The sequence below is a fragment of the Candidimonas sp. SYP-B2681 genome (genome assembly GCF_003971065.1).
Lineage (GTDB): Bacteria > Pseudomonadota > Gammaproteobacteria > Burkholderiales > Burkholderiaceae_B > Pollutimonas.
The window spans coordinates 57,672-171,719 of record NZ_RYDV01000008.1; the positions used below are offsets into that span (position 1 = coordinate 57,672).

Below are 114,048 nucleotides of genomic sequence, written 5' to 3' on the forward strand. Positions count from 1 at the left end.
CGAGGGAGATCTGCTCGAACACCTCAGACGCCTGTGCCCTGATACGCCGATTGCCGTGGCACTGGATCTACACGGCAATGTGACCCAAAAGATGGTGGATAACTCCGATATCATCGTCAGCTTCAAAACCTACCCGCATATTGACATGTATGAAACAGGCGAGCTTGCTGGCCGGATACTGTTTGAACGGCTGAAGGGCCAGCATAACGCGGTCATTGCATGGCAACGCTTGCCGCTGATGTCCCACACATTAAAGAGCTCGACGGCTTCTCCGGCCATGCAGCAGGCAGTCGACAAGGCAAAATTAATGGAAAACGAAGGGACGGTACTTGCAGCGTCTGTGCTGGCGGGCTTTGCTCTGGCCGATATTCCCGCGCCCTGCCTTAGCGTTGTCGTCGTAGGGAAGGACAAGGCCAGCGCCCAACAGGCGGCCAATTCACTGGCCCGATCCATCTGGGACGTGCGCGACGGCTTTGTCTATCGTAGCGAGGCGCTAAGCGATTCGATTGCTCTGGCTCGTCATATGGCCGCCGCTCGCGTACTGGGGTCCGATGGCTGCGGCAATCCGAACGGGCCGATTCTATTGTTGGACCATAGCGATAATTGCATGTCGGGCGGCACATGCGACACCATGGATGTCTTATCCGAAGCCATGAAGCAGGGCATTAGTAATATCGGTGTGGGCCCGATATGTGATCCCGAATCGGTAGAAGCCATGTTCAAGGCAGGCAAAGGTTCCACCATTACCCTGGCCTTGGGCAATAAGCGCAAGCTTGCCAGCCTCGGGGTAAATAAGACGCCTCTGACCCTTACCGGCCAAGTCCGGCAATTAAGCGACGGAGAATATATTATTTCGGGTCCTACCTATTACGGCATGAAATGCAGTATGGGAAGGACCGCATTGCTGGCATGCGGCGATGTCGAAATAGTCGTTACGGAACGGACGCATGAGCCCTGGGATCTTGGTGTATTCACTTCTCTAGGCCTGAACCCTCATAGCAAACAATATTTATTACTTAAGTCGCGCATGTATTGCCGGCCGGTGTTTTTTCCGATAGCCAAGGGCTTTGTGGAATGCGACAGCATAGGTGTCACCAGTTCAAATTATGATCTTTTTCCGTTCAAAAAAGTCATGCGTCCGGTCTATCCGTTGGACCTCGACGTTAACTGGCAAGTGCAGTAATTTTTGCATGGCGGCGCAGCGGTCCCGTTTGACGAGGACCGCTGCTCGCTCAAGTCCCGATCAGAATCCGGCGCTGCGTTTATACACGACGAAATCAAAGTCATACCCGTTTTCGGCGGGCTGCGGAAGCCTTTCGGTTTCCTGCCACGAGGTCGGATCGACAGGGGGGAAGAACGTGTCGCCGTCAATGTTGGCATGGACTTCCGTGGCGACGATTTCATCGGCGATCGGAAGGGCATGGGCGAATATCTGTTCGCCGCCAATGACACAGATCCGTTCTGCCGTTTGGCAGGCGGCCAGGGCGGCTTCAAGATTGGGGTAAACCGTTGCGCCTTCAGCTTCGTACAGGGGGTTGCGACTGACCACCAGATTGGGCCGGCCGGGCAAGGCCCGCCCCAGCGATTCCCAGGTATTGCGACCCATCACAATGGGTTGACCCAATGTCGTCCTCTTGAAATGAGCCAGATCAGATGGCAGGCGCCACGGCAGGGCGTTGTCGCGGCCTATGACGCGATTATCCGAGTACGCTACGACAAGCTGTATGGAAGGTTTGGGCATGGTATTCAGGGGTACACCACGGTGGGTGCCTTATTGTGAGCTTTGGAATCGGGAAATTATACCGAGGCGCATACAATGCACTGTCCGTAATCTAAGAAAACCATGACCGACACGACCTTCAGTTGGAAAAAGATCGCCATTCCCGCCTTTGGGCCTTCGGTGCTATTTGGCATTGGTAATGGGGCGATACTGCCCGTTATCGCACTTAGTGCGATAGACCTGCAGGCATCGATCGCCGTATCCGGCCTTATTGTGGCCCTTATCGGATTCGGCTCGTTGATCAGTAATATTCCGGCCGCCTTGATCACGGCAAGGTTCGGCGAGCGCAAGGCGTTGATCGGCGCCTCGACGCTTAGCGTACTGGCGCTGTTTCTTTGTCTCGCAGCGACTCACCCGATGGTTCTGGCCCTGGGCGTATTGCTGATGGGTATGGCGACATCGGTCTTTTATCTCGCCCGACAGACCTACCTGATGGAGGCCGTACCTGTCCACATGCGGGCTCGGGCTTTCTCGACGCTGGGCGGAACCCAACGCATCGGGATGTTTATTGGGCCTTTCGCCGCCGCGGCGTTGATGCACTTTATGGGTTTGGCCGGCGCATACTGGATCGCGATCGTTGCCCTTACCGCGGCAGGTGCGCTTTCTTTCGCGCTGCCTGAGCTCCAGGCGGGAACGAAAGCCGGATCCGGCCCTGTGCTTCCTCCAAAAATGCTGGCGATTGCGCGCGGCCATTCCAATGTCTTGCTGACATTAGGCTTCGGCATCCTGCTTATCGGCGCGATGCGGGCGTCGCGCCAGATCGCCATACCCTTGTGGGCGGATAGCATTGGCCTGAGTCCGACCGTCACCGCGGTAGTGTTTGGTTTGGTGTCGGCCGTCGACATGCTGGTTTTTTACCCCGCCGGGAAAATCATGGATCACTATGGCAGGCTTTGGGTCGCTTTGCCGTGTTGCATTCTGCTGGGAATCTCGCTGCTGGCTATTCCGTTGACGAGCGGACTGACCGCTTTTGTATTGGTCAGCCTACTGATGGGCTTTGGCAACGGTATTGGCTCGGGCATTGTGATGACATTGGGGGCGGACGCCGCCCCGCCCATAGGCCGCACCCAATTTCTGGGCATATGGCGACTGATTGCCGACGTGGGAACGTGTGCCGGGCCCTTCTTGTTATCGGGGCTGACTGCGCTGACTTCGTTGGGTATCGGGATCGCAATGACCGGCACGTTCGGTATTGTCGCAGCGGCGATCTTTTGGCGCTGGCTGCCCCATACGCGCCCGGCCCGGTCGACCTAGTTGCGGGAAATCTGAGGCTATGAACTGTCTATAAAAGTCTGGCCGATTCAGGCCGAGCCAGAGTCGCGTACGCACAGAGGTAGAATAAGGCTGCCCGTCGCTTCAATTTGCCAGATAACGCGCCTGGCGCGTAATACTGTAAGAAGTCGGCCCTGGGCGAAACCAAGCGCAGTGCTATACGAAGAGATTCTGGCGCTACATCGAGTGCTTGCCGGGAACGACGCTGAAAGTCGGCAAATGAATCTTCGCAAGATTAAACGGGTATAGCCTTGCGCGCCCAATGTAAAGAATCGAGTAAACCACGTGAAACAATATCTTGAACTTTTGTCCGATATTCTGGAAAACGGTGTGCAAAAGGGTGACCGTACTGGAACCGGCACAACCTCTGTTTTTGGCAGACAGATGCGGCATGACCTCTCTAAAGGTTTTCCGCTACTTACGACCAAAAAGTTGCACTTCAAAAGCATTGCAAATGAACTGATTTGGTTCCTTAGTGGCAACACTAATGTCCGTTGGCTCAATGAAAATGGCGTGACCATTTGGAATGAGTGGGCAACAGAGGAAGGGGAATTGGGGCCCGTATATGGAAAGCAATGGACAGCTTGGCCGACCAAGGAAGGTGGCACCATAAATCAGATTGACTACGTGGTCGATACGCTGAGAACTAACCCAAATAGCAGACGCATTCTCTTTCATGGTTGGAACCCGGAATATTTGCCTGATGAATCCGTAAGCCCGAGGGAAAATGCCAAGCAAGGGCGGATGGCTCTGCCTCCTTGCCATTTGCTCTATCAATTTTACGTGGCCAATAATAAATTATCTTCGCAACTCTATATTAGAAGCTCGGACAGCTTCCTCGGTCTGCCATACAACATAGCGTCGTTAGCGTTGCTAACACACATGCTTGCCCAACAATGCAATCTTGTTGCACATGAAATTGTTGTGAGTATAGGGGACCTGCATGCGTACTCGAATCACATAAATCAGATTCAAACTCAGCTGGGACGAGAGGTTCGAGAGCTGCCGCAACTGCTGATTAAGCGCAAACCAGACTCTATCTATGAGTATAAATTCGAAGATTTCGAGATTGTGGGCTACGACCCCCACACGTCTATACCTGCGCCTATAGCCGTGTGAATAAAAAAAACGGCTGGAACTTGCGGTATAACGTGCTGCTCGCGTGTAGCAGTGTGAAAGCAAAGTTGGCCAAATTGTGTTGTCGTGCTGTGCTGCACAGTCAACTATTCCTCTTGACTGACAAATATAATTCCACTATTCTGGAATTATGGAATCAAAAGACGTTGTCCAAGCTTTAGCCGCTTTGGCTCACCCCCTACGCCTCGAAGTCTTTCGGGCGCTTGTAGTGGCGGGAGGGGAGGGGCTTACGCCGGGCGTTATTCAAGAAAGATTGGAGGTAGCACCTGCGACCTTGTCCTTCCACCTCAAGGAACTGGCTACCGCCGGTTTGGTGACGCAGGAGCGTGCAAGCCGCAACCTCATTTATCGAGCCGAATACCGAAACATGAATGCGCTGCTTACTTATCTCACCGAAAACTGTTGCCAAGGCGCTGCCTGTGCGGTGGACGAGACCGCCGACAGCTGCAAGAACTGACTGTATTTTCAGGAGCTCACCATGAAACGATTTCACGTCCATGCACATGTAGGCGACTTGAAGGCGAGCATTGCCTTCTATTCGAAGCTCTTCGCCGCTCACCCCACTCGAGTCGAGGCAGACTATGCCAAGTGGATGCTCGAGGACCCTCGCATTAACTTCGCTATATCTACCCGGGGGAGCGCTACAGGCGTCGACCACCTCGGCTTCCAGACCGACGACGTAGAAGAGCTAGCCGAGTTGAAGGCCCGCGCTAAAGACGCCGACATGGTGCTTCTAGACCAAGGCGAGACCAGTTGCTGCTATGCGCGCGGTGAGAAGCACTGGGTCACTGACCCGCAAGGTATTGCTTGGGAACACTTCCATACGCTCGAAAACATTCCCGTATTCGGCCAGAGCGCCGAGCAGCGTAAGCCAGCAGCCCCTGCCTGTTGCGCTGCATCGACTCCAGGCAAGCCGAAGGGTACCGCCAGAGAATCCACCTCTGCCTGCTGCTAAAGGAGACCATGTTGGCTACCAAAACTTCCAACCATTGAGCACGAAATTACGGATATCGGCAGGAACTAGCCAATGACTCTCAATATTCTCATTCTTTGCACTCACAATTCGGCACGTAGCGTTCTTGCTGAAGGCATGTTTAACCACTGGGCTGGGGTACTCGGTAAAGACATACGCGCCTACAGCGCCGGTAGCACACCCAGTGGGCGCATCAATCCTCACGCGTTAGCGGCGTTGCAAGCCGCCGGGATAAGTACCGAGGGCTATCGTAGCAAGAGCTGGGATGAATTCTTGGAAGATTCTGCGCCCGAAATGCACGTTGTCATCACGGTTTGCGACAACGCGGCTGCTGAGCAGTGTCCATATTGGCCGGGCGATCCGATAACGGTTCATTGGGGATATCCCGACCCGTCTAACGTAGCTGAGGGGGAGAAGGCCACTGCATTTGACCTTACACGCCAGGCCATCGGTTACCGCGTACTGCAATTACTCGCCTATCCGCTGACTGAGCTCGATAGTGCCGAGTTGCAAGCCCTACTCACCCGTATTTCTCAGAACTAGTTCCCAATGCTCAATCTGCTACTTAAATATTCGTATGTCTGATATCACTTATCTCCTGAATTCAAAGCTGTTCCCCGCGCTCGACGAAGAGCTTTTTGAAGTGCCATCGATGGCTGGTCTCACTGCACGAGAGCCGTCGCGTCACAAGCCACGCTTTTTGATGCTTTACGGCTCGGTGCGCAAGCGCTCATACAGCCGGCTACTGACTTTTGAAGCGGCTCGTCTTCTTGAGGCCATGGGTGGGGAGGTCAAGATTTTTGACCCGAGCGGATTGCCATTGCCAGACGATGCGCCGGATAGCCACCCTAAGGTGCAGGAATTGCGCGAGTTAGTGCTGTGGTCAGAAGGCATGGTCTGGACTTCTCCGGAACGCCATGGCGCCATGACCGGAATCATGAAATCGCAGATTGATTGGATTCCGCTTTCTTTAGGCTCGGTCCGCCCGACCCAGGGTAAAACGTTGGCAGTCATGCAGGTGTCGGGAGGGTCGCAGTCCTTTAACGCATTAAATCAAATGCGAGTGCTTGGGCGCTGGATGCGGATGGTGACCATCCCTAATCAGTCGTCAGTGGCGAAGGCCTTCATGGAGTTCGACGAAGACGGCCGCATGAAGCCATCCAGTTATTACGACAGGGTGGTCGATGTAATGGAGGAACTCGTTAAATTCACACTGCTAACACGGGATGCGAGCTCGTACCTTGTTGACCGCTACAGCGAACGTAAGGAGAGCGCAGCAGAGCTATCCTCGCGTGTGAATCAACGATCCATATGAGGGTATTCATTGGTTGCGGCCGTTCGTTGAACGTTCCGCACCGTACTGCCTGGTGCGAAAAGGCCCTGCCATAGGTGTATTAATGAAGGTCTTCAGCCGTTTACGACCGTAACGGAATGGGTGATGTCGGCGGTTTCAGCCAGCATTGCCGAGGCCGAGCAGTATTTTTCGTGCGACAGCTGGACGGCGCGTTCGACAGCGGCCTCGGGGAGATTCTTGCCCGTTACCACGAAGGCGAAATGAATTTTCGTAAACACTTTAGGGTCGGTTTCGGCCCGTTCTGCTGTCAGTTTAACCTGACAATCCGTCACGGCGTGTCGACCCCGCTTCAGTATCAAGACCACGTCGTAAGCCGCGCATCCGCCCGTGCCGGCAAGCACCATCTCCATGGGGCGGGGCGCCAAATTGTTGCCGCCACCGTCGGGTGCGCCGTCCATCGTGGCCACATGGCCGCTGCCGGTCCGCGCAACAAACAACATACCCTGCGGGCCACCCCAATCAACTGTGCATTCCATGCTGTTTTATTTCCGCTATCGTGTGAATCGTTAATCATACCTATGCGTGGACAAATAAGGCAACGCGGACGACGATGGTTTGTCTATTAGCGGTATAAAGGTGGAGTATCGAAGGAACATCGCAAGGCGGCGCCTGCCAATATAATGAACATTGCAAGAGGCGCTTCGCGGTGGTGGTTTCATATACGATGCTTCAGGCGTAGCGGCCATGGGTTGGTTCTTGCAAAGCAGGTTTTTCAGGCGTCAAGCCGAATAAGGACTTTCATGTTGAAGCAGAATACAGTGCACACCGGGACTTCATTTGTACGTCGCCCGAGCCTCATAGACGGCTTCCTGGCCGAAGCAGGGCGCGCAATTCAGGTGCTCGATGGTTCAGTGCATGCCGGCAGGCCGAACCCAGCCGGCAAGCCAACGATTGTGGGCGGCAAGGCCATACCCGATCTTTCGCCTACCGAGCAACGGCACGCCGCCGGGCTCATGCGGGTTAACCATGTCGGCGAAATCTGTGCGCAAGCTTTATACCGTGGCCAGGCATTGTTTTGCCGCGATGCACCAATCAAACGTCTGCTCAAAGACGCCGCCAACGAAGAAGTCGACCATTTGGTGTGGTGCCGTCAGCGCTTGGGCGAATTACATAGCCGGCCCAGTCTATTGAACCCCCTGTGGTATGCCGGTTCGTTTTCAATGGGCGTTATCGCCAGCCGAGCGGGTGTGGCACGAAACCTGGGCTTCATGGCCGAAACCGAGCGCCAGGTCGAGCAACATCTGGACAATCATCTTAATGAACTGCCTTTACGCGACGAGCGTTCCCGTACTATTGTTATGCAAATGCGCGACGACGAAATCAATCATCGCACCACGGCGGAGAATAACGGCGCTAAAACGCTCAGTCGGTTGACACGATGGGGAATGCGAGCAATGTCGAAAGTAATGACGGTGACGGCGTATCGCATCTAATACCGGTCAACTCATTTGTAACAAAAGAAACTTGCAAGGGTAAATACCAGATTACTTCAAGCCCGATCTATGAATGAAAAAGTATTAAAAAAACCACATTCTTGTTTGCTTACAGTTTTTCCGCCTATCTACCTTGCATCGCACCAAAGTTCGCTATACAATTTGCTTATCGGATGTCGCAACGTGATTGCAAAGGGAAAACCCCAGTCACGCGGTCTCGAGTGTTATAGCTTTAGTAGCCCGGCATGCCCCAGTTGTCTCCTCCACCCTCCTCCTTTGGTGGATTTAGCCCAAGATCGCAAGATCTTGGGCTTTTTTTTATCCGCCGCTTGCTCTTCGGCCTATGGTTTTATTCCGGCGTTTGTGTAATGTGTGGTCTTGGCCATTTTGGTTACAACAGCATTGCCGCTACAGAAATAAGACAAGGTCCATCTAACATTTCTTGTTGCATTTCTTTCCTTAGATCGGCGCGGCCTGTTACATAAAGGTCCGATAATGATGCTGCTGAATTTGCTTATGGGGATTGTGTGACTTCGCCTCACCTTTGGGGATCTTTTACTTGGTTTTACATCTGTATTGTGGCCTTCATGGTCGGAGGCTTGATCGTCGCCTCTGAACGATGGCACGGCGCATTTACGGGTGATTCAGATATGAATAAGCCGCAGGCCTCACATTCGCGGCCTACGCCGCGCGTCGGTGGCCTGGCTGTACTGGCGGGAACCCTGGCTGGGTTGCTGGTGTTAGGCCCCAGTAATATGACCCTTACCTGGCTGTGGCCGGTCCTGTTCATTGCAGCGATGCCGGTATTCGTGGCGGGTTTGCTGGAAGACATCACCAAAGATGTCGGCTCGGGAAAGCGCTTGCTTGCGGCATTTTTATCGGCCGCTATTGCCTGGTGGTTGTTAGGGGGCGTGTCCCGAGTGGGTCTGGGCTGGGCTGACTGGATTTTGTCCTACTGGCCAATATCGTTGTTATTCACCATGATCGCCGTCGGGGGCTGTACCCACGCGCTGAATATTGTTGACGGTATGAACGGCCTTGCCGGCATGATCGCCACGTTGATGGCGCTTTCGATTGGGCTGGTCGCACTTCAAGTACAAGACATTCCTATCTTCCTGATTGCCACCGCATTGGCGTCGGCCACGCTGGGCTTCCTGGTCTGGAACTTCCCCTTCGGGCGCGTGTTTCTGGGCGACGGCGGTGCCTATTTTCTTGGCTTCATGCTGGCGGAATTGGCGGTGCAGTTAGTGGTCCGTAACCCGAGCGTCTCGCCGTTTTATGCCCTCGCGGTACTTTTCTATCCCGTCTTCGAAACCTTGTTTTCTATTTGGCGTCGCCGCTTCAAGCGCGGCGTGCCCGTCGATCAGCCGGATGCCTTGCATCTGCATCAGTTGGTGTTTCGCCGCCTGGTGCGCGTTACATTCAGTCGCGATAGCCGGCATGCGGTGCCTGCGCTGTGTAACGCCATGGCGTCGCCTTACTTATGGGTGCTTGCCCTGATCGGACTCGTACCGGCCACTATTTTCTGGGACAACGCCTGGGCGCTTTGCGCCAGTTTGGTTGTGTTTGTCTGGGTCTATATCTGGCTTTACTCGCGGCTGGTGTCGTGGCGCCGCCCGTCGTGGCTGTTGTTGCCATCGCTAGGCCGCGGCCACCGTCGTAAGTAGGCGCCTCTTCATTCAGAGACGCCGCTTTTTAAATATGTCTTTTCTTAATCTATAGCCTAGGAGAACAAGTTGGAAATTCAAGATGTGAAACTTGCAGTAGTTGGTCTGGGCTACGTGGGATTGCCACTGGCAGTCGAGTTCGGTAAAAAACGGTGGGTTCTTGGCTTTGATATCAATGCCCGCCGGATTGCCGAATTGAAATCCGGCCAGGACCATACGCTGGAAGTCGATACCCACGAGCTTGCGGAAGCCACTAACCTGAGCTTCACCAGCGAACCGACACATTTGGCTGAAGCCAATGTTTTTATCGTCACCGTGCCGACTCCGATCGATGAATACAAGCAACCCGACTTGACGCCATTGATCCGTGCAAGCGAGTCTATAGGCAAAGTGCTCAAGCGCGGCGACATCGTGATCTATGAATCTACGGTTTACCCCGGTGCTACAGAGGAAGAATGTGTGCCTGTGCTGGAGCGTATATCAGGCCTGCGCTTCAACGAAGACTTTTACGCGGGCTATAGCCCTGAACGTATCAATCCAGGCGACAAGGCGCATCGTGTAGCCAACATCAAGAAGGTAACTTCGGGTTCGACTCCCGAGGTGGCGGACCTGATCGACGCCATATATGGCGAAATCATCGTAGTTGGCACACACAAAGCGCCGTCGATACGGGTCGCTGAAGCCGCCAAGGTCATTGAAAACACCCAGCGCGACGTGAATATTGCCCTGATCAATGAACTGGCGCTCATTTTTAACAAGATGGGAATCGACACACAGGCGGTTCTGGAAGCAGCGGGTACTAAATGGAACTTTCTTCCATTCCGGCCCGGACTCGTCGGCGGTCATTGCATAGGCGTGGATCCCTACTACCTTACGCACAAGGCTCAAGCTATCGGCTATCACCCGGAGATTATCCTGGCGGGTCGCAGGCTTAACGACTCCATGGGCGGTTATGTGGTGTCTCAGCTGGTCAAGCAAATGACCAAGCGGCGCATCCAGGTGCAAGGCTCCAAGGTGCTGGTAATGGGCCTGGCCTTCAAGGAAAACTGTCCCGATCTGCGCAATACGCGCATCGTTGATATCGTCAACGAACTGGGCGAATACAACATTGAAGTCGATGTTTATGATCCCTGGGTCGAGTCCGAAGCCGCCGTGCATGAATATGGCATTACGCCAGTTGCAAGCCTTGAAGCAGGAGCCTACGATGGAATTGTGCTCGCGGTGGCGCACGACCAGTTCGTTGCCATGGGCTGCGACGAAATTCGCGCCTTAGGCAAGCCTGAGCACGTTCTGTACGATCTTAAATACGTGCTGACCGCCGAAGAATCAGATCTCCGGCTGTAATCCAGAAAGTTTAAAGGCGTTATATGAGTATTCGTTATCAGGAAGTGACTGCAAAACTGCAGACTGAACCAAAAGTCTGGCTCGTCACGGGTTGCGCGGGCTTTATCGGCTCTAATTTGCTCGAGACGCTGTTGCGTATGGGCCAGAAGGTCGTGGGGCTGGATAATTTTGCCACTGGGCACCAATACAATCTGGATGAGGTCAAAAAAACCGTCACGCCGGAACAGTGGGAAAATTTCGTCTTCCATGAAGGCGATATCCGCGATCTCGACGCGTGCCGCAAGGCGGTGCAGGGCGCTAACTACGTGCTGCATCAGGCGGCGCTCGGTTCGGTTCCCCGTTCGCTGTCAGATCCCATCACCACCAACAGCGTGAATATCGACGGGTTTCTTAACATGCTGGTCGCAGCGCGCGACGCGCAAGTGCAGTCGTTCGTATATGCAGCCTCAAGCTCCACCTATGGTGATCACGAGGCTTTGCCCAAGGTGGAAGACCGCATCGGAAGGCCTTTGTCGCCTTACGCGGTAACCAAGTACGTGAACGAGCTTTATGCCGATGTGTTCACGCGTGCTTATGGCTTTGGCAGCGTGGGCCTGCGGTATTTCAACGTTTTCGGCAAAAGGCAGGACCCCAACGGCGCTTACGCGGCCGTCATCCCGAAATGGGTGGCTGCCATGATCCGTGGCGAAGACGTGGTCGTGAACGGCGACGGCGAAACCAGCCGTGACTTCTGCTTTATCGACAATGTCGTGCAGGCCAACATTCTTGCCGCGCTGGCTCAGCCCGACGGAATCAATCAGGTTTATAACGTGGCGTTCAACGCGCGTACCAGCCTGAACGAGTTGTTCGAGTACCTTGCCAAGGCGCTGGGCAATAACGGCATTGTGTACGATAAGCAGCCGGTCTACAGCGAGTTCCGTGCAGGCGATGTCCGCCATTCGCAAGCCGACATCAGTAAGGCAAAAAATCTGCTGGGTTACGAGCCGATGCACAATATTGTGCAAGGGCTCGAGGTCTCCATGCCCTGGTATACGCAATTTTTGCGTTAACTTGAAAACGTTAAAGCAGCGACTTTCCGGCCTGCACTCAGACCACCGACGCATCGCGCAAGGCGCGATGCGGGTGGCCTTCTTTTTGCTATTGGGTAAGGCCGCCGGCGCTTTCAAGGAAATGGCGGTCGCCTATCGCTACGGTGTGGGCGACGCCGTCGATGCCTACCAGTTCACCATGACCATGGCGAACTGGCTGCCCGTCACCATCGTTGGTGCCTTGTCGGTGGTCCTGATTCCGGTATTGGTGCGGACTCGTCGCGAAGGCCGTACCAGCCGGGCAAGGTTTCTGGGAGAGCTCCAGGGCTGGGTGATCGCCGCCGGTACGGTTTTGGCGGTGGTGCTTTACGTCGCGTGGCCGTGGCTGCTGGATATCGCAGGACAGGGTCTGCCTGCCGACGCCCGGCGCATGAGCGCGGAGCTTACGCTGGCCTTTGCGCCGGCGGCGTTGTTTACGCTTATGACCGGCATCAGCGCCGCACGCTTGCGGGCGCACGAACGCCATATCAATACGCTCCTGGACAGCATACCGGCAGTGGTTATCCTGGTCTGGGTCATGCTCGCGGCTACGGTAACTGACGTCGGCCCGCTTTTGTGGGGAACCTTGGTTGGCTACTTTATTCAGTCGGTCTGGTTGCTGTGGCTGGCCGCCAGGGCCGACGGAATGTGGGGCAGGCCGCGTCTAAGCTTTCAATCGCATCAGTGGCCCGATCTCGTGAAGGCCGCCGGGGTGATGCTCGTGGGCCAGGTCGCAATGAGCTTTGTGGGGCCTATCGATCAATACACGGCAGCCAACCTTGGTGGAAATGCCAACTCCACCTTGGGTTATGCCAGCCGGCTGCTGGCATTGTTATTAGGGGTAGGCGCTGCATCGGTAGGGCGCGCCGCGTTGCCGGTCCTCGCCGATATCCACAGTCGCGGCGATTCGGCGAGGGCACGCAGCACGGCATTGAAATGGTCGGTGTTGATGCTGCTTGTCGGTGCCGCTGTGACCTTCATCGGCTGGTTGCTGGCTCCGTGGGGTGTCAGTCTGCTGTTCGAGCGGGGCGCTTTCACTGCTGAGAACACGGCGACCGTTGCGCATGTCTTGCGGTGGGGCTTGCTGCAGATGCCGTTTTATTTTGGTGTGTTGATACTGGTACAGTTATTGGCTAGCCAGAACCGTTATCGAATCATGGCTGCGATTGCCGTAGCCAACTTTATTCTGAAGGCGGTAATGAATCAGGTCCTTGCTCCTGTAATGGGTCCGGCCGGAATCATGCTGGCGACCAGCATGATGTATGCCTTGTCATACGTGTGCTATGTCATGGTAGCCTTGCGTCCCGCACCTCCGGCGGCGACCTCCAGTTAGATTTTCAGATACAGGTATTGCTTTGAGTTCTTCGCGTTTTCCACCCCATTTGATGATTGTTATTCACTCGCTGAGTGGAGGGGGGGCCGAGCGGGTGGCGGCCGACTTAAGCGCTTACTGGGTGCAGCGTGGCTATCGAGTCACGCTTGTGACCCAGGCCGCCGCAGGCGCCGACGTATATCCGCTGCATCCCTCGGTCAAGCGCTACGCGCTGGGCACTGCCGCCTTCAGCTCCGGCAAGTTCAGTGCGATTGTCGCGAATTTGCGGCGTGTATGGGCCTTGCGCCGGCTTATCAAGCGGGAGCGCCCGACAATCGTGCTCGGAATGATGACAACGGCTTCAATACTTTCCATTGTCGCAGCGCGTGGTTTATCGTGCCGGGTGCTGGCCACCGAGCATACGCATCCCCCATCGCAAGAGTTGCCCGAAATGTGGTTGCGCCTTAGGCGTTGGGCCTATCCGCAGGCAGCCGCCGTCGTGGCCCTTACTTCGGGCACGGCAGCTTGGCTCAAGGAAAATGTGCCCGGTTCGCGCGTTACGGTTATTCCGAATGCGGTGCGCTGGCCGCTGGACAATGCCGAACCGGTATTGCCGCCGCCACCAAAAAATGGACGTTATCGCTTGCTGGCAGCCGGACGCCTGCACCCGCACAAAGGCTTCGATTTGCTGATTCAGGCATTCGAGGCGGTGGCGCGGTATTTTCCAGATTGGGATCTGGTCATACTGGGCGAAGGCGAGCGCCGCGAGGAACTTCAGGATCAAATCGACACTGCTGGGCTTTCCGCGCGTGTCAGTATGCCGGGCCGGGTTGGAAATGTGGCGGATTGGTATACCCAGTCCGACCTGTATGTGCTCAGCTCACGCGTTGAAGGCCTGTCTAATACCTTGCTCGAAGCGATGGCCAGTGGTTTGGCTCCGGTGGCGTTTGACTGCGAAACCGGGCCTCGCGAAATCGTGCGTCACGGCATCGATGGCGTGCTGGTCAGCCCGCCCGAAGACGATGAAGCGCTGGCCGCGCATTTGTCGGACATGATGGCGCACCGCGAACAGCGCGTGGCCTATGCACGCCGCGCTGTGGATGTGCGTGATCGTTTTTCCACAACACGTGTGATGGCGCTTTGGGGCCATTTGTTTGAAGATCGTTAACTCCGTTAAGCGAGCATGATATGTGTGGGATCGTTGGAATTTGGGGACCTCTGCCCGATAAGCAGGCCGTGATAACCGGCGGATGCCGCCGCATGCGCCATCGTGGTCCCGACAGCGAAGGTTATTGGGAGGATCAGGCTGCTGGGCTGGCTCTAGGGCATGTGCGGCTGGCGATTCTTGACCTGACCCCGGCCGGACACCAGCCTATGGTGTCCGCTTGCGGACGCTATGCGCTAGTGCTCAACGGCGAAATCTATAACCATCTTGAGCTGCGTGCCACGCTTGAAGCGCAAGGCCATGCCCCCTCGTGGCGGGGTCACTCTGATACCGAGACGTTATTGGCTGGATTCGTCGCCTGGGGGGTCCAGCAAACCTTGCAGGCCTCAACGGGTATGTTTGCCATCGCATTATGGGATCGGCAGGAACGAACGCTAAGCCTGATGCGTGATCGCATGGGTGAAAAGCCCCTGTATATGGGCTTTGTATCCGGCAATTTCGTCTTCGCTTCTGAACTTAAAGCGCTCACTGCCATACCGGGGTTCAACAACGAGCCTGATCGCAAAGCCTTGTCTTTGCTGGTGCGCCATAACTATATTCCCGCGCCTCTTAGCATATACAGTGGTATCAGGAAATTGGCGCCGGGCTCGTGGATTCAGCTGTCAGAAGAACAGCGCCAGCACGGGGCGTTGCCGTTGCCCCAGCATTACTGGTCGGCACACGAGGTCGCAGAGCGGTCCAGAAAGCATGGACTGTCGTTCGCTTCGGACGGTGATGCGATCGACGCCCTGGAAGGGGTGCTGACCGCAGCCGTTAAAGGCCAGATGATTTCCGATGTGGATCTGGGTGCTTTTTTGTCAGGTGGCATCGATTCTTCGATCGTTGTGGCATTGATGCAGAAAAACAATCCGCAAGCGGTCAAGACGTACTCTATTGGATTCAGCGATCCCGCCTACAACGAGGCGGAGCACGCCATGGCGGTTGCCAGGCATCTGGGTACGGACCACACCGAGCTTTATGTCAGTGCCGATGACGCGCTGGCGGTGGTCCCCGGGCTCGCAGGAATGTACGACGAGCCGTTTGCCGACTCCTCACAGATCCCAACCGTACTGGTTACGCGTATGGCAAGCCAGCACGTGAAGGTGGTCTTGTCGGGCGATGGCGGAGACGAATTATTTGGCGGATATTCGCGCTATTTTCGGGCACAGCGATGGTGGAATAAGCGTGAATCCATACCGGTGGCATTGCGCACGCCTCTGGCTGCAGTGGCCCGCAGCGCTTCACGATTGGCCGGCAATGGACACAAGCGCGATCAACTGGAAAAGCTGGCTGAAGTTCTGGGTTCCCAGCATTCCGGCAAGTTTTATCAGCAGTTCGTGTCGTACTGGAAGGATCCGGCTGAAGTGGTCATTGGCGCCAGCTTACCTTCTACAGCATTCGACGAGCCATCTGACGACGGAATTTTTGAGCGCATGATGCTGCTTGATGCACTTACCTATCTGCCAGACGATATTCTGGTAAAGGTCGACCGTGCCGCGATGGCCGCAAGCCTCGAAACCCGGGTGCCGATGATCGATCATGACGTGTTCGAGTTTGCCCAACGCCTGCCACTTGATTACAAGATTCGAGACGGCCGGGGCAAATGGCTCTTGCGCCAGCTTTTGTATCGCCATGTTCCACAACAAATGGTCGACCGCCCCAAGAAGGGATTCTCGGTTCCTTTGGCAGCATGGCTGCGTGGACCGCTGAAGGACTGGGCGGCGGTTTTATTGGACTCTACACGACTGCGTCAACAGGGCTTGTTCCATGCGGAACCTATCGTGCGTAAGTGGCGGGAACATCAGTCCGGACAGCGTGATTGGAGCACTCATCTATGGAGCATTCTGATGACCCAGGCCTGGCTGGACCATAATAAGGCAGACCTCGGCATGAGGCGGCCATGAAGATACTTTTCTTTGTGAGCTCGATGCATGCTGGCGGAGCCGAGCGGGTCGCCGCAACCCTGGCCAGTGCGTGGGTGCAACGCGGCGACGACGTCACGTTGGTTCCCAGTTATACCAAGAAAGGCAAACTGTTCTACAAGCTGGATCGAGGTATCAAACTTGTTTGGCTCGCGGACCGCATGGGCTGGTTGGGCAAAACCTGGTTCGCCAGCGTCAGAAAGTGGTTCGCCATTCGACGTCTCGTCAAGGAAACAAGGCCGGACGTCATCATTTCATTTCTGACCAACGTGAATGTAATGGTCTTGCTGGCCACTCGCGGAATGGATGTCCCCACTATCGTCTGCGAACGTACCAACCCGGCGGTCAGCACCAGTGCTGGCAAGACGCTTCAGCGATTGCGCCGCCTAGTCTACCCGTGGGCAAGTCTGGTTACCGTGCAGTCCGAAGACAGCGTCGAACGTTTCCAGGTAGCCGTGCAGGGAATTCGGCGCTTGGCCGTGATTCCCAACCCTTTGCCGCCCGAACTGACCTCCAAGCAGATTGTCAGGCCCCCTGCTGGGCCCGGCGCACGCCTTCGTTTGGTGGCTATGGGCCGGCTGGTGGCCAGCAAACGCTTTGGATCGCTCATACAGGTCTTTTCGACCTTGGCGGCCGAGTTCCCCGAGTGGGATCTATATATCTGGGGCGAAGGCCCTTTGCGTACCGTTCTGGAACAGCAGGTCCAGGACGCCGGCCTGGATGGGCGTGTTTTTCTGCCTGGACGCACCAACCTACCCTGGGAGGAGCTGGCCAGTTCCGATACCTTTGTGCTGACTTCCGAGGTCGAGGGCTTTCCTAATGTCTTGCTCGAAGCCATGGCGCAAGGTCTGGCCTGCGTAACGGTTGATTGTCCCAGCGGCCCTCGCGAGATCAGCCGCAATGGCGAGGACGCCTTGCTGGTGCCGCTGGGCGATGAACCCGCACTGGCCAATGCGTTGCGTCAGTTAATGGGGGATCCCGTTCTGCGCGATGTATTGGGAAAACATGCCGCGATTTCGGTTCGGCAGCGCTACGATCTGCACGAGATTTTGCATCAATGGGACGCGCTGATTGCCAGCGTTCGTGCCCCTGAACGCCAGGAAGTTAATGCATGAGCAACACCACAGTAATTCCGCCCACGCCCTTGCACGTCGTCCATATTATTTCAGGCTTGGGGCATGGCGGGGCAGAGACCGTGTTGCATCGCTTGATTACCGCGCCGGGCGGATCCGACCGCCACTGTGTCATTTCCATGGGTGATGAAGGCCTATTCGGGCCGCGTCTGCGCGAAGCCGGCATTGCCGTTTACACGCTTGACATGAAAACCCCCATGGGGGCAGTCAAGGGGCTGTGGCGCATGCACCAGCTGCTGCGCAAGTTGAATCCCGACGTCGTGCAAACGTGGATGTACCACGCGGACCTTATCGGCGGCGTCGTTGCACGGTTGGCGGGAATCAAAGCGCTTGCATGGGGAATCCGTAACTCTGGGGCCGATCTGCATAAAAGCAGCCGTTCGGCCCGCGTTTTATCCTGGCTGTGCGCCCGCGTGTCGCCCATTGTGCCTGGGGTCATTGTTTCCTGCGCCGACAACGCTGCTCAGCGTCATCAGGAATGGGGTTATCGCGCCGACCGGATGTTGGTCATTCCCAACGGCTACGACCTCTCTTGCTGGCAACCCGATCCATTGTCGCGTTCCGCCGTACGTTCGGAATGGGGCTGGTCAGACGAGCTTCGCGTCATAGGCAGTGTGGCGCGCTGGAATCCATTGAAGGACCATGCCAATCTGCTTGCTGCTTTTGCGCTCAGCGCCCGGCATAACCCGTCACTGCGTTGTGTTCTGATTGGTCAGGGCATGGAAGCCTCGAACGCGGCGCTGATGGCGCTGATCAATCAGCACGGCATAGGCGACAAGGTAAAGCTGCTGGGTAGGCGCGATGATGTCCCGCGCTTGATGAATGGGCTGGACGTGCATGTCTTGTCGAGCCGGGCAGAAGGTTTTCCCAATGTGGTCGCCGAGGCCATGGCAATGGGCGTGGCCTGCGTGGTGACCGACGTAGGTGACGCAGCACGGATCGTTGCTGATGCAGGGTGGGTGGCGCCGCCGCAGAATGCACCGGCCCTGTCAAAGGCCATTGACGCCGCTGTTGCGCAATGGGGCACCAACGAGCTGGCAGAGCGACTGCAGGCGGGCAGGCAGCGGGTGGGGCGGCTGTTCAGCCTGGAAGCCATGGTCAAAGCCTATCACGTGGTATGGCATCGTCTGGCGGCCGATTATCCGTCCCGCAATGGACTGGTCCGGCGTGCGTCGTACCAACACGATGCGACGGAGACGGCTGGCCGCCAAGCTGGCCGCCGTTTGATGTTCGTGGTGAATAATCCCGCATTCTTTCTTTCGCATCGTTTGCCGCTGGCTCTCGGTGCGAAGGAGGCGGGATTTGAGGTCCATGTCGCCACCATGGACGGTCCGTCCGTCCCCGAGATCCTGGCACACGGATTGGTTCACCATGTGATTCCCATGTCGCGCAGCGGCAGAAACCCTGCCCAGGAAGTACAAAGCATTTATGCTCTCTGGAAATTATTCAGACGCCTGCAGCCTGATGTGGTCCATGCGGTGACGATTAAGCCGGTCTTGTATGGGGGCATTGCAGCCCGTCTGGCGCGGGTGCCGGCATATATCGCCGCCATCTCGGGTCTGGGCTTCGTTTTCAGTGACCGGGATCGACGCTTTAATTTTTTGCGATTGGCCGCCACGGGGTTATACCGCCTGGCGCTGGGTCATCCCAATAGCCGGGTCATTTTCCAGAATGTTAACGATAGCGAGGTGTTGCGTCGGGCGAGGGTTGTTAGGCCGGAACAGGTCGTATTGATACGCGGCTCGGGCGTGGATTTGAATGAGTTTCAAGCGTCGCCGGAACCTGATGGCCCGCCTGTGGCGATCATGGCTGCGCGCTTGTTGTTTGACAAGGGGGTTGCGGAGTTCGTGGAGGCTGCACGGATGACGGCAGGCGATGCGAGCGGCTTGCGGTGGTTGCTGGTGGGTGCGCCTGACCCCGGCAATCCGGCGAGCATCAGCGAGCTTGAATTCGCAAGTTGGCAGCGCGAAGGTTTCGTCCAGTGTCTGGGTGAGCGTTCTGATATTGCGGCGTTGTATCAGCAGTCGAATATCGCGGTGCTGCCGTCGTACCGGGAGGGGTTGCCGAAGTCTTTGGTTGAGGCTGCTGCGTGTGGCCGCGCTGTGGTGACGACGGATGTGCCTGGATGTCGTGATGCGATTGAGCCGGGGATTTCGGGCTTGTTGGTACCGGCGCGAAATGCCCGGGCGCTTGCTGATGCGGTGTTGCGGTTGGCGAGGGAGCCGGAGTTACGGCATAAGATGGGCGCGGAGGGGCGGATTCTGGCTGAGCAGGAGTTTGATATTCGGAAGGTGGTGCAGGCGCATGTGGGTTTGTATGAGATGCTTTCTTAGGGGGGAGTGTTCTGAGTCTTGTGGTTTTCCCGGGTTCATCTCGGTTTCGTCGTAGCTTTCATATTCGGTTTTCATAATCGGTTTTCATAACCGGTTTTCATAACCGGTTTTCATATTCGGGTTCTTAAGGGCCGTCGTGCCTGGGGCTGGGTGCGCTAGATTCGCCCGGCCCTGGCTTCGCCAGCGCTGCCCGCATACCGTGCCATGGCGGGGCGTCCGCGAACTCGCAGCGCGGACAGTCCAATTGGACTATCCGCAAGCGTGCTGCTCAGACAACGCGGCCTTGTACCCCCGCCATGGCACGGTAATGCGGCGGGCGAAAAAATCGCTTACCCAGCCCCAGGCACGACGGCCCAAGGCAACGGAATAGCATCGATGGCAATGTATGGTTTGGGGCGTATGTATGCTAAGTGACGGGATACTTGCATATGGCCATAGCGCGGTGGTACATAGCCAGAGTTCGGGACACATAGCCATAGTGTGGGGCACATAGTCATAGTGCGGGGACATATGGCTGCAGCGCGGTGATACATGGTCCACTGTTGCGCAGCGACCCGGGTCAAGATTTGAAGAGGTTTTGGCGCAGCAATTGCGTTGATGTGAGCGCTGCCGCCCTTCCAGATCGCGACGAGATTACTCCGGCGGATTTAATGGTCTTTGGCAGCAGCCGCTAAATTTGCCACGAGCCATAAGACACTTTCCTATGGGGCAGCTGGTTCCCGGAAGTCGGGAGATCGTGCTTGTGACAGCCGATCCAACTGCGAGGCCTGCACCCTTAACGGTAAGGCGCCAAACGCATGGGTCTAATGACGGAGCGATTGTGCGCGTGTATGTCTGTATTGTTTATCAAACCAGTACTTTGGCCAAAAGCGCAAAAGGCCTAGGCGGTATCACGCGCCGAAAAGCGTCGTATATGACGGTCGTTGAAGAGGTCTCAGGAGCCCATCATGAAATGTCTTTGCTGGAGCCGACTTTTCATTGCTTTCTGTGCGGGCTTAGGGTTATCAAGCCCATTAACAGCAACGGCGCAGTCCTGGACGCCCTATGGTCCCGGTATCGTGGAAGAGCTGGTGACTGGTGCGATTGATTACGCCTCGATGCGAATCGCCATGGAAGCCAAGCCTGACCTACTGCGTGCGCGGATTGAGGCATGTGGAGAATGTTCCGAGCGCGATGCCCTTGAGCGCCAGCTCCAACTTGCTGAGCGCGATCGTGAATTGATTAGCTCGATGGAGTCAACGGTTGCACGAAGCATGGGTATGGATTCCTGGACCGCCAGAAAGCTCGGCATCAAAATTTTCCCCCCACACGTACTCAAAGAACCTGCGCCCTGTATCGCGCTTTACGATCGAGCGTTCAGTTGTCAGGTGGCACATGATGATAAAACACCTTCTACGCTGAGCAGCCCGTGTAACACCGAATTCAAGCTTTACTCCCTGTGTTCGAAAGGTGAAGCTAAGCCTTTCAATGAGTACGTCGAATTTCTGCGCCGCAAAGCTCGCGGTGAATTTGTGTCAGAAACCGATAAGGAAAATGCTATCCGGTTCTATAACGTCAAGCCGGGAATGGTCTTTCCCCAGAATGAGGTGAAGCTGACGCCAGAGCGGAATTCCTACCGCATATACATTGACAACAACTCGCCCAATTCTTTGCGGTCTGCATATGTCTTTCTCTCTGCCCGGGTGCCTTTGATTCACGGTAACGCAGAGGCCTTTCGCGAGCCTTGGAGAACCATTGTCGATGAAGATATCCGTGCGATCGGCTTGCCACCCTATCTCGTCTGTTACTACAAGCTGGATGATAACGTCACGGGCCGAAAACACACTTTCTGGTATCGCGAACGTCCCGAAGCTGCGGATCCTATACGATTGCAGTCTCGAATAAAGAACCACCCCTTACTGGACATCGGCGGCCCCGTCGATCATTGTCCAGAAACCGCTCCCGAGGCAGAGGCCTTAAACCCACAACTGCCATACATGCAGCTCAAGGTTGTCTACAAAGGCATGCTCACTCAATAGATGACAGGCTGAAGCGACCCCACTTGACCCTGTGATTCTCGTGTTAGCCTCCAACCCCGTTTTAAAGCGGAAAAGCTCTTGATACTGTTGATATCGGGATCACGATCCATAAGGTCCTTCATTTGGTAGCTTGCTGTGCCGCCCTACCTAAGGGCAGTTCTGCGCAACTAAATGGTCCTACATAATCGCTCGCGCTCTCCTATTCGCTTTCAGGACGTCACATGAAAATCTCGGGCGGAACAGACATGGTGATCCGATACTGCATTCGTAAGCTCATGATCTTAATCATGTGTATTCAGAACATGTATCTAGAACGTGTGTCTAGAGCGTGTATCTAGAGCGCGTATCTAGAGCGCGTACCTAGAGCGCGTATCTATCATGGATATCCAAAGGTCCTGCAACAGCAGCGTTAACCCGGCCAATATTAGATCGCTCCCATGACATTTAATTCCAAGGTGCAGCGGGTTGGGGGAGGCTGGACGAAAGTTTGAGCGCGCCGGCCAAACGCTCTGGGTCGGGGAAGAGAGGGCCCGCCTGTTTGAGCCATAAGCACAGGCCACAGGCCTGGCGTGGCGAGTTTGGGCCCGCCCCGAGCCAGGGCGATTGGTCGGGCAGTCCGGCGAAGCGCGGACCGCAGCGATCTTTCGTCCAGCCTCCCCCAACCCGTGGCACCGATTTAAGAAACGTTGCACCAATTTACGAAGTTGCGCCAAGGAACGTTGCGCTTATTTAAGAACTGACGCACCGACTTAAGGATTGACGCACCGACTTAAGAACTTATTAATGCCGGCCACCTGTGCCAAATCACCCTAACTTCGAATTCAGGCACCGCCTCTTAGAACGGCAGTGCAATCTCTGGCACCAAGGCCGTCAACGCCTGCCGGAATTCTAGCTTGATCCGTTCCAACGCTTCCGGCGTTTCGCCCTCGAACCGTAAGACTACGACTGGCGTGGTGTTTGAGGCCCGGGCGAGACCGAAGCCATCGGTGTATTCGGCTCGGACGCCGTCTATGGTGTTAATGCTTGTGGCATTTGGGAAATCGCCTTCCTTCTGAAGACGGGCGATGAGGGCGTGGGGTTCGCCTTCCTGCATTTCCAGTTTCAACTCCGGTGTGGAAATATCCTGTGGCAGGGCTTCCAGCAGGACGGAAGGGTCATCGTGGCGCGACAGAATTTCGAGTAGACGGGTGCCCGTGTACAGACCATCGTCGAAACCGTACCAGCGCTCTTTGAAGAAAATGTGACCGCTCATCTCTCCGGCCAGTGGGGCGCCTGTTTCTGCCAGCTTCGCCTTAATCATCGAATGACCGGTTTGCCACATCAGCGGCTTGCCGCCAGCCCGCTTAATCGATCTCGCCACGTGCCGGCTGCATTTGACGTCGAAAATAATCGTAGAGCCCGGATCGCGTTGCAGGATATCGAGCGCGTACAGAATCAATTGACGGTCCGGCCAGATAATTTCGCCGGATTTCGTCACGACCCCAAGTCGATCAGCATCGCCATCGAAGGCCAGGCCAATTTCGCAGTCGGTTTCTTTTACGTGACGGATCAAATCTTGCAGATTATGCGGGTCCGCGGGGTCCGGATGGTGATTAGGGAAAGTGCCATCCACCTCGCAGAAAAGTTCGTCAACTTCGCAACCCAGCTTCGTGAACAGCTGCCTTGCCAGCACGCCTCCCACACCATTGCCGCAGTCGATCGCGATTTTCATGGGCCGGGCAAGCTTTACGTCTGAACAAATGCGGTCGACGTATGTGTCGATCAGATCGATCGTGGTGCCCTTGCCGTGCGTTGCCTGCCTTGCGTTGCGATCCAGACGGTTCATCGTGTGCTTCAGTGCCTGGATGTCGGCACCATGCAAGGTCTTGCCGCCCATCATCATCTTGAAGCCGTTGTAGTTGGGCGGATTATGGCTTCCCGTGATGGCGACGCCCGACCCTGTCTTTCGTACGTGCGTTGCAAAGTAAACTAGCGGCGTGGGCACCATGCCTATATCGATGGTGTTGATACCGCCTTGCTGCAGGCCTTCCCGCAGGGCTGCGGCGAGGTCGGGGCTGCTCAATCGTCCATCGTAGCCCACCACCAGTGCGGCAATGCCCTCGGCGCGGGCGCGCTCTGCAAGGGCGAGACCTAAAAGACGGGCGAAGTCCGGATTGAGCTGTTCGGGCACCGTGCCGCGGATATCGTAGGCTTTGAATACGGCGTCGGGTAAGGGCTGATTATCGATCACGAGCAATTCCTTCACAAAAATCATTGGATTGAGTGCGATTATCCCGGATTCTGTCGGCGAGTGCCCGCCGCAGGTATCGCTCGGCGATAGTCTGTATCTGCCTTAGAATGCAATTCTAAGCATTTCATTCGTGGAAAGGGAAGTAATGAGTCTTGTAGACGAACTAGTTCAGATGTTGGGTCGGCCATATGTCGTGACCGGCGAAGAGGCAATGGCGTCTTATACCGTTGATTGGCGTGGCCGATATAGCGGTCATGCACTGGCCGTCGTGAAGCCGGGCTCGACCGACGAAGTCGCACAGGTGGTGCGATGGTGCGCGGAAAACAGGGTGCCCATGGTCCCTCAGGGCGGCAATACCGGGTTGTGCGGTGGCGCAACGCCCGATGCCAGTGGCCGTGCGGTGGTCGTCTCCCTAACCCGTTTGAACCAGATTCGCAGCGTTGATACCGATAATGACACCATGGTGGTGGAAGCTGGCTGTATTTTGCAATCGGTGCAGCAGGCGGCTCGCGATGTCGACCGGCTTTTCCCCTTGAGCCTTGCAGCGGAGGGTAGTTGTACGCTGGGCGGCAATCTGGCCACGAATGCGGGCGGCACACAAGTATTGCGTTATGGCAATGCACGCGACCTCGTGTTGGGTCTGGAAGTGGTTACGGCGCAAGGTGAAATTTGGCATGGGCTACGCGGGCTGCGCAAAGATAACACCGGCTACGATCTGCGCAATTTATATATCGGCAGCGAGGGCACGCTAGGCATTATTACCGCAGCGACCGTTAAACTTTATCCACTGCCCGTAGCGCAATGCACGGCGCTGCTGGCGTTGAACGCTGTAGAGGACGCGGTAACGGTGTTGTCGGCCGCACGCAAGGGCTTCGGTGCGGCGTTAACGGGCTTCGAGCTTATCGCTGGCGAATGCCTGCAGGGGGTGGTTACGTGCTATCCGCAACAGCGGATTCCCTTCGAGGGCGCTTCAGCCGGTCTGCCTTGGTATGCCTTGCTGGAGTTGTCGGACAGTGAAAGTGAAGCGCATGCGCGCGAGCGGTTCGAGGCGGTCGTGGGCGACGCCATCGAAGCTGGCCTGGTGCTCGACGCCGTTATTGCTGAAAACATTACACAAAGCGAATCGCTGTGGCACCTGCGTGAAAGCATACCATTGGCCGAAAAAGCGTTCGGCAAAAGTATTAAACACGACGTGTCCATTCCGGTGTCGCTGATGGCCGAATTTGTCGAAACCACTAACGCCTTGTTGCAAGAACGTTTTCCCGGTATTCAGCACGTCATTTTCGGGCACCTGGGCGACGGCAACTTACATTACAACGTTGCCAAGGGTCAGGCATTTTCTGAAGAAGGGCTTTTGGCCAAGCAAAACGCCATTTACGAAGTGGTGCACGACAGCGTGCACCGTTTCGGTGGCTCGATCAGCGCCGAGCATGGGGTAGGGCAATTAAAGCGAGATCTTTTGCCCCGCTACAAAGACCCCACCGAGCTCGCGCTGATGCGGCGGATCAAGCATGCGCTTGATCCGGACGGGTTAATGAACCCTGGAAAAATGCTGGCGTCTTGAAGGCGTTTATTTAGAATCGCGCCGGTAATACGGTGCCGGCGCATTCTCCCAGGCTAATTGAAGGGTAGCCCGGTTTACTGCATCGGGCGCGCAAAATGACTTCATCATTATCTTGAAGGAAAGTGCGTTCTTCGCCCCACGGCAAGGTAACGGGCTTTTTGCCGCCCTGGTTCAGCTCCAGAAGGGATCCTTCCTGGCCAGGATTGGGCCCGGAAAGCGTACCAGTTCCCAGCAGATCGCCGGCCTGCAGATTACAGCCATTGACGGTGTGGTGCGCCAGCAGCTGGGCGACGGTCCAGTAGGCTTCCTTGAAATTGCTGCTCGACAGAAGAGCCGGTTCTGTCTTGCTGGAGCGAGACTGCTGCGTGCTGAGCAAAACGTCGAGCGTAATATCGAATACACCTGCCTCTTTGTTGTCAGGCGAGCTTAGGTAAGCCAAGGGCTGAGGGTCGTTCGGATTGCGCTGGAATGCCGTTCGAAAGGGTGCCAGAGCTTCAAGGGTGACGATCCACGGCGAGATGGTGCTGGCAAAGTTTTTGGCCAGGAAAGGGCCCAGTGGCTGGTATTCCCAGGCCTGCAGGTCGCGTGCGGACCAGTCATTCAGTATGCACAGGCCAAACACATGCGATTCTGCGTCGCTTACCGTAATTCGCTCGCCTTGGGCATTGCCTTGGCCTACGAAAATTCCCAGCTCAAGTTCATAGTCCAGACGTTCGCATGGGCCAAATCCCGGTTCGCTGTTCTCGTTGGCAGGGCGCGTCTGCCCGATTGGCCGTGGAAATTTCTGGCCCGATACACCAATGCTGGAAGCCCGGCCGTGATAGCCAATAGGCACCCATTTATAGTTGGGAAGCAAAGGGTTGTCTGGGCGAAACTGTTTTCCGACTGCCGTGGCGTGATGCAGCGAAATATAAAAGTCGGTGTAGTCACCGATGCGTGCCGGTAAGGAAAACTCAAGGTCAGCCTGAGGAATCAATAATGGAGCCAGTGTCTGTTGCATTGGCGACCCGGCACGTAAGGCCCGTGAAAGCTCCAGGCGCAACGCCGACCAGTGGGCCTGACCTAGGCTCATCAAATCATTCAGCTGACTGGACTGGCAGGCGGCAAGGGCTACGCCGGCCATGCCGTCCCAAGGTTTGGTTTGTGCCAGCGCAGCCAGATCCAGGGCCTGGTCTCCGATTGCTACGCCTGGGCGAAAACCTTCTGAACTGCCTGCTTTGCGAAAAACCCCGAATGGCAGGTTCTGGACGGGGAAGCCATTGTCGGGGACGTTGGCCGAGGCGACCCAGCTTTCAAGAGTCGGTTCGTGTGTTTCATTCAAATAAGCCATGCAAAATCCTGTGAATTCTTACTGTTTACTGGGGTCAAAATGCTTCTTGAACCCCGCCCATGCCTGATCGTAATCAGTCTGGAGCGCTTCGGACGCCAGCGCAGCTGACGTGGGACGTATAACGCGGCGTGTTTCAAACATGAACGCCATCGTATCGCGGATGTAATGAGGCTTGCTGATGTCGGCCGTTGACGCTTTTTCAAAGGTATCGACGTCGGGGCCGTGCGGACTCATGCAGTTGTGTAAGCTCGCGCCGCCTGGCGAGAAGCCTTCGGCCTTTGCATCGTAGACACCCTGAATCAAGCCCATGAATTCTCCGGCAATATTGCGGTGGAACCATGGCGGGCGGAAGGTGTTTTCCATGACCAGAACGCGTGGTGGAAAGATAGCAAAATCCATATTGGCGGCACCCGGGGTGTCGGACGGCGACGTAAGCACCGTAAAGATGCAAGGATCCGGGTGATCATAGCTGATCGAGCCTATCGTGTTGAACTGGCGCAAGTCATATTTGTACGGGGCATTGGTTCCGTGCCAGGCAACAACGTCCAAAGGCGAGTGCGACAATGACGTCCGCCAAAAGCCGCCGGTAAATTTGGCAACAAGTTCAAAGTCGCCCTCAACGTCTTCGTACCATGCCACGGGTGTCTTGAAGTCGCGAACATTAGCCAGGCCATTTGACCCGATGGGGCCTAATTCTGGCGGCCGCAATACGGCGCCGAAATTCTCTAGCATGTAGCCCCGAGCGGTTGCGTCAAGAACCTCAACCCGAAAGCGCACGCCGCGAGGGATCACCGCGATTTCGCAGGGTTCGATGTCGATGAGCCCCAGTTCGGTCGCCAGGCGTAAGCGGCCCTCTTGCGGCACGATGAGCATTTCAGCGTCGGCGTTGTAGAAGAAGCGGCCGGTCATCGAGCGGTTGGCAACATACAGATTGATGCTGACTCCGCTAAGGTCGTCGCAGTTGCCGTTGCCGGCCCACGTTGTCATGCCTTCAATGAAGTCGGTGGGAGCCGCCGGGATCTCGAGCGGACTCCAGCGCAGGCGGTTAGGCGTGACGGGGCCCGAGCCGAATTGATGTAGCCACGATGTCGCGCCTTCGAAAGGCTCGAAAGGTTTTTGTAAGGCGGCTGGATGAATGCGATACAACCAGGAACGGCGGCTCTCGGCACGCGGAACGGTGAAAGCGGTGCCCGACAGTTGCTCGGCATATAAACCATACGGGCAGACCTGCGGCGAGTTGCGACCTATGGGCAGGGCGCCCGGGAGCGCTTCGGTCGAGCAACTGTTGCCGAAGCCGGATTGATATTCAAGGGAAGTCATGTTGGATAGCTCCGTGAGAAGGCTTTAGTCAGTCTGTTCTATGGTTGCCCGTGCTTTCTGGAACGCATCGCTGACGATGTCGAGCTTACCGATGTGATTTGACAGAAGCAGTACCAAAGCCGCATTCATGGCGTGGCTTTGTTCAGTCGTCAAATCGCGGTGCGCGTCGATCAGGCGTTCATAGAATTCATCGGGCACAGAAAAGTTCGATAGTGTGGATAATTCGGTCATGGCTGCTCCGATGGGTATGAACCGGTGGCCCGATTCAACGCCAATACGATGTTTTGGGCCTTGACTGCACGCCAGCGCGCTGCAATATGCTGATCAGGCCGTAGCAGGTAGCAGGCGCCATCCCGTGCATCGTAGCGTCTGGACAGCACACCATCATGGTCGATGACCGTGTTAAGGTGGCCGGGCGCCTTATGGGCAAGATCGGAGCCTAAGACCAGCAGCACCTTGATATCAAGAGGTTGGGCGGCCAAGCTGGCCAGCTGCGCCAGTACGGCGGAATCGGGCAAGCGTACCGGGCAAAAAATAACCACAGCGAAGTGGCCGTCTAGTTGGCTTAGCCACCAACCCGGCTCGCCACCCAGCGTAACGGGGCCATCCGGCGCCACCGCGCCCAGTGGCAGGCTGCTACAGAACTCGTCGGCGTCTGGCGTGTTAAGCGTGGAATCCGTGTAAAAAGTGGGCATGGAAAGCCGGCCGCTGTTGACCAGCTTGCGTGCAAATTCGTAATTCCTGGCCAGCCGTAAAGTGGTGTTTCTGAAGAGCAGGCTGATTTCGCTTTTTGGCGTTATGAAATCCGTTGATCGTGACGAGTTCAGTATGTTTTCGTCGGCTGCCTGCTCGCGCTCGGCGGCGTAAGTATTCATAAGCGTGTCCGGGGCCAGGCCTCGCACTACCAGATCAAGCTTCCAGACCAGGTTGTCGGCATCTTGGACCCCGCTATTGGCTCCGCGCGCTCCGAAGGGCGAAACGCGATGCGCTGCATCGCCTGCAAACAGTATGCGACCGTGCCGGAATTTTTCCATGCGTTCGCAGGCGAAGGTATATACGCTTACCCATTCCAATTCGAACTGTGCATCTTGACCGAGCAGGGCACGAATCCGCGGTATGACTTTTTCGGGCTTGACCTCTTCGACCGGGTCGGCATCCCAGCCTAGTTGGAAATCAGTCCGCCATACATTGTCGGGCTGACTATGCAGTAATACCGACTGATTGGGATGAAAGGGCGGATCAAACCAGAACCAGCGCTCGTGCGGGTAATTGGCCTGGGTCTTGATATCGGCAATAAGGAAGCGGTCCCGAAAAATGCGTCCCCGGCTTTCCTGACCTATCATTTTTCGGATTGGCGAACGCGCACCGTCGCAGGCCAGCAGCCAGCCGGCTGTCAGCGTGTAGTGGCCTTCGGGCGTCTCGACAGTGACTTTTACGTGATCCCCCTGCGATTCCACCGCGATGGCTTTGTTCTTCCAGCGAAGCTCGATATTCGGATGCGTGGCGGCCTGTTCGTACAGATAGCCCTCGCAATAATATTGCTGCAAGTTGATAAACGCAGGCCGCCGGTGTCCTTTTTCTGGAAGCAGGTCGAAGTTCCAAACTTCCTGGCCCTTGAAGTAGATTCGCCCGACGTTCCAGGAAACGCCCTTGCGGACCATGCGCTCGCCGACGCCTAGCCTATCCCAGATATCTAGCGTGCGTTTTGCAAAACAAATGGCCCGCGAACCGACGGACAAACGGCAGTCGTCGTCGATGACCAAGACCCGCTGGCCGTGTTGCGCCAAATCGAGCGCCATGCTTAAGCCCACCGGACCGGCTCCGACGATGACTATGCCGTGTCGTTCGTCGCTGGCGGCTGGGCGTGGCTGGTATTCAAACTCGAGGGCCTGATAATCGATATCTCCCACCCCGATACTCCTTTTCCTGGAATGTTATGGGGTTACGTTATTTGCCTTCCAGCTGCTTCCACATTTCGATATCGCGTTCGGCGGTCCAGATTCGTGGATCGTCGTAGCCGGTGGCTTCGTCGTACGCTCGCGATACATCGAATGGCATGCAATGGTCGAAAATCACCCAGTCTGCATAGCGTGGCTTCATGAAGTCGTAGGTTTCGCGATAAATGGATTGCAGATCTTTGCCTGCGGCGACGCCGCTGTTGACGCACGAGTACAAGTCCGTCAAGAAGGCACGGGTACCAGCCAGCCCTTTGCGCACTTCTTCTGCCGATTTCAGGGCGGGGCCACGGCCGGGCACCATTTTCTCGGCCTGGAATTCGGCAAGTGTATCGAGGGTGTGGGGCCATTCGCGGAAATAGCAGTCGCCCGCATACGGTGTTGACTGATATTCGACCAGGTCGCCGGCGAACAATATGCGTTGTTCCGGTAGCCAGGCAATAGTGTCGCCTTTGGTATGGCCGCGACCGACTTGCAGGATCTGGACTTCAAGATTGCCCAGGTTGACTGTCATTTCGCCATCGAATGTGATTGTTGGCCAGGTCAGTCCGGGCGGGACGGATTCGACATTGCGGAACAAACGCGGGAAGCGGCCAATTTCGCTGGCCTTGTCCTGTTCACCGCGCTCGACGATAAGGTCGTACGTGTCGCGGCTGGCGATGATTTCCTGTGCGTGGTAGGCAGAGGCGCCCAGCACACGGACGGCGTGATAGTGGGAAAGCAGGATGTACTTGATCGGTTTATCGGTAACTTCCCTGACGCGCCGGATGACGTCTTGTGCCATCACGGGAGTAGCTTGGGTGTCGATGACCATAACTGAGTCGTCGCCGATGATGATGCCCGAGTTTGGGTCACCTTCGGCCGTATAGGCGTAGGCGTTGTCTGACAGTTTTTCGAACGATATGACCTTGTCTTCAAGGTCGGCGTGAGAGGCAAATTGTTTGCTCATTGAATTGGAGTCTCCGTGTAATGGTAAAAATATATCCCACTATTCGTTTATATGCAATGGATTCGTTATAAACGAATATAGGCCTAACGGCTTTGGCATTTAGGGCAATAATAAGTGGCACGTTGTCCCTGTACGATACGGCGTATTGGGGTGGCGCAAACGTTGCACGGCCGGTTGGCCTTTTCGTAGACAGCGGCGTGAATATCGAAATAGGCGCCTGGCGCGCCGGTGGCATTGACATAGTCGCGTAGAGTGCTGCCACCCGAATCCAGCGCGTCGCCTAGTGTTTGGAGTATGGCAGCCGTCAGTCGGCGGCATCGCTCCAGCGAAATGGTGCCGGCGGCGGTGCGTGGATTGATGCGCGCCCGGAAAAGCGATTCGGATGCATAGATATTGCCCACCCCGACCACGATATTGCCGGCCAGAAGTGCTTGCTTGATGGCCAGTGTTTTGCCTTGTAGATGGCGGTGCAAATATTCCGGCGTGAACAAAGGGTCGAAGGGCTCTATGCCCAGACGCGCCAATAGCGGGTGCAGCGCGATTGACCCATCGGCCGCGTCATGCCACAAGATGGCGCCGAAACGGCGGGGGTCGTGCAGCAGGAAACGGGCATGATCGAAGATCCATTCCGCATGATCATGTTTGCGCCGTGGCTCGTCGCTCGCGGCACGCCGCAGCGAGCCCGACATGCCCAGATGTATGATCTGTGTTCCGTGGTGGAAATTGATCAGTAGATACTTGCCGCGCCGTTCACAGCTCAGGACGGTATGGCCGCTGATCGTTTCACCAAGGCCCGCAGGTACAGGCCAACGCATGCGTGGCTCGTAGACCGTAAACTGCTTTAATACCTGGCCGGGCATGATCGTCGCTATTCCGCGACGAGTCGTTTCAACTTCGGGTAGTTCGGGCATAAAGGGGGTGATAACATCCTTAAATCTGAGTGTGTAATTTTTGCCATCTGACGCTTTATTTCGGGCGCAGCGGCGGTGGTTCTCTTTAATGAAACGTTCAATTCCTCTGCTGTTAGTGTTGTTTGCGCCTATTTTTGTTTCGTGGTCCCTTCCGGCCTATTCCGCGCCGGATGGCAAAACACGTCAACAGATCGAGCAGATACGTCTTCGTTCCGGCGAGCTGCCTGTGGTGAAGCTTAACGCCGATATGCTATATCGGATACTGGCTTCGGAAATCGCCGCGCAGCGCGGTCGTTTCGATATGGCCAGTCAAACCTTTCTCGATCTGGCCCGCGAAACATCCGACCCTCGGCTCGCCAAACGGGCGTTTCAGTTCTCCATGGCGGATCGCGATATGGCCCGATCATTGAAGGCCGCACGCGAGTGGGCTCTGCTCGCTCCCGGCGATCCCGAGGCCGTAGCCTCTGCTCTGGCCTTGGCGGCATCAAACGGCCAGACGGCAGGCTTGGCTTCTGCGCTCCGGACCCGCATAGAAAAGGCCGAAAACAAAGAGCAGGCGGTTATCCAGGCTTCTGCCATTGTCGGCAAAATGGCCGATAAGCGAGTCGCATTTGAAGTGCTCGAGAAAGCCTTGCCCCCCTCGGTCCGTTCCTTGCCCGTTGCCCATTTGGCCCTTGCTGATGCGGCGTGGGCAGCCCTCGAACCCACACGTGCCCTTCAAGAGGCGCGTCAAGCGTTGGCGCTGGATCCCGAATCCGAACCCGCCGCCCAACGGGTGCTGGAATACGGTTTAAAGGTGGATTCCATTGCCGCCATTGACGAGACCCGCGCTTATATAAAAAAGCATCCTGACAGCCGCAAACTGCAATTGATGCTCGTGAATCGCCTAGTGGATCGTCACGATTTCAATGCTGCGCTCGAGCAAGTCAACGCCATGCGCCAACGCTCACCAGAAGACTTCGATCTGCTTTACACCGAAGCGGAAGTCAATATGCGCTCCGAGCGTTATCCACAGGCGCAGGCGCTTCTTGAAGAATATATCAGTGTTCAGACCCAGCGCCGCAAGTCGATCAACGACAAGGCCACCAATGCGATGGCCGATGCCTCCGACGCGCGCTTGCTCCTGGTTCAGATTGCCGAGAAGCAGAACAGGCTCGGCGACGCTATCGCACAGCTCGACCTGATTGATGAGCCTTCGCTGCGGTTCCAGGCTCAGGTACACAAAGCGGTTCTGCAGGCCCGAATGGGAAATATCGCACTGGCGCGCCGCAGTATCGAATCGCTCAAGCCGCAAGACAATAACGAGCGCTCAGTGGTTGCCCTGACATTGGCTTCTATTTATAGGGAAGCGGGTCGGACCGACACGGCCGTGGAAATTCTTCTCAAGGCCGATTCTTCCATCCCTGATACGGCCGAAATCAAGTATGACTTGGCGATGCTCTACGAGCGTCAAGGCAAATTTCAAGAATTTGAACGCCTGATGAGGCGCGTTATAGAGCTCGACCCCAATAACGCCAACGCCTATAACTCGCTGGGCTATACCTATGCCGACCAGAATCGCAAGCTGGACGAGGCCGAAGATCTCCTGGAACGCGCGTTGGAACTAGACCCGGGCAATCCCTTTATTCTGGATAGCGTAGGCTGGTATTTGTATCGCAGCGGCGACTTCGAAGCCGCCTTGGAATATTTGCAGCGGTCATACGATCAGATGCCGTCTGCTGACGTGGCCGCTCATTTGGGTGAAGTGTTATGGGTATCCAAGCGTCCTGAAGACGCTCGGCGGATATGGCAGGCTGGCATGGCCAAAGAGCCTCAAAACGAGACATTGCTTAAAACGCTGAAACGCCTGGGAGTAACGCTCAAATGATGGCCATGCTACGCAAGCGCGGCAATGCCTGGTGGTGTGCCGGATTGCTGTGCCTTTTAATGGCTGGTTGCGCCACACCGTCGAAGATCTCCATTCCCGGCGCAGGCCCATCCTTCGATCGCGCCGGGCGCTTTGCGTTAACGGTCAACTATTTCAGTGGCAAGCAAGAAGCGGTGCAGGGCGGCTTTGCCTGGCACGATACTGGGCGCGAACTACTGCTGGATCTCACCAACCCTTTGGGTAACACTCTGGCGCGCGTCAAGGTCGAGCCTGGCAAGGCTACGTTGACGCGCAGCAATGGCAGCACCGAGCAGGCCGAACATCCCGATGCGCTGGTGGAATTGGTGTTGGGCAGCCCAATACCCGTGGCAGGCTTGCGGGATTGGTTGCGAGGCCAGACAGGAAGCTCAAGCGTTGCAGAGCTGATTTATAACGGTACGGGGCAGGTGGCCTCGTTTAACCAGAACGGCTGGCGCGTGCAGCTGTCGCGCTACGATGCCCTGGGTCCGACTTTGCTGCAGCTTAATCGCAATGACGCCAACCGAACCATCAGTGTGCGCCTGGTCGTCGACGGCGGCTGATCGGTATGGCTCTGTACGATGTGCCGGCTCCCGCCAAGATCAATCTCTTTTTGCACGTAACAGGACGCCGCCCCGATGGTTACCACTTGCTGCAAACCGCATTTCGGTTCATTGACCTATGCGATACGCTCGACTTCGACGTTCGCAGCGATGGCCGGATTGAACGTGAAGGCGAACAAATCGCCGGGCTTGCCCACGAAGATGATCTGGTCGTCAGAGCCGCGCGCATTTTGCAACAGAACACGGGTACGGCTCTAGGCGCTCAAATACGTTATCGAAAAAATATTCCTTCCGGCGGCGGGCTGGGCGGAGGCTCCAGCGACGCAGCGACGACGCTGATTGCGCTTAACCGCTTATGGAAGACCGGATTGGATCGCGCAGCGCTGATGCGCTTGGGCCTGTTGCTAGGTGCAGACGTTCCGGTGTTCATCTACGGGCAGCCTGCATTTGCCGAGGGAATAGGCGAAATTCTGTCACCGTTGATGCTGCCCGAGCGTGCATATCTGGTGGTGCAGCCGATGCAGAATGTGCCCACGGCTAATGTGTTTTCCGCAGCCAATTTGACAAGAGATTCACCTTCGGTCAAAATATCGTTCTTTACTGATTGGCAAACAATCAATGCACCACTAAACGGCTTGGAATCATGCCAGTTATTTGGACGCAACGATTTGGAATCAGTGGTTTTTGCGCAGTACCCCTTAGTGCAGCAAGTCGCAACGTGGCTTTACGGCCAAGGGCTAAACGCAAGAATGACCGGTTCCGGTGCCTGCTTTTTTGTTGAATTTGTAACGCTTGAACAAGCGACAGTGTGTCAGCAAGAAATTGTCGGTAAAATGCTGAATCGTGAAAACGACAACGCAGTGGTAATTCAAAAGGTTTGGGCTTGTTCCGGACTACTTGAACATCCGCTACGACACTGGATTAGCAGTTGAATTGGGGAATCGCCAAGCTGGTTAAGGCACTGGATTTTGATTCCAGCATGCGAAGGTTCGAATCCTTCTTCCCCAGCCACTTTTTCAAGCCATACAGGCTTGCAGTCAACGTAAAGCTGTTGAGTCGGCCCCATACAGCGGTGCTGGTCAACAGCTTTGTTGTTTAACGCAACGCCACATTTAGCGTCCATCATGACACACGACAGATTCATGATTTTTACCGGCACGGCTAACCCTCGGTTAGCGGTCGATGTTGCAAATCACCTTGATATGTCGCTCGGAAAAATGACGGTAGGTCGTTTCTCCGACGGCGAAGTCATGGTCGAAATCAATGAAAATGTTCGCGGTAAGGACGTCTTCGTATTGCAGCCGACCTGCGCTCCGACCAACGACAGTTTGATGGAAATCATGGTCATGGTCGATGCTCTGCGCCGGGCTTCGGCAGGCAAGATTACCGCTGCGATTCCCTATTTTGGGTACGCTCGCCAAGACCGCCGGCCACGTTCCGCCCGGGTTTCCATATCGGCCAAAGTTGTGGCCAATATGTTGCAGGTCGTAGGCGTGGATCGCGTCATGACGATGGATCTGCACGCTGACCAAATCCAAGGCTTTTTCGATATCCCGGTCGACAACATCTACGCCGGTCCTATATTGCTGGGCGACATTTGGCGCCGCAATTATCAGGATCTGGTCGTTGTGTCACCCGATATCGGCGGCGTAGTCCGTGCCCGCGCATTGGCCAAGCAATTGGAAGCCGACCTGGCCATTATCGACAAGCGTCGTCCTCGAGCCAATGTGTCGGAAGTCATGAATATTATCGGCGAGGTCGATGGGCGCACGTGCATCATCATGGACGACATGGTCGATACGGCGGGAACGCTATGCAAGGCTGCGCAGGCTCTGAAAGAGCGTGGCGCCGTCACGGTGTACGCTTATTGCACACACCCTGTGCTGTCTGGCGGTGCCGTTCAACGCATTGCGGAATCTGAGCTCGACGAACTTGTCGTCACCGACACGATTCCGCTGTCAGACGCAGGTCGGGCCTGCAAGAAAATTCGTCAGCTTTCCTGCGCTTCATTGCTGGGCGAAACCATATTGCGTATTTCTCACGCCGAATCGGTCAGTTCCCTTTTCGTCGATTAAAACCATACCGTTGCCTGCTGGTCGCGGCAGGCAGCAGTCGCTCGTAGCCTTTTGGCTGCGTTTACCAACGGGCTTTAAGCCCTCCCAAGTTTTGGAGTTTTTCCATGAAATTCAACGCCACTTCGCGTAGCGACAAGGGTACGAGTGCGAGCCGCCGCCTCCGCCACGCTGGCCGTGTTCCTGCCATTGTTTATGGCGGTACTGCCGAGCCTGCCAGCATCGAGCTCGATCACAACGAAATCTATCACGCTCTGCGCAAAGAATCGTTCCACGCTTCGATCCTGAGCATGGAACTCGACGGTAAGTCGTCCCAGCAAGTGTTGTTGCGTTCGGTGCAATGGCACCCATACAAACAGCAGGTACTGCACGTCGATTTCCAGCGTGTCGATGCTTCGCAAACGCTCAGCACCAAGGTGCCCTTGCATTTCTTGAATGCCGACAAGTCGCCTGCCGTCAAGCTTAGCAGCGCTATCATCAGCCACATCATGACTGACGTCGAAGTCGTTTGCTTGCCTGCAAATCTGCCTCCGTTCATCGAAGTTGACCTGGGCAACATGCTGGCTGGCACTACGCTTCACCTGTCGAACATCACTGCGCCTAAAGGCGTGGTGTTCGTTACGCACGGTGGCGAGGCCGACCCAGTCTTGGCCGCTGCACACGTTAAGGCGGGTGCCGCCACCGACGAAGCCGCTCCGGCTGCAACTCCCGAAGCGTAAGTTTTTCGTCACGCAAACACTGTTCTGATCCCTTATCGATCAGTCTGCTGTTCGGCAAAACCCCTGTCTGCAGATGCTAGGCGGGGGTTTTTTTTGTAGGCTATTCATGACTTTACCCATTCGCCTCGTTATTGGCCTAGGTAATCCCGGACCGGATTATGAGACGACGCGCCACAACGCTGGATTCTGGCTGGCGGACCACCTGGCCGACGACCTGAAGGCCAATTTTGCTCTCGAGAAGGCATTCCCGGCCTGGGTCGCGAAAGGGCGATTCGAAGGCGAGGCAGTCATCGTAGCCAAGCCCACGACGTTCATGAATCGCTCCGGCCAAGCGGCAGGCGCCTTGATGCGATTTTATAAACTTGTTCCGGAACAGGTGCTGGTCTTGCACGATGAGCTCGATCTTATGCCGGGCAATGCGAAGCTCAAGCAGGGCGGTGGGCACGCCGGCCACAATGGCTTGCGGGATATACAAGCCGCTTTCTCAAGTCCCGACTTTTGGCGTTTGCGCCTCGGTATCGGACATCCACGCACCTTGGGCCTGGCGCAGCAAGTAGCCGCTTTCGTGCTGAATCCGCCGCGCCGCGACGAACTAAAGGAGATTGAAGCCGTTATCGATCGTTGCCGCGCGATTACCCCGGCCTTGCTGCGCGGGGAATACCAACAAGCCATGAGCCAATTGCACGAGGCAAATCGTGGCTAAGGATTCCAGCTTTCGCAGCGAGCTACGCGACTTTATTGGTTTTGTCGCAAGGCCGCGGCTGGCTCCCCGGTTGCCAGGACGTCATGCCGGAAATGGATGGTGGGAAGACTGGTTTCCAAGCGTTTCCTTCGGCCGACTCCTGAAATGGGCGTGCTTCCTGTGGGCCGTCAATATCGTCTTCCTTGGGCCGATCGCCGTGACGGCCGCAGGGCTTGGCGGCGCAACGCACCGGCTGGATATCAATAACATTCCGTGGTTGCAGGCCTTACTGTGGGCCCCTGTCGTTGAAGAACTTGTATTCCGGTATGGGTTGCGTCGAATCGCCCAGGCGTGGTGGCTAGTGCCCGCCGCGGTCGCGGCCATGTTTATGGGCCCGAAGTGGTCAGCCGTTATGTTGTTAACTGCAATTTTTGCGATTTGCTGGTTGCCGTATTTATTGGGTATGGCTTATACGCGGCGTAGCCTGCCTTGGCGCTATCGAATCCGATACCGCCGTTGGTTCCCCTGGGCCTTTCACGTAGCCTCGCTGACCTTCGCAGCAGTGCACTTGTATAACTTTAATTTGCATAGCACCCCCTTGTGGCTGATGCCCTTGTTGGTTCTGCCCCAATGGCTCACTGGAATGGTGCTGGGTTGGCTGCGCGTCAAGCGCGGGATAGGTGCATCCATCTTGTTGCACGGCATCTTCAACGGCGGTCCTCTGCTGCTCGTCTGGCTGGTACTTCGCTTTGCGCCGGAAATGGCGGTGTGAAGGGAATACTATAATGGCCGTTCCATAGGCTGGCCGCACGCGATTTCGCACGCACCGCAGCGCGCATGGCGCGTCTACAATGGCTCTTTTTTGATTTTTATCTTTATCTCAGGACACTCATGGCTTTGCAATGTGGCATTGTTGGTTTACCCAACGTTGGAAAATCAACCCTCTTTAATGCGTTGACCAAGGCTGGCATTGCCGCCGAGAACTATCCCTTCTGCACCATCGAGCCGAACGTAGGTGTGGTGGAGGTGCCCGATAGCCGTTTGGCCGCGCTGGCAGAAATCGTCAAGCCCGAACGGGTCCTGCCGGCTGTTGTCGAGTTCGTCGACATTGCCGGCCTGGTGGCAGGTGCTTCGAAAGGTGAAGGCCTGGGCAACCAATTCCTGGCCAACATTCGCGAGACCGACGCAATTGTGCATGTGGTGCGCTGTTTCGAAGACGAAAACGTCATTCACGTCGCCGGCACAATCAATCCTGTTTCCGATATTGAAGTGATCAATACCGAACTGGCGCTGGCCGATTTAAGTGCCGCTGAAAAGGCCTTGCATCGTCACCAGAAAACGGCCCGCGCAGGCGACAAAGACGCCATAAAGCTGGTGGCTCTGCTGGAAAAGGTAATCCCTGTTTTGAACGAAGCGCGCCCGGTACGTGCGCTGGGTCTTGATGAAGACGACATGGCGCTGCTCAAGCCAATGTGCTTCATTACGGCCAAACCATCGATGTATGTCGCCAACGTTAAAGAGGGCGGTTTCGAGAATAATCCGCATCTAGCCGCGGTGCAGAAGTATGCAGAAGCCGAGGGCGCGCCCGTGGTTGCCGTATGTGCAGCCATCGAAGCAGACATCGCCGATCTGGACGACGAAGACAAGAGCGTATTCCTTGCCGATATCGGTATGGACGAACCCGGCCTGAATCGAGTCATTCGAGCTGGCTATAAGCTGCTTGGCTTGCAGACTTACTTTACTGCAGGCGTCAAGGAAGTCCGCGCCTGGACCATCCACATTGGCGATACGGCTCCTAAAGCGGCAGGGGTTATTCACACCGATTTTGAGCGTGGCTTCATTCGCGCTCAAACGATAGCCTACGACGACTTCATTACTTTCAAGGGTGAGCAGGGCTCCAAGGAAGTAGGAAAAATGCGCTCCGAAGGTAAAGAATATGTCGTCAAAGACGGTGACGTACTGAACTTTCTCTTCAACGTGTAAGCAAGAAGCCGGAGTCCGGCAGACGTTGATGGACACTACAAGCCCCCGGATGACAGCGTCATGCGGGGGCTTTCTTCGTTTTGGCTACTTAACGTAAAAAAATAAAGCGATTACTGACGACTGGTGCTACGCTTTAAACAATGTGCAATTTGCGAACTGAAGGCAGGTCCTTCAGCTTCCATTTATTGGTGGTCAGAGACTCGCATATATGAGGTGTTCGCCATGGCAAAAGATAAAAAGAGTGCTCCAAAGAGTGATTCTGTTGAAGGCCTGAAGCTGAAGAACAAAGACTATCTTAAAGAGTTGCGCCTACTGCATATCGAGTTGGTCAAGTTACAAGAGTGGGTGAAGCTAAACGGCGTCAAAATCTGCATCATCTTCGAGGGGCGCGACGGAGCCGGCAAGGGCGGGACGATCAGGGCGCTCACCGAGCGGGTAAGTCCACGTGTCTTTCGGGTGGTGGCGCTGCCTGCACCGACCGATCGAGAAAAAAGCCAAATGTATGTCCAGCGCTACCTGCCGCACCTGCCAGCGGCTGGGGAAGTCGTCATCTTCGATCGTAGTTGGTACAACCGTGCGGGCGTCGAGCGCGTGATGGGTTTCTGCACCAAGGAACAGGTGGTTGGTTTCCTGAAAACTGTGCCCAAGGTGGAACAGGCGATCGTCGACTCGGGCATCATTCTGCTCAAATATTGGCTCGAAGTCAGTCAGGAAGAACAGACCCGCCGACTCGAGGCACGCATCAAGGACGGACGCAAAATCTGGAAGTTGTCCCCGATGGACCTTAAGTCGTACAGCCGCTGGTATGAATACTCGCGGGCACGTGACGACATGTTCGAGGCGAGCGACTCCGGCCAGGCTCCTTGGCTTGTGGCGGATTCGAACGACAAGCGGCGGGTCCGCCTCAACATCATTTCTGACATACTCAGCCGCATCCCATACACGGATGTTGAGCGCGAGAAGATCATTTTGCCTAAGCGGCAGAAGCCCGGCGACTATCACGAATCGGATCATCCGCTCAGACGAATCACTGAAAAATTCTGAACGGTGCATTGAAGCGAATCGGTGCTGTACACCCAAAGAACCACTGCCTTTTATGAGCGATCCGGATTCTTCGCCGCCAGCCCCACAACAGGGCCGAATTGCCCGGCGCAATAGCGGTGACGATCAGAAACGATTGAGTCGCTGGCTACCTGGTTTGCGCACACTGCGCGATTATCAGCTTGTTTGGTTGCGCTACGACATCATGGCCGGACTAGTACTGACCACGATGCTCGTGCCGGTCGGCATCGCTTACGCCGTGGCCTCCGGCGTACCCGGCATCTATGGCCTCTATGCGACGATCGCGCCTCTGATCGCTTATGCCTTGTTTGGGCCCAGCCGGATTCTTGTTCTCGGCCCGGACTCCTCGCTTGCTGCCATCATCCTGGCTGTAGTCGTTCCCCTATCGAACGGTGATCCGCATCGCGCAATCGCTCTTGCGGGCATGATGGCGATTGTCTCGGGAACGGTGTGTATGCTGGCTGGCATAGCGCGCCTAGGCTTCATCACGGAGTTGCTTTCCAAGCCAATCCGCTACGGTTACATGAACGGAATCGCGCTGACGGTGTTGATCAGCCAGCTGCCCAAGCTTTTTGGATTTTCGATCGAAACCGACGGACCGCTCAGAAATCTGTGGGCGATCGCCACAGCGGTCGTGGATGGAAAAACCAACCCGACTGCGTTCACGGTCGGCGCATCTGCACTGGTCGTAATCCTGTTGCTGAAGGGCTACAAGCGCGTGCCGGGCATTTTGATCGCCGTCGTAGGTGCGACGGTCGCGGTGGGTATGCTGGACCTTGCCGCGAGCGCCGGAGTGTCGGTCCTCGGCTCCCTTCCACAAGGTTTGCCTGCGTTCGAAGTACCTTGGGTCACTCGGGCCGATATTGTCCCCGTCCTGGTCGGCGGCTGCGCCGTTGCCCTGGTATCCTTTGCCGACACCAGCGTGCTTTCTCGTGTCTATGCTGCGCGGACCAATACCTATGTCGATCCGAACCAGGAAATGGTGGCGCTCGGAGCCGCCAATCTGGCCGCCGGTTTTTTTCAGGGTTTTGCCGTAAGCAGCAGTTCGTCACGCACTCCCGTGGCCGAGGCCGCGGGCGCTAAGACCCAGTTGACCGGTGTCGTCGGTGCGCTCGCTGTTGCCTTGCTGTTGTTAGTGGCCCCGGACCTGCTGAAAAATTTACCCACGAGCGCACTGGCTGCGGTCGTGATCGCAGCGGCTATCGGGTTGATCGAGATCAGCGACCTTAGGCGAATCTATCGCATCCAGCGCTGGGAATTCTGGTTGTCGATCGTTTGCACCGTTGGCGTGGCCGTGCTGGGCGCGATTGAAGGCATTGGCTTGGCCATCGTGATTGCCATCATCGAATTCCTATGGGATGGCTGGCGTCCGTACTCAACGGTGCTGGGACGCGCTAATGGCGTCGAGGGCTACCATGACATCAGGCGCTATCCCGACGCACATCTGATACCCGGTCTGATCTTATTCCGTTGGGATGCGCCCTTGTTTTTCGCCAACGCGGAATTATTCCAGGATCGAGTACTCGACGCGGTGGCTGAGTCTTCTGGGTCGGTGCACTGCTTAGTCATTGTGGCGGAGCCGATCACCAGTGTGGATGTGACCTCGGCCGATATGTTGGCCGAACTGTACGAGACCTTGCAGGCGGCGGGTGTCGGTTTGTGTTTGGCCGAGATGAAGGATCCGGTCAAAGACAAGCTGAAGCGCTTTGGGCTTTTCGCGCGGTTTGGCGAAACGGCTTTTTTTCCGACAGTGGAGGCTGCCGTAAGAAGTTACCTCGAGAAGCCGCCGGTGGCCCATGAGGACGAGAATCGTTGAGCGGCATGCGCGGCAGCCAGAGTCTGTCCTTTTTCGAGCTTATTAAGGTTTATCAGTTCGCCCTACCTGGCGTCTAGCGTAGGCGAGTGTCTGGAGTTTTGTGTTCGGGCTTATGATTGCCTTGAGGAAGGCAAACCATGGCACGAGAGCAAAAGGAAACCCGAGGCGTTCCAAGCCATTCCCCCGGCCGCCTCAGGGCTCAATACATCATCCGTGCCCCCTCGACAATATTTACTTTAAGGAAGACTATGTTGTACCGAAAACTTGGCAATACTGATATTGATGTCAGCCTAATCGGCTTGGGCACGATGACGTGGGGCGAACAAAATTCTGAATCCGACGCGCACTCGCAGATCGATTATGCGTTGGCTCACGGTGTAAATCTGGTCGATACCGCGGAAATGTATCCCGTTCCGCCCAAGCCGGAAACCCAGGGCTTGACCGAACAGTATATTGGGACCTGGCTGGCCAAAAACGGCCGCCGCGATGAAATGGTGTTAACGTCCAAAGCGGCGGGGCCGGTTTTTGATGCCAAGCGTCCTGGCCATATTCGCGGTGGGCACACGCACCATAATCGGCTAAGCCTTACCACCGCGTTGAACGACAGTTTGAAGCGGCTGCAAACTGACTACCTCGACCTTTATCAATTGCATTGGCCTGATCGCAATACCAATATGTTCGGCAAGCTGGGATATCCTGTTGACGCCGCTGACTCTCCGGAATCTGTAGCGATCGAGGAGTCCTTGTCGGTATTGGCGGATTTTGTGAAAGAAGGCAAGGTGCGCCACGTAGGTGTTTCCAACGAAACGCCATGGGGTGTGGGCCAATTTCTTAAGGCCAGTGAAACCCTGAATTTACCGCGCATTGTCAGCATCCAGAATCCGTACAACTTGTTGAACCGCACGTTCGAGATTGGCTTGTCGGAATTTTCGCATCGTGAACACGTGGGCCTGCTGGCGTACTCGCCTCTGGGATTCGGCGTTTTATCTGGCAAGTATTTGAATGACGCGCAACCGGCGAATTCGCGGCTGGCATTGTTTACGCGTTTTAGCCGTTACACCAATCCGCAAGCAAAGGCCGCGGTACAGGCTTACGTTGAACTTGCCAAGCAAGTGGGTATTAGCGCCACGCATCTGGCGCTGGCGTTCGTCAACAGCCGGCCTTTTGTCAGCAGCAACCTTATTGGTGCAACGACGCTCGAACAACTGAAAGAAAACATCGAGAGTATCTCGGTACAGTTGACCCAAGAGACGTTGGCGGCCATCGAAGCTATACACACGCTGCATCCTAATCCGGCCCCTTGACGCTGCCGCAATAATTTGCCATTACGGAATACCGGGGCTTTCGAATTTATCGATCGCCCGGGATTGCTCATGTCCCTGCACATAAAAGGGACGTGTGTGTCCTTGGTGTCAAAATGCGTCACAATAGTACTTTGGTGTTTGCTGGAGCCTGTAAGTAATGACCCGTATTGTCCTTTTCGAAAATATTCACCCTAGCGCAAAAGAAGTTTTTGCCGCAGCTGGTTTCAACGATGTTGTTTCGCATGCCTCATCGCTTCCTGTCGATGCGCTGCGCGACGCGATGCGCGGCGCCAGCGTTGTCGGCATCCGTTCCCGTACCCATCTTGATGCCGCCCTGCTGTCCGATGCCCCCGACCTGCGTGTCGTCGGCTGCTTTTGCATCGGTACCAACCAGGTCGATCTCGAAACGGCCATGCTGCACGGCGTGCCAGTGTTCAATGCACCGTTTTCCAATACGCGGTCGGTAGCCGAGATGGTGCTGGGCGAAGCGATTTTGTTGTTGCGGCGCATTCCCGAAAAAAACGACAGGGTGCATAAAGGGCACTGGGACAAAACGGCCGATGGTGCGTACGAAGCGCGTGGCAAAACGCTAGGCATTATCGGCTACGGCAACATTGGGTCGCAAGTCGGCACACTTGCAGAAGCCGCTGGCATGCGGGTTATTTTTCACGACGTGGAGGCCAAGCTGCCTTTGGGTAACGCGCGAGCCAGCACGGCGTTAAAGAAATTGCTTGCCCAGTCTGATGTCGTAACGCTTCACGTTCCTGGTGGAAACGCGACCAAGAACATCATGAATGCCAGCACCATTGCCGCCATGAAGCCCGGCTCCATCCTTATCAACGCCTCGCGCGGTACCGTCGTCGACATCGACGCTCTGCACGACGCCCTACAGTCAGGTCATTTGTCGGGGGCGGCGCTCGACGTCTTTCCAGTCGAACCGAAAAGCGCCAATGAAGGTTTGGTCAGTCCGCTGATCGGCATGCGCAATGTAATTCTTACGCCGCATATTGGTGGCAGCACCCAGGAATCTCAAGAGAACATCGGCCGTGAAGTCGCTGAAAAACTGGTGCGGTACGTATTAAGCGGAACCACCAAAGGGGCTGTCAATTTCCCTGAAATTCCTTACCAAGAGGTCGCGGGAACAGCCCGCATTCTTCACGTCCATCGGAACCTGCCTGGCGCAATGGGTACCTTAAGCAGCATGATGGCCGAGCATGGGCTCAATATTGTCAGTCAGCAGTTGCAAACCCGCGGACCGATCGGCTATGTCGTGTCAGACGTTGAAGGCAAGGTTGACGATACGGTGATTTCAGTTTTGCGCTCGCATCCCATTACCGTGCGTTGCGATCGAGTCTGATTCGAATGGCGCATTGCTGCGCGATTTCTATCTTGCCTTTGATCAATAAGCGCTAGACACAAACAAGGCCGATTCGTCGGCCTTGTTTGTTTTTTGGGTTGTCCGAACGCCTTTTTTGGTGTGACGTTAATTCATGTTTACCAGTTGTATGACATGCGTTGGCGGCTTGCCGTCATTCTGTGACGACTGTGGCAGGATGTCAGCCAGGGTATAGCGATCCAGATGCTGCAAAAACTGCTGCAGGGCGCCGTCGATGATGGCGGTAAGTGCGCATTGGCCGCCCAAGGTGCAGCTATGGCCGGTGGTGAAGCACTCTACCAACGCGAGGTCGTTTTCAGTGTCGCGCACCACTGCCCCAAGGCAGATGTCTTCCGGCGGCTTGCCTAGACGCATGCCCCCGTTCTTGCCGCGTAGGGTTTCTATCCATCCCTTTTGTGCAAGGCGATGGGTGATTTTCATTAGATGGGGCTCCGAGATCCGGTAGGCGGCGGCAATCTCGGATATGGTGCATAAGCGGTCTGGATGCTGGCCGACATACATCAGCAAGCGCATCGCGTAATCGGTCATCGTCGTCAGGCGCATGATGCCTCTGCGGTCCATCGGGAAAGCGTCAAAGGGCAAGCAAAGCAGCAGCACTCGACTTTGCCGAAACCAGAAATAGGATGCCGTACTGTCACGGTGTTTCAGGCTTAAAAGTGGCGCGAACCGGTTCGCTCGCCGAAGGCGTGGGCGCGCTATAACGGGGCCGAATCAGCAGCGGGACGAAGCGCCATAGGTATAAGCCCATCGCGAGGATCCAGCACAGAGCACCCGCTTGTAGCAACCACCCGCCGGCGTTGCTGGGCCAGAGCGCCGCCAAACGGAGGACGACGGCGGCGATCATCAGGAAATAGCTGCAAAGCATGCTGTGGTCAAGCGCCAGTGGGCGACCCAGGTGACCGAGCGCGGTGCGGGTCAGCATGCCGATGATAAGCACGGCAAACCCGCCCATACCAATAATATGCACATGTGTCGCTGAACGAGCCAGCACCCCAGTGGCCAGACCGCTTACATGAACGGCAGCGACGATCAACCCAATGCCCATGGCGCTGTAGCCCAAGTACAGTATCCAGAGCATAGGCTTGTGCAGCACAGACAAAGGCTTCCACCTGGCTGTCTGCCAAAGGCTGATGGCACCGACTAAGGCGAGGCTGCCCGCCATGTACTGATTCAGACCCACCAGCCCGAACGCAATGGCCAGCACACTTATCACCAATTGGACCTGGCCGCTCCGTACTTGCATGGGTAATTCCAGCACAGGGACCATGCGCATGGCAAAGAAGGGGATCACCCGCCGTCCTATGAGCAAGGCAATGATTGCCATGCAGATCAGGCCTAGATCAAAGCGCTGCATTAGCAAGACGTAGTCGCCTTCGAGAGCCGCTTTAAGGTATAAAATATTGACCAATCCCAGCCCGAGTATTAACCATGGCACGCCATAGTTACGGCGGCTTTTGCCTTTGATCATGACCCGCATCAAGCAGGCGGCACTAACGGTAAAGAAGGCGAATTCGGCAATCGCTGCGATCCAGAATCCTGTCGTGCCGCCAAATAAATAGCCCGCCCGTGCCATCAGCCATAGCAGGCTGACCAGGCCAAGCGCTGCGCCTTTCAATGGATTGAAACCGGTCCATGTGGCGCTAGCGGTCAGCAGGAACGCCACGGCAATTGTCGCAATGAAGCCCCACAACATTTCATGCGCATGCCAGGCAACAGCCGACAGCGGCTGCCCTATGAACTGCGGCGCAAAAATCCATAACGCAATCGACACCAATGCCCACCCGGCGCCCGCTATATACAATGGCCGGAATCCCAAACTGAGGAATGCCTTCATGCTAGGATCACGTTTAGGGCTTGGGACGTCAATCGACAGAAGACTAGACATGGGCGAGTTCCGACGGAATGCGGTCAGGTTCGTTATTCATTTGATAGCCGAACCAAAGGCTTCTGGCAATGCGCTGTGCGTACTCTTCTGCCCGCGCCGCGAGGTGCCGGTTTGGCAAGGCCTGAGTGGTTTCATGAAATAGTGCCAGCCATTGTCTGAACATATTCGCACTCAAGCCCGGCAAGGCGACATGTTTGGGCATAGGGGTGCCGGTGTATGATCCCGCGCCCAATAATAGCGACGACCAGAATTGAACCATTATTGTCAAGTGCTTGTCCCAGTCATTAATGTGCGAATTGAAGACTGGCCCTAACATGGTGTCGGCCCTGATTCGGGCATAAAAGCCGTAGACGAGCGTGGTGATTTCTTCTTCGGTGCACAATTCTGATCTGGCCATGCGGTTTTCCGTGCGAGTTATAGGCGGGGAGGTGTTGCGTCGTATCTACGCTATGATAAAGATAACTTTGAAATGTATCTTATAAAGAAAAGCATGGGCAGTCAATACCATCGCACGTGCACTGGACCGCACTATGGACGGCTGGGTTCCGCGATGCTTCAATAAACAATAGGGCTTTACTATTTGTAAGTGGCTCGGCTATGATAATTGGTTATACCTCGTTCGTATTAAGACGCTTACAATATCGCTTAGGTAGTTGTGTCTACGGGGCGTTCGTTTATATCTAGACCTTATGCCTACCAAATTTCCATTGCCAGCGTCCTTGTCTTGCGTCGTTCCTTGCCTGAACGAGGAAGCGAATCTAAACGTCCTGATTCCCGGCTTGATCGCCGTGCTGAAAACGCTCGCGCCCGTTTATGAAATTATCGTCGTCGACGATGGCAGCACCGATGCCACCTCGGATACGATGGAGCGCTGGGCCACCCTATATCCGCAAATTGTCTACCAGCAACTTTCCCGTAATTTCGGGAAAGAAGCTGCACTGACCGCTGGCCTGGAAGCCGCTAGGGGTAAAGTGGTGGTATGCATGGATGCCGACTTGCAGCATCCGCCGGCTCTTATCCCCCAGATGGTCGAACGGTGGCAAGAAGGTGTGGAAATGATCTACGCAGTGCGCTCGACCCGCGACGACGAATCTCTGTTCAAGCGCTGGGGTACTCGGCTGTTCTATAAGTTGATGCGCACCTCCAGCGGGCTCGAGGTTCCCGAGAACGCGGGCGATTTCCGCCTGATGGATCGGGCTGTCGTTGACGCCTTGCTTATGTTGCCGGAAAGAAACCGCTTCATGAAAGGGCTTTTTGCGTGGGTCGGGTTTCGCTCCGAGCCCTTGCTGTACACCCCGCCAGACCGCTTGTATGGCAAATCGTCATTCAAGCCTTTAAGGTTGTTGCACTTCGCTATAGACGGCATCACCGCTTTCACAACGTGGCCATTGCGGCTATTAAGCCTAATTGGTGTCGGCTTGTCATTGTTATCATTCGCCTATGGTCTGATCATACTTGTCGCGCATTTTCTCTACGGCGACGAGGTTCAAGGCTGGACTACTCTGATCACCGTTGTACTTTTCTTCGCGGGAGTTCAGCTCATTTCGGTCGGAGTGGTCGGAGAATACATAGGGCGTATCTTTAACGAAGTAAAAAATCGCCCTGTATATTTAAAGCGGCGGCAGGTGGGCGAGGGCTTGGGTTCAAAAGCCGTCGACGACGTCAAGCTGGCAGTAGTACCCAACGATGATAAAGCGCCTTCTGCACTTCGAAGGCATAGGTAAGTTCCGCGAAGGCCCCGACGCTGGCCAGGCAGCTGCAGCTGTCACCCGAACTACATTTCTGAGTTATCCGTATGCAGCCAGTATCAGACGTCCCGTTGGCGGGGCCAAGCACCGCCGGCATAAGCAGGCCTCTATTGTTACTCTCGAAAACGCTTGAGGTTCAATCAACCGGGGTCGTCGCTGCCTTTACGTTTTTATGGCTAGTTGCAACTACCGGCCTATACCCGTTATTGTTGCCCGACGAGGGCCGCTATGTCGGCGTTGCGTGGAGCATGCTGAGCGATGACCAGTATTCTGTACCACGGTTGAACGGCTTACCTTTTTTTCATAAGCCGCCGCTGTTTTACTGGCTTACCGCTTTTGCGCTGGATGTTTTCGGGGTTAATGAATGGGCCGCCCGTCTGGCTTCCGCGTGCTCGGCGACCTTGATGGTGACCTTGCTTTTCTGGTTTCTGAAGGAATATGTTAATCAACGCGTAGCCATTGTCGCTGCACTGATCCTGGCAACCCAGCCGCTGTTTTTTGGCGGCTCGCATTATGCCAACCTTGACATGACGGTGGCTGCACTGATTACCGCTACGACGATCACGGGTGCTGTAGCGATATTCAAGTACGAAAGCCAGGCGCCATATCGTTTTGTCCTTACGTTGGCATATGCACTGGCGGCGGCGGCCTTTCTGGCCAAGGGTCTGATCGGTGTGGTGCTGCCTGGTGGCATACTGTTTTTCTGGCTACTGTGGCGGCGCCGTTTCGCGACGATGTGGCGCATGGTCTCGTTGCCTGGGATTGCCGTATTCTTGTTGCTTGCACTGCCCTGGATGATATATATGCAGCAGCGTTATCCGGGATTCTTTGACTACTACATTGTGTATCAGCACTTCTACCGGTTTATGGAGAAAGGGTTTAACAACGCCCGCCCGATCTGGTTTTATGTGCCCGTACTGCTGGGCTTGACTCTACCCTGGTCGATCCAGCTGTGGCGAGTGGCTAAGCATAGGTGGCACGAAAATGGCCGTGATGCTGCCGTACGCGGCCTGATGTTGTCCTGGCTGCTAGTGGTGCTGGTTTTCTTTTCGATTCCGAACTCCAAGCTCATTGGCTATATCATTCCTTGTCTTGTTCCCCTGGCCTATTTCATTGCCGAGCCGTTCGCATTCAGAATGCGGGAAGGGCATGGCCTGGATCCCCCGAAGGGATTTTTTTGGTCTTTGATCGTGGCGATAGCAATATGCATGACGGCGGTTGTCGTCATGATTGTGAATCCTCAGCAAAGTACTAAGGGGCTCGCATATAAACTCAAAGGCCATTACCAGCCGAACGACGAAATCGTCATGCTGGAGCGTTATCGCTATGATCTCGATTTCTATCTTGGTACTGGTAAAGCAGCTATGGTTGTCTTGGACTGGGACGATCCCGAAATCAAGAAGTCCGATAACTGGAGCCGGGAGCTTTTCGACGCGGGCTTGTTCGATCCTGAGACTGCCTCGCAATTATTGATCCGGCCCCAACAGCTGACCAATAAGTTGTGCAGTGACCGCAGCATCGACCTATGGCTGGTGGGCGACATCAATAGGGCAGCGCGCCATGAATATCTGCGCGACGTACCAGTCGCGCTGGATGACGGTAAACTGCGCGCATGGCATATACCAGCGGGTCCTGCACTTAGCTTTTGTGCCGAAATGCCCAGGCCCGGCCCAGGATAAAGGTCATACCGGCTATCCCTATTAATATCAGGGCCAGCAAGGCATCGTAGGGCAGGGTGGTGGCATGCAGCAGCCATGCGTAAGCCAGTTCGTTCACCCCGAAGCCCAAGGCGGACACGGCAAAGAATCGTCTTGCGGCCTGTACCAGCGGCGCTCGCTGCTGTCGGAACGTAAGCAGGAAATGGCCGGAAAACGAAACACAGAACGCTACGAGCCAGCCAACAATGTTTGCCAGCAAGGGGCGCATTCCGCTAGCGGACACTGCGCCGACCACGACCAGCCAATGGGTCACAGAAGCGGCAAAACCCACCGCCACAAACCATCCCACTTGTCTGATAAGTTTTTGCATTATTTGTATTTCCGGAGGCAGTCGTGGTCGAGGTTAAGAATAAGCGCATCGTAATATGTGCCGACGATTTTGGCATGAATGCCGCCGTTGACGAAGGCATATTAGAGCTTGCCCGGCTGGGGCGGCTGAATGCGACCAGCTGTCTCGTCGACGGCAGCACATTTTCTGGCAATGCCGCTCGCTTGCGTGCCAGCGGCCTGCAACTTGGTCTACATCTGAATTTCACCGAATCGTTGGGTCAGCCCGGACTATACCTGCCCGTGTCACGGTTAATTTTGCGTACCTGGACCGGGCGTATGGACGTTTCGCGGTGCAGGGATCAAATAGCACATCAGCTTGACCGCTTCGAGGCCGTCATCGGCCGTCCACCCGATTTTGTCGACGGCCACCAGCATATTCATCAGTTTCCTCAAATTCGCGGGCTGCTGCTGGAAGAACTTAAGTCGCGCTTTGCCGGCTCGCTTCCGTGGTTGCGCTATACCGGTGCCGGTTCGATGTCGGGGTCAGGCCTGCGCTTGCGTATCAAGGCATGGATTATCCAAGTATTGGGCGCCCACGCTTTTGCCAAAGCAGCACGACGCCAGTCCTTCGCCACCAATCGGGCATTTCTGGGAGTCTACGACTTCAGCGGTGGCGAGCCTGCTTATAGCGGACTACTGCGTAACTGGCTTCAACAGGCCCGCGATGGTGACCTGATCATGTGCCATCCCGCGTGCCAGGTCGTTGCTCGCGACGCCTTAGGGCGTCAGCGCCAAGCGGAGTTCGACGTGCTGCGTAGTGATGCCGCTGGTACGTGGCTAAAGGAATATGGCGTCGTCCTTGCCTAAGATTCGGGCGGTGTCGTGCTGCCGGCGCCCAGCGCCCGCTGCATGAAGACGACGTCGATCCACTGATTGAATTTGAAGCCGGTAGCGACCTGAGTTCCCGCGTGGGCAAATCCCATGCTGCGGTGCAGACCAATCGAGCCCTGATTGTTCGTGCCGGCAATCACGGCAATCATCTGACGCCATGGGCCTTGTTCGCATCGTTCAATAAGGGCAGACAGTAACGCCTTTCCATAACCTTGCCCCGAGTGCCTTGGGTCCAGGTAAATGGAATTTTCGATGGTGTAGCGGTAGGCGATACGCGGGCGGTATTGCGACGCATAGCAATAGCCGACGACTTCGGTGCCCAACACGGCAACCAGATACGGCATGCCACAGGCCAGCACATTGGCCCTGCGCGCCAGCATGTCGTCGAGGGTTGGGGGTTCCTCTTCGAAAGTTGCCGTACTATGCAAGATGTGGTGCGTATAAATGCGCTGAACGTCAGCCATATCGCCGGGTAAGGCGTCGCGAATGATCAACGCAGTACGGGGCTGCGCTGCGGTGCTTAGGGCGGCTGGCCCGGCCACTTGCGCGATGTTGGCGGCGGTCATACTATTTTCCTCTATCGATATCCTCGCTAGTATAAACATCAGGAGTTCTAAATGTCTGTTCCCATCAACTCAATTACCGATTCCTTTGCCGTCGCTCCGCAGTTGGCTCCCGAAGACATGCAGGCGGTGGCCGATGCGGGCTTTAAAAGCGTGATTATCAACCGCCCCGACATGGAAGGCGGCCCAGATCAACCCACTTCAGCCGATGTCATCGCCGCTGCACAGCGTGCCGGTCTTGCCGTGGAGTATCAACCGGTAGTCAGTGGCGCCATGACGCCTGACGACGTAGCGCGATTTGCGGTATTGCTTAAAGAATTGCCCGCGCCGGTCCTGGCTTATTGCCGTACAGGCACGCGCTGCACCCACTTGTTCAAGGCGGCCAGCAGTCTTTGATCTAGGTCAATTTCGCCGGTCCAGACCCCTGTTTTTTATCGTCACTTGCGGTTAAGCTTTACATATCCGATAACAAAAGGGGGCAATGCTATGTTCAAGAAAATACTCATTCCTACTGACGGCTCGGCTCTGTCCGCACAGGCTGCCAATAAGGGGGTGTGTTTCGCCCGCGAAATCGGTGCCGAAATCGTGGCACTTTATGTAACTCAACCATTTGCCGCGACGGTTGGATTCGATGGTATGGCCGCCGCCTATGCGATCACCGACGAAGATTACGACAAGACCGCGCATGAACAGGCTCAAAAATACCTGAAAGCCGTGCTTGATCGCGCTGCCACCGCGGGCGTCAAGGCGACCGGCAAAGCGGTATCGAACTTTAACGTAGCCGATGGGCTGGTCCAGGCCGCCGAAGAAGAACGCTGCGACCTCATCTTTATCGGCAGTCACGGCCGTAGCGGTTTATCGCGTTTATTGCTAGGTAGCGTAACCGTCAAGGTGCTGGGGCTGGCAAAAACCGCCGTTCTGGTTTATCGCGTTAAAGAAGGCGATAAAACCTAGGCTCAAGGTCCAAGCACACCACAACCGCCGGCATGGCGGTTTTTTTTGACTCGGCTACGTAAGCGGGTGCGCGTTCAGTGTGTCGGGCAGACGCCGGTTACACCGGAGCGCTGGACTTCGGAGTCAGGCGCTCTTTGTTTTGGCTTATGGCCTCGACGACGATTTCACTAAGTGCCATGTCGCCTTCGCGTCCGTCTGGGTGGGCTTCCAAAAAGCGCAACATGCTGATCCGCATCCTGGGCTCCCAGAATTTCTGGATGTGGTTGGCAATGCCTTCGAGCCCTTCCGCACGATCGGGCATGGCTTCAAAAAAACTACCGATACGATTGGCAAGGCGAATTAGATGTTCGACGTTATTCAAGGCTGACCTCTTCAGTATTCAGGTATTCCGGATGGCTGTACACCGTGAACGAATCGTCGCGGGCGAAACCGGCAAGCATCACGTTCAGCTCACTGGCCATATTTACCGCATAAGTGGTCGCGGCCGAAACGGCCACGAGCACCGACATGCCAGCCGCCGCCGCTTTCTGGACCATTTCGAAGCTGGCGCGGCTGGAAATAATCGCTATGCCGCCGGTGGTATCAACCGAGGTGCGCAGCAAATGGCCGATTAGTTTGTCGAGCGCATTGTGTCGCCCGACGTCTTCGCGTACGTAGAGCACATCGCCTGCGCTGCTGGACCAGCCAGCAGCATGGGTCGCACCCGTCAGCAGATGGAGCGGTTGCCTGGCACGTAGTTGTTGCGCCGCCTGCGCGATGGCAGTGGCGTCGTAGGCGAGCGTCGGAGCCGGCAGCGGTTGCAGCGTGCGACGCACTTCATCCAGGCTTTCTATGCCGCACAGTCCACAGCCCGTGCGGCCAGCCAGGCTGCGTCGGCGCAGCTTCAGTTCGCTTACGCAAGCGCTGGCGATCGTCGCTTGTATGATGAAGCCTTTTGCAGTCTCTGCGATTTCCAGGTCGTATAGATCGCGGGCAGACCGAATAATGCCTTCCGTGAAAGAGAAGCCCAATGCCAGGTCTTCAAGATCGGTAGGGGTCGCCAGCAGCGTCGCGTGGCTGATGCCGTTGTATTCGAGGGCAACCGCAATCTCTTGCGCAATTTCGTCTGGTTCGGCGTAGCACGGTGCATGTCGGCCCGCTCGTGTCACGCGATACGAACTGTGACCCGTCGCGAGCGGCTCGTCGCTGGGCGCCAGAGGCAGAGAGAGGTCGGCGGTAGACAATTCTATTCCTGTGAAGTTGCTGCTGTGACAGGTTCAGGCGCTGCTTCAGGCTTGATAGCAGGATTCGGTTCCTTTGTCGGTTCGGGCGCTGGCATGCCTTCGCGCTGACGTTGTGCGAGTAAATTCTGCTGAATGTCGCTAAAGCGCGACCAGTTTGCCTGCCACTTCGAGGGTTCCGTGACGAGTCTGGCCTGCACAGCAGTGACTTTGTATTCGGGGCAGTCGGTCGCCCAGTCGGTGCTGTCGGTCGTGACAACGTTGGCTCCGGATTCGGGAAAGTGGAATGTTGTGTAGACCACCCCTGGCTGCACCCGCTCGGTTACCGTGGCGCGCAGCACCGTCTCGCCCGCCCGGCTTTGTATGGCGACCATGTCGCCTTCACGAATGCCACGATCTTCGGCGTCGTGCGGATGGATTTCCAGCCGATCTTCGCTATGCCATAAAACATTGGGCGTCCGGCGGGTTTGAGCCCCGACGTTGTACTGCGACAGGATGCGGCCGGTGGTCAGCAGCAGCGGGAATTTGCGTGTACTGCGTTCATCGCTGGGAACATACTTGGTGATCACGAACTTGCCTTTACCGCGCACGAAATGGTCCACGTGCATGATGGGGGTGCCTTCGGGGGCGTCGGCATTGCACGGCCACTGCACGCTGCCGCCCAGTTCGTCGATTTTCTTGAAAGAAACCCCTGCGAACGTAGGAGTCAGGCGGGCGATTTCATCCATGATTTCACTGGCATGGCCATAGTTCATTGGGTAGCCCAGAGCATTGGACAATGCGCAGGTAACTTCCCAGTCAGCCATTCCGGCTTTTGGCTTCATTACCTGCCGAACCCGCGAAATACGGCGTTCGGCATTGGTAAACGTGCCGTCTTTTTCGAGAAAAGATGAACCCGGCAAAAAGACGTGCGCGTACTTGGCGGTTTCGTTGAGAAAAATATCCTGGACGATGACGCATTCCATCGACGCCAACGCTTTGGCAACATGCTGGCTGTTGGGGTCTGATTGAACGAGGTCTTCACCCTGGCAATACAGCCCTTTGAACGAGCCGCTAATGGCTGCATCGAACATATTCGGTATGCGCAAGCCTGGTTCAGCTTGCAGTGTCACACCCCAGTCCTGTTCGAACTGGTTGCGAACGATAGCGTCTGAAATATGACGATAGCCTGTGAGTTCGTGTGGGAAGGATCCCATGTCGCAGGAACCCTGAACATTGTTTTGACCGCGCAGTGGATTAACGCCGACGCCTTCACGGCCCAAATTGCCGGTTGCCATGGCAAGGTTGGCAATCGCCATCACGGTTGTGGATCCCTGGCTGTGCTCAGTGACACCAAGCCCATAGTAGATCGAGCCGTTGCCATGGGTCGCGAATAGCCGGCTGGCCGCCCGCAGGTCTTGTGCCGATACCCCTGTGATCGGTTCCATCGCTTCAGGGGAATTTTCAGGTGAGGACACGAATTCGCGCCATTGTTCAAACGCGGCTTGCTCGCAACGTTCGGCGACGAAGGCTTCGTCGATGAGGCCTTCGGTTGCAATGACATGAGCCATGGAGGTCAGCAAGGCAGTGTTGGTGCCGGGCCTGACAGGCAAATGATAGTCGGCCTTGACGTGCGGGGCATTGACCAGCTGGATCTGGCGCGGATCAATGACGATGAGCTTGGCGCCTTCGCGCAGGCGACGTTTCATGCGTGACGCAAACACGGGATGGGCTTCAGTGGGATTCGCCCCCATGACGATGATGACGTCGCTGTGCATGACCGAGTCAAAAGTCTGGGTGCCGGCCGATTCGCCCAAGGTGGTTTTCAGGCCATAGCCTGTGGGGGAATGGCATACCCTGGCGCAGGTGTCGACGTTATTCGTGCCTAATGCGGCGCGCACCAGCTTTTGCACAAGATAAGCTTCTTCGTTGGTGCACCGCGACGACGTGATGCCCCCGATGGAATCGCGGCCGTAGGTAGCCTGTAAGCGTTTGAGTTCCGATGCCGCGTAGCCTATGGCTTCTTCCCAGCTGACCTCGCGCCATGGCTGCGAAATGTCGCTGCGTATCATGGGCTTGAGCATGCGATCGGCGTGGGTTGCGTAACCCCAGGCAAAGCGTCCTTTTACACAAGAATGGCCATGGTTGGCTTTGCCTTCCTTCCAGGGAACCATGCGCACGACTTCCTGGCCTTTCATTTCTGCCTTGAAGGCGCAGCCCACACCACAGTAGGCGCAAGTGGTGATAACTGAGTGTTCGGCCTGGCCCATTTCTATGATGGACTTTTCGGTCAAGGACGTCGTGGGACATGCCTGCACACAGGCCCCACAGGAAACGCAATCGCTTTTCAGGAACGGTTCGCTCTGACCTGCCGTAATGCGTGAATTAAATCCGCGACCGGTAATGGTGAGCGCGTACGTACCTTGAATTTCGTCGCAAGCGCGCACGCAGCGGCTGCATACAATGCATTTGGACGGATCATATGCAAAATAAGGGTTCGATTCGTCAGTCGGATCGGACCGATGATTGGCGCCGTCAAAACCGTAGCGTACATTGCGCAGGCCCACCACGCCGGCCATATCTTGTAGTTCACAATCGCCATTGGCAGGACAGGTCAAGCAATCGAGGGGGTGGTCCGAAATATAGAGTTCCATGACCCCGCGACGCAACTGATGTAATTTAGGCGTTTCGGTCCAGATGACCATGCCGGCTTCCACGGGCGTCGTACACGAAGCAGGGTAGCCGCGCCGGCCGTCGATTTGCACCAGGCATAGCCGGCAGGAGCCAAACGCGTCAAGGCTGTCGGTGGCACATAGCTTGGGAATATTAATGCCGGCCTCAGCGGCGGCGCGCATGACGGAAGTGCCCTCGGCGACCTTGACCGGCGTGCCGTCGATGGTGATGTCGACGGTAAGCGTACTGGTCGAGGCGGGGGTGCCAAAATCACGATCACGTTTGACAACAGTTTCGAGCATGGTGGGCTCCGTCAGTCGACGACTTCGGTGGTCGTGCTGGTGCGCGGCAAACCGAAGTCCTCGGGGAAATGGTTCAAGGCCGACAAGACCGGGTATGGTGTCATGCCGCCCAAGGCACAAAGCGAGCCGGCCAACATGGTGTCGCACAGGTCGCGCAATAAATAAACGTGTTCTTCACGTTGTTCGTTGTGGCGGATTTTGTTGATGACTTCGGTGCCACGGACGGCGCCGATGCGACAGGGCGTACATTTTCCGCAGGATTCGATGGCACAGAAGGCCATCGCGTATTCGGCCATTTCGGACATGTCGACGGTTTCGTCGAAAGCGACCAGTCCACCATGGCCCACCATGGCAGAGATACCAATATACGCTTCGTAGTCCAGGGGAACATCCCACTGTGATTCGGGCAGATAGGCGCCCAGTGGCCCGCCCACTTGAACCGCCCGTAGCGGCCGCCCGCTGGCGCTGCCGCCCCCAAAGCCATAGAGCAAATCGCGCAAACTGAGACCGAAAGCTTTTTCGACCAGCCCGCCATGCTTGATGTTGCCGGCAAGCTGAAAAGGCAAGGTTCCCCTGGAGCGGCCCATGCCGTAATCCCGATAGAAGCCGGCTCCGCGTGCGAGGATGATAGGCACGGTGGCCAGCGAAATAACATTGTTGATTACCGTCGGTTTACCGAAAAGGCCACGTATTGCGGGAAGCGGCGGCTTTGCGCGAACTAGCCCACGCTTGCCCTCCAGGCTTTCCAGTAACGAGGTTTCTTCGCCACAAATGTAGGCGCCAGCGCCTTGCCGCACTTCAAGGTCGAACGCGTGGTCGCTGCCCCGTATGTTGCGACCCAGCCATCCGGCCGCACGGGCGTGGGCGATGGCGTCTTCCAGGGTAGAAATCGCCAGTGGGTATTCGGAGCGGACATAGATATAGCCGTAGGTGGCTTGTGTGGCCAGGCCGGCGATCGCCATGCCCTCTATCAGTGCATAGGGATCGCCTTCCATGAGCATACGATCAGAAAACGTGCCGGAATCGCCCTCATCGGCATTGCACACGATGTATTTTTGATCGGCATCGGTGACCAGCACTGTTTTCCACTTGATACCGGTTGGGAAGGCTGCACCGCCGCGCCCACGCAGTCCGGACTCCACGACTTCATCAACGATGGCCGCTGGCGTCATGGACAAGGCTTTTTCAAGCCCCTGAAATCCGCCGTGAGCCTGGTACTCGAAGATGCTTAAGGGGTCGGTTACGCCTACCCGGGCGAAAGTAAGTCGCTCCTGGTTTTTAAGGTAAGGGATTTCTTCGGTCAGCCCATGGAATAACGGATGAGGCCCGCCGTGTAACCAGTCGGCTTCGAACAAGCTGACCACATCAGTGACATCGACCGGACCATATGCCACGCGTCCGGAAGGGGTTTGAACTTCCACGAGGGTTTCAAGCCATAGCAAGCCGCGCGACCCATTGCGCACGATGTCAACGTTGAGCTCGCGACGTTGTGCTTCCTGTTCGATGGCGTTGACCACGTCCTCGGCGCCTACCGCGACGGCGGCGGTGTCGCGTGGGATATATAGGCGAATAGCGTGATTCATGTTCATAACACTTTTTCCTGCAACAGCGCATCGAGCTTTGCCGGCGTCATCCTGGCATAAGGCCGTCCATTGATCATGACGGCAGGTGATTGCGCGCACAAACCCAGGCAGTAAACGGGTTGGAGGCTGACGCTACCGCTGCGGCTGGTGCTGTGGAAGTCGCAGCCGAGTATCTGTTTGGCGTGGTCCGCCAGCGCATTGCCGCCCATGGACTGACAGGATTCTGCGCGGCAGACTTCAAGCACCACCGGGGCGAGCGGAGTGTCGCGAAAATGGGGGTAAAAACTGATGACACCATGAATTTCCGCACGGGATAGCTGCAGGGCGGAGGCCAGCATAGGAACGACCGACGCCGGAATGTAGCCGAGCGCATGCTGTACGCCGTGCAGAATAGGAAGCAAACTGCCGGCCTGACCTTCATAACGTTTCAGTACCTGAAGCACCAGCACCTGGGTGCTTTCCGGGATGGCCTGCGACTGCGGCTTATCGGTCGCCATATGCGCACCCGTATCCGTGACAGTAGGAGTTGAAGGATTCATGGTCGTCTCGCATATGCTTAGATTTGCATATATATAATCGTTGTATTCCTGTAATCTACTCGGGATAACTGATTATTTCAATAGGCAAAAATACACATATAAGCACCGCGATTTATATGCAAAATAAAACCTATAAATGATAAGGCTGGAACCCGAATGACTCAAAAGTTCAAGGCGCGACTGACCTCGCGGTGGATGCTTGAAAGGCCTTCTGGAAGCGTGGTGGATCTCAGCGAGGTCATTCGCTTGCTCGAAGCCGTAGCAGCAACCGGGCATATCGCGGGCGCCTGCAAGTCTTGCGGGGTGTCATACCGGCACGGCTGGGGTCTGCTGCGCAACGCCGAAAAAGAGTTCGAAGCGGCGTTGCTTGAAACGTCGCGGCGCCAAGGAACCAAATTGACGAATTTCGGGCGGCATTTACTGTGGGCAAATCGGCGAGTCGACGCGCGTTTGATGCCCACGCTGGAAAGTATGGCGTCCGAACTGCAAGAGGAACTCGAGGGTTTATATCCCGAAAGCCAGCCGCGACTGCGTTTGCATGCGAGCCATGGTTTCGCGGTAGAAGGCTTGATGCAGCTGGCGAATGGGCTTGACATACTTCCGCTTGAGCTGCGCTATCGCACCGCGATCGAAGCCTTGGCATCGCTGACCCACGGCGAGTGCGACCTGGCCGGTTTCCAGGTTCCCATTGGGGAATTTGAATCGCCGATACTCGACTACTACAGTGAATGGCTAGATCCTGACAAGCACAGGTTGATTCATCTGGCCGTGCGAAATACAGGCATGTTCGTGCAGCCTGGAAACCCCAAGAACATTACTTGCATAGCCGACCTCGTCAATCCTGGCGTCCGTTTTGTCAACCGACAGATTGGTTCTAGCACACGGTCGCTGGTTGCGTTAATGCTAACTCGGCTCAATATTGATACCAGCCGCGTTCAAGGTTTTGACAGCAGCGAGTTCACGCATATGGCCATCGCGGCGCATATTGCCAGCGGGATGGCCGACGTCGGAATCGGTGTCGAGACAGCCGCGTGGCGTTGCGGTTTGGCGTTCATACCGTTGGCCAAAGAGCGCTATTTCTTCGCGGTTCATCGCGACACGTTGAATACGACCCGAATGCAGCGGCTTCTGGATTTGATGAGAGGTGAGCGCTATCGCGAGTATATTTCCCAACTGGTAGGCTATGACGCGAACAGCATGGGTCTGGTGCAAACAATGGAAGAAGCCTTTTCGCCCGGCATGCTAAAACGCAAACATTCGGCATCGCAGAAAGTTTATGATTAATACATGAGCAAAGTCATCTTCCACGCAGGCCATCATCCCGCGGTATTGGCGCCGGGTGCAACGCTGTCTGAATTTCCTGTAAGGGGCGGTGGGCCGGTACGCGACGCGCGAGGCCGACCCCTGCACGATCTGCGTATTTCGGTCACAGATCGCTGTAATTTCCGGTGTACCTACTGCATGCCGCGTGAAGTATTTGGCAGCAACTACGAATTTATGCCGCACAGTGCGCTGCTAAGCTTCGAGGAAATCGCTCGAATTGCAGGTGTGGCGGTGGGTTTGGGGGTGCAGAAAATTCGCTTGACCGGAGGCGAGCCACTTTTACGTCGAGATCTTGAAATCCTGGTTGGCATGCTGTCTCGTCTGCGTACCGTTGACGATCGACCGGTCGAGATAACACTGACGACGAATGGCACGTTGCTGGCTAAGAAGGCCCGGGCATTGAAAGAGGCGGGGCTTAGCCGTGTAACGGTAAGTCTGGATGCGCTTGATGACCAAATGTTCGAACGCATGAGCGATAGCCACGTCAGCGTCAAGACAGTGCTGAACGGAATAGAGGAAGCCGCGCGAGTCGGATTGGCCCCGGTAAAGGTCAATATGGTGGTACGCAAGGGCCTGAACGATCAGCAAATATTGCCTATGGCGCGGCACTTCCGCCACTCTGGCCATATTCTGCGGTTTATCGAGTTCATGGATGTGGGCAAGACGAACGGGTGGAATCTTCAGGAAGTCGTAAGCGGTGCTGAAATCCTTGAACGGATCTCCGCGGAATTCCCGCTTGAAGCGATAAGCGCTTCTTACCGCGGCGAGGTCGCAAATCGTTGGCGCTACCGCGATAATGCCGGAGAAATAGGCTTGATCACTAGTGTGTCGCAGCCATTCTGCGGGGACTGTACCCGGGCGCGCCTGTCGCCGGAAGGTAAGCTGTTCCTTTGTCTGTTTGCATCGCAGGGGCATGACCTTCGGACGCTGGTCCGCAGCGGCGCCTCCGATGCCGCTATCGCAGCGCATTTCACCGGAATATGGTCCCAACGCGATGATCATTATTCCGAAATACGTGGCCGTGAAACGGCTAATCGGGAAAAAATCGAAATGAGCTACATAGGGGGATGATTACGCGTGACTCGCTGACCGGCCTGGTTCTGGCCGGTGGTTTGGGTCGGCGCATGCAGGGCAGCACTAATGCCCCGGTGGTAGAAAAGGGCTTGCTCGATCTGAACGGAATTCCTTTGGTGGCCCATGCCCAGCGTTTTCTGGCTCCGCACGTTGCGCAGGTTCTTATCAGCGCGAATCGTTGCCTGGACGCATATGCCGAATATGGTGCAACGGTTCCGGATGACGAGGCGCTAGGTGGTTATTCGGGCCCATTGGCGGGGATCGCTACTGCACTGAACAGGATCGATACGCCATGGTTGGCAGTGATTCCGGTCGATGTCCCCCTGCCGCCTGCCGAGCTGATTCCGCGGTTGATAAGTGCGGTGGAGTCTGGCGGCGCTCACCTCGCCTACGCCCGCACGGCTGAACGGGTCCATCCTTTATGCATGTTGGTGCATCAGCGTTTGTTGCAGAGTTTGTACGATTTTCTGCTCGCCGGCGAACGCAAGGTTCAGGTGTGGCAACAGTTGAATGGGGCTGTGCCGGTGTGGTTCGAGGACTCCGAAGATGCGTTTTTTAACGTCAATACTCCCGAGGATCTAATTCGGGCAGCGGAGCTTGTTCAAGGTCGGGGCGATTACACGAGCCGCTGAAAGCTCACGATATTCTTGATGCGTTCATAGCTCGAGTTTGTCTATAAGCTGTCATTGCGCAACAGCGCTTCCGCTTCCATGAGATGCAACGTTTCTATGGTGCTCAATGTCTTCAGTTTCTTAAGGAGGCGCAGGGGGCCAGGGCAGGGCCGGCTCGAGATCGCTGCGGTTTCGGCGATGCCGAAACTGCCCGGGTCAGGCACCGCCAGTGGGGCGGGCGAGAACTCGTGGGGCCGACAGTCCACTGGACTGTCGGCAAGCGCCCACTCACACAGCTCGCCCTTGCATCCCCACTGCCAGCGCCTGACCCGGCGCGCTCAACCTCTCGCCAACCCTGCCCTGGCCCCCTGCGCCTCATAAGTATGGGATTGATGACGGTTCATGGCTGGGGCGATGCATGTCGCTGCGGTGCGCAATCGTCGTTACTGACCTGATCTATTTCTGCGGCCAGGCCTGCTTTGTGGTCCGAGGCCAGCCGCGAACGGATGAGAAAGCACAGTCCTTCAGCGAAGTATCCGCATCGTAGGCATGCCGGTAGGTCCACCTACCAGAGAAGACCGACACAGAGAGTCCGCGTTCGACCAAAGACATGAATGCCAGGTGCATGGGGGTGGGGCTAGTCGGGCGAAGTATGCGTGCGCCGGGCGCAGGATCCGGGCCGGGATACAAGACCGCGCATGTTTGACCAGCACGCTTGCAGTCAGTCCAGTGGACTGACTGCGCTGGGAGTTCGCGGTCGCCCGGGCTCGGTCCAGCGCCCGGGTAGTCCCAACGGGACCGCGAAGCATTGAGCCGACTGGCTCCACCCCCAGGCACCGGGTTCAAGCAGTCATCGATGTCACAGGATCGTCGACTGGACCAACAGCCACCGGGTTCAAGCAGTCATCGGCATCAATCGATCGTAGCAGGCACCGGATTCAAGTCATCCGTGCCCAATAAACGTAACGGCACTCCAAGCGGCGCCCGTCAAGCCAGCCAATGCTGGAAATCGTAATAAGCCACCACATCGCCACCCTGCATCACCGTATTCGCCGGTACACGGGCGAATCCACTTGCCCACGGCAGTGAACTAATGATCCCTGATCCCTGTTGCGTAAAAGGCGATAGCCGACTCAACCCATCCGAACTGTACTCAGCACGGACCCGCAAGAAATCATCCCGCTTGTCATTGAATTTCCTGTCCGTGCTCAACCTTCCATACTGAACATCGGGCACCACTTGCGTACGCCCCTGCATCGTGCGGATCAACGGCGACACCAGCAAGGTGAACACCGCAAATGCCGACACCGGATTGCCCGGCAGGCACACAATCGGTGTAGTGCCGGAATGGGCCAACGCGACCGGTTTCCCGGGTTTCATGCACACCCGCCATAAGTCCAGTGAGCCCCCCAATTGCCCGATCACGGGCTTGACCAGGTCTTTTTCGCCCACCGACACGCCGCCCACCGTAATCACCAGATCGCAGGATGCCAATAAGGTCGAAAAAGCAGAGTGTAGCGATTCCTCGGTGTCGGCCGCATGCAGCAGGTGCACGACCTTCGCGCCCATGTTTTCAACCATGGCTGCCAGCATGGGGCCGTTCGAGTTATAGATTTGTTCTGGGCTGCGCGGTTGCCCCGGCTGGATAAGTTCGTCGCCCGTGGTCAGGATGCCAACCTTCAATGGCGCGTATACCGTGACTTCGGCATAGCCTTGCGAGGCCAGCATAGCGATTTGGGCCGCCTGTATCAGCGTTCCCTTGGCAACAATCTGGTCGCCGGCATGTACGTCTTCGCCTTGAGGCCGCACATGCGAACCCTGGGCGGGTGGGCGGTGTATCTCGAATTCATTATCGACTTCGGCGCCGTCCTCCTGCATGACGACAGTGTCGGCGCCTTCGGGGATAACGCTGCCTGTAAACAGGCGGATGGAATTGCCCTTTTGCAAGGGCTGCGCTGGATCGCCTGCGTAGCAGCGCTGCTGTACCGGGAAGCGTTTGCCAGGCGTGTAGTCGGCATAGTTAATGGCGTAACCATCCATGGCGCTATTGTCTGCCGGCGGCATGTCCACGGTCGCGAATAAGGTTTGGGCCAGGACACGGCCCCGGGCCTGGTCCAGCGTACAGCTTTCGCTGATGCTTGGCGGCTTGCCAGCGGCGGCAAGGCGAGACTGAGCAACATCAAAATCAAGCATAGTGAAACACCCGAAAGAAGATGGGTTAGGAGGGCCGGGGCTTTACGCCCAAGGCAACGTAGTTTATTTAAGCGTAATGCGTGCCAAAATTGCAGGGTCGGTGGGTGCTATCGAGCTGCTCTTTGATGATTTTTTCCCACGCGGTTTTGCAGGCATTGGTCGAGCCCGGCATGCAGAAGATCAGCGTATTGTTGGCCGAACCCGCAAAGGCGTCGGACTGCAGGGCCGAGGTGCCGATTTCCAAATACGACAGCTGGCGGAACAGTTCGCCAAAACCGGCGATCGTCAGGTCGAGCAAAGGAATGATTGCCTCGGCAGTGGATTTCTGATGTGTAAAACCTGTGCCGCCATTGGTTAGTATGATTTGTATGGCGTCATCGGCAATCCAATCGCTGATGACCTTTCGGATCTCGTATAAATTGCCTTGGCTTATGCCTCGTTTCTCGCAGCGGTGTCCGGCAGCAATCACGCTTTCAACCAAATAGTCGCCCGAAGTGTCATTGTTGGTGTCGCGAGTGTCGGAAATGGTCAGTACCGCACATGATAAGGAAACGGCTGGTTTGCTTGTATCGGCTTTGCTCATGATTTTTCTTCAGGCGGCGGACGGCTCGTCCCATTTATCGGTCTTGCTGACATCGCTATCGCGCTGTTGCACCCAGAATTGTTCCCCGCTGGTCAAGGTTTCGCGTTTCCAGAACGGAGCACGGGTTTTCAATGCATCAATCAGAAATTCGCATGCGGCAAAAGCATCGCCGCGATGTGTGCTGGCGACGCCGACAAATACGATTTGATCTTTTAGCTGCAGTTCGCCAACTCGATGCACCACCGTGCAGTCCAGTACGTCCCAGCGCGATCGGGCCGTGACACACAGCGCTTCGATCTCGCGCTCGCACATGCCGGGATAGTGGTCAAGGAACAAGGATTGCGTGTTCGCGTTCTTGGCGTAATCGCGAACGTACCCAGTAAAGGTGACGATGGCTCCGCTTTGGCTCCCCGATGCGGCACGTAGTTCGGTCAGCAGGGTCGCGACATCAAAGTCGGCTTCTTGTATGACGACCATGTCTTACCCTCCGGTGACAGGTTCGAAGACGGCTACTTCATCGCCGGGGTTTATCACGCTGTGGTGCCCGACATGATATTGGTTGATGGCCAGTTTCAGCCGTTTAACCGGGGCGAGCTGCGGATAGCGCGATTCAAGCTGCGCAAGCCATTCTGCACAGGACAGTGCCTGTGCAAGCGGCCACTGTTCTTCGCGCGTTTTTGTCAGTTCGGCGACCTGCGCGAAATACAGAACTTTAATCGTTGTGCCATTCACCACTTTTACCTCCTGATTTGTAGCGCAGGCGTATCTGTTCCAGGATGATGCCCTTGTCGGCCGCCTTGCACATATCGTAGATGGTCAGGGCAGCAATGCTGCATGCCACCATTGCTTCCATCTCGACCCCGGTTTTGTAGTCGCTGCGGCAAGTCGTTCGCACGGTAATGCTGTGGGCGGCGTCATCCGGGAAAAATTCTATTCCCACAAAGCTAAGGGGAAGCGTGTGGCATAAGGGGATAAGCTCGGCGCAACGCTTTGCGGCCAGCACCCCTGCCAGGCGCGCCGTGTTGAGAACTTCGCCTTTAGCGTTTTCTCGGGCTGACAACAATTGGTAGGCCGAGGCGCTCATGCTTACACGACCCTCTGCAATGGCGGTGCGAAGATTAGAGGCTTTGCCGCTAACGTCGACCATGCGAATTTGGCCAGCTTCGTCAAGGTGGCTAAGTACGCCTTCGTCTTTTGTGGTGTTGCTCATTGCGATATACCATAGGACCTGATAGTAGTCCTATGATATACGTATTCGCATGCACAGAGCACCAAAAAGCGGAACCGTCACGCGGCGGTGTTAACAGCTGCTCAGGGCTTTTTCAACGTCATGGTAGGGAATGCTCTTGTCGCGTTGAAAGCCTTGCATGAGCATTGCAAGCCTGCCGTTCTGGCGCAACAGACGCGACGCAACGAGCGTCTTGCCCTCGACGCGTCCGGTATCAAACAGCGCGTCGAAATCGCTTAATGTGGCGCCGTGTTCGGTGGCGTAACGGGTGAGATGCTTTTGAGTTGTCCTACGGTGGCTATCGCAGTCTTGTCTGGTTGCACCGATCGCTTCGGCCGCTCCGTTGGCTGCGCCACACATTAACACCCACTGGTTCAAAGAGATCCTTCGCTCGAGAATCGACGCGGCATAGGCGCTTCCGAGCAAGGACATGCCAATAAGCGCACCAGATAATTTGGGCAGTATCAAGGTCTCCTCCTGTGTTGTAGTCGTTTATTCAGGCCGGCATTCATTATTGGCAAAGAATGCCACAGGTCGGGGCGCGATAAGGTTACAAAGTGCATACGAATCAAGACACTTTCGAAATGTACATATTCAAGTGCGGCATAATTGACTCGTGTCCAGCGTATGATGGCAGTTCCTGCGGCGCCGCGTCGGCGCCGCGCTTCCCGCAAACAATATCGGAGAACGCGTATGTCTATTCAAATCGGTGATCGTGTACCAGATGGTACTTTGGCTGAATTCATTGAAACGGCCACCGAAACATGTGCCATCGGCCCCAACAATTTCCAGGTGGCAGATCAGGTCAAGGGCAAGACCATTGCTCTTTTTGCTGTTCCAGGGGCCTTCACACCTACGTGCTCGGCCAAGCATCTGCCCGGCTTTGTTGAACTGGCCGATCAGTTAAAAGCCAAGGGGGTAGACGAGATCTGGTGCGTTGCCGTGAACGATCCTTTCGTTATGGGTGCGTGGGGCCGTGATCAGCGCGTTGACGGTCGCGTGCGCATGTTGGCCGACGGAAGTGCTGCCTGGACGAAGCAGTTGGGTCTAGAGCTCGATTTAACCGCGCGAGGCATGGGCGTGCGTTCGCAACGCTATTCCGCCTTGCTGGTAGACGGTGTCGTGAAGCAGCTGAATGTAGAACAAGGCGGTCAGTTCGAAGTGAGCGACGCCAAGACGATATTGAATCAAGTAGGATAGTTGTACGGAGCCCCGATTTCACATGGTAAAGATGGTCGCTGCATTTTCCTCACTTTATCTGGCGACGTTGCTGTTGTTGGTCGGGTCGGGGCTCTTTAATACTTATCTTAGTCTACGGTTAACGGCCGAATCAGTATCAGAGGTCTGGATTGGCGCACTGATCGCCGTCTACTACTTGGGCCTGGTATTTGGTGCCCGTATCGGTCATAAATTGATCATTCGGGTGGGCCATATACGTGCGTACTCGGCGACCGGCGCTATCGTTGTTATTACGGTTCTTGCTCTGGCGCTGGTGGACAATTTATGGGTCTGGCTGGCGTTTCGTTTTGCGGCGGGTATTGCCATGGTGACGCAGTTCATGGCGCTGGAAAGTTGGCTTAACGAACAGACCGAAAATCATCAACGTGGCCGAGTCTTCGGCTTCTATATGGTCAGTTCCAGTCTCGGAACGGTGTTGGGCCAGCTCGCGCTTACCTTGTTTCCTACCCTGAATTACCAGCCACTTATCTTTGTGGCGATATGTTCGGCATTGTGCCTGGTGCCCGTCGCCATGACACGGCTTTCTCATCCTGCTGTGCAAGTGCCCGCGCCCATCCATATTAAATACTATGTGTCCCGAGTACCGTTATCGTTGACGGTGCTCTTCGTCGCCGGAACCATTATTGGTGCGTTTTACGGTCTGGCGCCGGTCTACGCCATAAAGCAGGGCCTATCCAGCGACCAGGTCGCCGTCTTCCTGGCTGCTGCCGTGGCATCGGGACTGCTTTTTCAGTGGCCCGTGGGGTGGCTTGCCGATCGCATCGACCGAGTACGGCTGATACGAGTCAGTGCGCTGGTGCTTACCTTGATTTCGATTCCCTTATGGGGATGGTGGACCTTCCCTTTCTGGGCCTTATTGCTGTTCTCTTGCGCATTTGGGATTCTCCAGTTCACCCTTTACCCGCTGGGGGCGGCGTTTGCCAACGATAACGTCGACCCTGAGCGACGCGTGGGCTTAAGCGCTATTTTGTATATGGTCTATGGCTTGGGCGCCTGCGTGGGCCCCTTGATCGCCGGCCTGTTGATGCGTGAACTGAATCCAAGCGTTTATTTTGTTTTCGTATCGGCTTGTGCCGCCATACTGGTGATATTTGTTCGTCCGCAGAGCGTCAGCGGCGTCAATCTTAGCGAAGATGCCCCGACGCATTTTGTGCCGATGTCCGACAGTTTGCAGGCGTCCAATGTGGTCGCTGCCCTGGATCCGCGTGTGGATCTGGAAAGCGACCTGTCGTTCGAATCGGTCGATGAACCGGCCCCCCAAGATGACGAGGTAGTGCCGGCGTCGTAGGTACTGTCGTTTATTTTTATTTGGGGATAAGCAGGACGATTGCCGTAATGGCAAGGACGATGCCTAACACATTGGTCCACAGCAGCTTTTCTTTAAAGAGTCCCGCGCCCACCAGGGTACCCAGGGATATTACGCCAATATTCATGGCCGAAAAGACAAGCGTGGGGTTCTGCGGAAATACCTGATGCGCACGAATGTAAAAGTAGATGTTGCCGAAATTCAGTGTGCCCAATACCAGCCCGGCAATAATATTACGTTTTGCCCAAACGCTGCGCCGTGCGATTAGATATAAGAATATCAGCACGCCGGCCAAGGTGAAGGCGACAAAAAGGCTGCTTGAAAAAGCCGCGCCGCTTTTTGACAATTGCTTGAACAAAACGTCTATAGCGCCATACCCGGTCCAAACAGACAATAGTAGCAATACCGTGCTGCGGGTATCGTTGCCTGCTTCGGCTTGCCTTGGACGAATCAAAAGACAGATCAACGCGACGATTGCCACGCCGATTCCAGCAAGTTTATTAAGCGACAAGGTTTCGCCGAACAGTACAAACGCCGCCAGCAACGGGATAAACAGGGAAAGTCGCTGCGCCGCATCGCTTAACACAATGCCTGCATGGCGAACCGCCCCGGCCATAGCCAGAAAGATAGTCGGTAGCATCACCCCAAGGGCGATCAAGATCCACCATGGCGTAGCAGGAGTCAACAGGGACGCCGGATGGGGTTGGAAAATAACTAGGCACAGGCTGGCCGCGACCACATAATTGACGGCGATGGCTTGATCAATCTGTATGTTTCTGCGACGGGCCATCTTAAGCAGAATTGACACCGCAACGCTACAGGCCACACTGGCAATCAGGGTATACATAAAAGCCTTAGTCAGTGGCTATGGTCGGCAGGCTGGGTCAGGCCCAAGCGGTCAAACAGTGCTTTATCTTTCATTACCTGAGGGTTGCCGGTGGTCAGCAACATGTCGCCATAGAATATGGAATTGGCACCCGCCAGGAAGCATAGCGCTTGCAACGCGTCATTCATCTCCTCGCGCCCCGCCGATAAGCGCACGACGGCTTTGGGCATGGTGATACGGGCTACTGCTATGGTGCGCACGAACTCGAAAGGGTCTACATCCGGTGTATCGCTTAACGGCGTGCCGGCTACCTTCACCAAATTGTTCACCGGTACGGACTCGGGGTAGGGGGTCAGGTTGGCAAGTTGGGCGATCAGGCCCGCGCGTTCGCGACGCGATTCGCCCAATCCGACAATACCTCCGCAACACACGTTGATGCCTGCTTGTCGTACCCGCTCAAGGGTATCCAGGCGATCCTGATAAGTGCGCGTCGAGATAATGCTGCCGTAGAACTCGGGCGAGGTGTCCAGGTTGTGGTTGTAATAGTCTAGCCCTGCATCCCGAAGTTCTTGCGCCTGTCCGTCTTTGAGCATTCCAAGGGTGACACACGTTTCCAGGCCCAATCCCTTGACGGCGGAGATCATTTCCATGACCGCATCAAGCTGGCGGGCGGTGGGTGAACGCCAGGCGGCGCCCATGCAAAAGCGCTGTGCACCACTGGCTTTAGCCTGTTTGGCCGCTTCCAGAACCTCTTGCAGGGGCATCAGGGCATCCTTCTCGACCGGTGTATCGTAACGCGCTGATTGTGGACAGTAGGAGCAGTCTTCTGGGCAGCCACCCGTCTTGATGGATAGCAGGCTTGAAAGCTGAACCGTATTCGGTTCGTGATGTTGGCGATGTTCGGCCTGCGCTCTAAGCACGAGGTCCATGAACGGCAGTTCGTAAAGTTCTACTATTGCTTGCACGCTCCAGGCGACGGTGGCCTGGGAATCTGTATGACTGCCGGCGTTCCGGCTTACCTGGGTGGTGAGCATATCGTTGCTAAGAGGTCAGATGAAGAAGCCGCTTATGATAGGCGCGCCCTAATGGAACGGCAAGGACCGCTTTAGCGCATGATGTAGCGTAGTTGATGGAACTTAGCGCTTAAAGGCGGCATAATCTCGCAATTCGCATAAACCAAAGGGTAAGGGCTGGCTTATTGGCCGCTGGTGTGACATTGTGCCTAAATGTTACATGCGCACGTGGGTCCAGACCAATTCAGGTTTAGCGCATTCGTCCGAAAATACAAATGCCAGTTGTCTGAATCGTTGCGCCAGATTTTTCGCCTGCTCGCGGCTAAGTCCCAGCACGACCCAAGTCGGTTCCGCGGGCCCGTCTCCGTTTGCTGCCCGGTTTTGTCCAGAGAAGCAGGGCGCCCCAAGTTTATGGATTTCTTCGAATAACGCTTGTTGAGCGTGCCGGTTCTGATCGATGTCGCCGGTCTTGGCATCGGGGTTGTAGGCGGTCAGGATAGAGACCGTGTTTTTTCCGTAATCCGCCATCAGGCTGGCCAGCGCGTCGCAGCGTTTTCCGATGTGCGCGGTAAAGTGATTGCCGGGCGCAAATACGTTGTAATGGGCGTGCTGGAATGCGTTGATAATGGAACGGGGTACCGTTGCGGGCATATATTCCTTGGTAACAAAACGCCTAAAGCGAATTCTATAGCCTTGGTATAGTAGCGGCCAAGCATACCTGCCGGATTTATCCGGCTTAATTAAATCGTTAAACGAGAACACCCACATGAAATTGCCGCGCTTAGTTAATAGGTCCTTGATTTCGCTGATGTTATGCAGCATAAGCGGGCTGGCCATGGCCAGCTATCCCGACCGTCCGATTACGCTTATTGTGCCTTTTCCCCCGGGGCAGGCAACCGATATCTTCGCGCGCGAACTGGCTCAAAAACTCGCCATTGCTGTCAGCCAGCCTGTGGTGGTGGAAAACAAGGCCGGCGCCGGTAGCAATATCGGAATGAAGTATGTCGCCCGCGCGAAGCCGGACGGGTATACCTTGGTTGTGGGCGGAAGCGCAGCGGCGGTGAATCAGACGCTCTACAAGAACGCCGGTTATTCGCTTACCGATGACTTCATTCCCGTAAGCGGCATTTTTGCCGTTCCGCTAGTATTTCTTTCAAATCCCAAGTCCGGCATCACGACGCTGAAGCAATTGGTAGAGCAAGCCAAGGCCGATCCGGAAAAGCTTGCGTACGCCAGTGCGGGCATCGGAGGAACGCAACATCTCTCCGGAGAAATGTTCAAAAGCGCTGCGGATATCTCCATGCAGCATATCCCCTATAAGGGTAGCGGTCCGGCTCAGGCCGACTTTCTGGGTAATCATGTGCCGTTGATGGTGGACTCCGTAACGTCGGCCCTACCTCATATCAAGACTGGCGACGCTATTGCATTGGCCGTAACCACCAGTGAGCGCATTGACCAGCTGCCCGCTGTGCCGACGGTAGCTGAATCCGGGTATCCTGGATTCGAGGCAGTTGGCTGGGCGGTATTATTGGCGCCTGCGGGCACGCCTGCTGATGTTGTCGAGTTTCTGAACAAACAAGTGGTAGACATACTGAAGTCGCCGTCCGTAAAAGAGACGTTTCAGAGTCGTGGTGCTCGCGCCATGCCTTTGACTTTGTCCGAAGGAAAAGACTTCATCACTACCGAGGTCGACAAATGGGGTAAGGCGGTAAAGCAGTCGGGAGCAGCTGTCGATTGAAAAGGCAATCCTGACGCGCATGGATCTGCCGGCAGCAAGTCCGGCAGCTTGTTTTCTGCTTATATATGCATCGTGGGGAGGGCTATGAAACATAGCCCCTGACCAGCGGCCATTTTGCCGCATAAGCACGGCGCCAATAACAAAAGCCCTGTAATCGTGAAATTACAGGGCTTTTTAATCTTGTGGCGGAGCGGACGGGACTCGAACCCGCGACCCCCGGCGTGACAGGCCGGTATTCTAACCAACTGAACTACCGCTCCGCAGCGGTGTACTACTGTTGCCAGCAAAAAAGCCTGGCGTCCCCAAGGGGATTCGAACCCCTGTACCCACCGTGAAAGGGTGGTGTCCTAGGCCTCTAGACGATGGGGACCGGACAAAGCAAGCTGCGCATTATAGCATATAAAACACACAGTTCCTGCTGTACTGCTTTTTCTTCGGTAGACTGGTGGAGGTAAGCGGGATCGAACCGCTGACCTCTTGCATGCCATGCAAGCGCTCTCCCAGCTGAGCTATACCCCCGTACTGGCTTGCCTAACGAAGAAGCGAGATTATGCACTATATTTTTTAAGTGTGCAAGTCAGTCGCGTTCTGGCCTGAGAATAATTGATTTCCATCAAGACTATCTTTCTCTCGAGGCGCCAATATAATGCCAGTCCCTACACTTTGCACGGCTACGGTTCCACTGACGTGACTATGAACTCAATTCCCAGAAAATTATGCCTCGCGAGACATCTCCACATACCAAAGCTTTGTTGAACAGGCGGCTCGGGATCAGGCTTACCATCGGTCAAAAGATAGGCGCCATATTTTTGGTGGTGTTGTTATTGGCGGGCTCCAACATCATCGTGGTCAAGGGGTTGATGCACGATTTCAACGGCGTGGCCGCGACGGTAAACGTGGCGGGTAAGCTGCGCATGCTGAGCCAGAAAATTGCGTTTGAAAGTGTCAATCTATCGATCCGGCAAACCGGGGGCCAAAGCGATATCTGGCGAAGCATGGAAGAGTTCGATACGGCGTTGAACGCGTTGGCACAAGGAGGCACCGTTTTTGGGCTCGAAGTGCATCAATTGCCCATCGATCATGGTGTGCTGATTGGGGCGCTTAAGACGAATTGGGCCAACTACCGCACCAGCGTCCATGCGCTGCTGGCAGTAACCACGCCGCCAGGGGGCACCGAACTCGAGCCGCCCGAAGATCACACAGCCTTGCAACAACGGATCGCTGCGGGCTCGATCACTGTGCTGGAAAATGCCGAAGCACTTGTCGGGTCTATCATCAATGAAACTCACTCTGCGCAACGACGGGCGCTGCTGAAGATGTACGGTCTGCTGCTTGCCGACGCACTGGTTTTGCTGGCGACCCTCGCGGCAGCGCGTAGGCAAATGGTGATCCCGTTGCGCCAATTGTCCAGGCATTGCCAGGAACTTGCCGCGGGAAACTATAAGGCGCGAGTCAGCTATCGCGCGGCGGACGAGATGGGGCAGCTTGCGCTTGCGTTTAACGATTCGACACAACGAATCGACCAGTTGGTGGCACACATAGAACAGGACCGGCGAAGCTTGCAGCAGGCCGAGGCAATGTTCCGCGGCATGGCTGAAAACACGATGGTGGGCTTATACATTGTGCAGGATGACCACTTTCGTTTCGTCAACGCGACAATGGCCGAGATGTTCCTTTATGAACGCGACGAGATGATGTCATCGGTCGGCGCATATGACATTTTCTTTGAAGAAGATCGCCCAAAGGTCAGGGAGAGCGTGCGCCAGCGATTGGAGAATCAAGTTCCGCATGTACGGCACGAGCGGCGAGGGGTCCGCAAAGACGGCTCGGCGATCAATATTGAAATCTTCGGCTCTAAAATGCTGCTGGACGGCAAGGCAGTCACCATGGGGATCGCGCTCGATATAACAGCACGCAAAGCGATGGAAGCCTCGGCGCGCATGGCGTCACTGGTTTATCAAAACAGCAGCGAGGCCATGGTGGTCACCGATCCGGATGGCTGCATCATTAATGTAAACCCCGCATTTTCTGCCATCACTGGCTATGGTCCCGAGGAAACAATCGGGGCAAAACTAAGCATACTGAGTTCCGGCCGTCACGATAGGGCGTTCTACGAGGCCATGTGGCATTCGTTGGATAACACGGGAAAGTGGCAAGGCGATATTTGGAACCGTCGTAAGAATGGCGAAGAATACGCTGAGCGACTTACGATCAATACTTCCTATGACGACGACGGCTCTGTCCACTGCCGCGTTGGGTTGTTCTCGGACATAACGAAGAAAAAACAATCCGACGCTTTTATCTGGCGCCAGGCCAACTACGATCATCTGACAGGACTGCCGAACCGGCAATTGTTCCACGACAGGTTGGAACGGGCCATCGCTCGTGCCAACCGCTCCGGTCTGCCCATGGCGCTGGTTTTCCTCGACCTGGACTTCTTCAAGGACGTCAATGATACGTTGGGCCATGGCGTGGGCGATGAGTTGCTTAAACAGGTCGCAAAACGCCTCAGCGGCTGTGTGCGGGCAACCGATACGGTGGCGCGGCTGGGGGGCGACGAGTTCACCATCATTGTGGGCGAGCTCCAGGACCAGGATGTCGCGTATCGTATTTGCCAACATGCCTTGGTGGCTCTGGCTCAGCCCTATTATTTGGGCGACGAAGTAGCCAGCATTTCGACTAGCATCGGCGTGACCTTTTATCCTGAAGACGGCACCAACGTGCACGAATTATTGAAAAATGCCGATCTGGCAATGTACGCAGCCAAGGGAAAAGGCCGTAACCAGTTCTGTTACTTCACGCCAATCATGCAGCAGCATGCGCATAGCCGGCGTCAGTTGTTGCGTGACCTGGTCGGTGCGTTGGGCAGGCAGGAGTTTATGCTGCATTATCAGCCGGTGGTCGAACTTAGCACAGGGCGTGTCTGCAAGGCCGAAGCGCTTATCCGATGGATGCATCCCACCCTTGGTTTGATCAGTCCGGCAGAATTTATACCCTTGGCAGAAGACTCCGGCATGATTGTCAGTATCGGGGATTGGGTGTTTCGCGAAGCGGCGCGCCAGGTAGCGGCGTGGCGCGTTTCACACCATGTCGATTTCCAGGTCAGCGTCAACGTTTCGCCGGCACAGTTCCTGGCCGAAGGCTTGAGTCATTCGGCATGGTTGGAATATCTGCAGGAATTAAATTTATCGGGTCACTGCATCGTGGTGGAAATTACGGAACGATTGCTGATGGATGCCAGCGCCGACGTCAGTTCCAAGCTTCTCGCTTTCCGCGATGCCGGCATACAGGTGGCGCTGGATGACTTCGGCACCGGCTATTCTTCCATCTCGTATTTGAAAAAGTTCGATATTGATTACATCAAGATTGATCAATCGTTTGTGCGGAACCTCGGCCCGGATACGGACGACATGGCGTTGTGTGAAGCCATCATCGTCATGGCCCACAGGTTAGGACTGAAGGTTATTGCAGAGGGAGTGGAGACCGGCGAGCAGCGCGAGCTGCTACGACGGGCAGGCTGTGATTATGGGCAGGGCTATCTGTTTTCGCAGCCCGTGCCCGCTGCGCAATTTTCCGAGATTATCGTGTCGGTCACGTAAGCCGGGATCACAAATTGGCAGGCGCCATTTGGGCGGCAGGCTCGCGCCGGCGCATCAACAGTCCTAGCACTAACACGAGGAAGGTCCACGCGAGGACGGGGGCGTTGCCCCAACGGACATAGGGTGTGAGACCCGTCGTCCCTTGGACCTCAACGTCCAGAACTCCTTTGGTCATCGGGCTCAGTACGCCGCGTATGTTGCCCTTGGCGTCGATGGCCGCAGTCATGCCCGTGTTGGTCGCACGTATCATGGGGCGGGCGGTCTCCAGTGAGCGCATGCGCGAAATCTGAAGATGCTGGCGCAATGCCCACGAATCACCAAACCAGCCCAGATTGCTCATGTTGACAAGTAGGGTGGCGCCTGGCCCCCAGACTTCGCTATCGCGCACCGACTGAATGATTTCTTCACCAAAGACGTCTTCATAGCAAATATTCGGCGAGATCATTTGTCCCTTAATCGGGAAGAGGGCTTGCCGCACCCGTCCGCGATCGAAATCCCCAAGGGGAATGTGCATGGACTCCACGAACCACCTGAATCCCGTCGGTACGAACTCCCCGAAAGGAACCAGGTGCTGTTTGTCGTAACGCATGTCCGGGATGCCCGCGATCAATGCGGCGAGCGGCGTTGTCGCGTCGAAGCTGATGGCGCTATTGGTGTAGCGTTCCTGGCCGTCCCGGCGGTCGAATAATGGAGCGCCCATTAATATTCTGGCGTCGCGTTCGCGAGCAATGTCCAACCATTGTTGCCATACCTGAGGGGCGACGCGGTCCTGAAATAACGGTACGACCGTCTCGGGTAGCACGATAAGATCGGGCGAGGCGTCTGCTTCCTTGGGAGGCAAGGCAGCAAGCCGCATATAGGTGGCAAGCCCTTGCTGCATGAGTTCCGGGTCAAATTTTTCCGACTGAGGCACGTTACCCTGCACCAGCCGCACGATAATGGGGTCGCCTTGCGCTTTGGACCAGTCGATGTGCCCTAACGCGATCCCCAACAGCCCGACCACGATCGCGCAGCCCACACCAACCGCCGCCCGGGCATCATTGGTGGTGTCCTTAGCGCATGCCAGCAAAGCGATTGCAGCAGAGGCGAAGCTGGCGAACCACACCAAGCCGTAGACGCCCAGTAGGGGCGCCCAACTGGCCAATACGCCTTCCACATGCGCATAGCCTACATTGAGCCAGGGAAAGCCGGTAAAGAGCGTGCCACGCAGCCATTCCGCCAGAGTCCAGCACGAGGCCCAGACCGCAGCGATCAATAATTGCCATCCGAAGCTGCAATTAACTTGTAAATGGCGGGCCGAGATCCACCGGGCCACCGTTGCCGCCAACACGATAAAAACGGCTTCGACAGCGGCCAGAAGCAGTACAGCAGCACCGGCCAGCCAGGCAGCCATGCCACCGTACTCGTGCATGCTGATGTAAAGCCAATAAAACCCTAAAGCGAAGTTGGCCAGGCCGAAAATGAATCCGTACAGGGCAGCCTTGCGTACTGTGGCGGCACGGAACACATAGAACGCCAGGAAGGCCAGACTGAATATCTGAACAAAAGGCAGTAGCCAAGTCGGGAATGGCCCGGGTGCGAACGACATTGCATGAATGGCGCCCAACAGCACGCAGGCGTATTGCCTGCTCGAATTCTGGAAGTGGTTCAAAGGTCTACTCGTTGGCGGTGAGGCGCGCGACAGGGTCCGGATTGTCGAGTTGAATATGCAGCCACAAGGCTCGTTTGGCGTCGGCTCCGACCACCGTGATATTCAGTCCCTGATGACTGATGCTGTCGCCGCGGCGAGGGATGCGTCCGAGTTCCGCTGCCAGCCAGCCACCCAGCGTGTCGTAATCATCGTGGGGCAGATCGGTATTGAAGCATCGGTTGAATAGGGGGATTTCAGTAATCCCCATGGCACGCCAACTGTTGGTGCCGGTTTGAAATATGGTCTTTTCGGCGTCTTCGTCGTATTCATCTTCGATTTCTCCGACGATTTGTTCGAGGACATCTTCCATGGTGACCAGGCCGGACGTTCCGCCATGCTCATCGACTACGATCGCCAGGTGGTTACGGCTACTGCGAAAATCGTGCAGCAGCACGTTCAGGCGCTTTGTTTCAGGGACAAAAACAGCCGGGCGCACGAGAGGGCGCAAGTCTATAGCCGGGTTGGTGATGGACAGTAATAGGTCTTTGGCCAACAGGATGCCGACAATATTATCGCGGTCATCTTCATACACTGGAAACCGCGAGTGCCCGGTTTCGATGATTTCAGGCAGGACTTCAGCTAAAGGCTTGCCGATGTCCAGCATGTCGATCTTGGATCGAGGCACCATGATGTCGGCCACCGTCTGGTTGGCGACTTCCAAGGCACCGGAAATCATGGCGTAGGACTCGCCGTCGAGCACGTGCCTATCGTGGGCGGCTTCCAGGACCGCTTTGATATCTTCGCGGTCTTCGGGCTCTGAGGGCCTCATGAACGCGGTCAGGCGTTCAAACAGGGATTTGGATGGGGTTTTCGCCGGGCGGGGCTCGGCATCGGGTGAGCTAGGATCTGACATTGTCCATCGGACTGGTTATAGGGAGTTTTAGCATAACCGAAATTATGGTTTCAGGCTGAAAGCTTTATGGCTGATAGGGGTCGGCGATCCCCATCTGGCGAAGGATATCGATTTCCAGGGCTTCCATTTCACTGGCGTCGTCCGCATCGATGTGGTCATAACCCAAGGCATGCAGAACACCATGCACCGTCAAGTGTGCGGCATGGTCCCGCAATGTTTTATGTTGCTCTTCCGCTTCGCGCTGCAGCACGGGCATACAAAGCACGACGTCACCCGATGCGGTTCCGAAGGGATCGACGCCGTATTCGAAGGTCAGAACATTGGTGGCATAGTCGCGCTGGCGGAATTCGGAATTAAGTTGCCGGGCTTCGTCCGCACCGACCAGACGAATCGTCAAAACGACAGCCGAAAAGCAGGGTTGTGTCCGTTGTTGAGCACCGGATTCCTGGTCCCAAGCTTGTGCCACGGCGTTTATCGCCCGCGTGGCCCAGCGGCGTAGGCGCCAGCGAGGCAATTCGGGCACAGCGATGGCATATTGCACGGACAAGGACAATTCTGGTTCCTTGTGCACCGGCTTTTTACCGCGAACGGACGCTTCAGGCGACATGATCGCCGGCCCTTTCGTAGGCATCGACAATACGTGCCACCAAGGGGTGGCGCACTACGTCGCGGCTGGTGAAGCGCGTCGTGGCAATGCCTTGTACCGATTCCAGAACCTCTACCGCGTGGGTCAGCCCGCTAAGCTGGCCGCGTGGAAGGTCGACTTGTGAAGGGTCGCCATTGATAACGGCCTTGCTGCCAAAGCCAACGCGGGTCAGGAACATCTTCATCTGTTCGGGCGTGGTGTTCTGGGCTTCATCCAGAATGATGAAGGCATGGTTCAGCGTACGCCCTCGCATATACGCCAAGGGGGCAATTTCTATGGTTTGTTTTTCGAACAAACGCTGTACGTGCTCGTATCCCATCAGGTCGTATAAGGCGTCATATAGAGGGCGCAGATAAGGATCCACCTTTTGCACCAAGTCGCCCGGCAGAAAGCCCAGGCGCTCGCCGGCCTCGACCGCCGGACGCGTGAGCACCAGACGCTGAACCGTTTCACGTTCCAGGGCGTCGATGGCACAGGCAACTGCCAGCCAGGTCTTTCCTGTGCCAGCGGGTCCGATGCCAAAGGTGATGTCGTGGCGCAGTATCTGGTTAAGGTAATCACGCTGGCGCGGCGTACGCGGACGCAGGTCGGTTTTCTTCGTGCGCAGATTAATGCTTTGGTCATCGACCGGCGCGATCTCGGGCATGGGCGGCGCCAGCTCCTCGATTTTTTTGTGCTCTTGCGGACGGCCAGCACCCAGTTCCACCAGCCCCAACTGAATATCGTCTATCGACAAGGCTTTGTGTACCGCTTTGCGATGAAACCATTCAAGCGCTCGGGCCGCCGCTTTGGCCTTGTCGCCCGCGATTTTTACGTGATCGCCCCGTCGATTAAGGGTTACGTTCCAACCCTCCGCAATCTGACGCAGGTTTTCATCAAGGGGGCCGCAGAGATTGGCCAAGTGTGTGTTGTCTCCGTCGAGCCTGACATTCACTGGACCTTTGGCATGGGCGCCCCTGCTCATGCGCGCTCTCCGGTCTGCCGGTCGAGTGTGACGACTTCACCCTTTAGTGTGTTCGTCATGGTTTGCACGATACGCACATCTATCATTTGTCCGATGAGGCGCGGCTGGCCCACGAAATTGACGATACGATTGTTCTCACTGCGGCCGGAAAGTTCGTTGGGATCGCGCTTGGAGGGCTTTTCAACCAGCACGCGTTGTACGGTGCCAACCATGGACTCGCTGATGGCAGCGGCCTGCTCATTGATGAGGGCCTGAAGGCGATACAAGCGGTCCAGTTTTACGTCCTTCGGCGTATCGTCTTGCAGATCGGCAGCGGGCGTGCCCGGGCGGCGCGAATAAATGAACGAGAACGATTGGTCGAAGCCCACATCACGGATCAGCGACATGGTCTTCTGGAAATCAGCTTCGGTTTCTCCGGGAAACCCGATAATGAAGTCTGATGAAAGGGTTAGGCCTGGGCGCGCTGCACGCAGCCTGCGCACGATGGATTTGAACTCTAACGTTGTATAGCCGCGCTTCATGGCTGACAGGATTTGATCGCTGCCGGCTTGCACAGGCAAGTGTAAAAATGGCACCAGTTTTGTCAGATTGCCATGCGCCTCGATCAGGCGTGTGGTCATTTCTTTGGGGTGCGATGTCGTGTAGCGAATCCGCTCGATGCCAGGGATTTCGTGGACATACTCCAGCAGCATGGCAAAGTCGGCGATTTCTGCCCCTTCGCCCATGGGGCCGCGGTACGCATTCACGTTCTGGCCCAGCAGTGTGACTTCTTTTACTCCCTGGTCTGCCAAGTCGGCGATTTCGACGAGCACATCATCGAATGGTCGGGACATTTCGGCGCCGCGGGTGTAGGGCACGACACAGAAGCTGCAGTATTTGCTGCAACCTTCCATAATCGATACGAACGCGGTGGGGCCATCCACGCGAGCCGGGGGCATGGAGTCGAATTTCTCGATTTCCGGAAAGCTGATGTCGACCTGCGATCGGCCGGATGAGCGGCGCCGCGCGATAAGGTCGGGGAGGCGGTGCAACGTCTGGGGCCCGAACACGACGTCGACATACGGTGCCCGCTTGACGATGGCTTCGCCTTCCTGGCTGGCAACACAGCCCCCGACGCCAATTACGAGATTGGGGTTGCTAAGTTTCAGATGCTGAACGCGGCCCAGATCGGAGAAGACCTTTTCCTGCGCTTTTTCACGCACGGAACAGGTGTTGAAGAGGATGATGTCGGCTTCTTCGGGATTCTCGGTTATCTCGACGCCTTGGTCTTCACGAAGGACGTCGGCCATTTTGTCAGAATCGTATTCGTTCATCTGGCAGCCGAAGGTGCGGATGAATAATTTGCGTGTCTTCGCGGCGGACGGTTCGGCAGGCTGAATCGATAGTTCGGGGGCGGTAGTCTCGCTCGAATGTTGCGGAGCGTCTGGCTCGGTCGGAATCAGCAGTTGGGACGAGATGATGCGGACTGTAGGAGCGGCGGCGGTCGACGATGCAGCGGCATTGCGCTTGATGGTGGTTTCTTGCATGATTTAAGCCGTGACGGGTGTATATCCCGCGGGCAAGTAAGTAAAAAAGCCATTGTACCGTTATCGTTGCTGGGTCGTTACGGAACGTTGGCGGCGTTCGCTGACGATTTATGTGGCGGGACGCTTTTGATATTGGGTAATTTGATTTCCATTAATTTTGGTATGGAATTTTGGATGCGGCGACTTTGTGCGCGGCGATTTTGGTATCTGACGAACGCCGGCAGCTGGGTCCGGGGCCAGGGACGGCACGGCGGGCTCGTTTCCGCGCCTTCCTCGTCCAGGCGGGCGGCGGGCAAACTCGCTATGGTCCGCTATGCGGACCGTCGCTCAGACAGTGCCCGCCTGAATCCCGCCTTCCCTTCGGAAGCCCGCGGCGCCCGCCTAACCGCCGTCCCTGGCCCCGGACCCAGCTGCCGGCTTTAGCATGAATGGCGAGAAAATCGACAACGGTGGCGTAGATATCGTTTTTAATGAGGATGGCAGCCGCTTAACGGCCAGTCCCTCATTCTCGCTCTGGTACGAGTATGCTGGACGGAAGTCCGGAGCTCAACGAGGAGGAGTAATGCGCGAAAATGTCACGATTCCGACCTTGGAAGAATTCCTCGCTGCATTTAATAAGCACGATCTCGATGCGATCATGAGCTTCTTCTCCGATGACTGTGAGTTATGCATGCCTCGAGGCAAAGAGCCTGGCGGCACCCGCTACGTCGGCAAGGCAGCAGTGCGAGAGGGCCTCGCTACTCGCTTTGTGGGCATCCCTGACGTTCACTATGGTGAGGACAGGCACTGGGTGGCGGGTAACCTTGGCGTCTCAACCTGGTTGCTCAGCGGCACTACCAAGACAGGCGAGTTAATCCGTGTTCGTGGCGTCGACCTTCTCGAGTTTCGCAACGGCAAGATCGCCAAGAAGGACTCCTACTGGAAGATCATCGAGAGGTGAACGGACAGAAGCCCAGAAACGCGTTCACCAAGAACAATCGAGTCGCTGCCGGCCGCTTGGCTCGTTAACGCGAACGCAGTCAAGAGGGGGGCGGTCAGTTTTACTTGTTGCTCTAAGTCTCGAACGGCATTGGCCACACGCTGGTCGCAGGATATGGTCACTAAGGCGGTGGCCAACTTTTTTGGCCGTGATCAGATAGGGATTATCGATGTACAGATCAGAGTGGGGCACCCCACTCTGATCGTGCTGCTAGGCGACGTCGTTTCAGTTACGCGCTGGCCATGGCGGCATGCTTGCGTTTCGCGCACCAGCGGCCGACCAACACAATAAGCAGAGCCCCGATAACTTCAGCCGCAAACTTCAACGTGCCGGAAGGCTCGCCGAATTGTTCGACGATGACGATATCGGTGATGAGCATTCCGCCTGCTATCCAGCCCAACAGCGCTGCGCCTAACGTGACGACGCTGGGAAAGCGATCGATCAATTTCAGCACCAGGGTGCTGCCCCAGATGATGATGGGTACGCTAATCACTAAGCCGAAGATGACCAAGCCCAATTGATGATCCGGATTTGCTCCTTGGGCGGCGCCTGCAATGGCAAGGACGTTGTCCAGGCTCATGACGAAATCGGCCACGATGATGGTTTTGACTGCGGACAGAATGGATGCGCTGCCGCTGATTTTGCCATGCGCATCGTCTTCCGGAATCAGCAGTTTGATACCGACCCATACCAGCAGTAGCGCGCCAATGATCTTCAGGAACGGCACGCTGAGCAGCGTCAATGCAAAGGCGATCAAGGCTACCCGCAAACCGATAGCGCCAGCCGTGCCCCATAAAATTCCCTGCATGCGTTGCTTGTGCGGCAGGTTTCGGCAGGCCAGCCCAATGACGACGGCATTGTCGCCTCCAAGCAGAATGTCGATCAGAATAATCTGAAAGACCGCTGCCCAGCTTAGTGTCTGTAAAAATTCAAGCATAAGTCACCCTTTATGTATCAAGATAATAGTTGCGAAGGGAAACGGATCTGGCCGACTGCAATGGCCTGCTTGAATACCACTTGGTTTGAGCAAGGGTAGCCTGAACAAAGCAAAATGGCCTGATCCGTAAGGACGCAGGCCACAGCTATCGCTGGAGTATAGACCTTGCCCTTAATGGCAAGGTCTTGCTTGCAACATGATGATGTTGCCCGAGCACCGGGAGTCTGCAAAATATTGCAAGCCAGCCGTAATGACGATGCTGCGGAAGAAAGCTACTCCCCTTGATGGACGTAAGTATATTCGCACATGACGTAAAGGTAAAGTCCATGCTTAGGTTACCTACAGTTTCGGTATCGCTCGGACGCCGGCAGACGGGTCAGGGGCCAGGGACGGGGGTCAGGCGGGCGCCGCGCGCTTCCGAAGGGAAGGCGGGATTAAGGCGGGCACTGTCTGAGCGACGGTCCGCGTAGCGGGCCATAGCGAGTTTGCCCGCCGCCCGCCTGGACGAGGAAGGCGCGGAAACAAGCCCGCCGTGCCGTCCCTGGCCCCTGACCCGTCTGCCGGCTTTGCGGTGGACGGCGACGGAATCGAAGGAGGCCGGGAAGACAGTTAGCGTCCATCCGAGTTGAACAACGGGTTAACTTCGAGCGCACTACTGCCGTTCTTCAACATGGCGCGCAAAGTTATCGAGAATTGCCTGCCACCCGGCCTGCTGCTGCTCAATGGAATGGGTCGATTCAGCGTCAAATGAAACCCTTACGCCGACGCCTTCGGGCTTTTCGGTAAATTCAATTTTCGCCTCCCGGTCCCCGAAGGAATACTCGATCAGCCGATTCGGGACTACGTTGGTATAGGTGCCGGCAAAGTCAAATCCAAAGCTACCGTCCTTTGCTTCCATCCGGGACGAGAAAGCACCGCCCGCTCGAAGATCAATACTGGATTTGGTGGTGTGCCAGTCATCGGAAGCTGCATTCCACTGGACAATGTCGTCCGGCGTGGTGTAGGCCTGCCACACCCTCCCAATTGGCGCGTGAACAGTTGTCTCGACGGTAATCTTCATAATCTCGCACTCCCCTTCGGTAGGGCCGCGCCACGGATCGGCGTCGGCCAGAATGAATTGTCAGGTCGCGGTTTGCTCACGGACTTGGCGCAAATGCGTGGCAGCCGGACGATCACGCACGAGCCCCTTGCCCATGATTCTCCACCTGGAATTTTGAACATCGGACTAACGATTTCGATGGCAGGAGTCCTAATCGTCAGGCAAACTTTACGAACACTTTGGCTGGACCGCAAGGGCACTGCAACAGCGCCACGACGACAAGAAACGTCTTCACGGCAGCGTAACTTCGGCCGGCAAAAGCGTCGTGGCTAGCGTATTACTGCGAGCCGGCGGGTGCCCGGGGAGGCAGTCGGCGGTAGGCGGGCGCCGCGGGCTTCCGTAGGGAGGGCGGGGGATGTCGGTGGGCGCTGTCTGACCGGAGACCTGCGTAGCAGGGCGCAGGGAGTTCGCCCGCCGCCCGCCTGGACGAGGAAGGCGCGGATATAAGCCCGCCGTGCCGATTGCCTCCCCGGGCACCCGCCGGCGCCTTAAGAACACAAATTACACCCAACAAAAGAGCCACGTCAGCTAAAGGAAGAAATATACCCAACACGTCAAGGTGGTAAGCAATAAAGTCGACACCCTGAAAAAGAACACAAAATCCGCTCCCAATAAAAAGCGCCCCACTTAAATTGAAAGTGAGGCGCTTCAAAACGAAATAGTCCGGTAAATCCTACATAATCTCTGCCGCAGGATCGTCCTTCTTCACTGTCTTCACCATGTCTTCGCGCGTCACGCCCAGCCACATCGCAATCGCCGCGGCAACGAAAACCGAAGAGTAAATCCCGAACCAAATCCCGATCGTCAACGCCATGGCAAAGTAGTGCAGCGAAGGCCCGCCAAAAAACAGCATCGCCAGAACCATCATCTGCGTAGAACCGTGCGTGATCACCGTACGGGAAATCGTCTGCGTAATGGCGCTGTTGATCACCTCCTGTACCGAAGCCTTACGCTGCTTGCGGAAGTTCTCACGGATCCGGTCCATGATAACCACCGACTCGTTCACCGAATAACCCAGTACCGCCAGAACCCCCGCCAGCACAGGAAGCGAAAACTCCCATTGGAAGAACGCAAAGAAGCCGAGGATAATCACCACGTCGTGAAGGTTGGCGACCACGCCGGCAATGGCGAACTTCCATTCGAACCGAAACCCCAAATACAGCATGATGCCGATCACTACGCTCAATAGCGCGAGCAAGCCGTTATTGACCAGCTCCTGACCGACTTGTGGTCCCACAAACTCTACCCGCCGCAGCTCAACATCGGGATGCTGAGCCTTCAGGGCGCCGAAGACCGAATCACTTTGTGTTGCCGACGTCTCGCCTGCGCGTAGGGGCAAACGTATCAGCACGTCTTGTGACGTACCAAAGTTCTGAACCTGGAAGTCGGTATATCCCAGGCTATCGACGGCGCTGCGGATTTCTTCCACTTGTGCCGACTGCGCATAGTGGACTTCCATCACCGTGCCCCCGGTGAACTCGATCGACAGGTGAAAGCCGCGTGTGGCAATAAAGAATACGGCGGCGGCGAACGTGATAACGCTTATCAGGTTCAGCACCAGCGCGTGGCGCATGAACGGAATGGTGCGGTGGATGCGGAAAAATTCCATGTTTCTGTCTTGCCTGAATTTTAATAAATGGGCGGCACAGTCATCGGTGCCGCACGGAGGCTTAATCTTGCTTTGGCTTCCAGATCTGGCCGATGGAAATGCTTTGCAGCTTGCGCTTGCGGCCGTACCACAGGTTCACCAAGGCTCGAACGCCTACGATCGAAGAGAACATCGAGGTAAGGATCCCGATACAGTGCACGACGGCAAAGCCGCGCACCGGGCCTGTGCCGAACGCCAATAAAGAAAGCCCGACGATCAGCGTAGTAAGGTTCGAGTCCAGAATAGTTCCCCAGGCGCGCTCGAAGCCCAGCTGTATGGCTTGCTGTGGCGGCGCGCCTGCGCGTAATTCTTCGCGTATTCGTTCGTTGATTAGAACGTTAGAGTCAATCGCCATGCCCAAGGTAAGGGCGATTGCGGCGATTCCTGGCAGGGTTAGCGTTGCCTGCAGCATCGACAGCACCGCCAGCAATAGCAACACATTGAATGCGAGGCCCAGCGTAGAGAACACCCCGAACAGGCGGTAGTAAACGATGATGAAAAGCGCAATCGCTATAAAACCGTAGAGCGTCGAATTGAAGCCCTTGGCGATGTTGTCCGCACCGAGGCTAGGCCCAATGGTGCGTTCTTCTATGATTTCCATCGGCGCGGCCAAAGCACCGGCGCGCAGCAGCAGCGACGTGTCGGCGGCTTCCTGTGCAGACATGCTGCCTGTAATTTGTACCTGCCCGCCGGGAATTTCGCTACGAATAACCGGCGCGGTAACGACCTGGCCCTTGCCCTGTTCGAACAGCACAATCGCCATGCGCTTGTTGATGTTGTTGCGGGTGACGTCGCGGAAAATCCGTGCTCCCTTGGAGTCAAGCGTAAGGTTGACAGACGGCTGCTGTGTTTGGTGATCGCGTCCCGGCTGGGCATCTTGCAGATTCTCGCCGGTCAGAATCACCTGGCGGCGCAGCAGCAAAGGACGGCCATCGCGGTCGGTATAGCGTTCCAGACCGAAGGGCACTGTGCCGGCATTCAATGCAGCGATAGCAGTAGGCGAGTCGTCGACCATGCGGATTTCCAGCGTCGCAGTGCGGCCCAGGATTTCCTTGGCCTTGGCAACGTCCTGGACGCCCGGCAGTTGCACCACGATGCGATCGGTGCCTTGCTGCTGAATAACAGGCTCTGCGACGCCCAGTTCATTGATGCGATTGTGCAGGGTCGTGATGTTTTGCTTCAGTGCATTGGTTTGAACCTGGGTGACTGCAGCCTCGGTCAGTTTGCCTGCAAGCGCAAACTTGCCGCCGCTTTCGCCGCTATTGGTAAACACCATGTCGGGCATCGTGCGGCGTAGTTCGGTTGCCGCGGCGCTGCGATCGTCGGCGCTTTCGAACGTCGACACGATAGACAAGTCGCTTCGGTCGATTCCGGAAACCTTAAGCTTGGCTTCGCGCAGTGTGTTGCGCGCATCGTTCGCCAGCGAATCGTAGCGGCCAGTCAGCGCACCCCGCATGTCGACTTGTAGAAGGAAATGGACCCCGCCACGAAGATCAAGGCCCAAGTACATGGGATTGGCGCCTATCGCGGTCAGCCAGGCGGGCGATGCAGGCAATAAATTCAGGGCGACGGTGTAGTCGGCATCGGCCGGATTTGGATTGAGCGTCTTTTCGATCAGGTCTTTGGCTTTGAGCTGCACGTCCGGCGAGTCGAAGCGCGCCCTTACCGTTCCTACTGGGCCATTTTGTTCGAAATAGGCGCCTGTGGGAGTAATGTTGGCGCTTTTCAGTATGTCTTCAACGCGACTGAGGACACTGTTGTCAATTTTGACCGAGGACTTGGCGCCCGCGACCTGCACCGCAGGGGACTCCCCGAAAAAATTGGGTAGCGTATACAGTATGCCAATTATCAGCGCGACTGCTACGGTGAGGTATTTCCAGAGAGGATAACGGTTCATCGTCGGTCAAAAAGTAAAGCGAAAAAAGAACCCCGAACCAGTGTCCGGGGTATGCACATTCAGATTAGAGTGCCTTGATCGTGCCCTTGGGCAAAATCGAGGTGACGGCTGTCCGCTGCAGCACGGTTTCGACAGGTTTGTCGGCCAGTGTGCTGATTTCGATCGTGACGTAGTTGTCGCCGACTTTGGTGACCCTGCCGAGCAATCCGCCTGTCGTGATGACTTCGTCGCCCTTGGCCAGAGCGGCAACCATATTGCGGTGCTCTTTCTGACGTTTCATCTGAGGACGAATCATCAGGAAGTAAAGGATCACGAACATCAAAATGATGGGCAGCATGCCCATCAAGGCGTTTTCTCCACCCGCCGCGGCGGCTTGGGCGGTTATTAGTGTCAATGTATCAATAGCGGCCATCGGGGAACTCCTGAGGTGTTTGGGTAACTTTGTATTGTAGCGACATCTTTACTACTGGATACCAACCGCGCGATCACGTGCGAATTGGCTGCGCCATGACTCGAAGCGTCCTTCTTCAATTGCTTCTCGCATCTCTTGCATGATAGTCAAATAAAAATGCAGATTATGCAAAGTATTCAGACGCGATCCGGTAATCTCGTTGGCTCGTTGCAAGTGGTGCAGATAAGAACGGGAAAAATGCTGACAAGTATGGCACGTACATGACGGATCCAAAGGTTGGGTGTCATCACGGTAACGGGCGTTGCGCATTTTGATGTCGCCAAAACGCGTGAACAGCCAGCCGTTGCGGGCGTTACGGGTGGGCATGACGCAGTCGAACATATCGACGCCGCGGCTGACGCCTTCGACGAGATCTTCTGGCGTACCGACGCCCATTAAATAGCGCGGTGCGTTGGCCGGCAGACGTGGTGCGACGTGAGCCAATACGCGCATCATGTCTTCTTTGGGTTCGCCGACCGACAGTCCGCCAATGGCGTAGCCTTCGAATCCAATATCCACGAGGCCCGCGAGCGACTCATCGCGCAGGTCTTCGAACATTCCGCCTTGCACAATGCCGAACAGGGCATTGGGATTTTCCTGCTCCTGGAACGCGACGCGCGAGCGGCGCGCCCAACGTAGTGACATGCGCATCGAGCGGGCGGCCTCTTCACTGGTGGCGGGGCGGCCTTCAATGGTGTAGGGCGTGCACTCGTCAAACACCATGGCGATGTCCGAGTTCAGGGCGCGCTGTATGCGCATGGATTCTTCTGGCGTCAGGAACAGGCGCGAGCCGTCAATGGGTGAAGCGAATTTGACCCCTTCTTCAGTGATCTTGCGCATGCCATGCAAGCTGAAAACCTGAAAGCCACCGGAGTCGGTCAATATCGGTTTTTTCCATTGCATAAACCCATGCAGGCCGTTGTGCTTGTCCAAGACCTCGGTGCCTGGCCGCAACCACAGGTGGAAAGTATTGCCCAATATTATCTGTGCCCCGACTTCATCGAGTTCATGTGGCAGCATTGCTTTTACACTGCCATAGGTGCCTACCGGCATGAATATTGGTGTTTGGACCACACCATGATTAAGGGTGATCTGGCCGCGGCGCGCGGCACCGTCGGTGGCCAGCAGCTGAAACTGTAAACCGGTCATTGCTTAGGGGGATTCTATAAACATGGCATCGCCGTAACTGAAGAAGCGATACCGGGATTGGACAGCATGCGCATAGGCGCGCTGTATGGGTTCGATACCTGCCAGGGCCGACACCAGCATCAGCAGGGTCGATTGCGGCAAATGGAAGTTAGTGACCAGAGCGTCGACCCAGGAAAATTGATATCCCGGGGTAATGAAGAGCCGGGTATCGCCTTCGATGGTGGCAGTGGGCGCAGCGCCGTCGCACTGGCGCGCGGCTGATTCCAGCGCTCGCACGCTGGTGGTGCCGACCGCCACGACTCGTCCGCCGGCCGCGCGCGCTGCATTGATCATCTTGACGGTTTCAGGCGAAACGCTGAAGCGCTCCGCATGCATGACATGATCCGCAAGATTTTGTGCGCGGACTGGCTGGAAGGTTCCGGCGCCCACGTGCAAAGTAACAAACGTCTGAGCGATGCCCTGCTCTGCAAGGCGCGCCAGCATGGCTTCGTCAAAATGCAGGCCTGCAGTGGGCGCAGCAACCGCGCCGGGCTCCCGGGCATAGACGGTCTGATAGCGCGCTTCATCTTCGTGCTCGGCGGCGTGCTCGATATAGGGCGGCAGAGGTGTTGCGCCATACCGATCCAGCAGATCGAGCACGCGGGTGGGAAACTGGAGGTCGAAGAGCTCGCCTTCGCGGCCCCGCACGGTGGCGCTGAAGGCGTCGGAAAGAATAAGCCTGCTTCCTGGCTTTGGCGATTTACTGGCCTTGATGTGCGCCAGGGCTGTCGTCGTTCCGGTAATGCGTTCGATCAGGACCTCGACCTTGCCACCGCTCTCTTTTTGGCCGCGCAGTCTGGCCTTGATGACCCGGGTGTCATTGAAAACCAGTAGGTCATGGGGCCGTAAGAGCCCGGGAAGATCGAGGAATTGCCGGTCGTGCAAAGCTCCCTGGGCATCCAGGTGCAGAAGACGGCTTTCGACCCGCTTGGCGGCTGGCGTCTGGGCAATAAGTTCCTGAGGCAGTTCATAATTGAACTGAGAGAGTTCAAGGCTAGGATTCACGCGTGAGGTCTTTGAGGTGGGCGCCGATAAGGCGCCCGAAATGATATTTATGCACTATTTTAAGCTGTTGCGAGGAATTTCTGCCTGAACACGATACCAAACTTGCCTTCATTGGTTATGCTGATGTTTTTTTTCGGGAACGAAGCATCATGTCTCTGTTGGGCCGAGTGCAATGGGCCTGTTGCCTTAAGAAGCGTGGACGGCGGGCCGCGATCGGCTCATTTTTGACTGTCGCGTCGCTGTTGAGCACGCAGGTTGTAGCACAAGCATTGCCTGCCGAGCTACAGAAAGCATGGAGCGCGACCCGCTTGTCAGCTGCCTCGATCTCACTGGTCGTACAGGAAATCAACGGCCCGCGTCTCATTTCAGTTAATGCGTCGCAACCTCGCAATCCAGCATCGGTCATGAAAATGGTGACCACCTGGACGGCGCTTGCCGGCCTCGGCCCGGACTACACGTGGCGCACCACATTTCTGGCGAAGGGTGGTGGGCAAGTCGATGCCCTGGGCACGCTGGCGGGTCCTCTTTACTTGAAGGCCGGCGGCGATCCTTTGCTTACGATGGAAGAGCTATGGGGCTTGCTGCGCGAGCTGCGCTTGCGAGGCATCAAGAATCTTACTGAAGTCGTTGTCGATCGTTCCCGGTTCGGGCGTGTCAGCATCAATCCCGGCGAATTCGACGGCGCAGCCGATCGGCCCTATAACGCCAGTCCGGATGCGATGATGGTAGGGCTGGGCGCTGTGCGCTTGCTGTTCCAGCCCGATAGTCAGGCAAAAAAATGGATACCCATCATCGACCCGCCATTGCAGGGCGTACGCATCAATGGCGATATCAAATGGAGCGCAGTGGCCTGCCCGGGCTCGCCCTCGATCGCCACACACGTCGTTCCAACAGGCAAAGACATTGTGGTCAATGTAAGCGGAACCGCCGCCGGCTCTTGTGGCGAATTCAGCGTGTACAGGTTGGCCTTGTCGCAACCCGCTTACTTTTCGGCGCTGTTCCAGATGCTATGGAAGGAACTTGGCGGCACGCTGGCAGTGGGAGTCAAAGACGGCAAAGTTCCTTCGGGCGTTGCGCCAGTCGTGTGGCATGATTCCGAGTCCCTGGCCGACACCATTCGTCAGATCAACAAGCAAAGTAATAACGTCATGGCTCGCACGCTATTTCTGACGCTCGCCGCCGAACGGATGGGCGCCGGGGCGACGCCCCAGAGCGGAGCCAGTGCAGCGCTTGCCGTACTCAAAGATCAGAAAGTCGATACGCGCGGCTGGGTAATGGATAACGGGGCGGGACTGTCCCGTGAGGGTCGCATAACCGCCGAGGGTCTCGTTGGCATGTTGAACGTGGCGTGGCATTCCCCCTTAATGCCAGAATTCATTTCATCGCTGGCCATATCCGGCGTCGACGGCACTGTGCGCAGGCGCTTGCGAGATGATGAAACGAGAGGAATGGCCCACCTGAAGACAGGCACGCTACGCGATTCGAGCGCCCTGGCGGGTTACGTCCTCGGCGCCAGCGGAAAACGATATATTCTCGTCAGCATGGTGAACGACGAGCGCTCGGTGAGTGCGCGAGCCTTTAACGACGCACTCGTCAGTTGGCTGGCCGCGCGCTAGTCCGGGCATAATGTCGATGATACCCACCCCTACGTTTGCAGGTGGGCCGATAGGGTGATCGCGCTCCAACACCCGCACCATATCGGCTCGAATAATTTTCTTTGCAGGAAGCACGATGCCCATACATGAAATCCGTCATCCCTTGATACGCCACAAACTGGGCCTGATGCGTCGCGCCGACCTTAGCACGAAAAATTTCCGCGAAATGTCGCAGGAAATCGCTGCTTTGCTAACGTACGAAGCTTCCAAAGACCTTCCCCTGGAGCCGGCCAGCATAGAGGGCTGGTGCGGAACTGTCGATGTCGAGAAGCTCGCCGGAAAAAAAGTCACTGTCGTGCCCATTTTACGTGCAGGCATAGGTATGCTCGACGGTGTGCTCAGCTTGATTCCTGGTGCGAAAGTCAGTGCAGTCGGCATTGCGCGCAACGAAGAGACCTTGCAGGCGCAACCATACCTGGAGCGCCTGGTGGGCAAACTCGATCAGCGTTTGGCGCTTATCGTAGACCCCATGCTGGCAACAGGCGGCTCGATGGTGGCCACGATCGATTTATTGAAAAAAGCCGGCTGCGTCAACGTGCGGGCCCTGGTTCTGGTGGCTGCCCCTGAAGGCATTCGCGCGGTAGAGCAGCACCATCCGGACGTTCATATTTATACGGCATCGATTGATAGCCACCTGGACGAACACGGCTACATCATCCCGGGCTTGGGCGACGCCGGCGATCGGATATTCGGCACCCGTCAAAAAGACACCTGAATCCAGGTCGCTGCAGGATTTCGCAAGAAATCATAAATCTGCTTACATTTGCTCGATTTTTGTCGGAACGCCGCCAGGCAAATGCGTTAGTATGAACTTCACGAATACATACAGGTAATGCTTATGCGTTTTATACGGTATTCAAGTTCTGCGCTGCTCATGCTTGCGTTTGCCACGGGCTCTGCTTATGCAGGGCTCTGTGAGGCGCCATTCATGCATGAGGGCGGGCAGACCCAGCTCAGCGGCTCCGGTGGCATGCAACTGGGGGCCGACCTTACTTTCTCCAACGTTACCAAGGACGGTAGCGATGCCTGCGAGGCGCGCGTGCAGGGTATTGCAACGTACGGCCTGGCCGGGCTGCCCCCGGGAAAATCCTCTCTGGACTACTGGATGGCAGTCAAACACGGCAAAGCCTCGTTCGAGCGACGCGATGCACAGGGCGGGCGCGAGCCCGTTGAAGGAAAATTCGATCTTCGCATGCTTGGCCTGTTTGCCTACGGTGAGCCGGTTACCCAGGCCGGGCAAACCTTTCCCCCAATGCGCTTTCAGATCAATCTCGATAAAAAGGCCGTACAGACCCAACCTATCGTTGTCAGCACCGGACAAAAGACGGTGGGCGAACGCCAAAGCATACAAACCGCGTCCGGGACCCAATCTTGCTGGCCTATTCGCTATACCCGTGTGACCGACCCGACTCAGGCCTCGTTTAATGGATTGGTTCTTCCAATCCCGGGAATGACGGCCGAAGTTACTGACTGGTTCTGCCCCGATTTGCATATGGTCATGAAACAGGAAAGCCAGCAAGGCGGGGTGGCCTCGGTAGTAGAAGTGATCAAGCTTCGCTAGTTTGTAGTTGAAGTCATTGCTAAAGTTTATCAACCCACTCTCGATTAGGAGCCTCATCATGGCGATAAATAAAGATGCAGCACAAACAGAAGAGCAATTCATCGACAGCGTTAAGGTAAGCCTGGACGACGCTGAAAAACTCCTGCGTGAAGCGGCCTCGGCCACGGGTGACAAAGCAGCCGAATTACGCGAAAGTGCTATGCAATCGCTACGTCGGACTCGCGAGGCGTTGTACGAAACCCAAGATGTTCTACTTGAACGCGGCCGGCGCGCTGCACGGGTTACCGACGATTACGTCCACGACAATCCTTGGCAGGCTATCGGCATGGCCGGCCTTGCCGGTGTGCTGATCGGCGCTCTTATCTGCCGCCGTTAACCTAGTCAACAAGGGCAAATCATGGCGCTCCGAGAATCCGTCGGCGAGCTGGGATGCACATTGCTTTCCATTTTGCGTACTCGCCTTGAGCTATTTTCGCTGGAAGCTGCAGGTCAGAAAGCGCACCTCATTACCATTCTGGGTATGGCCTTCGGAGCGCTGCTCTTTTTAACGCTGGCAGTTCTGGTGTTTTCCATCGCCGTAGCCTTGTATTTCTGGCCTACCGATCAGCGTTATGTTGCATTGGGCTTGCTGGCTTTATTCTATGGCTTGTTGGGTTTGGGCCTATTCATGGCCGTGCGTAGCAGATTGCTGTTCTCGCCGATGCCGTTCGCCGCTACTGTGGACGAGCTGCGGCGTGACCTCAGCATGATCGAACGCTTGCGTGAACCGGCTCCGATGTCGGTTTCCAGGCCCGACTGGACAGGCACCAAGGATCGCCGATGAAAAAATCATTGTCAGGCAAAGAACGTGCGGTGGAGCTGGAACTCGTTCGGGCGCGCGCAGCTCTCGAGCGGCAAAGTCTCACGCACAATGTCCACGCCCTGGGTCAAGAGCTCAAACCGGCTGCGATATTGCACGCATTTTTTCCCCGGCTTACGTCCAGAAGGCCATCCGACTGGCTTTTTCAGGCATTGTCGCTTGGCAGGCAGTATCCGTTGTTGGCGTCTGGCGCTTCGGCCTTGCTCTCAGGTGTGGGCAAACGCCGTCGGCTATGGCGTGTGGCGGCGGGCCTTTTACTAAGCTGGCAAGTGGCACGTGCCATGAAAAAATAAGCAGCCAGCCCGCCTTATTCCGTTTCCAGATCAAACGGCAACGCGAAGACGAACTACAGGCATCACTGACTTAGGCAGGTGAAGGTGACAAGGTGCGCGTTTGACCCGTATATCGAATTACAAGCCTAGTTCACTCCACATTGCATCGACCCGAGCCTTAACGGAAGCTTCCATGTGTATGGGCGTTCCCCATTCGCGCTGGGTTTCGCCTGGCCATTTATTGGTGGCATCCATTCCCATCTTCCCGCCTAGTCCAGATACTGGCGAAGCAAAATCCAGGTAATCGATAGGCGTATTTTCGACCAGAAGCGTGTCCCGGACCGGGTCCATACGGGTGGTCATCGCCCAAATGACCTCTTTCCAGTCGCGTGTGTCGATATCGTGGTCGACCACCACGATAAATTTTGTGTACATGAATTGGCGTAATACACTCCATATACCGAACATCACGCGCTTGGCGTGCCCGGCATATTGCTTGCGTATGGAGACCACGGCCAGGCGATAGCTGCATCCCTCGGGGGGCAGGTAGAAGTCCACGATTTCAGGGAACGTCCGCTTCAAGAGCGGAACGAATACCTCATTCAGGGCCACACCCAGAACGGCAGGTTCATCGGGCGGCTTGCCCGTGTACGTGCTGTGGTAAATAGGATTACGCCGCATCGTGATGCGTTCGACTGTGAACGCAGGGAACCAGTCCTGCTCGTTGTAGTAGCCCGTGTGGTCGCCATAAGGCCCTTCCAAGGCCATTTCGTAGCCCGTATCAACAGGCGGTGTCTTACCTTCCGGGATCGTCGGTTTAATGGCGTCCGGATGCGAGGACGGCAATATGTGGCCCTCGAGTACGATTTCGGCGAAAGCGGGTACCGATAAATTGCTACCCAATGCTTTCGTGACTTCGGTCCTGGAACCACGCAGGAGGCCAGCAAATTGGTATTCCGACAGGCTGTCCGGAACAGGCGTTACGGCCCCCAAAATGGTCGCGGGGTCGGCTCCCAGCGCTACGGCTATCGGAAAAGGGGTGCCGGGATTGCTTAATGCATGATCGCGAAAATCAAGGGCTCCCCCGCGGTGCGAGAGCCACCGCATGATAAGTTTGTTGCGTCCGATCAGTTGCTGGCGATAGATACCCAGGTTTTGCCGTTTGGCGTTTGGCCCGCGCGTGATGACCAGGCCCCATGTCAGCAAAGGGGCGATATCGCCCGGCCAGCAGCGCTGCAGTGGTATTTCTGCCAGATCTATATCTTTGCCTTCCAGAACGATGTCCTGGCATGCGGCTCCCTTGACCGTTTTAGGGCTCATGTCCCATAGCGCCGATTTCAGCATCGATACTTTGGCCAAAGCGTCGCGAAGGCCGCGTGGAGCCTCTGGCTCACGCAGTGACGCAAGCAGTTCGCCGGTCTGGCGCAACTCGCTGACTTCTTCGGCGCCCATTCCCCAGGCGACCCGCTTGGGTGTGCCAAACAGATTTGTCAGCACCGGGATAGGGGAGAGCGAGCCGTTATGCATGGGACGCTCGAAAAGCAGGGCGGGGCCTTCCGCCCGCAGGACGCGATCGCTGATCTCAGTCATCTCGAGGTCAGTCGAAACCGGAGTTGTCAGGCGTTTGAGTTCGCCAGCGCTTTCCAGTTGCGCGATAAAGTCTCTTAGGTCACGATATTTCACAGAGTTCGCCGATCAGGTTACATTAGTACGACAGTGGAAGGTTAACATCGACTCACCAGGTTTGATTCAAAGGACACAATGGCAGTCATGGGTTCCGGCAATTTAGTAAGCCGTTCCGCCCGAGGGGCAATGTATCAGTTAAGCGAACTGATGCACGTCTGTGCCGTTTACCTGGGGATCGCAGTGCTGGTTACGATCTCGCTTACGTTTACGGTTCCATCCTTACGCGAACAAGCCAGGCAACTCCACACGGCACTGGTATTCGTCTTACGTCCTGATGGGCTCAAGGGCGATGTATTCGCCACCTTGGGCACCGGTCAGAACGACTTCTTCTTCGAAGGTGAATCTTACGACCTTGACGGTCCCGATTCCAAACCGTCCGTCGCCGCGCCTTCTCGGGTCGAAAAGTCGGGGGTCTCACCCAAGATCGAATCCGAGCCTGCTGCTCAAACCAACTTCAGCAAGGCGCTTAATGCCTCGCTGGCAGGTCAGCCGATTGCCGGTGTTACGTCTGCCCAGGCTCAGGCCTTGCGCAGCTATATTGCGCGGAAATACAAGATTGCCCATAGTGTGGCCGGCGCATTGATCAACACGGCGTTTCTGGTGGGCAATGAAACCAAGCTCGATCCCCAGCTTCTTCTCGCGGTTATTGCCATCGAATCACGCTATAACCCTTATGCGGAAAGTCATGTGGGCGCACAGGGGCTGATGCAGGTGATGACCAAGGTCCATAAAGAAAAGTTTGCGGCCTTCAATGAAGGCTCTATCGCCGCCCTTAATCCTATCGCCAATATCCGTGTCGGATCGCAAATTTTGCGCGATTGCATAAAACGACGGGGATCCGTCGAAGGCGGTCTGGCCTGTTACGTGGGGGCCACTGGCCCCAGCGACGGAGGCTACGGCGCGAAGGTGTTGGCCGAAAGGCGGCGCATTGCGCTGGCTTCCGGCATTTCCGTCGGCCGGTAAGGCGAATCAGCCCAGGAAGCGTTCCATCCGTTCAACCGCCTCCTGCAGGCGGTCTATTCCTGTGGCATACGAAAACCTCAATGAGTGAGCGGCGTGCGCCGGGCCGAAATCACGGCCGGGAACCGCGGCAACACCGGCTTCATACAGCAGCCGATGCGAAAAGTCGTCGCTATCGTGGCTGAATTTGCGAATGTCCGCATAAATATAGAAAGCGCCGTCCGGCACAACCGGTACATGCAGACCCAGGCGTTCAAGCTGCGGAAGCAGGTAGTCGCGACGCTGTTTGAATGAGAGTCGCCGGTTCTCGAAAATTCGCATGACTTCGGGTTCGAAGCAGGTGATCGCGGCATGCTGCGCAAGCGCAGGGGCGCAAATGGCCAGGCTGGACGCCAGCTTTTCAATCGTCGGCATGAGATGCTGCGGCGCGATCATCCAACCTAGACGCCAGCCGGTCATGTGGAAATACTTTGAGAAGCTGTTGATGATGACGATGTTGTCGTCCAGGGTGAGAGCGCTTTGTGGCGCCTCGCCGTAATACAAGCCCAGGTAGATCTCGTCCATAATAATGAAGCCGCCGCGCTGCTTGACTTCAGCAATTAGTTCCTTGAGGTCTTCACGGGCGATGGTTGTCCCCGTCGGATTGCTGGGAGAGGCGATCAGCACGCCGCGGGTCGCCGGGCTCCAGTGTTCGCGGATGGCCGCGGCATCCAGCTGGAAGCGCTGATCAGGCGAACACGGAATAAGCCGCGGTACGCCGCCCGCAGCGATGATGAAATTCTGATTAGCAGGGTACGACGGGTCGGGCATCAACACTTCGTCACCCGGATTAATCAGTGTCATGGCCGCTAGAAGAAGCGCGCCCGACGCACCGGCGGTCACAATGATACGGTCTGGGTCGACGGTTGCGCCAAAGTGTTGCTTGTAATAGTCGGCGATGGCATCTCGCAATGGCGCTATGCCGGCTGGCGGTGTGTATCCGCTCAGGCCGGCCTGGGCGGCACGATTCAGGGTTTCAACAACCTGCGGCGGGGCCGTAAAATCAGGTTCGCCGATTCCCAAACTGATAATGTCACGGCCTTGCGCGTTCAGCGCAGTCGCCTGTTTGAATAGTTCCACAGCGTAGAATGGCATCACTTGTTCAGTACGCTTGGCAAGGCGGGGCATAAGGCTGGTCTCGGCGAAAAAGCATAATTGTAGCGTTCGTACAGCGGCCTGGTTTTTTTTTCAAGTGTATTCAAAGGAAGTAAACATGGAGTCTCGTTCGCGCCGGGCTTTCTTGACCGGCAGACGCTTGTCGCAAAACCCCTGGGAAGCATTTTGCCAACGCTTGCGCAGTGCCGCTACGGGTACTTTTTTCGAGTTTGAAATGCATGAAGGGGTAGGGAGCGCGCGGCTCATACCGAAGCAGGCAAGCGATGTCCATCATGCCAGGGCGTTATGTGCCGAGTACGGAGTGCTCCTTGCGCTAGACGGCATTCAACATGCGTCGCGCCTGAACGAAGAGCCAGTGCTGTGGGTAGAGCCGGGTCGCGATATGGCTGGGTGCCAGCGTCTTGAGCCTGGCAGTTCCAAATGGTTCGTGCAGCCGGGCTGTCTGCTGGGCGAGCTGGAAGCGGCCGGTTTCCAGCAATTCGCCGATCTGCCCTGCCATATCACGGTCGCCGCCTGGCTGGCCGACCGTACCCTGTGTGATTGGAACGCCGGGGAAACCTTCAAATCCGGAATGGTACACGCTTCGGTGTTGCTGGCGGACGGTTCTAGCGTCAATCTTGGCGCCTTCGGCGAAAGCAACCAGAAGCCGCTCGACGGCTTGCGCCTGCAGCAACTGGTGCCGGCGTTGTTCCAGGCCAGCGTGCATCCCGATGCGCAACTATGTCGCCAGGCCCAGCACTGGCCGGGCCGCTACCGTCTTGACGCCCTGCTACCGGCAGCGGGCCACGCGCCCAATCTTGCCCAGCTATTACTGGGCCACGGGGGCGACCTGGGCTGGATAGAATGGGTAGTGCTGGATGAGCAGTTGGCGCAGCCGCAGGCCGAGCGAAGCTATGCCGATCGTTACTCATCCCGACAGCGCGCGCAAGGCGATGCTGGGACCTGCGGTACGAATCTGGATGCACGTATCAAGGCACTGTTCGACCCCGCCGATGTTTTTCCGTATCCCGGCCAGGATGTCTGACCGATCAGCCTTATCCTTATTGTTTATATGACGTATAGTCATGTCCTAAATGATACCCAGGGGCTAGAATGGGTATCCAACCCACTCTAGACTATTGAAAGCACCATGGAAGAAAATTTTCGCAAAGCTGCTCTGGAATATCACGAGCAAGGACGTCCTGGAAAGATCTCCGTCACGCCGACCAAACAGTTGTCGAACCAGCGCGACCTGGCCCTGGCATATTCTCCCGGGGTTGCGGCGGCTTGCGAAGAAATTGTTTCCGATCCGGCCAATGCCTATCGTTATACGGCGCGCGGTAACCTGGTAGGCGTTATCACCAACGGCACCGCCGTGCTGGGCCTGGGTAATATTGGCGCGCTGGCGTCCAAGCCGGTCATGGAAGGCAAAGCAGTTCTGTTCAAGAAGTTCGCTGGTATCGATGTGTTCGATATCGAGATCAATGAAACCGATCCCGACAAACTGGTCGAGATCATTGCCGGCCTGGAACCGACGTTCGGCGGCATCAACCTTGAAGACATCAAGGCTCCGGAGTGCTTCACGGTCGAGCGCAAGCTGCGCGAACGCATGAACATCCCGGTCTTCCACGACGATCAGCACGGCACCGCTATTTGCGTATCGGCTGCCTTCATCAATGGTCTGGAAGTCGTCGGCAAGGACATCAAAAAAGTCAAAGTCGTTGTGTCGGGGGCCGGTGCTGCTGCATTGGCCTGTCTGGACCTCCTGGTCGATCTGGGTTTGCCCATCGAAAATATATGGGTCGCCGACATCGAAGGCGTGGTTTACACGGGTCGTACGGTTCTTATGGACCCCGACAAAGAGCGCTTCGCCCAGGACACGGCAGCGCGCAAGCTGGGCGATATCATCGATAGCGCAGACGTGTTTTTGGGATTGTCGGCAGGCGGCGTCCTTAAACCCGAGATGGTAGCCAAGATGGCTTCCCGGCCGCTGGTTCTGGCCCTGGCCAACCCCAACCCGGAAATCCTCCCCGAGGACGCGCATGCCGTGCGCGACGATGTGGTCATGGCAACCGGCCGGTCCGATTACCCTAACCAGGTCAATAACGTCCTGTGCTTCCCCTATATCTTCCGCGGCGCCCTTGATGTCGGCGCGACCACCATTACGCGTGGCATGGAAAAGGCAGCTGTCATCGCCATCTGCAAGCTGGCCCAGGAAGAGCAAAACGATGTGGTGGCTGCTGCCTATGGCACGTACGGCGTTTCGTTCGGCCCTGAATACTTTATTCCCAAACCGTTCGATCCACGTCTTATCGTGCGCATCGGGGTCGCCGTGGCGCTCGCCGCCATGGAAGACGGTGTGGCGACGCGGCCCATTGCCGACATCGAAAGCTACGCCGAACAGTTACAGCAGTTCGTGTACCGTTCCGGCTCGTTTATGAAGCCGCTGTTTTCAGATGCCAAGAGGCTGGTGCGGGAAGGCGGAAAATCGCGCATTGTGTTCGCCGAAGGCGAAGACGAGCGCGTGTTGCGCGCGGTGCAGATTATCGTCGACGAAAAACTTGCCAAGCCGATTCTGGTTGGGCGTCCTTCAGTACTCGAAGATCGCATCAAGAAATTCGGCCTGCGCCTGCGTCTGGGCAAAGACGTCGAAGTGACCAATCCCGACTACGACGAACGTTTCCATACCTACTGGACAACGTACTGGGAACGCATGTGCCGCCGCGGAATCAGCAAAGAGATGGCCCGTGTCGAGATGCGCCGCCGCCTTACCCTTATTGGCGCCATGATGGTGCATCTGGGTGATGCCGACGGCATGGTATGCGGCACGGTGGGCGCTTATGGGGATCATCTGCGGTTTATCGATGAAATCATTGGCAAGGCGCCAGGCGCCAAAACCTACGCGGCGATGAACATCCTGCTGCTGGCAGAGCGCACCGTTGCTCTGGCCGATACTCATATCAACGATAACCCCGACGCCGAGCAGATCGCCGAAATCACGCTGGCAGCGGCTACCGAAATGAGGCGTCTGAATATCGAGCCCAAAGTCGCACTGTTGTCGCGCTCGAACTTCGGAACCAGCAGTTCGTCTTCAGGCGAGAAAATGAAAACAGCCCTCGAACTGGTCCGCGAACGCGACCCAGGCCTCGAGATCGATGGCGAAATGCATGGCGACTGCGCTCTTAACGAAGAATTGCGCAAACGCATCATGCCGTCTACGACTTTGCAGGGCGAAGCCAATTTGCTTATATGCCCTAATGTCGACTCGGGCAATATTGCCTATAACCTTCTTAAAGCTGCAGCGGGCGGCAATGTGGCGGTCGGACCCTTCCTGCTGGGGGTCAATGCACCAATCCACATCCTGACGTCTAGCTCAACCGTACGTCGCATCGTCAATATGGCGGCTCTTACGGTGGTTGATGCGAATACCCTGCGTAAATGATACAAACAGGCTCAGTACGGGGCCTGTCGGGCTGATACTGACAGGCGGCGGAGCCCGGGCCGCCTACCAGGCAGGTGTGCTGGCAGGCGTCATGGATATACTCGATCCGAACCGCGCGCCGGACTTTACGAATCCTTTTTCGATCATTTCGGGTTCTTCGGCCGGCGCCATTAACGCGACGGCCCTGGGGTGTTTCTCCGACGATCCTCATACCGGCACGCATAAGTTGCTGGATTTATGGGGTAACCTGCACACCGGCATGGTCTACCGTGCCGATGCAGCAGGCTTGTTCCATACCGGGCTTCAATGGCTGAGCACTCTGGCATTTGGCTGGCTGATGCCGCACGCCAGCCGCCAGCAGCCCCGGTCGCTGCTCGATAACCGCCCGCTTGGGCGGCTACTCTCCGAAAGCCTCGACTTCGAGCGGCTAAGAAAGAATCTTGCATCGAAACGTCTCGATGCGCTGGCTATTACCGCAGCGGCTTACACAACGGGCGAGCATATAACCTTCTACCAGGCCAATCGCGCGATCAAGCCATGGCAGCGCGCGTTACGTCAGGCGGTGCCGTGCACAATAGGAGTAGATCACCTGCTGGCATCCAGCTCGATCCCGTTCATTTTCCCGGCACAGCCAATTCTCGTGGGCGGACAGACCGCTTGGTGTGGAGACGGATCGATGCGGCAATTGGCCCCCATGAGCCCCGCGATACATTTAGGTGCAAAGAAAATATTCGTGATTGGAACGGGGTATAAAGACGACACGCATCCCGAAAAGCGAAAAATTGACACCAAATACCCCACATTAGCTCAGATCGGCGGTCATGCCCTGTCAAACATCTTTCTCGATAGTATTTCGATGGACGTCGAGCGCATGGATCGAATAAATAGCTTGCTTGCACAACTGCCGCCAAATGTATTAAAAACCCAGTCTTTACGGCCTGTCAGCACGTTCTCAATTACTCCAAGCCGTTCGTTGGATGAAATGGCCTTGGTGCATCTGAAAAACGTGCCTAGGGCCGCGCGTGCACTTTTCCGCGTTATCGGTGTATCGTCGAATTCCGGACAAGCTACCGGGGGCGCATTGATCTCGTATTTGTTGTTCGAGGCCAGCTATACACAGGAGCTCATCCGTTTGGGCCGATCCGATAGCTTGAGCCGTATTGAAGAAGTAAAAGCGTTTTTCAAGGAGACGCCAGAATGAAATCAGCGCAGTCATTGCAGAAGCAATTGCAAAAAGGCGGTTTGATAGAGGCTCCCGCCGTCTCCAAGGACGAGGTTATCGAAGCTGCAGGCGCGGCCGGCTTGACGCCATTTGTCGTGGACTGCGACCGGGCCAGAAGCCGTTCGGCGGTATTGCGGGCCGTGGTCAAGGCGGTCGACTTTCCCGAATATTTTGGGGGCAACCTGGACTCTCTGTACGATTGTCTGTGCGATACCTTGCTGGATCAGAAGGGCGGTATGTTCTTATGGTTTCATAACCTGCACTCAGGCGACCCCGCGCTTGCCGAGGATTCACAGGCCATACTGCGGGTATGTGCCGACGTTGTAGACTTTGCCGCTAACAACGATAGGCGTTTTTCTTATGTCGTCGAACATGCTGGCAAGCATCCTGATCCCGAGCCGGGCATTTCGCCTACACCGTATTCTGGTTCACGGGCTCCCGAATAGGCCCGCCGCAAATTACTCCCATCCTCTGAGCGCGCTGATGGCAGCAATCAGCGCCAGGCCGGCGGTTTCGGTACGCAGCACGCGTTGACCGAATCTGACCGGCATTAAGGCATGGCGTTCGACAAGCGCCTGTTCTTCTAATGACCAGCCGCCTTCAGGGCCTACCAGTAGCGTCACGCGATCGGGTGCCGAGGCCATTGCCTGAACCAGCGTCGTGCTGCTCCCGGGATGGCAGAACAGGCTGGTTTGTTCACCCGGACTGGGTCGCTGCAGGTAATCGCGCAGCGTCGACGGGACGTCAATGTTCATGAGCCGGTTGCGTCCGCATTGCTCGCTTGCAGCTTGGGCGACGCGATTCCAGTGCTGCATCCGTTTCTGCAGTCGCTCTCCTGTCAGCTGCAGCACACTGCGCTGGGCCGCGATGGGAATCAGCCGCCTGGCGCCAAGTTCGACCGCCTTTTCGATTACCCAGTCCATCTTGTCGCCGGCCGGGATGCCTTGCACCAGGGTTATATCGCCCGCGAGTTCGGCCTCAATCGGATCGTGCACACCAAGCATGGCCATGCCGTTTTTGCCGTCAATGAGCAGACGGGCCGGATACTGACCGCCTTGGCCATTGAACAGCACTATGTCAGCGTCAGGTTTCAGGCGTAGGACCCGTATCGCATGATGCGCCAGCTCTGTCGGGAGTTCGACGGTTGTGTTGGACGCCAGCGGAACAGAGCAAAAGAAACGTGGAATGGCCATAAGACGCTTTACCTATACCGGGCAGTGATCAAGACCGAAATCATACTGTTGGATTCGATTCTATGGTTTCCGGGGGCCAGTCCTGGCACGGTTTGCCGCCTGCGTCCGGGCGCCGGACGAACGTAAACAACGTCAAAATTCCCCAGTGTTAAAATCGGAGGCTTTGTAAACCTTATTGACGGGGCCGGACCTTTTTTCGGGTTTGGTCGCCTCTTGCGAGTTTTGAATGAGCCACACGCCAGCCCAAGATTCTTCCATGGCCAACGCTATCCGAGCGTTAGCCATGGATGCGGTCCAACAAGCCAACTCGGGTCACCCCGGAGCCCCTATGGGGATGGCCGATATCGCCGAAGCGCTATGGACGCGGCATCTGCGTCATAATCCTGCCGATCCCACCTGGGCCAACCGTGACCGATTTGTATTGTCGAACGGCCATGGTTCCATGCTTATCTATGCCTTGTTGCACCTTAGCGGCTACGATCTGCCCCTGGAGGAACTCAAAAATTTTCGCCAGCTGCATTCGCGCACGCCCGGCCATCCCGAAGTCGGTTTCACCGCCGGCGTGGAAACGACTACCGGCCCGCTGGGGCAGGGTCTGGCAAATTCGGTAGGCATGGCGCTGGCCGAGGCCTTGCTGGCCCAGGAATTCAATCGCGAAAAGCACACGATTATCGACCATTACACCTACGCGTTCGTGGGCGACGGTTGTCTCATGGAAGGGATCTCGCACGAGGCGTGTTCCCTGGCTGGCACACTGAAACTGTCCAAGCTTATCGTCTTCTATGACGACAATGGCATCTCTATCGACGGGCGTGTTGAAAATTGGTTCGGCGACGACACCGCAAAACGTTTTGAAAGCTATGGTTGGAACGTTGTGCGAGGCGTGGACGGCCACGACATGGCGGCTGTCGATGCCGCCATCGTTCAAGCAAAGCAGTTCGCAGGCGAGCATAAGGGCCCGACCCTTATTTGCTGCCGCACGGTCATCGGCAAGGGTTCTCCCAATGCCGCTGGAACGGAAAAAGTCCATGGCGCGCCGCTGGGTGCCGACGAAATCCAGGCCACCCGTACGGCGCTGAACTGGCCTTACGAAGCTTTCCATATTCCAGCCGAAATATATGAGTACTGGGATGGCAAGCAAAAAGGCCAGGCGCTTCAATCCGAATGGCAAGCGCAATTCGACGACTATGCTCAAGCCTTTCCCGCCGAAGCCGCCGAATTGCAGCGCCGCATGTCTAGCACCTTGCCCGACGATTTCGCCGAGCAATCGCAAAAGTTTATCGAAGCGACCAATCAAAAAGCCGAAACCGTGGCCAGCCGCAAGGCGTCGCAACTGGCCATCACGGCCTTTGCCGAGCTGTTGCCAGAATTCCTGGGCGGTTCCGCCGACCTCACAGGATCTAACTTCACTGACTGGAAGGGCGCCGTACCGGTGCGTGCCGGCGAGCTGCACCTGCGGTTTGGCCGCCATATCAACTACGGCGTGCGCGAATTCGGCATGGCCGCGATCATGAATGGTATCGCCCTTCATGGCGGCTATCTGCCTTTCGGCGGAACGTTCCTGACTTTCTCCGATTATTCTCGTAATGCGCTGCGCATGGCTGCGCTCATGAAGCAGCGTGTCGTGCATGTCTTCACTCATGACTCCATTGGGCTTGGCGAAGACGGCCCGACCCATCAGTCGGTCGAGCATGCAGCCAGCTTGCGCCTAATTCCTAATTTGCAGGTATGGCGCCCGTGCGACACCACAGAAACGGCGGTGGCCTGGGCACAGGCGGTACAGCGTCCGGCCAGCGTGGGCATGGATGTCAAAGATGGCGGCCCCACCGCCTTGCTATTGTCGCGTCAGAATCTTCCCTTCGTTCCCCGCGATGCCCAAACCCTCGCCGCGATTAGCCGCGGCGGTTATGTATTGCGCGACGCGGCCAACGCACAGGCCATTATCATTGCAACGGGTTCTGAAGTTGCGCTGGCGCTGGGCGCACAAGAACAGCTGGCGGCAAAGGGCATCGCCGTCCGCGTTGTGTCCATGCCTTGCACCAACGTATTCGACCTGCAAGATGCGCAGTGGCGCGAATCCGTGCTGCCCAAAGGGCTGCCCAGGGTCGCGGTCGAAGCCGGCGTTACCTCGGGCTGGTACAAATACGTTGGACTGGATGGCGCCGTGGTGGGTATTGATACCTACGGCGAATCCGCGCCGGCAGGGGTATTGTTCAAGTTCTTTGGCTTGACCGTCGAGCATGTTGCTACGGCTGTCGAACAGGTTTTATAAACAGGAGATCATTAATGACTATTCGCGTGGCAATCAACGGTTATGGCCGTATCGGTCGCAATATTCTGCGTGCCCATTACGAAGGCGGTAAAAAGCACGACATAGAAATTGTGGCAATCAACGACCTGGGCGATCCCAAGACCAACGTTCACCTGACGCGCTTCGATACGGCCCATGGGAAATTTCCGGGCACGGTAAGCGTCGATGGCGATTACATGGTGGTCAACGGCGACAAGATCCGCGTGCTTGCCAATCGTGATCCTTCCGCTTTGCCATGGGGTGATCTGGGCGTGGACGTCGTCCTCGAATGTACAGGTTTCTTCACCAGTAAGGAAAAAGCCAGTGCCCACATTCGCGGCGGTGCAAAGAAAGTCATTATTTCCGCACCGGGCGGCAAAGACGTTGATGCCACGATCGTATACGGTGTCAATCACGGCGTACTGAAGGCCAGCGATACTGTCATTTCAAATGCGTCGTGCACGACCAACTGTTTGGCTCCGATGGTGCAGCCTTTGCATCAAAAGCTGGGCCTGGTCAACGGTTTGATGACGACCATCCATGCTTACACCAACGATCAGGTTCTAACCGACGTCTATCACGAAGACCTGCGCCGGGCACGTTCAGCCACCCAAAGCATGATCCCTACCAAGACCGGTGCTGCCTCGGCGGTGGGTTTGGTTTTGCCTGAACTCAATGGCAAACTGGACGGTTACGCAATTCGTGTTCCTACCATTAATGTGTCCATCGTCGATTTGTCCTTCGTGGCAGCGCGCGAAACCACGGTAGACGAAGTCAACGGAATTTTGAAAGCTGCTTCCGAACAAGGCCCATTGAAGGGCATTTTGGAATACAACGACGAACCGCTGGTGTCGGTGGATTACAACCATAATCCAGCCTCTAGTACGGTAGATGCCGGCCTTACCAAAGTGTCGGGTTCGCTGGTCAAGGTATCTTCGTGGTACGACAACGAGTGGGGTTTCTCCAATCGCATGCTCGACACCACAGTTGCTCTGATGTCGGCCAAATAAACGGCCGATCCTAGATTCAAGGGCGGGGTAACCCGCCCTTGCCACGTCTGACCTCGGCAAACTGATACCAATTATGTCTACTATAAAAACTCTTTCTTCTTTGGCAAAAGAGGGCGCGCTTGCTGGCAAGCGGGTGTTCATCCGTTCTGATCTGAATGTGCCGCTCGACGACGGTAAAATCTCCGAAGACACCCGCATTCGCGCGTCGGTGCCCGCCATACGCATGGCGCTGGATGCCGGTGCGGCGGTCATGGTCACCTCTCACCTTGGCCGGCCTACGGAAGGCACGGTAACCAAGGCCGATAGCCTGGCTCCCATCGCCGCGCGGCTTTCCGAATTGTTGGGGCTGCCTGTTACTCTGGTCTCAAATTGGGTTGATGGGGTTACAACCAGTCCTGGTCAAGTCGTATTGCTCGAGAATTGCCGTTGCAATGTGGGCGAGAAAAAAGACGACGCCGAACTTTCCAGGAAAATGGCGGCGTTGTGCGACGTATACGTTAACGATGCGTTTGGCACGGCACACCGCGCTGAAGCCACGACGCATGGCATTGCAAAGTTTGCGCCAGTGGCCTGCGCCGGCCCCTTGCTTGAAGCCGAACTTATTGCATTGGGACGCGCTCTGCGCGAACCAAAACGCCCGTTGGTTGCAATTGTCGGCGGGTCGAAGGTCTCAACCAAGCTTTCCATCCTGAAGTCGCTGGCCGATAAGGTCGATCAATTGGTGGTCGGCGGTGGCATCGCCAATACGTTTATGCTGGCGGCGGGCCTAGCTGTCGGAAAATCGCTGGTCGAAGCCGATCAGGTCTCCGAAGCCCGTGCTGTGATCGACCTCATGAAGCAGCGTGGCGCCGCGGTACCCATTCCCGTAGACGTGGTGTGTGCGAAAGAATTCAGCGCCAATGCCGTTGCTACGGTTAAGGCCGCCGATCAGGTCGTGGAAGATGACCAAATTCTCGATATTGGGCCTCAAACTGCGGAACAGCTCGCCGCTATCCTGCGGCAAGCGGGTACCATAGTCTGGAACGGTCCCGTGGGCGTGTTCGAGTTCGATGCTTTCGCCAATGGCACCAAGGTCGTATCCCAGGCGATAGCCGACTCCCAAGCGTTTTCCATCGCCGGCGGTGGCGATACACTCGCTGCCATTGCCAAGTATCGCATCGGCGACAAGGTTGACTATATCTCGACCGGCGGCGGGGCTTTTCTGGAATTTCTGGAAGGTAAAACGCTTCCCGCCGTCGAGATCCTTCAGCAGCGGGCCCAAGGTTAAGGTCATTCACTAACATTCAAGGTAGATATGGCTGCAGCGTTACGTCTTGTCCGTCAACACCCCGACGAACTGTTGGTGGGTTTGGTTTCGATTTCAGACCGGGCTTCCAGCGGTATCTACCAAGATCAGGGTATTCCCGCCCTGCAGGGTTGGTTGGGCGATGCCCTGATCCAGGCGCCGCAGGTGGTTACGCGGCTCATTCCCGACGAGGCGCCGCAGATATCGGCTACCCTGATCGAGCTCGTTGATACCGTGGGATGCGACCTGGTGTTTACCACCGGTGGCACCGGGCCGTCGCGCCGCGATGTGACGCCCGAGGCCACCCTGGCGGTAGCCACCAAAGAAATGCCCGGTTTTGGCGAGCAAATGCGTCAAATCAGTTTGAACTTCGTGCCGACGGCAATTTTGTCGCGGCAGGTGGCCGTTATTCGTGAAACGCCTGACCACGCGGCGCTTATCATCAACCTTCCGGGTCAGCCCAAAGCCATCAAGGAAACCCTCGAAGGCCTGAAAGATCCTGATGGCAAAGTGCTGGTGGCCGGCATCTTCGCCGCAGTCCCTTATTGCATCGATCTGATTGGCGGACCTTATATCGAAACGCGCAACGCGCTTGTTACCGCCTTTCGACCTAAGTCGGCAATCAGGCCTTGATAATCAGCAATTAATTTCATTCCCTCGTAAAATCGATTCTATTCACATTTACTTTGCTTTCAGGAGGTCTTGTCATGGCCCTAGTTTCCATGCGTCAGTTGCTCGACCATGCAGCCGAAAACGGTTACGGTATTCCAGCTTTCAACGTCAATAATCTGGAACAGGTCCAGGCTATTATGGAAGCCGCTGCCGAAACCGATAGCCCGGTCATTATGCAAGCGTCTGCCGGTGCCCGAAAATACGCCGGCGAAGGCTTCCTTAAATACTTGATCCAAGCAGCGGTCGAAACCTACCCGAATATCCCGGTCGTCATGCACCAGGATCACGGCCAGTCGCCGGCAATTTGCCAGGGCGCCATCAATCTGGGTTTCTCCAGCGTCATGATGGACGGCTCACTGAAGGAAGACGGCAAGACGATTGCCGATTACGAATATAATTTGGACGTCACCCGCCGTGTCGTCGAAATGGCGCATAAGCTGGGCGTCACCGTCGAAGGCGAGTTAGGATGCCTGGGCTCGCTTGAAACCATGCAGGGCGATAAAGAAGACGGCCATGGCGCCGACGGCAAGCTCACGATGGAGCAGTTGCTGACCGATCCTGAACAGGCGGCCGACTTTGTCCGGCATACGCAACTTGATGCGCTGGCGATTGCCATTGGTACCAGCCACGGTGCGTACAAATTCACGCGCAAGCCTACGGGCGATATCTTGTCCATCTCGCGCATTAAAGAAATCCATCATCGCCTGCCCAATACCCATCTGGTTATGCACGGCAGTTCCAGCGTGCCTCAGGATCTCCTTGCCGAAATCCGCGAATTTGGCGGTGACATGAAAGAGACCTATGGCGTTCCCGTCGAAGAGATCCAGGAAGCCATCAAGTTTGGCGTTCGCAAGATCAATATCGATACCGATATTCGTCTGGCCATGACGGGCGCAATTCGTCGTTTCATGGGCGAGAATCCATCCAAATTTGATCCGCGCGAATACCTGAAGCCAGCTCGACAAGCTGCCAAAGAAATCTGCCTGCAGCGTTACGAGCAGTTTGGCACGGCCGGCAACGCCAGCAAGATCAAACCGATACCGCTCACCGAAATGGCTAAGCGATATTCGGCCAGCGAACTCGCTCAAGTCGTTCAGTAAATGCTTTTGGCTTTAATTTGACTCCCGTCCCGCCGGTCTTCAGCCGGCGGGATGTTTTTATTCCGAGGAAACATCGTGGTTCAGGCCCTCCATCAATCAACCATCAAATCGCTACCCTTGCTTGCCCGTGGCAAAGTGCGGGACATGTATGCAGTAGGCGACGATAAGCTGCTGATCGTGGCAACTGACCGTATTTCTGCTTTCGATGTCATTCTCGATGATCCTATCCCTGGCAAAGGGCAAGTGCTTACCGAGCTGACCGAATTCTGGCTCGAGAAGCTGGCCCATATTCTGCCGACTCATTCCACCGATGTGGCGCCTGAAGATGTCGTGGCGCCAGACGAACGGGATCAAGTCGCAGGCCGGGCCATGGTGGTCAAGCGTCTTAAACCTATCATGGTCGAAGCCGTAGCGCGCGGCTACCTGATCGGCTCGGGCTGGAACGATTACCGGGCTAGCGGCAACGTCTGCGGCATTCGTCTACCGGCCGGACTGCAGCAGGCTAGCCGGCTGCCAGAACCTATCTTCACGCCAGCCGCCAAAGCGGAATTTGGCTCGCATGACGAGAATGTAGACTTCGATTACGTCGTAAGTCAGGTTGGAAAAGACCTGGCCGAGCAAATTCGTAGCGTGACCCTACGTCTGTATACCGAAGCTGCGGAATTTGCCGCGACCAAAGGGATCATTATTGCGGACACCAAGTTCGAGTTCGGACTCGACGATAAGGGTCAGCTGCATTTAATGGACGAGGTGCTGACTCCGGATTCATCGCGCTTCTGGCCAGCGTCCGAGTACGCCGAAGGCATCAGTCCACCGTCGTTCGATAAGCAGTTTGTGCGCGACTGGCTTGAAACCCAGGTGTGGGACAAGACTCCGCCAGCGCCAGCTCTACCCGCCGAGGTTGTTGAAAAGACCGCTGCGAAATACCGCGAAGCTGTCACGCGTCTCACGGCCTAGCCCGGAGCCGGATCCATGGCCACGGCGGTGATTCGGCACGCCAGCAAGATCTGACGCCTGGGCAAGTTAAAATAGAACTCCTTTGTGCGACCATAAGGTGAGCTGATATGGCTATATTTACTGATACTGATAGCGCTGGTCCAGCCGTGGTGGGTATTATCATGGGCTCGTCAAGCGATTGGGACATCATGAAACACGCGGTTGCCGTGCTTGAAGAGTTCCACGTGCCTCACGAAATGAAGGTCGTATCGGCGCACAGGATGCCCCACGATATGGTCGAATATGGCAACCACGCGGTTGACCGCGGCCTGCGCGCGATAATTGCAGGGGCGGGCGGTGCGGCCCACTTGCCGGGAATGATGGCGGCCCTGACGCCTGTGCCAGTCTATGGGGTGCCCGTGCCATCCAAATATCTGCGGGGCGAAGATTCGCTATTGTCGATGGTTCAAATGCCCAAGGGTGTGCCCGTTGCGACATTTGCCATCGGTGAAGCTGGCGCTGCCAATGCCGCCTTGCATGTCATCGCATGTTTGGCAACGACAGACGCTTCGTTATTGCAGAAGTTAATTGCCTATCGGGCACGGCAGACCGAAGCCGCAAGGGCCATGGCTGTGCCACCCCATGTCGTGATGTAAGGGCCACGCGCCGCCCTTCTACTTTTACGCCACTTTTTATTTTCTCTTTGCTGACAGGTTGTTTTCATGAATGAAGCCTCTATTCCCTTTCCGATATTGCCCGGTAATTGGCTGGGCATGATCGGAGGGGGGCAGTTGGGGCGCATGTTTTGCCATGCTGCACAAAGCATGGGCTACAAAGTTGCGGTGTTGGATCCCGATCCCCACAGTCCGGCCGGCGCTGTCGCCGATATGCATATCAAGACAGGTTATGACGACGTAAACGGCCTCGCGCAGCTGTCCGGCCGCTGCAAGGCGATCACAACCGAATTCGAGAACGTACCCGCCGAAAGTCTGCGCACACTTGCGGCGGCTTCGTTGGTAAGACCGGCGGCGCAAGCCGTTGCCATCGTTCAGGATCGCATACGCGAGAAGGCATTTATCGCCGACGCCGGGGTGCCGCTCGCGCCCTATGCCGCCATCCACACCGCCGACGACATCGCTA

General features: G+C 56.2%; 105 protein-coding genes, 4 tRNA genes and 1 pseudogene (2 of these 110 running past the window's edge). 64 read left to right on the forward strand and 46 right to left on the reverse strand.

Annotated features, from left to right (window positions below):
• Nucleotides 1–1,183, forward strand: the 3' portion of a protein-coding gene (locus EKL30_RS16080) for a M81 family metallopeptidase (protein ID WP_126708259.1). The gene continues 338 nt to the left of window position 1, outside the view; the window shows 1,183 of its 1,521 coding nt (coding positions 339–1,521); its start codon lies off the left edge, out of view; it ends in the stop codon at nt 1,181–1,183.
• Nucleotides 1,184–1,243: 60 nt separating this feature from the next.
• Here EKL30_RS16080 and EKL30_RS16085 read toward each other — a convergent pair whose 3' ends face one another.
• On the reverse strand, nt 1,244–1,741 hold the full coding sequence (locus EKL30_RS16085) for a dihydrofolate reductase (protein ID WP_126708260.1): 498 nt from the start codon (nt 1,739–1,741) through the stop codon (nt 1,244–1,246).
• A gap of 102 nt (nt 1,742–1,843) precedes the next feature.
• Between EKL30_RS16085 and EKL30_RS16090 the strand changes: the two genes are divergently transcribed.
• From EKL30_RS16090 to arsH, 6 genes are all read left to right on the forward strand, one after another.
• A complete protein-coding gene (locus tag EKL30_RS16090; protein ID WP_126708261.1) occupies nt 1,844–3,034 on the forward strand; it encodes an MFS transporter in 1,191 nt (396 codons plus the stop codon).
• A gap of 303 nt (nt 3,035–3,337) precedes the next feature.
• Complete coding sequence (locus tag EKL30_RS16095; RefSeq protein WP_126708262.1) at nt 3,338–4,171, forward strand: thymidylate synthase; 834 nt, start codon at nt 3,338–3,340, stop codon at nt 4,169–4,171.
• Nucleotides 4,172–4,319: 148 nt separating this feature from the next.
• On the forward strand, nt 4,320–4,646 hold the full coding sequence (locus EKL30_RS16100) for a helix-turn-helix transcriptional regulator (RefSeq protein WP_126708263.1): 327 nt from the start codon (nt 4,320–4,322) through the stop codon (nt 4,644–4,646).
• A gap of 21 nt (nt 4,647–4,667) precedes the next feature.
• Complete coding sequence (locus EKL30_RS16105) at nt 4,668–5,144, forward strand: ArsI/CadI family heavy metal resistance metalloenzyme (protein ID WP_126708264.1); 477 nt, start codon at nt 4,668–4,670, stop codon at nt 5,142–5,144.
• A gap of 72 nt (nt 5,145–5,216) precedes the next feature.
• The gene (locus EKL30_RS16110; RefSeq protein ID WP_126708265.1) at nt 5,217–5,705 is read left to right on the forward strand and encodes an arsenate reductase ArsC; all 489 of its coding nucleotides are present in this window, start codon (nt 5,217–5,219) and stop codon (nt 5,703–5,705) included.
• A gap of 34 nt (nt 5,706–5,739) precedes the next feature.
• Nucleotides 5,740–6,477: an arsenical resistance protein ArsH gene (gene arsH / locus EKL30_RS16115; protein ID WP_126708266.1), complete on the forward strand. Its 738-nt coding sequence runs from the start codon at nt 5,740–5,742 to the stop codon at nt 6,475–6,477.
• A gap of 92 nt (nt 6,478–6,569) precedes the next feature.
• Here the strand turns inward: arsH and EKL30_RS16120 are convergent, their stop codons facing one another.
• Nucleotides 6,570–6,992, reverse strand: coding sequence for an OsmC family protein (locus EKL30_RS16120; RefSeq protein ID WP_126708267.1), 423 nt, complete (start codon nt 6,990–6,992; stop codon nt 6,570–6,572).
• 264 nt (nt 6,993–7,256) lie between these two features.
• Between EKL30_RS16120 and coq7 the strand changes: the two genes are divergently transcribed.
• The 11 genes and pseudogenes from coq7 to EKL30_RS16170 all read left to right on the forward strand — a co-directional run bounded on the left by coq7 (nt 7,257) and on the right by EKL30_RS16170 (nt 21,949).
• Nucleotides 7,257–7,949, forward strand: a complete 693-nt coding sequence (gene coq7, locus EKL30_RS16125) for a 2-polyprenyl-3-methyl-6-methoxy-1,4-benzoquinone monooxygenase (RefSeq protein WP_126708268.1) — start codon at nt 7,257–7,259, stop codon at nt 7,947–7,949.
• Between the two features lie 587 nt (nt 7,950–8,536).
• Nucleotides 8,537–9,616: a glycosyltransferase gene (locus EKL30_RS16130; protein ID WP_126708376.1), complete on the forward strand. Its 1,080-nt coding sequence runs from the start codon at nt 8,537–8,539 to the stop codon at nt 9,614–9,616.
• Nucleotides 9,617–9,685: 69 nt separating this feature from the next.
• Nucleotides 9,686–10,960 (forward strand): Vi polysaccharide biosynthesis UDP-N-acetylglucosamine C-6 dehydrogenase TviB, encoded by a 1,275-nt coding sequence (gene tviB, locus EKL30_RS16135; protein WP_126708269.1) that lies wholly within the window; start codon nt 9,686–9,688, stop codon nt 10,958–10,960.
• A 23-nt stretch (nt 10,961–10,983) separates the two neighbouring features.
• Nucleotides 10,984–12,009: an SDR family oxidoreductase gene (locus EKL30_RS16140; RefSeq protein ID WP_126708270.1), complete on the forward strand. Its 1,026-nt coding sequence runs from the start codon at nt 10,984–10,986 to the stop codon at nt 12,007–12,009.
• A 1-nt stretch (nt 12,010) separates the two neighbouring features.
• Complete coding sequence (gene murJ / locus EKL30_RS16145) at nt 12,011–13,360, forward strand: murein biosynthesis integral membrane protein MurJ (protein WP_126708271.1); 1,350 nt, start codon at nt 12,011–12,013, stop codon at nt 13,358–13,360.
• Nucleotides 13,361–13,412: 52 nt separating this feature from the next.
• Entirely contained in the window at nt 13,413–14,507 is a 1,095-nt protein-coding gene (locus tag EKL30_RS16150) for a glycosyltransferase family 4 protein (RefSeq protein WP_126708377.1), read from the forward strand.
• Nucleotides 14,508–14,527: 20 nt separating this feature from the next.
• Complete coding sequence (gene asnB, locus EKL30_RS16155) at nt 14,528–16,447, forward strand: asparagine synthase (glutamine-hydrolyzing) (protein WP_126708272.1); 1,920 nt, start codon at nt 14,528–14,530, stop codon at nt 16,445–16,447.
• On the forward strand, nt 16,444–17,580 hold the full coding sequence (locus tag EKL30_RS16160) for a glycosyltransferase family 4 protein (protein WP_126708273.1): 1,137 nt from the start codon (nt 16,444–16,446) through the stop codon (nt 17,578–17,580). Before asnB ends, EKL30_RS16160 begins: the two co-directional genes overlap by 4 nt.
• Nucleotides 17,577–18,587: pseudogene (locus EKL30_RS19490) on the forward strand (glycosyltransferase); the annotation flags it as partial. The gene EKL30_RS16160 and the pseudogene EKL30_RS19490, both read left to right, overlap by 4 nt.
• A gap of 237 nt (nt 18,588–18,824) precedes the next feature.
• Nucleotides 18,825–19,931, forward strand: a complete 1,107-nt coding sequence (locus tag EKL30_RS19495) for a glycosyltransferase family 4 protein (protein ID WP_370246280.1) — start codon at nt 18,825–18,827, stop codon at nt 19,929–19,931.
• Nucleotides 19,932–20,878: 947 nt separating this feature from the next.
• Nucleotides 20,879–21,949, forward strand: coding sequence for a hypothetical protein (locus EKL30_RS16170; RefSeq protein WP_126708275.1), 1,071 nt, complete (start codon nt 20,879–20,881; stop codon nt 21,947–21,949).
• 835 nt (nt 21,950–22,784) lie between these two features.
• Here the strand turns inward: EKL30_RS16170 and EKL30_RS16175 are convergent.
• Nucleotides 22,785–24,203 carry a phosphomannomutase/phosphoglucomutase gene (locus EKL30_RS16175; protein WP_126708276.1) on the reverse strand — a complete coding sequence of 473 codons (1,419 nt, stop codon included), beginning with the start codon at nt 24,201–24,203 and terminating at the stop codon, nt 22,785–22,787.
• 121 nt (nt 24,204–24,324) lie between these two features.
• On the opposite strand from EKL30_RS16175, the gene EKL30_RS16180 reads away from it, so the two are divergent.
• A complete protein-coding gene (locus tag EKL30_RS16180; protein WP_126708277.1) occupies nt 24,325–25,743 on the forward strand; it encodes an FAD-binding oxidoreductase in 1,419 nt (472 codons plus the stop codon).
• 10 nt (nt 25,744–25,753) lie between these two features.
• Here the strand turns inward: EKL30_RS16180 and fahA are convergent, their stop codons facing one another.
• From fahA to mutM, 6 genes are all read right to left on the reverse strand, one after another.
• Nucleotides 25,754–27,073 (reverse strand): fumarylacetoacetase, encoded by a 1,320-nt coding sequence (fahA, locus tag EKL30_RS16185; RefSeq protein ID WP_126708278.1) that lies wholly within the window; start codon nt 27,071–27,073, stop codon nt 25,754–25,756.
• Between the two features lie 18 nt (nt 27,074–27,091).
• A complete protein-coding gene (gene hmgA, locus EKL30_RS16190) occupies nt 27,092–28,393 on the reverse strand; it encodes a homogentisate 1,2-dioxygenase (RefSeq protein ID WP_126708279.1) in 1,302 nt (433 codons plus the stop codon).
• Between the two features lie 24 nt (nt 28,394–28,417).
• Nucleotides 28,418–28,624: a DUF2783 domain-containing protein gene (locus EKL30_RS16195; protein ID WP_126708280.1), complete on the reverse strand. Its 207-nt coding sequence runs from the start codon at nt 28,622–28,624 to the stop codon at nt 28,418–28,420.
• The gene (locus tag EKL30_RS16200) at nt 28,621–30,303 is read right to left on the reverse strand and encodes an FAD-dependent oxidoreductase (protein ID WP_126708281.1); all 1,683 of its coding nucleotides are present in this window, start codon (nt 30,301–30,303) and stop codon (nt 28,621–28,623) included. Before EKL30_RS16200 ends, EKL30_RS16195 begins: the two co-directional genes overlap by 4 nt.
• A 37-nt stretch (nt 30,304–30,340) precedes the next feature.
• Complete coding sequence (locus EKL30_RS16205) at nt 30,341–31,297, reverse strand: MBL fold metallo-hydrolase (RefSeq protein WP_126708282.1); 957 nt, start codon at nt 31,295–31,297, stop codon at nt 30,341–30,343.
• An 83-nt stretch (nt 31,298–31,380) separates the two neighbouring features.
• Nucleotides 31,381–32,208: a bifunctional DNA-formamidopyrimidine glycosylase/DNA-(apurinic or apyrimidinic site) lyase gene (mutM, locus tag EKL30_RS16210; protein ID WP_126708283.1), complete on the reverse strand. Its 828-nt coding sequence runs from the start codon at nt 32,206–32,208 to the stop codon at nt 31,381–31,383.
• 88 nt (nt 32,209–32,296) lie between these two features.
• Here mutM and EKL30_RS16215 point away from each other — a divergent pair, with 88 nt between their 5' ends.
• The 13 genes from EKL30_RS16215 (at nt 32,297) to serA (ending at nt 45,651) form a co-directional block, all read left to right on the forward strand.
• A complete protein-coding gene (locus EKL30_RS16215) occupies nt 32,297–34,075 on the forward strand; it encodes a tetratricopeptide repeat protein (RefSeq protein WP_126708284.1) in 1,779 nt (592 codons plus the stop codon).
• Complete coding sequence (gene lolB / locus EKL30_RS16220; protein ID WP_126708285.1) at nt 34,072–34,656, forward strand: lipoprotein insertase outer membrane protein LolB; 585 nt, start codon at nt 34,072–34,074, stop codon at nt 34,654–34,656. The genes EKL30_RS16215 and lolB overlap by 4 nt, the downstream gene beginning before the upstream one ends.
• Nucleotides 34,657–34,661: 5 nt before the next feature.
• Nucleotides 34,662–35,588 carry a 4-(cytidine 5'-diphospho)-2-C-methyl-D-erythritol kinase gene (gene ispE / locus EKL30_RS16225; protein ID WP_126708286.1) on the forward strand — a complete coding sequence of 309 codons (927 nt, stop codon included), beginning with the start codon at nt 34,662–34,664 and terminating at the stop codon, nt 35,586–35,588.
• A 2-nt stretch (nt 35,589–35,590) separates the two neighbouring features.
• Nucleotides 35,591–35,667: transfer RNA gene (locus EKL30_RS16230), tRNA-Gln, on the forward strand.
• Nucleotides 35,668–35,780: 113 nt separating this feature from the next.
• Complete coding sequence (locus EKL30_RS16235) at nt 35,781–36,731, forward strand: ribose-phosphate pyrophosphokinase (protein WP_199748593.1); 951 nt, start codon at nt 35,781–35,783, stop codon at nt 36,729–36,731.
• A gap of 104 nt (nt 36,732–36,835) precedes the next feature.
• Nucleotides 36,836–37,447 carry a 50S ribosomal protein L25/general stress protein Ctc gene (locus EKL30_RS16240; protein ID WP_126708287.1) on the forward strand — a complete coding sequence of 204 codons (612 nt, stop codon included), beginning with the start codon at nt 36,836–36,838 and terminating at the stop codon, nt 37,445–37,447.
• 106 nt (nt 37,448–37,553) lie between these two features.
• Entirely contained in the window at nt 37,554–38,150 is a 597-nt protein-coding gene (pth, locus tag EKL30_RS16245; protein WP_126708288.1) for an aminoacyl-tRNA hydrolase, read from the forward strand.
• Nucleotides 38,143–38,901, forward strand: coding sequence for a type II CAAX prenyl endopeptidase Rce1 family protein (locus tag EKL30_RS16250; protein ID WP_233583191.1), 759 nt, complete (start codon nt 38,143–38,145; stop codon nt 38,899–38,901). The genes pth and EKL30_RS16250 overlap by 8 nt, the downstream gene beginning before the upstream one ends.
• 119 nt (nt 38,902–39,020) lie before the next feature.
• Nucleotides 39,021–40,112, forward strand: coding sequence for a redox-regulated ATPase YchF (ychF, locus tag EKL30_RS16255; RefSeq protein WP_126708290.1), 1,092 nt, complete (start codon nt 39,021–39,023; stop codon nt 40,110–40,112).
• Between the two features lie 222 nt (nt 40,113–40,334).
• Nucleotides 40,335–41,156 (forward strand): polyphosphate kinase 2, encoded by an 822-nt coding sequence (gene ppk2, locus EKL30_RS16260; protein WP_126708291.1) that lies wholly within the window; start codon nt 40,335–40,337, stop codon nt 41,154–41,156.
• Between the two features lie 52 nt (nt 41,157–41,208).
• Nucleotides 41,209–42,990 (forward strand): SulP family inorganic anion transporter, encoded by a 1,782-nt coding sequence (locus EKL30_RS16265; RefSeq protein ID WP_126708292.1) that lies wholly within the window; start codon nt 41,209–41,211, stop codon nt 42,988–42,990.
• Nucleotides 42,991–43,238: 248 nt separating this feature from the next.
• Entirely contained in the window at nt 43,239–44,294 is a 1,056-nt protein-coding gene (locus EKL30_RS16270) for an NADP(H)-dependent aldo-keto reductase (protein ID WP_126708293.1), read from the forward strand.
• Nucleotides 44,295–44,451: 157 nt separating this feature from the next.
• A complete protein-coding gene (gene serA / locus EKL30_RS16275; RefSeq protein ID WP_126708294.1) occupies nt 44,452–45,651 on the forward strand; it encodes a phosphoglycerate dehydrogenase in 1,200 nt (399 codons plus the stop codon).
• Nucleotides 45,652–45,777: 126 nt separating this feature from the next.
• Here the strand turns inward: serA and EKL30_RS16280 are convergent, their stop codons facing one another.
• The 3 genes from EKL30_RS16280 to EKL30_RS16290 form a co-directional block, all read right to left on the reverse strand.
• Nucleotides 45,778–46,233, reverse strand: a complete 456-nt coding sequence (locus EKL30_RS16280) for an Rrf2 family transcriptional regulator (RefSeq protein WP_126708295.1) — start codon at nt 46,231–46,233, stop codon at nt 45,778–45,780.
• A 91-nt stretch (nt 46,234–46,324) separates the two neighbouring features.
• On the reverse strand, nt 46,325–47,575 hold the full coding sequence (locus EKL30_RS16285; RefSeq protein WP_126708296.1) for an NnrS family protein: 1,251 nt from the start codon (nt 47,573–47,575) through the stop codon (nt 46,325–46,327).
• On the reverse strand, nt 47,568–47,972 hold the full coding sequence (locus tag EKL30_RS16290; protein ID WP_126708297.1) for a group III truncated hemoglobin: 405 nt from the start codon (nt 47,970–47,972) through the stop codon (nt 47,568–47,570). The genes EKL30_RS16285 and EKL30_RS16290 overlap by 8 nt, the downstream gene beginning before the upstream one ends.
• A 292-nt stretch (nt 47,973–48,264) precedes the next feature.
• On the opposite strand from EKL30_RS16290, the gene EKL30_RS16295 reads away from it, so the two are divergent.
• A complete protein-coding gene (locus EKL30_RS16295; RefSeq protein WP_126708298.1) occupies nt 48,265–49,299 on the forward strand; it encodes a glycosyltransferase family 2 protein in 1,035 nt (344 codons plus the stop codon).
• 134 nt (nt 49,300–49,433) lie between these two features.
• Nucleotides 49,434–51,002, forward strand: coding sequence for a glycosyltransferase family 39 protein (locus EKL30_RS16300; RefSeq protein ID WP_158618433.1), 1,569 nt, complete (start codon nt 49,434–49,436; stop codon nt 51,000–51,002).
• Here the strand turns inward: EKL30_RS16300 and EKL30_RS16305 are convergent.
• Complete coding sequence (locus EKL30_RS16305) at nt 50,962–51,351, reverse strand: GtrA family protein (RefSeq protein ID WP_126708300.1); 390 nt, start codon at nt 51,349–51,351, stop codon at nt 50,962–50,964. The two genes, EKL30_RS16300 and EKL30_RS16305, sit on opposite strands and share 41 nt — an antisense overlap.
• Nucleotides 51,352–51,374: 23 nt before the next feature.
• On the opposite strand from EKL30_RS16305, the gene EKL30_RS16310 reads away from it, so the two are divergent.
• Entirely contained in the window at nt 51,375–52,178 is an 804-nt protein-coding gene (locus EKL30_RS16310) for a ChbG/HpnK family deacetylase (protein WP_233583194.1), read from the forward strand.
• Here the strand turns inward: EKL30_RS16310 and EKL30_RS16315 are convergent.
• Nucleotides 52,175–52,768, reverse strand: a complete 594-nt coding sequence (locus EKL30_RS16315) for a GNAT family N-acetyltransferase (RefSeq protein WP_126708302.1) — start codon at nt 52,766–52,768, stop codon at nt 52,175–52,177. The two genes, EKL30_RS16310 and EKL30_RS16315, sit on opposite strands and share 4 nt — an antisense overlap.
• Before the next feature lie 51 nt (nt 52,769–52,819).
• Between EKL30_RS16315 and EKL30_RS16320 the strand changes: the two genes are divergently transcribed.
• Together EKL30_RS16320 and EKL30_RS16325 are read left to right on the forward strand one after the other, a co-directional pair.
• Nucleotides 52,820–53,161: a TIGR01244 family sulfur transferase gene (locus EKL30_RS16320; RefSeq protein WP_126708303.1), complete on the forward strand. Its 342-nt coding sequence runs from the start codon at nt 52,820–52,822 to the stop codon at nt 53,159–53,161.
• A 90-nt stretch (nt 53,162–53,251) separates the two neighbouring features.
• The gene (locus EKL30_RS16325) at nt 53,252–53,719 is read left to right on the forward strand and encodes a universal stress protein (RefSeq protein ID WP_126708304.1); all 468 of its coding nucleotides are present in this window, start codon (nt 53,252–53,254) and stop codon (nt 53,717–53,719) included.
• Nucleotides 53,720–53,816: 97 nt separating this feature from the next.
• On the opposite strand, the gene EKL30_RS16330 is transcribed toward EKL30_RS16325, so the two are convergent.
• From EKL30_RS16330 to EKL30_RS16350, 5 genes are read right to left on the reverse strand one after another with little or no spacing between them, the layout of a single operon-like run.
• Nucleotides 53,817–54,080, reverse strand: a complete 264-nt coding sequence (locus EKL30_RS16330) for a formate dehydrogenase subunit delta (RefSeq protein WP_126708305.1) — start codon at nt 54,078–54,080, stop codon at nt 53,817–53,819.
• Nucleotides 54,073–54,942: a formate dehydrogenase accessory sulfurtransferase FdhD gene (fdhD, locus tag EKL30_RS16335; protein WP_126708306.1), complete on the reverse strand. Its 870-nt coding sequence runs from the start codon at nt 54,940–54,942 to the stop codon at nt 54,073–54,075. The genes EKL30_RS16330 and fdhD overlap by 8 nt, the downstream gene beginning before the upstream one ends.
• Nucleotides 54,943–54,944: 2 nt before the next feature.
• A complete protein-coding gene (fdhF, locus tag EKL30_RS16340; protein ID WP_126708307.1) occupies nt 54,945–57,893 on the reverse strand; it encodes a formate dehydrogenase subunit alpha in 2,949 nt (982 codons plus the stop codon).
• A gap of 11 nt (nt 57,894–57,904) precedes the next feature.
• Nucleotides 57,905–59,476: a formate dehydrogenase beta subunit gene (locus tag EKL30_RS16345; protein ID WP_370246281.1), complete on the reverse strand. Its 1,572-nt coding sequence runs from the start codon at nt 59,474–59,476 to the stop codon at nt 57,905–57,907.
• Nucleotides 59,477–59,478: 2 nt separating this feature from the next.
• Nucleotides 59,479–60,015: a formate dehydrogenase subunit gamma gene (locus EKL30_RS16350; protein WP_126708309.1), complete on the reverse strand. Its 537-nt coding sequence runs from the start codon at nt 60,013–60,015 to the stop codon at nt 59,479–59,481.
• A 156-nt stretch (nt 60,016–60,171) separates the two neighbouring features.
• Here EKL30_RS16350 and EKL30_RS16355 point away from each other — a divergent pair, with 156 nt between their 5' ends.
• From EKL30_RS16355 to mobA, 3 genes are read left to right on the forward strand one after another with little or no spacing between them, the layout of a single operon-like run.
• Nucleotides 60,172–61,299, forward strand: coding sequence for a substrate-binding domain-containing protein (locus tag EKL30_RS16355; protein ID WP_126708310.1), 1,128 nt, complete (start codon nt 60,172–60,174; stop codon nt 61,297–61,299).
• A 3-nt stretch (nt 61,300–61,302) separates the two neighbouring features.
• Nucleotides 61,303–62,409, forward strand: a complete 1,107-nt coding sequence (moaA, locus tag EKL30_RS16360; protein WP_126708311.1) for a GTP 3',8-cyclase MoaA — start codon at nt 61,303–61,305, stop codon at nt 62,407–62,409.
• On the forward strand, nt 62,406–63,044 hold the full coding sequence (gene mobA / locus EKL30_RS16365; RefSeq protein WP_126708312.1) for a molybdenum cofactor guanylyltransferase MobA: 639 nt from the start codon (nt 62,406–62,408) through the stop codon (nt 63,042–63,044). Before moaA ends, mobA begins: the two co-directional genes overlap by 4 nt.
• A gap of 966 nt (nt 63,045–64,010) precedes the next feature.
• Here the strand turns inward: mobA and glp are convergent.
• From glp to EKL30_RS16395, 6 genes are all read right to left on the reverse strand, one after another.
• Nucleotides 64,011–65,216 carry a gephyrin-like molybdotransferase Glp gene (gene glp / locus EKL30_RS16370; RefSeq protein WP_126708313.1) on the reverse strand — a complete coding sequence of 402 codons (1,206 nt, stop codon included), beginning with the start codon at nt 65,214–65,216 and terminating at the stop codon, nt 64,011–64,013.
• A gap of 67 nt (nt 65,217–65,283) precedes the next feature.
• Nucleotides 65,284–65,799: a molybdenum cofactor biosynthesis protein B gene (gene moaB, locus EKL30_RS16375; protein ID WP_126708314.1), complete on the reverse strand. Its 516-nt coding sequence runs from the start codon at nt 65,797–65,799 to the stop codon at nt 65,284–65,286.
• Nucleotides 65,800–65,808: 9 nt separating this feature from the next.
• The gene (locus EKL30_RS16380; RefSeq protein ID WP_126708315.1) at nt 65,809–66,276 is read right to left on the reverse strand and encodes a molybdenum cofactor biosynthesis protein MoaE; all 468 of its coding nucleotides are present in this window, start codon (nt 66,274–66,276) and stop codon (nt 65,809–65,811) included.
• A gap of 3 nt (nt 66,277–66,279) precedes the next feature.
• Nucleotides 66,280–66,531 carry a MoaD/ThiS family protein gene (locus EKL30_RS16385; protein WP_126708316.1) on the reverse strand — a complete coding sequence of 84 codons (252 nt, stop codon included), beginning with the start codon at nt 66,529–66,531 and terminating at the stop codon, nt 66,280–66,282.
• Nucleotides 66,512–67,009 (reverse strand): cyclic pyranopterin monophosphate synthase MoaC, encoded by a 498-nt coding sequence (moaC, locus tag EKL30_RS16390; protein WP_126708317.1) that lies wholly within the window; start codon nt 67,007–67,009, stop codon nt 66,512–66,514. Before moaC ends, EKL30_RS16385 begins: the two co-directional genes overlap by 20 nt.
• Nucleotides 67,010–67,099: 90 nt before the next feature.
• Complete coding sequence (locus tag EKL30_RS16395) at nt 67,100–67,495, reverse strand: hypothetical protein (protein ID WP_126708318.1); 396 nt, start codon at nt 67,493–67,495, stop codon at nt 67,100–67,102.
• A gap of 225 nt (nt 67,496–67,720) precedes the next feature.
• Here EKL30_RS16395 and EKL30_RS16400 point away from each other — a divergent pair, with 225 nt between their 5' ends.
• Together EKL30_RS16400 and EKL30_RS16405 are read left to right on the forward strand one after the other, a co-directional pair.
• A complete protein-coding gene (locus EKL30_RS16400; RefSeq protein ID WP_126708319.1) occupies nt 67,721–68,227 on the forward strand; it encodes a peroxiredoxin in 507 nt (168 codons plus the stop codon).
• A 22-nt stretch (nt 68,228–68,249) separates the two neighbouring features.
• Nucleotides 68,250–69,554, forward strand: a complete 1,305-nt coding sequence (locus EKL30_RS16405; RefSeq protein WP_126708320.1) for an MFS transporter — start codon at nt 68,250–68,252, stop codon at nt 69,552–69,554.
• A 16-nt stretch (nt 69,555–69,570) separates the two neighbouring features.
• Here the strand turns inward: EKL30_RS16405 and EKL30_RS16410 are convergent, their stop codons facing one another.
• The 3 genes from EKL30_RS16410 to EKL30_RS16420 form a co-directional block, all read right to left on the reverse strand.
• On the reverse strand, nt 69,571–70,434 hold the full coding sequence (locus EKL30_RS16410; RefSeq protein ID WP_199748596.1) for a DMT family transporter: 864 nt from the start codon (nt 70,432–70,434) through the stop codon (nt 69,571–69,573).
• Nucleotides 70,431–71,432, reverse strand: a complete 1,002-nt coding sequence (bioB, locus tag EKL30_RS16415; protein WP_126708322.1) for a biotin synthase BioB — start codon at nt 71,430–71,432, stop codon at nt 70,431–70,433. The genes EKL30_RS16410 and bioB overlap by 4 nt, the downstream gene beginning before the upstream one ends.
• A gap of 195 nt (nt 71,433–71,627) precedes the next feature.
• A complete protein-coding gene (locus EKL30_RS16420; protein WP_158618434.1) occupies nt 71,628–72,062 on the reverse strand; it encodes a DUF3293 domain-containing protein in 435 nt (144 codons plus the stop codon).
• Between the two features lie 115 nt (nt 72,063–72,177).
• On the opposite strand from EKL30_RS16420, the gene EKL30_RS16425 reads away from it, so the two are divergent.
• Nucleotides 72,178–73,149, forward strand: coding sequence for a Bug family tripartite tricarboxylate transporter substrate binding protein (locus EKL30_RS16425; protein ID WP_370246278.1), 972 nt, complete (start codon nt 72,178–72,180; stop codon nt 73,147–73,149).
• A 183-nt stretch (nt 73,150–73,332) separates the two neighbouring features.
• On the opposite strand, the gene EKL30_RS16430 is transcribed toward EKL30_RS16425, so the two are convergent.
• The 3 genes from EKL30_RS16430 to EKL30_RS16440 all read right to left on the reverse strand — a co-directional run bounded on the left by EKL30_RS16430 (nt 73,333) and on the right by EKL30_RS16440 (nt 73,668).
• Nucleotides 73,333–73,409: transfer RNA gene (locus EKL30_RS16430), tRNA-Asp, on the reverse strand.
• 34 nt (nt 73,410–73,443) lie between these two features.
• A tRNA-Glu gene (locus EKL30_RS16435) sits at nt 73,444–73,519 on the reverse strand.
• Nucleotides 73,520–73,592: 73 nt separating this feature from the next.
• Nucleotides 73,593–73,668 (reverse strand) — tRNA-Ala (locus tag EKL30_RS16440).
• Between the two features lie 197 nt (nt 73,669–73,865).
• On the opposite strand from EKL30_RS16440, the gene EKL30_RS16445 reads away from it, so the two are divergent.
• Nucleotides 73,866–76,748, forward strand: coding sequence for an EAL domain-containing protein (locus EKL30_RS16445; RefSeq protein ID WP_199748594.1), 2,883 nt, complete (start codon nt 73,866–73,868; stop codon nt 76,746–76,748).
• A 7-nt stretch (nt 76,749–76,755) separates the two neighbouring features.
• On the opposite strand, the gene lnt is transcribed toward EKL30_RS16445, so the two are convergent.
• The 5 genes from lnt to miaB all read right to left on the reverse strand — a co-directional run bounded on the left by lnt (nt 76,756) and on the right by miaB (nt 82,427).
• On the reverse strand, nt 76,756–78,336 hold the full coding sequence (gene lnt / locus EKL30_RS16450) for an apolipoprotein N-acyltransferase (RefSeq protein WP_126708380.1): 1,581 nt from the start codon (nt 78,334–78,336) through the stop codon (nt 76,756–76,758).
• A gap of 67 nt (nt 78,337–78,403) precedes the next feature.
• Nucleotides 78,404–79,291 (reverse strand): HlyC/CorC family transporter, encoded by an 888-nt coding sequence (locus EKL30_RS16455; protein WP_126708325.1) that lies wholly within the window; start codon nt 79,289–79,291, stop codon nt 78,404–78,406.
• Nucleotides 79,292–79,355: 64 nt separating this feature from the next.
• Nucleotides 79,356–79,898 carry an rRNA maturation RNase YbeY gene (gene ybeY / locus EKL30_RS16460; RefSeq protein WP_126708381.1) on the reverse strand — a complete coding sequence of 181 codons (543 nt, stop codon included), beginning with the start codon at nt 79,896–79,898 and terminating at the stop codon, nt 79,356–79,358.
• Complete coding sequence (locus EKL30_RS16465; RefSeq protein ID WP_126708326.1) at nt 79,888–80,901, reverse strand: PhoH family protein; 1,014 nt, start codon at nt 80,899–80,901, stop codon at nt 79,888–79,890. Before EKL30_RS16465 ends, ybeY begins: the two co-directional genes overlap by 11 nt.
• Nucleotides 80,898–82,427, reverse strand: coding sequence for a tRNA (N6-isopentenyl adenosine(37)-C2)-methylthiotransferase MiaB (gene miaB, locus EKL30_RS16470; protein WP_126708327.1), 1,530 nt, complete (start codon nt 82,425–82,427; stop codon nt 80,898–80,900). The genes EKL30_RS16465 and miaB overlap by 4 nt, the downstream gene beginning before the upstream one ends.
• Nucleotides 82,428–82,851: 424 nt before the next feature.
• On the opposite strand from miaB, the gene EKL30_RS16475 reads away from it, so the two are divergent.
• On the forward strand, nt 82,852–83,367 hold the full coding sequence (locus EKL30_RS16475) for a nuclear transport factor 2 family protein (RefSeq protein ID WP_233583196.1): 516 nt from the start codon (nt 82,852–82,854) through the stop codon (nt 83,365–83,367).
• Nucleotides 83,368–83,635: 268 nt separating this feature from the next.
• Here EKL30_RS16475 and EKL30_RS16480 read toward each other — a convergent pair whose 3' ends face one another.
• The 7 genes from EKL30_RS16480 to queA all read right to left on the reverse strand — a co-directional run bounded on the left by EKL30_RS16480 (nt 83,636) and on the right by queA (nt 91,631).
• Nucleotides 83,636–84,343, reverse strand: coding sequence for a TerC family protein (locus tag EKL30_RS16480; RefSeq protein WP_126708328.1), 708 nt, complete (start codon nt 84,341–84,343; stop codon nt 83,636–83,638).
• 652 nt (nt 84,344–84,995) lie between these two features.
• Complete coding sequence (locus EKL30_RS16485) at nt 84,996–85,403, reverse strand: SRPBCC family protein (protein ID WP_126708329.1); 408 nt, start codon at nt 85,401–85,403, stop codon at nt 84,996–84,998.
• 712 nt (nt 85,404–86,115) lie between these two features.
• Nucleotides 86,116–87,051: a protein translocase subunit SecF gene (gene secF, locus EKL30_RS16490; protein WP_126708330.1), complete on the reverse strand. Its 936-nt coding sequence runs from the start codon at nt 87,049–87,051 to the stop codon at nt 86,116–86,118.
• A 61-nt stretch (nt 87,052–87,112) separates the two neighbouring features.
• A complete protein-coding gene (secD, locus tag EKL30_RS16495) occupies nt 87,113–88,987 on the reverse strand; it encodes a protein translocase subunit SecD (protein WP_126708331.1) in 1,875 nt (624 codons plus the stop codon).
• 64 nt (nt 88,988–89,051) lie between these two features.
• Nucleotides 89,052–89,399: a preprotein translocase subunit YajC gene (yajC, locus tag EKL30_RS16500; RefSeq protein ID WP_126708332.1), complete on the reverse strand. Its 348-nt coding sequence runs from the start codon at nt 89,397–89,399 to the stop codon at nt 89,052–89,054.
• Between the two features lie 51 nt (nt 89,400–89,450).
• Nucleotides 89,451–90,587, reverse strand: a complete 1,137-nt coding sequence (gene tgt / locus EKL30_RS16505; protein ID WP_126708333.1) for a tRNA guanosine(34) transglycosylase Tgt — start codon at nt 90,585–90,587, stop codon at nt 89,451–89,453.
• Nucleotides 90,588–90,590: 3 nt separating this feature from the next.
• Nucleotides 90,591–91,631, reverse strand: a complete 1,041-nt coding sequence (gene queA, locus EKL30_RS16510) for a tRNA preQ1(34) S-adenosylmethionine ribosyltransferase-isomerase QueA (RefSeq protein WP_126708334.1) — start codon at nt 91,629–91,631, stop codon at nt 90,591–90,593.
• Nucleotides 91,632–91,780: 149 nt separating this feature from the next.
• Between queA and dacB the strand changes: the two genes are divergently transcribed.
• From dacB to EKL30_RS16540, 6 genes are all read left to right on the forward strand, one after another.
• The gene (gene dacB, locus EKL30_RS16515) at nt 91,781–93,247 is read left to right on the forward strand and encodes a D-alanyl-D-alanine carboxypeptidase/D-alanyl-D-alanine-endopeptidase (protein ID WP_126708335.1); all 1,467 of its coding nucleotides are present in this window, start codon (nt 91,781–91,783) and stop codon (nt 93,245–93,247) included.
• 115 nt (nt 93,248–93,362) lie between these two features.
• Complete coding sequence (gene upp / locus EKL30_RS16520) at nt 93,363–94,001, forward strand: uracil phosphoribosyltransferase (RefSeq protein WP_126708336.1); 639 nt, start codon at nt 93,363–93,365, stop codon at nt 93,999–94,001.
• Nucleotides 94,002–94,124: 123 nt separating this feature from the next.
• Nucleotides 94,125–94,847 carry a hypothetical protein gene (locus EKL30_RS16525; protein WP_233583198.1) on the forward strand — a complete coding sequence of 241 codons (723 nt, stop codon included), beginning with the start codon at nt 94,125–94,127 and terminating at the stop codon, nt 94,845–94,847.
• Between the two features lie 58 nt (nt 94,848–94,905).
• On the forward strand, nt 94,906–95,223 hold the full coding sequence (locus EKL30_RS16530; protein ID WP_126708337.1) for a YqjD family protein: 318 nt from the start codon (nt 94,906–94,908) through the stop codon (nt 95,221–95,223).
• Nucleotides 95,224–95,244: 21 nt separating this feature from the next.
• Complete coding sequence (locus EKL30_RS16535) at nt 95,245–95,670, forward strand: phage holin family protein (RefSeq protein ID WP_126708338.1); 426 nt, start codon at nt 95,245–95,247, stop codon at nt 95,668–95,670.
• Entirely contained in the window at nt 95,667–95,999 is a 333-nt protein-coding gene (locus EKL30_RS16540; protein ID WP_126708339.1) for a hypothetical protein, read from the forward strand. The genes EKL30_RS16535 and EKL30_RS16540 overlap by 4 nt, the downstream gene beginning before the upstream one ends.
• Before the next feature lie 117 nt (nt 96,000–96,116).
• Here the strand turns inward: EKL30_RS16540 and ubiD are convergent, their stop codons facing one another.
• Nucleotides 96,117–97,661 carry a 4-hydroxy-3-polyprenylbenzoate decarboxylase gene (gene ubiD / locus EKL30_RS16545; protein WP_126708340.1) on the reverse strand — a complete coding sequence of 515 codons (1,545 nt, stop codon included), beginning with the start codon at nt 97,659–97,661 and terminating at the stop codon, nt 96,117–96,119.
• Nucleotides 97,662–97,739: 78 nt separating this feature from the next.
• Between ubiD and EKL30_RS16550 the strand changes: the two genes are divergently transcribed.
• Nucleotides 97,740–98,627, forward strand: coding sequence for a lytic transglycosylase domain-containing protein (locus tag EKL30_RS16550; RefSeq protein WP_126708341.1), 888 nt, complete (start codon nt 97,740–97,742; stop codon nt 98,625–98,627).
• 6 nt (nt 98,628–98,633) lie between these two features.
• Here EKL30_RS16550 and EKL30_RS16555 read toward each other — a convergent pair whose 3' ends face one another.
• Nucleotides 98,634–99,791 carry a pyridoxal phosphate-dependent aminotransferase gene (locus EKL30_RS16555; RefSeq protein ID WP_126708342.1) on the reverse strand — a complete coding sequence of 386 codons (1,158 nt, stop codon included), beginning with the start codon at nt 99,789–99,791 and terminating at the stop codon, nt 98,634–98,636.
• Nucleotides 99,792–99,876: 85 nt separating this feature from the next.
• Between EKL30_RS16555 and EKL30_RS16560 the strand changes: the two genes are divergently transcribed.
• The 4 genes from EKL30_RS16560 to EKL30_RS16575 all read left to right on the forward strand — a co-directional run bounded on the left by EKL30_RS16560 (nt 99,877) and on the right by EKL30_RS16575 (nt 104,868).
• On the forward strand, nt 99,877–100,803 hold the full coding sequence (locus tag EKL30_RS16560) for a hypothetical protein (RefSeq protein ID WP_126708343.1): 927 nt from the start codon (nt 99,877–99,879) through the stop codon (nt 100,801–100,803).
• Nucleotides 100,804–100,908: 105 nt separating this feature from the next.
• The gene (locus EKL30_RS16565; RefSeq protein ID WP_126708344.1) at nt 100,909–103,200 is read left to right on the forward strand and encodes an NADP-dependent malic enzyme; all 2,292 of its coding nucleotides are present in this window, start codon (nt 100,909–100,911) and stop codon (nt 103,198–103,200) included.
• Entirely contained in the window at nt 103,178–104,401 is a 1,224-nt protein-coding gene (locus EKL30_RS16570; protein ID WP_126708345.1) for a patatin-like phospholipase family protein, read from the forward strand. Before EKL30_RS16565 ends, EKL30_RS16570 begins: the two co-directional genes overlap by 23 nt.
• The gene (locus EKL30_RS16575; protein ID WP_126708346.1) at nt 104,398–104,868 is read left to right on the forward strand and encodes a barstar family protein; all 471 of its coding nucleotides are present in this window, start codon (nt 104,398–104,400) and stop codon (nt 104,866–104,868) included. The genes EKL30_RS16570 and EKL30_RS16575 overlap by 4 nt, the downstream gene beginning before the upstream one ends.
• Before the next feature lie 12 nt (nt 104,869–104,880).
• On the opposite strand, the gene EKL30_RS16580 is transcribed toward EKL30_RS16575, so the two are convergent.
• Nucleotides 104,881–105,615 carry a 16S rRNA (uracil(1498)-N(3))-methyltransferase gene (locus EKL30_RS16580; RefSeq protein ID WP_126708347.1) on the reverse strand — a complete coding sequence of 245 codons (735 nt, stop codon included), beginning with the start codon at nt 105,613–105,615 and terminating at the stop codon, nt 104,881–104,883.
• Nucleotides 105,616–105,841: 226 nt separating this feature from the next.
• On the opposite strand from EKL30_RS16580, the gene tkt reads away from it, so the two are divergent.
• The 8 genes from tkt to EKL30_RS16620 form a co-directional block, all read left to right on the forward strand.
• A complete protein-coding gene (tkt, locus tag EKL30_RS16585; RefSeq protein ID WP_126708348.1) occupies nt 105,842–107,887 on the forward strand; it encodes a transketolase in 2,046 nt (681 codons plus the stop codon).
• 14 nt (nt 107,888–107,901) lie between these two features.
• The gene (gap, locus tag EKL30_RS16590; RefSeq protein ID WP_126708349.1) at nt 107,902–108,915 is read left to right on the forward strand and encodes a type I glyceraldehyde-3-phosphate dehydrogenase; all 1,014 of its coding nucleotides are present in this window, start codon (nt 107,902–107,904) and stop codon (nt 108,913–108,915) included.
• 73 nt (nt 108,916–108,988) lie between these two features.
• Nucleotides 108,989–110,182 (forward strand): phosphoglycerate kinase, encoded by a 1,194-nt coding sequence (locus EKL30_RS16595; RefSeq protein WP_126708350.1) that lies wholly within the window; start codon nt 108,989–108,991, stop codon nt 110,180–110,182.
• A 27-nt stretch (nt 110,183–110,209) separates the two neighbouring features.
• Nucleotides 110,210–110,833: a molybdopterin adenylyltransferase gene (mog, locus tag EKL30_RS16600; RefSeq protein ID WP_126708351.1), complete on the forward strand. Its 624-nt coding sequence runs from the start codon at nt 110,210–110,212 to the stop codon at nt 110,831–110,833.
• Between the two features lie 74 nt (nt 110,834–110,907).
• Nucleotides 110,908–111,972 carry a class II fructose-bisphosphate aldolase gene (gene fba / locus EKL30_RS16605; protein WP_126708352.1) on the forward strand — a complete coding sequence of 355 codons (1,065 nt, stop codon included), beginning with the start codon at nt 110,908–110,910 and terminating at the stop codon, nt 111,970–111,972.
• A gap of 75 nt (nt 111,973–112,047) precedes the next feature.
• Nucleotides 112,048–112,929 carry a phosphoribosylaminoimidazolesuccinocarboxamide synthase gene (locus EKL30_RS16610; RefSeq protein ID WP_126708353.1) on the forward strand — a complete coding sequence of 294 codons (882 nt, stop codon included), beginning with the start codon at nt 112,048–112,050 and terminating at the stop codon, nt 112,927–112,929.
• 107 nt (nt 112,930–113,036) lie between these two features.
• Entirely contained in the window at nt 113,037–113,564 is a 528-nt protein-coding gene (gene purE, locus EKL30_RS16615) for a 5-(carboxyamino)imidazole ribonucleotide mutase (protein WP_199748595.1), read from the forward strand.
• A 66-nt stretch (nt 113,565–113,630) separates the two neighbouring features.
• Nucleotides 113,631–114,048 carry the 5' portion of a 5-(carboxyamino)imidazole ribonucleotide synthase gene (locus tag EKL30_RS16620; RefSeq protein ID WP_126708354.1) on the forward strand. 770 nt of this gene lie beyond the right edge of the window, so only the first 418 of its 1,188 coding nucleotides appear in the window; it begins with the start codon at nt 113,631–113,633; the stop codon falls past the right edge of the window.

What these genes read in the sequence shown, in the direction of transcription:
- EKL30_RS16085 (WP_126708260.1), bottom strand. Translation starts at nt 1,741, where the DNA reads ATGCCCAAACCTTCCATACAGCTTGTCGTAGCGTACTCGGATAATCGC.
- EKL30_RS16090 (WP_126708261.1), top strand. Translation starts at nt 1,844, where the DNA reads ATGACCGACACGACCTTCAGTTGGAAAAAGATCGCCATTCCCGCCTTT.
- EKL30_RS16100 (WP_126708263.1), top strand. Translation starts at nt 4,320, where the DNA reads ATGGAATCAAAAGACGTTGTCCAAGCTTTAGCCGCTTTGGCTCACCCC.
- EKL30_RS16105 (WP_126708264.1), top strand. Translation starts at nt 4,668, where the DNA reads ATGAAACGATTTCACGTCCATGCACATGTAGGCGACTTGAAGGCGAGC.
- EKL30_RS16110 (WP_126708265.1), top strand. Translation starts at nt 5,217, where the DNA reads ATGACTCTCAATATTCTCATTCTTTGCACTCACAATTCGGCACGTAGC.
- arsH (WP_126708266.1), top strand. Translation starts at nt 5,740, where the DNA reads ATGTCTGATATCACTTATCTCCTGAATTCAAAGCTGTTCCCCGCGCTC.
- EKL30_RS16120 (WP_126708267.1), bottom strand. Translation starts at nt 6,992, where the DNA reads ATGGAATGCACAGTTGATTGGGGTGGCCCGCAGGGTATGTTGTTTGTT.
- coq7 (WP_126708268.1), top strand. Translation starts at nt 7,257, where the DNA reads ATGTTGAAGCAGAATACAGTGCACACCGGGACTTCATTTGTACGTCGC.
- EKL30_RS16130 (WP_126708376.1), top strand. Translation starts at nt 8,537, where the DNA reads ATGGTCGGAGGCTTGATCGTCGCCTCTGAACGATGGCACGGCGCATTT.
- EKL30_RS16140 (WP_126708270.1), top strand. Translation starts at nt 10,984, where the DNA reads ATGAGTATTCGTTATCAGGAAGTGACTGCAAAACTGCAGACTGAACCA.
- EKL30_RS16150 (WP_126708377.1), top strand. Translation starts at nt 13,413, where the DNA reads ATGATTGTTATTCACTCGCTGAGTGGAGGGGGGGCCGAGCGGGTGGCG.
- asnB (WP_126708272.1), top strand. Translation starts at nt 14,528, where the DNA reads ATGTGTGGGATCGTTGGAATTTGGGGACCTCTGCCCGATAAGCAGGCC.
- EKL30_RS16160 (WP_126708273.1), top strand. Translation starts at nt 16,444, where the DNA reads ATGAAGATACTTTTCTTTGTGAGCTCGATGCATGCTGGCGGAGCCGAG.
- EKL30_RS19495 (WP_370246280.1), top strand. Translation starts at nt 18,825, where the DNA reads ATGTTCGTGGTGAATAATCCCGCATTCTTTCTTTCGCATCGTTTGCCG.
- EKL30_RS16170 (WP_126708275.1), top strand. Translation starts at nt 20,879, where the DNA reads ATGAAATGTCTTTGCTGGAGCCGACTTTTCATTGCTTTCTGTGCGGGC.
- EKL30_RS16175 (WP_126708276.1), bottom strand. Translation starts at nt 24,203, where the DNA reads ATGATTTTTGTGAAGGAATTGCTCGTGATCGATAATCAGCCCTTACCC.
- EKL30_RS16180 (WP_126708277.1), top strand. Translation starts at nt 24,325, where the DNA reads ATGAGTCTTGTAGACGAACTAGTTCAGATGTTGGGTCGGCCATATGTC.
- fahA (WP_126708278.1), bottom strand. Translation starts at nt 27,073, where the DNA reads ATGGCTTATTTGAATGAAACACACGAACCGACTCTTGAAAGCTGGGTC.
- hmgA (WP_126708279.1), bottom strand. Translation starts at nt 28,393, where the DNA reads ATGACTTCCCTTGAATATCAATCCGGCTTCGGCAACAGTTGCTCGACC.
- EKL30_RS16195 (WP_126708280.1), bottom strand. Translation starts at nt 28,624, where the DNA reads ATGACCGAATTATCCACACTATCGAACTTTTCTGTGCCCGATGAATTC.
- EKL30_RS16205 (WP_126708282.1), bottom strand. Translation starts at nt 31,297, where the DNA reads ATGAGCAAACAATTTGCCTCTCACGCCGACCTTGAAGACAAGGTCATA.
- mutM (WP_126708283.1), bottom strand. Translation starts at nt 32,208, where the DNA reads ATGCCCGAACTACCCGAAGTTGAAACGACTCGTCGCGGAATAGCGACG.
- EKL30_RS16215 (WP_126708284.1), top strand. Translation starts at nt 32,297, where the DNA reads ATGAAACGTTCAATTCCTCTGCTGTTAGTGTTGTTTGCGCCTATTTTT.
- lolB (WP_126708285.1), top strand. Translation starts at nt 34,072, where the DNA reads ATGATGGCCATGCTACGCAAGCGCGGCAATGCCTGGTGGTGTGCCGGA.
- ispE (WP_126708286.1), top strand. Translation starts at nt 34,662, where the DNA reads ATGGCTCTGTACGATGTGCCGGCTCCCGCCAAGATCAATCTCTTTTTG.
- EKL30_RS16235 (WP_199748593.1), top strand. Translation starts at nt 35,781, where the DNA reads ATGACACACGACAGATTCATGATTTTTACCGGCACGGCTAACCCTCGG.
- EKL30_RS16240 (WP_126708287.1), top strand. Translation starts at nt 36,836, where the DNA reads ATGAAATTCAACGCCACTTCGCGTAGCGACAAGGGTACGAGTGCGAGC.
- pth (WP_126708288.1), top strand. Translation starts at nt 37,554, where the DNA reads ATGACTTTACCCATTCGCCTCGTTATTGGCCTAGGTAATCCCGGACCG.
- ychF (WP_126708290.1), top strand. Translation starts at nt 39,021, where the DNA reads ATGGCTTTGCAATGTGGCATTGTTGGTTTACCCAACGTTGGAAAATCA.
- ppk2 (WP_126708291.1), top strand. Translation starts at nt 40,335, where the DNA reads ATGGCAAAAGATAAAAAGAGTGCTCCAAAGAGTGATTCTGTTGAAGGC.
- EKL30_RS16265 (WP_126708292.1), top strand. Translation starts at nt 41,209, where the DNA reads ATGAGCGATCCGGATTCTTCGCCGCCAGCCCCACAACAGGGCCGAATT.
- EKL30_RS16270 (WP_126708293.1), top strand. Translation starts at nt 43,239, where the DNA reads ATGTTGTACCGAAAACTTGGCAATACTGATATTGATGTCAGCCTAATC.
- serA (WP_126708294.1), top strand. Translation starts at nt 44,452, where the DNA reads ATGACCCGTATTGTCCTTTTCGAAAATATTCACCCTAGCGCAAAAGAA.
- EKL30_RS16280 (WP_126708295.1), bottom strand. Translation starts at nt 46,233, where the DNA reads ATGCGCCTGACGACGATGACCGATTACGCGATGCGCTTGCTGATGTAT.
- EKL30_RS16285 (WP_126708296.1), bottom strand. Translation starts at nt 47,575, where the DNA reads ATGTCTAGTCTTCTGTCGATTGACGTCCCAAGCCCTAAACGTGATCCT.
- EKL30_RS16290 (WP_126708297.1), bottom strand. Translation starts at nt 47,972, where the DNA reads ATGGCCAGATCAGAATTGTGCACCGAAGAAGAAATCACCACGCTCGTC.
- EKL30_RS16295 (WP_126708298.1), top strand. Translation starts at nt 48,265, where the DNA reads ATGCCTACCAAATTTCCATTGCCAGCGTCCTTGTCTTGCGTCGTTCCT.
- EKL30_RS16305 (WP_126708300.1), bottom strand. Translation starts at nt 51,351, where the DNA reads ATGCAAAAACTTATCAGACAAGTGGGATGGTTTGTGGCGGTGGGTTTT.
- EKL30_RS16315 (WP_126708302.1), bottom strand. Translation starts at nt 52,768, where the DNA reads ATGACCGCCGCCAACATCGCGCAAGTGGCCGGGCCAGCCGCCCTAAGC.
- EKL30_RS16320 (WP_126708303.1), top strand. Translation starts at nt 52,820, where the DNA reads ATGTCTGTTCCCATCAACTCAATTACCGATTCCTTTGCCGTCGCTCCG.
- EKL30_RS16325 (WP_126708304.1), top strand. Translation starts at nt 53,252, where the DNA reads ATGTTCAAGAAAATACTCATTCCTACTGACGGCTCGGCTCTGTCCGCA.
- fdhF (WP_126708307.1), bottom strand. Translation starts at nt 57,893, where the DNA reads ATGCTCGAAACTGTTGTCAAACGTGATCGTGATTTTGGCACCCCCGCC.
- EKL30_RS16345 (WP_370246281.1), bottom strand. Translation starts at nt 59,476, where the DNA reads ATGAATCACGCTATTCGCCTATATATCCCACGCGACACCGCCGCCGTC.
- EKL30_RS16350 (WP_126708309.1), bottom strand. Translation starts at nt 60,015, where the DNA reads ATGAATCCTTCAACTCCTACTGTCACGGATACGGGTGCGCATATGGCG.
- EKL30_RS16355 (WP_126708310.1), top strand. Translation starts at nt 60,172, where the DNA reads ATGACTCAAAAGTTCAAGGCGCGACTGACCTCGCGGTGGATGCTTGAA.
- moaA (WP_126708311.1), top strand. Translation starts at nt 61,303, where the DNA reads ATGAGCAAAGTCATCTTCCACGCAGGCCATCATCCCGCGGTATTGGCG.
- mobA (WP_126708312.1), top strand. Translation starts at nt 62,406, where the DNA reads ATGATTACGCGTGACTCGCTGACCGGCCTGGTTCTGGCCGGTGGTTTG.
- glp (WP_126708313.1), bottom strand. Translation starts at nt 65,216, where the DNA reads ATGCTTGATTTTGATGTTGCTCAGTCTCGCCTTGCCGCCGCTGGCAAG.
- moaB (WP_126708314.1), bottom strand. Translation starts at nt 65,799, where the DNA reads ATGAGCAAAGCCGATACAAGCAAACCAGCCGTTTCCTTATCATGTGCG.
- EKL30_RS16380 (WP_126708315.1), bottom strand. Translation starts at nt 66,276, where the DNA reads ATGGTCGTCATACAAGAAGCCGACTTTGATGTCGCGACCCTGCTGACC.
- moaC (WP_126708317.1), bottom strand. Translation starts at nt 67,009, where the DNA reads ATGAGCAACACCACAAAAGACGAAGGCGTACTTAGCCACCTTGACGAA.
- EKL30_RS16400 (WP_126708319.1), top strand. Translation starts at nt 67,721, where the DNA reads ATGTCTATTCAAATCGGTGATCGTGTACCAGATGGTACTTTGGCTGAA.
- EKL30_RS16405 (WP_126708320.1), top strand. Translation starts at nt 68,250, where the DNA reads ATGGTAAAGATGGTCGCTGCATTTTCCTCACTTTATCTGGCGACGTTG.
- bioB (WP_126708322.1), bottom strand. Translation starts at nt 71,432, where the DNA reads ATGCTCACCACCCAGGTAAGCCGGAACGCCGGCAGTCATACAGATTCC.
- EKL30_RS16420 (WP_158618434.1), bottom strand. Translation starts at nt 72,062, where the DNA reads ATGCCCGCAACGGTACCCCGTTCCATTATCAACGCATTCCAGCACGCC.
- EKL30_RS16425 (WP_370246278.1), top strand. Translation starts at nt 72,178, where the DNA reads ATGAAATTGCCGCGCTTAGTTAATAGGTCCTTGATTTCGCTGATGTTA.
- EKL30_RS16445 (WP_199748594.1), top strand. Translation starts at nt 73,866, where the DNA reads ATGCCTCGCGAGACATCTCCACATACCAAAGCTTTGTTGAACAGGCGG.
- lnt (WP_126708380.1), bottom strand. Translation starts at nt 78,336, where the DNA reads ATGTCGTTCGCACCCGGGCCATTCCCGACTTGGCTACTGCCTTTTGTT.
- EKL30_RS16455 (WP_126708325.1), bottom strand. Translation starts at nt 79,291, where the DNA reads ATGTCAGATCCTAGCTCACCCGATGCCGAGCCCCGCCCGGCGAAAACC.
- ybeY (WP_126708381.1), bottom strand. Translation starts at nt 79,898, where the DNA reads ATGTCGCCTGAAGCGTCCGTTCGCGGTAAAAAGCCGGTGCACAAGGAA.
- EKL30_RS16465 (WP_126708326.1), bottom strand. Translation starts at nt 80,901, where the DNA reads ATGAGCAGGGGCGCCCATGCCAAAGGTCCAGTGAATGTCAGGCTCGAC.
- miaB (WP_126708327.1), bottom strand. Translation starts at nt 82,427, where the DNA reads ATGCAAGAAACCACCATCAAGCGCAATGCCGCTGCATCGTCGACCGCC.
- EKL30_RS16475 (WP_233583196.1), top strand. Translation starts at nt 82,852, where the DNA reads ATGAATGGCGAGAAAATCGACAACGGTGGCGTAGATATCGTTTTTAAT.
- EKL30_RS16480 (WP_126708328.1), bottom strand. Translation starts at nt 84,343, where the DNA reads ATGCTTGAATTTTTACAGACACTAAGCTGGGCAGCGGTCTTTCAGATT.
- EKL30_RS16485 (WP_126708329.1), bottom strand. Translation starts at nt 85,403, where the DNA reads ATGAAGATTACCGTCGAGACAACTGTTCACGCGCCAATTGGGAGGGTG.
- secF (WP_126708330.1), bottom strand. Translation starts at nt 87,051, where the DNA reads ATGGAATTTTTCCGCATCCACCGCACCATTCCGTTCATGCGCCACGCG.
- secD (WP_126708331.1), bottom strand. Translation starts at nt 88,987, where the DNA reads ATGAACCGTTATCCTCTCTGGAAATACCTCACCGTAGCAGTCGCGCTG.
- yajC (WP_126708332.1), bottom strand. Translation starts at nt 89,399, where the DNA reads ATGGCCGCTATTGATACATTGACACTAATAACCGCCCAAGCCGCCGCG.
- tgt (WP_126708333.1), bottom strand. Translation starts at nt 90,587, where the DNA reads ATGACCGGTTTACAGTTTCAGCTGCTGGCCACCGACGGTGCCGCGCGC.
- dacB (WP_126708335.1), top strand. Translation starts at nt 91,781, where the DNA reads ATGTCTCTGTTGGGCCGAGTGCAATGGGCCTGTTGCCTTAAGAAGCGT.
- upp (WP_126708336.1), top strand. Translation starts at nt 93,363, where the DNA reads ATGCCCATACATGAAATCCGTCATCCCTTGATACGCCACAAACTGGGC.
- EKL30_RS16525 (WP_233583198.1), top strand. Translation starts at nt 94,125, where the DNA reads ATGCGTTTTATACGGTATTCAAGTTCTGCGCTGCTCATGCTTGCGTTT.
- EKL30_RS16530 (WP_126708337.1), top strand. Translation starts at nt 94,906, where the DNA reads ATGGCGATAAATAAAGATGCAGCACAAACAGAAGAGCAATTCATCGAC.
- EKL30_RS16535 (WP_126708338.1), top strand. Translation starts at nt 95,245, where the DNA reads ATGGCGCTCCGAGAATCCGTCGGCGAGCTGGGATGCACATTGCTTTCC.
- EKL30_RS16540 (WP_126708339.1), top strand. Translation starts at nt 95,667, where the DNA reads ATGAAAAAATCATTGTCAGGCAAAGAACGTGCGGTGGAGCTGGAACTC.
- EKL30_RS16550 (WP_126708341.1), top strand. Translation starts at nt 97,740, where the DNA reads ATGGCAGTCATGGGTTCCGGCAATTTAGTAAGCCGTTCCGCCCGAGGG.
- EKL30_RS16555 (WP_126708342.1), bottom strand. Translation starts at nt 99,791, where the DNA reads ATGCCCCGCCTTGCCAAGCGTACTGAACAAGTGATGCCATTCTACGCT.
- EKL30_RS16560 (WP_126708343.1), top strand. Translation starts at nt 99,877, where the DNA reads ATGGAGTCTCGTTCGCGCCGGGCTTTCTTGACCGGCAGACGCTTGTCG.
- EKL30_RS16565 (WP_126708344.1), top strand. Translation starts at nt 100,909, where the DNA reads ATGGAAGAAAATTTTCGCAAAGCTGCTCTGGAATATCACGAGCAAGGA.
- EKL30_RS16570 (WP_126708345.1), top strand. Translation starts at nt 103,178, where the DNA reads ATGCGAATACCCTGCGTAAATGATACAAACAGGCTCAGTACGGGGCCT.
- EKL30_RS16575 (WP_126708346.1), top strand. Translation starts at nt 104,398, where the DNA reads ATGAAATCAGCGCAGTCATTGCAGAAGCAATTGCAAAAAGGCGGTTTG.
- EKL30_RS16580 (WP_126708347.1), bottom strand. Translation starts at nt 105,615, where the DNA reads ATGGCCATTCCACGTTTCTTTTGCTCTGTTCCGCTGGCGTCCAACACA.
- tkt (WP_126708348.1), top strand. Translation starts at nt 105,842, where the DNA reads ATGAGCCACACGCCAGCCCAAGATTCTTCCATGGCCAACGCTATCCGA.
- gap (WP_126708349.1), top strand. Translation starts at nt 107,902, where the DNA reads ATGACTATTCGCGTGGCAATCAACGGTTATGGCCGTATCGGTCGCAAT.
- EKL30_RS16595 (WP_126708350.1), top strand. Translation starts at nt 108,989, where the DNA reads ATGTCTACTATAAAAACTCTTTCTTCTTTGGCAAAAGAGGGCGCGCTT.
- mog (WP_126708351.1), top strand. Translation starts at nt 110,210, where the DNA reads ATGGCTGCAGCGTTACGTCTTGTCCGTCAACACCCCGACGAACTGTTG.
- fba (WP_126708352.1), top strand. Translation starts at nt 110,908, where the DNA reads ATGGCCCTAGTTTCCATGCGTCAGTTGCTCGACCATGCAGCCGAAAAC.
- purE (WP_199748595.1), top strand. Translation starts at nt 113,037, where the DNA reads ATGGCTATATTTACTGATACTGATAGCGCTGGTCCAGCCGTGGTGGGT.